Origin of the sequence: Photobacterium atrarenae (genome assembly GCF_024380015.1) — a bacterium.
Classification (GTDB): Bacteria; Pseudomonadota; Gammaproteobacteria; order Enterobacterales; family Vibrionaceae; genus Photobacterium; species Photobacterium atrarenae.
Map to the genome: position 1 here is coordinate 799,509 of NZ_CP101508.1, position 115,343 is coordinate 914,851.

A 115,343-nucleotide genomic window follows, 5' to 3' on the forward strand; every position below is an offset into this window, starting at 1 on the left:
TTGCCGGTGCCGATATCCGCATGCTGGATGCCTGTACCACGGCTGAAGAAGCTGAGCAGCTGGCCACCAAAGGACAGGAGCTGTTTGACGCACTGGAGTCGCTGCCGTTTCACGTGGTCGCGGCGATCCATGGCCCGTGTCTGGGCGGCGGCCTGGAGCTGGCGCTGGCCTGTCACAGCCGGGTGTGCTCGGATGATGACAAAACCCGCCTGGGTCTGCCGGAGGTCCAGCTGGGCCTGCTGCCGGGCTCGGGTGGCACCCAGCGTCTGCCGCGTTTGATTGGCGTGGCCAATGCACTGGACATGATCCTGACCGGCAAGCAGCTGCGTGCGAAAAAGGCGAAAAAGCTGGGTGTGGTTGATGAATCCGTACCGCAGAGTATCCTGCTTGAGATTGCTGAAAAGCAAGCGCTGAAGCCGAAACCGACACGCAAGCACACCTTCCAGGAGTGGGCACTGGGCGGCAATGCGCTGGGTCGCTCGCTGGTGTTTGATCAGGCGGCGAAGAAAACCCGCGAGAAGACCCGCGGCAACTACCCGGCGGCAGATGCAATTCTGGAAGTCATCAAGTACGGTTTGCAATCGGGGCTGGACAAAGGCCTGCGTCTGGAAGCCAAGCGCTTCGGCGAGCTGGTCATGACGCCGGAATCGGCGGCCCTGCGTAGCATCTTCTTCGCCACTACGGCGATGAAGAAAGAGACCGGTGCCGAGGCTGAGCCGGGCGCGGTCCGCCGTGTCGGCGTGCTGGGCGGCGGCCTGATGGGCGGCGGGATCAGCCATGTCACGGCAGTGAAGGCCGGTTATCCGGTGCGGATCAAAGATATCGCCAACGACGGCCTGCTCAATGCGATGGCTTACAATTACAAGCTGCTGGATAAGAAACGCAAACGCCGCATTATCAGCAAGGCGGAATTGCAAAAGCAGATGCTGTCGATCACCGGCGGCACGGATTACACCGGGTTCAACCATATCGATGTGGTGGTTGAAGCGGTGTTTGAAGATCTGAAACTCAAACACCAGATGGTGCGTGAGGTTGAGCAGCACGCTAAACCGGAGACCATTTTTGCGACCAATACGTCCTCGTTGCCGATCCACCAGATCGCTGAAGCGGCGGAGCGTCCGGAACAAGTCGTCGGGCTGCACTATTTCAGCCCGGTTGAGAAAATGCCGCTGGTGGAAGTGATCCCCCATGCCGGCACGTCGCCGGAGACGGTCGCGACTGTGGTCGCTTTGGCCAAGAAGCAGGGCAAAACCCCGATTGTGGTCGGCGACAAGGCCGGGTTCTACGTCAACCGGATCCTGGCACCTTACATGAACGAAGCGGCCAATGTCCTGCTTGGCGGTGAGCCGATTGAGCACTTGGATCAGGCGCTGCTCGACTTCGGTTTCCCGGTCGGCCCGATCACCCTGCTGGATGAGGTGGGTGTGGACATCGGTGCGAAAATTATGCCGATCCTGGTCAATGAACTGGGCGATCGCTTCCAGGGGCCGGATGTGTTCGAGACCCTGCTCAATGACGGCCGCAAAGGGCGCAAGAGCGGCAAGGGCTTCTATCTGTATAACAGCAAGAAAAAGTCGGTCGATAAGAGCGTGTATAAGCTGCTGAATCTGCAGCCGGAGAAAAAAGCCGACGCCGAGACCATTGCGATTCGCTGTACCCTGATGATGCTCAACGAAGCCGCCCGTTGTCTGGATGAAGGGGTGATCCGCTCACCGCGCGACGGGGATATCGGGGCGATTTTCGGGATTGGTTTCCCGCCGTTCCTGGGTGGCCCGTTCCGTTATATGGATCAGCTCGGTGCAGGTCGGGTGGTGGATCTGCTCAACGAATACGCCAATAAATATGGTGAGCGCTTCAAGCCGTGCGACAAGCTGGTTGCCATGGCACAAGAAAACCAGCGTTTTTATTCTTAACGTTTTTGACCTTAAGCGACCTCAACAACACGGCCTGCATTGCAGGCCGTTTTTTTGGCCTCTGGAAATCAAGACGCCAGGGAAGTTCACTTGGGTTGAGCGGGCTTCAACTCAGCCGTTTGGCCCAGTTTCCCTGATGCTGTTGCTTGCAATTTTCCTCACTGTCATAAATGACATGCCGGGTGATTGATTTGAGCTGGAGCCCCATCGCATTGAGCCGGGCCTGAATGAGGGCGTTCAACTGCGCCTGCGCTGCACTGGCGGTGAAGTTGGCGAGCTGTTCATTGGTTTCGAACACGCACACGATTTTTAAGCTGCCCGGAAAATTGGCATAATTCACCACGTGGGTCAGCCACTGAAAACCTTCGCAGGTGTCCAGCGCAAAATCACACACCTCGGTCAGCACGGCCCTGAGCTGATTGTCTGTCTTTTTATCTTGTTTTCGCACAAATGACCTTTTCTAGGGTTGAAGCGGTGGTTCTCCCGCACGGAACGCATGCCGGACGATTGTTGGGCCTGGTCCGAAGCATGTGTCGGCCGGGTGGACAGCCCGCTCAGCGGGCTTTTTTCTGAAACTCACTGACGGATTCGATCGACTCGCCGATCATCAGCGGCTCTAAGTTGCTGTGCGCCTGGCCCTGGCAGTGCATGATCAGCCGGTTGGCGGTGCGTGGTTTGATGATATCGACCACAAAGCGCACCATGTCGGCCCGGGTCAGGGCACGCAGGGCCTCAGCAACCTTCTGGCGCTGGTTAAATTGCTCATCTTTATTACCGATACTGATCCAGTAACGTTGGGCCCGGGCGCGCAGGTTGGTGTCCGGCTCGGTGATCTGCGCCAGCAGTCCTTGTTTGCTGGCCTGCCACTGGGCTTCGTTGAGTTCCAGTAACACCAGGGCGAAAGCATTGGTGAACTCATCAATGGCCTCCGATAGCTGCGCCGGTGATGCGACCGGGGACTGGATATAGAGGATCAGGCCCGGATGGCGGTTGAGTGGCAGATTGGCGGTTCCGACCATATAACCCAGTTGCTGCCGGGTTCGCAATTCATGAAAGAAGGTGGACGACATCAGATGGTTGGCCAGAGTATAGAGAGCAATTTTGCGCGGTGTCGGCTTGCGTGACTGATAATACATCAGGATGGCTGAGTCGGCATGGTTGCAACTGACCTCGTAGCGCAGGGTACCGGACTGGCCGAGGCGTACCAGTGGTCGCTGGGACTCGCCATAGAGCTGATCGGTCACCCGGAAGGCATCTTTCAGCGTTTCAGCCAGCGCCAGGGCATCTTCTTTGCGCCAGTTGCCGTAGACAAAGGTGTCGATGTGCAACTCGGCAAACATGGCATCGACAAATGCCGGCAGCTCATCCACCGTCAGGGATTCCAGTGCCTCCAGCAGCACCGGGAACGGTGGGTTATTCGGCTGCAGCAGACCGGTCAGCTGGTTAAACAGCTGCGAGATCGGTTTGTCCTCGGCGGCGTTGCGCCAGTTGCGCAGCATTTGTGCCTTGATGTTCTCGAATCGATCCGGGTCGAAGGAACGGTTGGCAAACCGATCCAGCAACAGCTGCATCAGCAGAGGCTGTTTTTCACTGAAGCCGGACAGTTGCAGGGTCACACCGCCCTGGTGGGCATAGAGGTTGTAGGACATCCCGGCAATTTCCGCCGGATAGGCGGACTCATTAATCGCTTCGAGTAGCATTTCCACGCAGACCCGGGTTTTGACGATATTGCGTGGCGAGCTGACGGCATGGGGGCTGTCGATGGCGACATAGACCACCCCTTTCGGTACCCGGAATTCATGCTCTTGCTTATACCACAGGCGGAAGCCGGGCAGATCCTGGATCAGTTGTGGTGGTAGCTCGGCTTCCGCCGTCAGCGGGTAAGGGTCCAGCTGCTCGCAGAGGTACGGGTTGCGCTCGGGCAATTGCAGTGCCGACTCATCTCCCGGTTGCTGCCAGCGGCTGAGCTGTGCTTCACTAAATGGCTTGACGGCATATGGTGTGTGGTACCACTGCGCCACCCGGTTGTATTCCTGCCCCTGAGCGACCAGAACCAGGCGCATGTTGCCCGGCGTAAAGTAGTTGAGCAACTTGCGGATCAGCGGCTCATCATAGCCGGCCATCATGTAATCGCCGTAGATCACTTCTTCCGGCGTGTAATGGAACAGGTTCATCACCAGGTAGCTGACGGTATCGAGCGGGCGGCTTTTTTCCTGGTAGCGAAATGCCATTTCCAGTACGGAGCGTTTCTCCTCGTAGCGCCAGGCATCTAGTCCCTCGCGCTTGATCAGCTCGATATACTGGAATACGGTCGCGACAATCTCATCGATGTGCTTCAGCCCTTTCGGCGTCAGGTTGAGGCTGACGGTAAATTCGCGGAAGTTGCTGCCGCTGACGCCGCCCCCGGCTGCCAGGGTATTGATCAGGCCTCGGCTTTTCAGCACCGACATCAGGCTGCCGCTACCTTCGTTCCCCAACAAGTGGGCGATGTAAGACAGGGGCTTCTGGCGATAGTATTGATCAACCGAGGGCATGGTAAAGGACAGGGTGAGTTTGCGCACTTCCTTGATCGGTTCAATGGCGATGAATTTGCCGCTCTCATTGGCGGTGAGCAGCGGCTCCTCGATTGCCGGCTTGGCAACGCCGGTATTGGGGATATGGTCAAAATAGGCCCGGGCATAGCTTTCCAGCTGCTCTAAAGACTGCGGCCCCAGCAGTACCAGACACATCAGCTCTGCAGAGTAGTGGGTGCGGTAAAAATTAATCAGCTCATCTCGGATCGAGTGCCCCTCGCGATCTTCCAGGGTGCCCAGATCGCCGACGGAAAATTTGGCAAACGGGTGCGCCGGGTTGATGGTTTCCTTGTGCACTTGATACAGGCGGCGGACATCATCTTTTATCTTCAGTTTGTACTCTGAGTCGACGGCCTGGCGCTCTTTGTCCAGCGCCTCTTCATTAAACAGCGGGGCGGTAAAAAACTGGCCGAAGCGATCCAGCCCTTCGTCATAGGCATGGGGGCTGACTTCAAAAAAGTAGGTTGTGTTTTCTGTCCCGGTCCAGGCATTGTTGCTGCCGCCGCTGCGGTTGATAAAGGTCTGGAAGTCACCCACTTTAGGGTATTTTTCTGTGCCCAGAAACAACATGTGCTCGAGAAAGTGGGCCATGCCCTGACGGTCAATCGGATCATCAAAGTGCCCGACGTTGACAGACAACGCGGCTGCGGAGCGGGGGGCCTCCGCATCATGTACCAGAAGTACCTTGAGTTGGTTATCTAAGGTCAGGTAGCGGTACTGCTTGAGATCGTTCGGACTGATATGCACGAGAAGCGCCTATTTTTTTGTAAATTAAGCTAATTATGACGCTCATTACTAAGGCTGGCAAATCGGTACGCGAGGCGGCGGCAGCCTTGTCCGGGATGGTTTTCGCCCACCGGTTCGCGATCTTTCGGGCGGGTCGTTTGCTGTGTCACGCTTCGGTCACAGAAACGGCGGTATGGCTATCTTGCACCGGCAGGACTTGTTAGCATAGCGGCATCATCAATTGTGAATTTGACCCGGTTTACACCAGAACCCAATGGCAGTGAATTTGTTTCTCCGCAAGAGCAAGTGCTCCGCGCAAGAGATAGCAACTGCCACGGTCTGGATCGGTATAGGGTGAATGTGACTGGATAGGCAATATGCGAATTTATATTATGCGTCACGGTGAAGCAGAGACGTTTGCGCCGACGGATGCGGAGCGACCGTTAACCGGACGGGGTCAACAGCACTCTGAGCAAATGGCGCTGCAACTGGCCAGCCAGTTGTCCGACCGGTTGGATTTGGTTTGGGTGAGCCCCTATTTGCGCGCTCAGCAAACCTGGCAAGCTATGGCGCAGCACCTGCCTGCCCCGAAGAAGTTGATGACGGTTGATGACATCACGCCATACGGACAGGCTGATGATGTGGCGACGTATCTGAAAGCGGTGATCACCGTCGAGCAGCCGCAAACTGTGCTGATCGTGTCGCACTTGCCGTTGGTGGGTTACCTCGCCGCTGAGCTGGTGCCGGATCTGCCGCCGCCGATGTACCGTACTTCCGCGATTGCGGCGATTGACTATCAACCGGAAGCGGAGATAGCCGAGTTTTTATGGCAGGCCAACCCGGAAGGATAACGCGCGAAAAAATTGCCAACCGGGGTTAAGGAAACCCGGCAGGCTGCCGATAAAAGCCATAGCTATTTTTTATGGCGTGGTGAATGGTTTGGCGTAGCTTTGGTTGCGTCATACCGGGATCGGATGCCATCCTATTGACCGGACAAGAATTGATAAAGTTATTGCTATGAAAGGAATAATACTCGCGTTGCTGGGAATTGTGCTGTTGGTTGGTTGTGTTCAGGGGCCAAGATCACCGCAGATTAATGCCAATGGTGCGATCAAGTGGGCCAACGGTACGCGTGAAGAAATGCATATTTCGGCATCGGGCAGTACCCTGACATTTGCCGTGCCGCCAAGCCTGTTCGGCCCGGGGGGCGTGACGATTTTTTCCCGGATTGACAGTGCCCGTAACGGCAACTGTGAGCATTATTACAGCGAAGGGGCGGTTAAAACCCGGATGCAGATCTGCGATAGCGGTGAAGTGACCCTGATAGTCGATGGCCGGGTGATTAATGTCGGCGCCCTGGCGAAATACGTCTATTAATCTTTGGGTGGCACATTAAGAGAAAGCGGCGAGCTGCACCGGGTACAACTCGCCGCTTGAATCCAGCTATCCGGCGCAACTAGCGCTCGGGAATATCAATCAGCACCAGCAGGGCGCCGTCACCGCCAAACTCGAGTGGTGCCTGGTGAAAGGCCATCACATCCGGATGCTGGGCCAGCCACTGCGGTGCTTTTTGCTTCAGGATGTGCTTGCCGATGCCGTGCATCACACAGGCACAGGCAACATTTTCCTTGATACAGGCGGCAATCATCGCCGCCAGCTCGCGCTTGGCCTCCCGCTGGGTCATGCCGTGCATATCCAGGTACATATCGGGTACGTATACGCCGCGGCGCAGCTTTTTCACTTCATATTTTGATACCCCGGTACGGGCATACTGGGTTGGCCCGTGCTCATCCAGATGGGGTTCGAATTCATCAGAAAAGTAAAATTCGTGGTTCTGGGACTCTTTTTCTGACACTTTGGGGCGATTCGCCTTCGGGCTCTGTCGGCGCGGCGCGATTATGGTATCATGCGACAACTTTTTTACGCCCTTAACCGCATCCTGAAAGAGTGCCAGTTCATCTTCCAGGGTCAGATCTTTTTTACTCATAATGAAATTCCAACAACTCTATAGCGGTATTGTAGCGTCATTCGGAGGCTATTTTGGATAAGATTTTTGTCGACGAGGCTGTCAACGAACTTCATACATTGCAGGACATGCTACGTTGGACGGTTAGCCGTTTCAATGCTGCCGGTCTTTTTTATGGTCACGGGACAGATAACGCCTGGGACGAGGCGGTACAGCTGGTACTGCCAACGCTGTATCTGCCTTTAGATATCCCGTCAGAAGTGCGTTTTTCCCGCCTGACCAGCAGTGAGCGCCTGCGTATTGTTGAGCGGGTGATCCGCCGGATCAATGAGCGGACACCGGTCGCGTACCTGACCAACAAGGCCTGGTTCTGCGGCTTGGAATTCTTCGTCGACGAGCGGGTGTTGGTGCCACGCTCTCCGATCGGGGAGCTGATTGAGAATGGCTTCGAACCGTTCCTTGCGGAGCCGCCAACCCGGATCATGGATTTGTGTACCGGCTCTGGTTGTATCGGCATCGCTTGTGCCCATGCGTTCCCGGACGCCGAAGTGGACATCGTCGATATCTCGACTGATGCGCTGGCGGTGGCCGAGCAGAACATTCATGATCACGGGCTGGAGCAGCAGGTGATCCCGCTGCGCTCGGATCTGCTGCGCGATGTACCAAAAGATCAATATGACTTGATCGTCTCCAACCCCCCATATGTGGATCAGGAAGACATGGACAGCCTGCCGGATGAGTTCCGCCATGAGCCGGAGCTGGGTCTGGCAGCCGGAAGCGATGGTCTGAAGCTGGTGCGCCGGATCCTGGCCAACGCCCCGGATTACCTGAAAGAGAACGGGGTGCTGATCTGTGAGGTGGGCAACTCCATGGTTCACATGGAAGAGCAGTACCCGAACATTCCATTTACCTGGATTGAGTTTGAAAACGGTGGCCACGGTGTATTCATGATGACCCGTGAGCAGCTGGTGGCTTGCCAGGATGAATTTAAGCTGTATCGCGATTAAGCAATACGATGGCTATGAAAACAAAAAACCGAAGCGCAGGCTTCGGTTTTTTGATGGTTTTAGCGGCAGCTTTTGCATCATCCGACGGCGGAGATTCAGGCCTTCGCTTGCTGTTGTTTGGCAACCAGCTCGGCCATGATCTCTGATTGATTTTTAAGGTAATCTTCCAGCCCGGCGCGGCGCAGATCGCAAGACGGGCAGTCGCCGCAGCCGTCACCAATCACACCATTGTAGCAAGTCAGGGTTTTTTCCCGGACAAAATTCAGCTTGCCGTATTGATCGGCCAGCGCCCAGGTTTCGGCTTTGTTGAGCCACATCAGCGGGGTGGCGATGTGGAGCGATCGATCCATTCCCAGCACCAGCGACTGGTTGAGGGATTTGACGAACGCATCGCGGCAGTCCGGGTAGCCGGAGAAGTCGGTTTCGCATACCCCGGTGATCACCGTATCGGCCCCGATTTGGTAAGCGTAAATGCCCGCCAGGGTCAGAAACAGAATATTGCGGCCCGGGACAAATGAATTCGGCAGGCCGTTGTCCTGGAGTTCATGGGAAACGGGAATGTTGTCACGGGTCAGGGAGCTGATCGCCAGCTCATTGAGCAGACCGACATCCATCACCTTGTGGGCAGCAACACCCAGCTCGCGGCAAATCGACTCGGCGACTTCAATTTCCAGCTTGTGCCGCTGGCCATAATCGAAGGTGAGACAGTGGACTTCATCAAACTGGGCCATCGCCTGGATCAGGCAGGTGGTGGAATCCTGGCCGCCACTAAAAACCACTACGGCTTTACGCATCGTTAAATTTCCTGTGTTGTTGCCGCATACCGCTCAAAAAGACGGGTATTACCGAAAAACAGTCGGTGGCATAAATCTTTGATACCGGCGGCAGGTTCTCCGCCGGCAGGGCAATGCTACCGCAGAGTGGCAGGAGAAGAAAGGCTGACAAAACAGCGAAGGGCCACCGGGATCCGGTGGCCCTGAATATGGGGGGAGGTCAAGAAAACGGGCGTGCTTACAACGTGCCGGTTTGCTCAAAGGTTTCCAGCTGGCTGAGATAAGGGGCAATATCGCCGATGTTGTCGCGGACCCACTGGGTGTCGAAGTAGGTATCGAGGTAGCGCTCGCCGCTGTCGCACAGCAAGGTGACAATCGAGCCGGTTTCGCCACGGGCTTTCATTTCGCTGGCCAGCTGCAACACGCCGTACAGGTTGGTGCCGGTGGAGGCGCCGGCTTTGCGCCCGAGCAGTTTTTCCAGCCAGTGGACGGTGGCAATACTGGCGGCATCCGGGATGGTGCGCATCTCATCGACTACATCGGGGATAAAGCTCGGCTCGACCCGCGGGCGGCCGATGCCTTCAATCCGGCTACAGGCCGGGCTGGTCAGGGCAGGATCGCGCGACTTGTAGTAGTCATGGAACACTGAGTTTTCCGGATCGACCACACACAGGCTGGTGGCATGCATCTGGTAGCGAATGTAGCGGCCGATGGTGGCGGAGGTGCCGCCGGTGCCCGGGCTCATCACAATCCAGGTCGGGATTGGGTGGGCTTCCAGTTTCATCTGCTCGAAAATACTGTTGGCAATATTGTTGTTGCCGCGCCAGTCGGTCGCGCGCTCGGCGTAGGTGAACTGGTCCATATAGTGGCCCCCCAGCTCTTTCGCTAGCCGCCGGGACTCGTCATAGATTGCGCCCGGGCTGTCGACAAAATGGGCGCGGCCGCCGTAGAACTCGATTTGCTCGATTTTCTTGCGGGCGGTTTTGCGCGGCACTACGGCAATAAACGGCAGGCCCAGCATCCGGGCAAAGTAGGCTTCAGATACCGCAGTGCTGCCGGAGGAGGACTCGATGATCGGGGTGTCTTTGCCGATCCAGCCATTACACAGAGCATACAGAAACAGCGAGCGGGCCAGGCGGTGCTTGAGGCTGCCGGTCGGGTGGGTGCTTTCATCCTTGAGGTAGATGTCAATGCCATTCAGGCTCGGCAAGTCGAGCTTGATCAAATGAGTATCGGCAGAGCGCTGGTAGTCTGCTTCAATGGTTCGGATTGCATGATTAATCCACTGTTGATCATGGCACATGAGGTCACCTTCAGGGTTCGGCTGCGTGGGAGAAACAGGGCAGCAGGTTTTCATTGATAGGGAACATAGTAATCGAAGCTGGCGAAAAAACTTTGCTTTATTTGCTTTATCTTTTCTAAAATGGAGAAAATTTTTCTACATTTATAACTGATGGGGAAATACATGGCACAGCTGGATCATACCGACAAAGCGCTGCTGCGGTTATTGCAGCAAGATGCGACGATTTCACTGGCTGAACTTGCCGAGGCGGTGAACCTGACCACCACTCCTTGCTGGAAGCGGCTCAAGCGGCTGGAGGAAAGCGGGATCCTGCGCCAGCGGGTGGCGCTGCTCGATCCGGTCAAGCTGGGGCTGGCCTTTACCGCGTTTGTCCAAATCAAAACCAGTAATCATTCGAAAGAGTGGTATCACGGTTTTGCCGAAACCGTGGTTGAGTTTCCGGAAGTGATGGAGTTTTACCGTATGGCCGGTGAGTACGACTACATGATGAAAGTGCAGGTCGCGGATATGGCGGCTTTTGATTTGTTTTACAAAAAACTGGTCAACAGTATCGAAGGGCTGACCAATGTGACCTCGACATTTGCCATGGAGTCGCTGAAATATACAACTGCGTTACCCCTTTGAAATACTGTATAAAAAAGCATGTCCGCTCAGTTTTATAAAATAGTACGGATGATTTCTTTGTATTCTCAGGAATTGCATTCTACTTCTTTGATTATCAGGTTGTTTTTCAGATAATAGTCCGGTGTCCAACCCTTTTCGTGACCCTGCCGGACCTGGCTCCGGGGCGCTTCTCGTCTGAAGCGGCGTCACATCTTCCGTTGTTTGCAGGGCAATTGCTGCTCTGACTCACTTTGATTCATCATAATTGATAGATAAATGATGGCTTGCCTGTTTCTGTGGAGGGATTATGCAGATTTTCTGGCAGCTGAGATGGTATTTTCGCCAACAGTGGCGCCGTTATGGCGGAGCGATTGCTATCTTGGTTCTGGTTTCGTTATTTGAGCTGTTGCCGCCGCGGGCAATCGGCTGGATCGTCGATGGCGTGGTGGCCGGGACGATGCAGCTGCCGCAGATGCTCGCTTGGCTGGCTGGCCTGGCCGGCCTGTGGTTCGGGGTGTATTTACTGCGCATTGTGTGGCGGGTCTGGCTGTTCGGCGCGGCTGCCGAGCTGGGGACGGTGCTGCGTAACCGGCTCTACCGTCACTTTTCTTCTCATCCGCCGATCTTCTTCGAGCGCTATAAAACCGGCGATCTGATGGCGCGCTCGACCAACGATGTCAACGCGGTGGTGATGACGGCCGGGGAGGGGGTGCTCACCGCGGCCGATTCGCTGATCACCGGGATCGCTGTCCTGCTGGTGATGACGACTATGCTGAGCTGGGAGCTGACGGTGCTGGCCTTGTTGCCGATGCCGCTGATGGCGTTGGCGGTGTTTCGCTTTGGTCGCCAGCTCCATACCTGCTTTGCCAAATCGCAGGCGGCTTTTTCAGATCTGACCGAAAAGACTCAGGAATCCCTCAACGGGGTTCGGATGATCCGGGCCTTTGGTCTGGAGCAGCGTCAGCAGGCGGATTTTGCCACTGTGGTGGATCAGGTCGGGGAGAAAAACCTGGCGGTGGAGAAAGTCGATGCCAAGTTTGATCCGGTGATCCAGCTGACTATCGGGATGTCCTTTTTCCTCAGCGTGGCCGGGGGCGGCTACATGGTATCGCAGGGCCGGTTGACCCTGGGGGATCTGACCGCCTTTGTCCTGTACCAGGGCCTGATGATTTGGCCGATGCTGGCGATGGCCTGGCTGTTTAATATTCTGGAGCGCGGCTCTGCGGCCTGGGACCGGTTGCAGCATATCTTTGATGAATCGCCGGAGATTGTGAGTGGCGAAACGCAGTTGGAAGCGACAGGTCAGTCACTGACGGTCGACATTCACCAGTTCTGCTGGCGCGGCCAGAGTCATCCGGCCCTGAGCGAGGTGCAGTTTACGCTTCAACCCGGCATGCTGCTCGGCCTCGCCGGGCCGATCGGCAGCGGCAAGTCGACCCTGATGTCGCTGCTGCTGCGTCAGCAGGAGCTGGCGCAAGGCAGTATCTTTTATGGCGGCGTCAGTATTCTTGAGGCGGATCTCAACCAGTGGCGCAGCCGCTTTGCGGTGGTGAGTCAGGCACCGTTCCTGTTCTCCCGCTCGGTTGCCGACAACATTGCGCTGGGGAAACCTGATGCGTCGATGGCGGAGATCCGCGAAGCAGCACGTGCGGCTTGCATTGATGACGACATCTGCCAGTTCCCGGCCGGGTATGACACCCTGGTCGGCGAAAAGGGGATCACCTTATCCGGCGGTCAGAAACAACGTATCGCGATTGCCCGCGCCTTGCTGCTTGGGGCAGAAATTCTGGTGCTGGATGATGCGCTGTCGGCGGTTGACGGCAAAACCGAGCACCAGATCCTGACCAACCTGCGGCGGCAGAAACAGCAAACCGTGATTGTGATTGCTCACCGTCTGACGGCAATGGAGCAGGCCGATACCATCCTGGTGCTGCAACATGGCCGGATCGCCGAGCGGGGCAACCACGCAGAGTTACTGGCTGCCGGGCGCTGGTATAGCGAAATGTATCAATATCAGAAACTGGAACGTGTCATCGAGGGGGCGCAATGACCGATCATACCATCAATAAGGCCGTGTTGCGGCGGCTGCTTAGCTACGCACTGGATGATCCCAAAAAGCTGGGTTATGCCATCTTGCTGCTGCTGGTCGCTTCACTCGCTGATGTGTCTGGCCCTTGGCTGATCCAGCACTTTATTGATCATTATATCGCCCGTGATCAGTATCCGCTGGATATGGTAGCAGGACTGGCGCTGGCCTATGTGGCCCTGATGCTGACGGCGGCCTGGTTTCGCTACAAACAGTCGCTGCAGTTTAACCAGATTGCGATCAGCGTGGTGCAGCGGGTGCGCAAGCAGCTGTTCGAGCGGATGATCAACCAGCCGTTGTCGGCGTTTGACTATATGCCGACCGGCAAACTGGTATCGCGGATCACCAATGATACGGAGTCGATCAAAGACTTTTATGTCTTCGTCATCGGCACCGTACTGAAGAATGTGGTGTTGATCGCCGTGATGCTGGTGGTGATGTGCCTGCTGAGCCCTAGGCTGGCCGCTGTGGTCGCTGTCTTGCTGCCGGTCGTGATGGCAATCATGGTGATTTACCAGCGCAAAAGTGCCGATGCCTACCGGACCATGCGTGATTTGCTGGCCGATATCAATGCCTCGATGAGCGAGTCGATTCAGGGCATGAGCCTGATCCAGCTGATGCGCCAGGAGCAGGCGTTCAGCCAGCAGTTTTCGGTGCTCACCCGACGTCACCTGGCTTCGCAAATTGGGGTGATGAAGCTTAATGGCCTGCTGTTGCGGCCGTTGATCGACTTTCTATCCGGGGTGGCCTTGCTATCGCTGGTGGCCCTGTTCGGTGTCAGTGGCACGGAGCTGATCGGGGTCGGGGTGCTGTATGCATTCATCAGTTATCTCGGCCGGGTGACCGAGCCGCTGATCGAGCTGACCCAGCAGCTGTCTTTATTGCAGCAGGCCATGGTCGCCAGTGAGCGGATCTTCGGCTTTATCGATGCCAGGCAGCAGGCATATGGCGATGATACCCGGCCGCTGGCATCCGGCCAGTTGGCTTGCCGCAATGTCTCGTTCAGTTATGACGGTCAGCAATCGGTGCTGGACGGGATTGATGTCGAGCTGCCGCATCGTGGCTTCCTGGCGTTGGTTGGTCATACCGGCAGCGGCAAAAGTACGCTGGCGTCGCTGATGATGGGCTTCTATCCGCTGACCGAGGGAGAGCTGACGCTGGATGGCCGGCCGTTGGCTTCGCTGGCTCAGTCTGTGCTGCGTGAAGGCATCGCTATGGTGCAGCAGGACCCGCATGTTCTCAGTGATACCGTGCGGGAAAACGTTCGCCTCGGTCGGGCGGTGAGTGATGATGATATCTGGCAGGCACTGGAGAAAGTCGGACTGGCGGGGCAAATCCGCCTGTATGACGCGGGCTTGGATACCCGGTTGGGGAGCGGCGAAGCCAATTTATCCGCCGGGCAGAAACAGTTGCTGGCACTGGCCCGGGTACTGGTGGCCCGGCCGAAGATCCTGATCCTCGATGAGGCGACAGCCAATATTGACTCCGGGACCGAGCATCAGATCCAGCAGGCGCTGCAGATATTGCGTCAGGATATGAGTATCGTGGTTATTGCCCACCGGCTGTCGACCATCATCGAGGCCGATGAAATACTGGTGCTGAGCCGGGGACAGATCATCGAACGCGGTAATCACCCGCAGCTGCTGACGCAGCAGGGCCATTATTGGCAGATGTATCAGCTGCAACAGGCTGGTGAGCATTTGCATAAGCTCGAAGAATCGGCAGGCGTGCCGGAGGCGTCATAAAGTTAACCGTTTGATGACATACCCGGGATGACTGTCACGTATAAATCCCGCCATAGAACTAAACACTGTACAGCAGCCCTGATCCGGGCTGCTGCCAGTGCATGACTACTTTCTCTGACGCATCAGGCCTTCTTGCACGGCTGAGGCAACCAGCTCGCCGCGCTGGTTGTAGATCTCGCCGCGCACCAGACCCCGTGAGCCGCTGGCAGACGGACTGTCGATGGCATACAGCAGCCATTCGTCCATCCGGAACGGGCGGTGGAACCACATGGAGTGATCGATGGTTGCGACTTTCATGCCCGGTGTCATCAGGGTGACGCCATGGGGATGCAGGGCGGTGACCAGAAATCCCCAGTCGGACGCGTAAGCGAGCACATATTGGTGGATCCGCGGATCATCGGGCATCGCGCCGTTGGCCTTGATCCAGAGATACTGGTTGGGCGCTTCGGGTTTGGGAGCCAGCGGGTTGACGGCGGTCACCGGGCGCACCTCAATCGGGCGCTGTGAGCCGAAGGTCTCAACAGCCTGCTTCGGCAGCTTGTCGGCTATGGCGTGTACCAGTGCCTGCTCAGATTGCAGCGACTCCGGGGGCGGCACATCCGGCATGGTAGACTGGTGGCTCAGGCCGGGCTCTTCGGCCTGGTAAGAGGCGGTGAGATAGAAAATCGGCCGGCCGTACTGGACGGCTTTGACGCGCCGGGTGCTGAAGCTTCGGCCATCACGCAGGTTTTCAACATCGTAGATGATCGGCTTTTGCGGATCACCCGGGCGCAGGAAGTAACTGTGAAAAGAGTGAACCTGGCGGTGCTCGTCTACAGTTTCTTTGGCTGCCGACAGGGATTGACCAATCACCTGGCCGCCATAGACTTGTGGCAGACCCAAATGTTCACTCTGACCACGGAATAACCCTTGCTCAAGCTGCTCTAAGTGTAACAGAGTGAGAAGTTCATTCAGTTCTTTACTCATCGGAGCTCCAAGTTCCATGTTATTATTTACTGATTTTTACGGATTGTTTGATGTGAATTCAAGTCACGACATCATCTATCTGTAAAATATTCAGTTTGTCTCTAGGTTGAAAGGGGAGAGGAATGAAAAAGCTTTTTACACTGTTCTCAGCGTTAATCGTGGTTTTGGTGATTTCTGCCTGCACTAATTTAATCCAGCAAAACGCAGATGTCGGAACAGTGGAAGGCACGTTGGCATATCGTGAAAGAGTGGCCCTGCCGGCCAATGCGCGGATCACCGTGACCTTAGCGGATGTGTCTAAAATGGATGCTCCTGCTGAAGTGATCAGTCAACAAACCTTCCTGGCCGACGGCCAGCAAGTGCCGATTGGCTTTCAGCTCGATTTCATGAAAGACCAAATCAAACCCAACCATAGCTATGCGATTAGCGCGCGGATTGAAGTGGGCGACAAGCTGTACTTTATTACCGATACCCGTAATGCGGTACTGACCGATCCGGCAGTGACCACCAAACTGGATATCATGCTGGTGAAAACCCGCTGAGTATTTCCGAGCGCTTGCCTATTGACGGTGCAGGCGCTCTATCGGCCATCCCAACGATAAGTCTTCAGTGACAGTTTGCCCGCTTCAGACACCTCAACCCCTTCGGCCAGTAACCGTTGCCGCTGACGGACTAAATCATCCCCTTGCTGGGAAATCATTCCCTTTGCATTGACCACACGGTACCAGGGCAGCGTTGTACCCTCCGGTAGTGTGGCCATCAGGCGTCCGACCTGGCGGTGATAGCCGGGGTAGCCGGCAAACTTGGCAATATCACCATAAGTCGACACTTTTCCTAGGGGAATTTGGTGAACCTGGCTATAGATTTGACCTGCAAAATCGTCCATATTTAAACCTGAACCAAATAAAATATCCCGATAGTGGCACAATTTTTGTGTTTTTCCCATGTGTGCTCTCGGTCAACGCAAGGAGGTGCATCGATGTTGTATGCCGCGTTGCTTATTGTGGTCAGTATCGGACTGACCATATTGGGGGTCAGTGCATTAGGGCATAGTCATGGAGAGTTGCCTGCCTTGGCACTGGCTATTCCTGCGTTATGGCTTCTCCCGCAGGGGGGGATCTACGCCTGGTTGCTGCTGGTCGCACTCGGTGCTTACGGCATGGTGTTGCCCGAGCAGCCGCTGGCGCTGTCAATCAGCTTGTTTATGATGATGCCGGTATTTGCGGTCTGTTTCTCGCCCAAAGGCGGCTGGCAGCTGGCAGCCTTGCTGCTCTCGATTGTGCTGGCGATGGATGTCGGCCTGATGGCCCTGCAAGGGGAAGGCAAACTGGCCGGTTCGGCGTCTTACACCGTGATTCAGATCCTGGCGGTGGCCCTGATGTGGTATGTCGGGCGCTGCTGGCGTCCGGTGAACGGCAACACCTGGTGGCCGTTGTTCCTGGTGGTGCCGCTGTGGGTCGGTGGGATGGAGCATGCTGCCCTGGTTGCCCTGTGTGTGACCGGCCTGATTGCCGCGCTACAAGGGATGATGAAAAGCAAGCTCCACGACTGGGTGCCACGGCTGGCCTGGATCCTGCCGGCAGTCGGCTTCGCTACTCTGGTGCTGGTGCCATACTTTGAAGTGCCGAACCCGATCCTGGTTGCTTGGCTGTTGGTGCTGGGTGGTGCTCTGCTGGGCGAGTTCCTGATCCAGGAGACCGAAGAAGAGATCTAATTGCCTGATTTCTCAGGTTTCGGGTCGGGATTGTTCACCACATTGTCATTTTTGGGTAATAAAACAGCAGTCAGTCGAAAAAGGCTGGCTGCTCCCTTGCATTGTATTCCTCGTTCACGGATAATTCCATTCGTTCTCGCAGCAAAGCATCCTCGCTTTTGTCGCAGAGATAAAGAATCTATGGAGGCCCCCATTGGTCCTCCCGCAACACTAACTTGTGAACCCGGTCAGGCCCGGAAGGGAGCAGCCGCAGCGAGCGACGTGTGTGCCGGGATGTGGCTGGTGGGGGCTTCCACCCATCTGGCGTTTGCCAAATCAAATCAATCTCTTACCTCATTCTGATGACCCGGTGATCCACTTTGTGTGTATCACGAGAGGCTGTCATGGCAACAAATCTCTGGTTATCGCCCCACGGGTTTTGGTACTTCCGTAAAGTAAATCTCTTGCCTTCTGGCAAACGTAAAGAAACCAGAAAAAGCCTGAGAACACGGTGTAAGCGCACAGCAAAAGAACAGGTGATCAAGCTGCTGACTTGCGATCAGTCATCATCCAGCGCTTCGACACCTGCACACCTCAGCCAATGTAACCCTCCCTCGTTACCTGTCAACATTACGCCTGACTATCTGTCCGCACACCTAGAGCGGTATCTTGTGGTTAAGGCTAAGCGCTGCTGCGAACGCGAGCTACTGACGATAGGACGGTATATCAGGCGGTACATTACGTATCTTAGGCAGGACGAGAAAGCAGATGCCACCAGTTCTGCCACCGCTTCCAGCTTTCTGGATTCATTAACTGTCGCCGTACCCACCAAGAACAAACATGCGAGCAAAATCGGGTGGTTGGATAAGCGCTCTGATATTGAAATTAATAACCCGTTCTCGCAGCTGAAAGAGAAGCACCCCGTTGCTAGTCAGGAGCAGAGGAAAGCATATAGTCTCGCACAAGCCCAGCTGTTAATTGAGCAGTCCTCTGAGTTTGACGAGTGGAAGCGGTGGGACGTCCTGTTGGGGCGCTATACCGGCATGCGGTGCAATGAAATTTGTCAGCTACACCGTGACGATATTGTTCAGGTGGAAGGTATCTGGTGCGTCAGTTTCAACCAGGATCATGACTATAAGCGCCTGAAGACAGCCTGCAGTAAGCGAATTTTGCCACTGCCCGTTCATCTGCCTAACCAGTTTAACGTTGATGACTTCCAGAGGTTTGTCATGAGCAGGGAAGGGCGACTGTTCCCTGAAGCGACCATCTACAAAGGAAATTGTGCCCAATACTTTGGTAAGTGGTTTAATCGCTGGCGGAAGAAACATCACCTTCCTGAATTCCATTCACTGCGTCATTTGGTGGCGACAGAATTAAAACAAGCTGGACAGCCAGAACAGTTTGCAGCTGCCATTCTAGGCCATTCGCATAAAAATATTTCATTTGGCAGGTACGGTAAGTCAATTCCGCCGAAACGGCTGCAAAATTCAATGAAAGCGATTGCAGTATCTAGTGTGACTTAACGGAAGCGAGACGGCAACAGCGTGACAAGCTGGCTTCACTCAGCGGATGATAACAACATAGGCCGACGAGAGAAAGGTACAGGGAAACAACCGCTAAGGGCAACGCACGCTTACCACCTTTACAGCGAATGGTGTAGGTACAATTACCGCCGCGCATTCAACAGCCAAGCTTTTAAGGCTCATATGCTGAGTGCTGGATACACTACCGCAGTTTATAATGGCTACAACTGCTATGAAGCCTTGTATGATGCGCGTTCACTTCCAGGTGATGTAGCTCTCAGAGCCTAATTGGTGAGAATAGTGATGGTTTCAGCCTATATATAGCTTCTCTGAGAAAATAGTAAGTTCTCTTTTGCTTTTTTCCTTTACGGTTCTATATGGCTTGAAACTGTCACTAAATCCACCACGGCCATCATGAATGGGAGAGCAACGGAAGCACTGACTATGTGTACAGACGGGGAGGGGGCTGGACTACAGCAAAATACCCCTCCCCCCATTCACATATGCCCATCCAGTAGGTAACCGATTTCTGAAGCCTGAATAGCCACCGACTTGATAGACACCTTTTAGTTAGACAAAATGACTAGCAGAGAGGTGCTTATGAGCAGCAAGCGATACCCAGAAGAATTCAAAGTTGAAGCCGTCAAACAGGTTACTGAAAAAGGTCATAGTGTAGCCGATGTGGCAAATCGTTTAGGGACTACCACGCATAGCCTTTATGCGTGGATTAAACGCTACGGCCCAGATTCCTCCCAGTATCAAGCCAAGTCCGATGAAAGTGCCGAAATTCGTCGGCTCAAAAAGGAGCTGCAAAGAGTCACCGAAGAAAGGGACATATTAAAAAAAGCCGCGGTGTACTTCGCAAGCCAGTCCGACTGAGGTACGCCTTTATCAAAGCCAATCAAGCTGTTTGGCCTGTTCGACGTATGTGTAAAGTCCTTAGCATCCACCCAAGTGGTTATTATGCCTGGCTTAAGCAACCCGACAGCAGACAGGAGAAACGGCGTAAATACCTTCTCGGACTCATCAAGCAGTTCTGGCTGGAATCTGGTGGCGTTTATGGCTATCGAAAGATATACAGCGATTTACGTGATGAAGGTGAATGTTGCGGTATCAACCAAGTTCACCGCTTGATGAAACGAGAAGGCTTACAGTCGCAAAGAGGATATCGAAAACCCAGGTCCAAAGTGGGCACAGAGAATGTCGTTGTTGCGAATAAGTTGGCCAGGGAGTTCAACCCGACTGCTCCAAATCAGTCTTGGGTGACCGATATCACGTATATAAAAACTCACGAAGGTTGGCTATACCTCGCAGTCGTCGTTGACCTGTTCTCTCGGAGAGTGATTGGTTGGTCGATGAAAAGCAGAATAACGAAAGAGCTGGTGTTGGACGCGCTCCTGATGGCGATATGGCGACGCTCACCGTCAGAGAAGGTACTCGTGCATTCCGATCAAGGAAGCCAGTATACAAGTCATGACTGGGATAAATTCTTAAAGCAGCACGGTCTGGAATCAAGCATGAGCCGTCGGGGCAACTGCCATGACAATGCGGTAGCTGAAAGTTTTTTCCAGTTACTGAAAAGAGAAAGAGTAAAGCGAAAGATCTATTCCACTCGGGAAGAAGCGCGGATGGATATCTTCGAATATGTCGAGATGTTCTACAACGTCAAACGCAGACACGGTTCCAATAATCAGTTGTCACCAGTAGAGTATGAAAAGCGGTATGAAGAAAGGTTAATTAGTGTCTACTGAGTCGGTGGCTATTCACAGCCATTACCTGTGACTACCTTTAATTCATTGAAATAAAATCTACTTTTTTCTTACAATGCCAATTTATCTGATGAATTTATGGCATAATTATGTAATTATCAGTTGTCTTGGAGAAATGACTTTAATGAGCAATATTCCAAAAAGCTTGCGTGATGCCATTCAATCAAAGCAGATCATCCCTTTTGTAGGAGCTGGTGTATCTAGATCGATTAAAGACAAGCAAAATAAACAAGTATTTCCAGGTTGGCTTGAGTTACTTGAGTTGGCGGCGAAAGAAGTAAAATCTGAAGGAGATTTAAATAATGCAACTTTAGTAGAAACTTTTTTAAAAATAAAAGATTATCAACAAGCGGCAAAGTATGCTCATCAAAGTTTAAATGGTCCTTGCTGGGTTAATTTTTTCAAAACCATATTCACACCTAACTTTAATTTACTTGATTATTCTAGCGCCAATTTACCAAAAGCTATTTGGAAAATAAACAAGCAGATTATCACCCTTAACTACGACAAAATTTTACAATGGGCCTATACCCCCTCAGCCCAAGTATCAACGCTTGATAATAATTCAGTTGCAGAACTACGCGAATTTCAAATTGGTAACAATGATAACCCTATTGTTTGGCATCTGCATGGACATATAGATAATTGCGCCGAATTAATCCTTACCCCTGACGGATATAACAAACTTTATGCGACAAACGAAGGATATGAAAGCAAATATAAAGCGGCCTTGACCACTCTAAAAAACTTAAGCGTTAACAAGAGCTTTTTATTTATTGGTTGCAGTCTGGATGACGCAGAATTGCTCTCAGAAATTCATAAACAGCAAAATTTATTTGCCGAAAATATTGGCCCACACTTCGCCTTAGTACATCAAGATCAAGAGAGCAGCATTAAAGAAAAACTTAATGGAACTAATATAAAATTAATAACTTTCGAAGACTTTGGTGAACCATTAGTACATCTAATTGAAGAGCTAGCTAGTTATGCACCACAAGAGCAATCAACCATAGTTATTGAACAATCGAAAAAAGAACCGTATATTAAAAATAAAATAGCTTTACTTTCAGCCAATCCATTAGATAACAGTCAACAATATAACAACTTACTTAAAGAATTTAAGAAAATCCCCTGTCAAATAGAACATTTCAGCTTAAATGTTGAAAATCTTAACAATTTACAAGGTTATGAATATATATTAATCCTTTCTAAAGTAATCAATAACCGCATCTTAATTGAAGATGAACACCTATGCAGCAGAAAAATATCATTTGAAGAACTAGAAACACAAATTGGAAATGATGATACATTTGGTGTTTTTATTTTTGTTGATCAACTACCAACTAATTCCAATACAGAAACACTTAAACTTCCAACATTAATAATTGCTGAGAAAGAAAAAAAGAAACTTAGTAGCATCGCTTTTCAGTTATTTAGGAAAAACAATTTAGAATATTTTGAACAATGCCAACTATTAAATAGTCATCAGTTCACATCATTTGTTTTTGATAACAAATTCAAATGTAAAAACAATATCACAAAAAAGAAAACACGTCTTCCAGATAGTATAGACCCTAAAACAGTTCGTAATTTTATCGGCCGAACTGGCGATCTTGAGCAAATATGCCGAAAGCTAATATCATTAGAAGAAGAAAGTGGTGCACTAACAATAAAAGGAGCGGGAGGTATTGGAAAAACAACAACAGTAAAAAAACTTTCTGTTGAGCTATCAGAGCGCAATTACTTTGAAGGTGGTATTCATTTTATTGATTGTGAATTTATCACTGATTTCCATCTGTTCCAATATAAGGTTGCCAGCACATTTAATCTAGAGCAAGCTGAAAATTTTCAAGATCAATTACGTTATTATCATGACGGATATTCTAGGCTTATAATCTTAGATAACGTAGAAACTCTACTATACATCGATGATTGCAAAAAAATTAAAGACTTAATTGTTTTTATCTGCGATTATGCTTCGATGGTTATTACCTCTAGGGAAAGGCTTAAAATTGAAGGAGAGATAGTTTATGAAATGCGTCAATTTACAACTGACGAAGCTGTTGAACTCTTTACTTCAAATGTAGCGATTCAAGATACTTCCGAAGATGAACTGCTATTATTACGCCATGACATCATTGAAGAATTATTAGATAACAATCCATTAGCCATTGAACTAATCACAAATAACATTCCTGATGGAAAAAATCTTCACACATTAAAACAAGAATTAGAAATCGATCTTTTCAGCAAAATCAGCGATGATGAGCTAGAAACTTTTAGTGACAAATCTGACACTAATATAAATAGGAAAAAATCCATTTACGCATCAATATTATATTCATATAACCTGTTAAATAATAACGAAAAAAATGCTTTTGAACTACTATCTTTGTTCCCTGACGGTATTGATCTGGAACAATTCAAGACATTAACCCGAGGAAAGAAAAACAACAAAAATTATCAGAAGCTAATTATAACAGATAAGGTAATTAAGTCTCTTCAAAATAAATCAATGCTAGAGAACAACAGCGGTGTAATAAAACTGCAGTCCATTGTTGGTAAATTTGCTGATGCACAACTGGCTAAAAGGGACAACATTACAAGTTTTTATAATAACGCTTTTAAATATAACCACAATCTTATTGAAGCTCTAGATGAAATCTATTACGATAAAAAATGTTTAGCTTTAGAAGTTTTTGACAGCAAAAAAAGTAACTTTCTCAAATCAATAAGCTATTTCGCCAAGCTTGAAATTGACTATTCAGATTTATGTAACTTTGTTCACAAAGTATGTGGTTTTTCTACTGAGTCTTCATCATTATCAAGTACTATTCGGATAATTTCAGAGAACGTTGATGTATTCCCGTCGTCATACAAACAGTGTATTGACGTTACTCTACTTTCAATTCGTTATTATAATGGTGATTTTGATAGGGCATTTAATGAATTAAAACAAATACTACCCTTAGAATCACTGAGGAATTTTCCTCATGATAATCTTGAACAAAGGATTACTGCATCACGAGCTAGAGATTTATATAAGATGGAAGGTGATGAATTTTTCTCTGCTAAACAATGTAAAGATAAGCAAATATTCTCACGGATGTACCGGGGTGACTTACTTTGCTTGGGTGAACTAGATTATCAGTATGCTAATTCCTGTACTAAAGACTTCTCTACTCTTGAAGTCCTTGCCAACTTAAATATGCTTTCATTAGAAGAGATTGATAATGTCTTATCATCTCTTTATGAAAAAGATCACCTAGAACGTATGCAGATATCTTATACTCGCTCAAAAATTTCTCCTCTAACGCACGATGAAATTGAACCATTGGTAATTGTCAATCCCTATACAAAGGGGTTAAAAAATCTGATGCTGGCATTTATTGAGTCAGATAAAGCAAGAGCTAAAAAGCTATACCAGGAATCGTTAGTTAACCTTGAGCATATTAAACATTACTATGTTGAAGCCTTATATTTATATACTAAGTTTCTGAAAGAGAATAACTTTGATGATTTCAACTATGTCTTTCAAAGAGGATTTGAACTTGCTCAAAAACATCACTATCGTTTTCTTCAACACAAATTCAAACAATTAACTAATCCTACAAATGAAGAATATAACTCTTTAAATTATCCATTACCTGATAATGTAAGCTTTACAGACTACATTAGAAAAGCATCAAATTTTAATTTAAAAAACAAGCAAAAATAATTTTGATAATTAGTTTAAAGGCATACATCAATTATATGTATGCCTTCACATTAAATTAATTTTCGCCTAATCAATCTGGTCAAATTAAAATAATACTATTCTAATTATTACCTAGGTATTTATTCAAATATATACTAAGACATCGGGTCACACGCGCGCGCGATAGTGCATTAGCAATTTCTAATTTAATCTGCAGGGTGATATTAATTTAGCTATCGCTAATGTAATGGGAGTTAGCCATGGTCGCGCCAAAGGGAAACATCTACAACAACAAGTACCAGCCGGACTATGTCGAGCAAGCCTATAAGCTGTGCTTATTGGGTGCTGTGGATCGTGAACTGGCAGACTTCTTTGAAGTCAATGTCGATACCATCCGTAACTGGTCACTCCGTCACCCCGAATTCGATGCGGCGAAACGCGCAGGCAAGATGAAGGCGGATGCGGAGGTGGCTGTCAAGCTATTTAACCGAGCTACTGGCTGCACCGTGAAGAAACAGCGTGTATTAAACAACGGCACCGTCGTTGACTACTATGAAGAGCTACCGCCGGATACCCGTGCCATTGAGTTCTGGCTGCAATGCCGACACCGCGAGCAATGGAATCCTAAGTAACAGGTGGAACTTTCTGGCAACCAAGGAAACCCGCTGGCGTTTTTGTTGGGTGAAGTTGCCCAGGTGGCTGAAGGTGCGGGAGCATTGCCGAGTGGAGAGCTATCATGAACGACAAGACCATCATTGTTTTATATTTAGCGTTACTGGTGTCAATTTCTTCATTATGGTTTGACCGGTTCCTTCCATATATTATTTGGATAATGTCTATGACGCTCTATGTGAGCTGCGTGTGGGTCGATATTTCAAGGGCAGAAAAAGTTGAGCTATCTGGTGATACCGAGAATGAACAGTTCAGTCCGTTGCTTCGTGGCGATTAATACGGGTTGTCTTTATCTAAATAGTTAACTAGATTTAGGTCATCCACTTTATGTGGATCACCTAAGCCAAATGAGACAAATCGTTTCGTGTAAGGCATTGATTTATAAACCGCAGCGAGCGACGTGTGTGCCGGAATGTGGCTGGTGGGGGCTTCCACCCATCTGGCGTTTGCCAAATCAAATCAATCTCTTACCTAATTCAGATGACTCCGGTGATTCACTTTGTGTGTATCACGAGAGGCTGTCATGGCAACAAATCTCTGGTTATCGCCCCACGGGATCTGGTACTTCCGCTGATCCGGAACAATGAGCACCCTCCAGTATGAACAAAAACATCCATACGACTGGTTTATAGGATAATCCCGATAAAGCACTTACTTTTAAGCACTTTACCGGGCTGCTGGTTTATAGTGACTTATCTTCAGCCAGCTCCATCACGCTGCCCTGATGAAGAAGTTGATACACCTGATTGCGGATCTGATTGGCCTGCTCTGAAGTCAATGTCTGCTCCATATCCCGGATTACCAACCTAAGCAGTACGTTTTTCTGTTCAGGTTGAATGGCGAGACGTTTTCTGGCCCCTTCAGGCAAAGCTTCATATGGCGTTTCTTCCACCACGTTGAGTGCTTCGATTGCCCCCTGCTGTTGGTAATCGCTCCTTATCAGGTCGCCAATCTGCTCTTCATCCATCTCTTTTGACACCACCAACGAAAGATCGCGGGTGATAGATGGCATCATGGATACTTCCTGATAGGGTTGCAACGAATACATCTGGGATAAAACGCGATGATCCTGACTTCTTAACAAACGAATATCGGGGATGTTTTTACGTAACATTAGCAGTCGGTCCAGCCCGAGCCCCATCGCTAACCCGCTATGGTGATTCAGCCCGGCTGCTTCCAAAATCAGGGGATTAATCAGGCCACATTCGCCCACTTCGACCCACTCATCATGCCACAGAGCATCAATTTGAACGCCTTCTGTTGTGTATGGATGCGGTGACGGAGTCATTCGCCACTCATTCTCAGGGATTAAAGCCTCCATAAGTTCTGCAATCATCTCCTTTAAGTCCTGGAATGCCATCGCCTGATGCGTCTGGTTGTCGACCAGCCGCCAGAGATCCAGTTGATGAGGTTCAGCGCAATGCAGCCGGTCAATGCAGTCTCTGCGATATACCAGACCGGGCAATACCATAAGTTGATCGGGCAGGCTTTCCCCATTGAGGCCAGCCAAAATATCTGGAATTGCGCTGGAAGTTTGAGTTCGAAGGATATATCGCTCTGTTACGTAGCGCGTGTATCTGGCGTCCCGGGCTGCGCCATCGGTGGGATAATTTAAGCGGTCATAATTATTCTCAACAGGAACCACCGGGCTGGTGCGCACGGTGTTTATCCGGCATTTCCATTTGTTTTTCAGTGCATGGGCGGCGGTTTTCACCATCAACCCCATCGCATGACCTGGGGCCTGAAGTGGATCGCTAAGGTCAGTCACTGAAAGTGAATTGATAAGTCTAGATTGAGACAATAAATTAAGCATACCTTGCTCCTTTTAATCAAACGGGAGCGGAAAAAACAAAAATCCCCCGGGATGAGGCCGGGGGATTTCCGCATAATTCATTGTCACATAACGACGCCGCCCGAGCCTTGAGGTTCCCGAGGGTACATAAATCGTTTTTGGTATGTGATCATTACAATATCCATGCTGTTAATATAACGAAATCACTTTGATGTGCAAGTATTTGAACGCACGAATGCTGATTTATTTAAGAACAAGCAGCCAATGGGCAGACTACAATGGCGCTGATAAATATCTAATTCATAAAACAGATGATAATAATGACATTAGATATCCTAGGGGCTTTGTGTTTAGCGTTATTTAGGTAATCAGCGATCAAGTACCAGTGGCTGAGTATAAAAGGGCATGTTGCATTAATTTTATCAGAAACAACATCATTACCCATATTTATTTGGTCGGGTGATAAAAATGAGTTGAGTATGCTTGTTTGACATTGCAAACTCTGAATCGAAATTATACAGGGACAGATGATATGAATAAGTACTCATTCCTGCCTGTGTTGCTTTAATGGCTTGTCATGCATTCGCTGTTGGAAGCCTTGGTTAGGAGCAACCCATGAGCGTAATGACGGAGCTTAAACCTTCTCAAACAAACCACCGGCTTGCCCACTCGCTGCTTGAACGAACTCAATAAACAAATCAACTGATTTTGAGGTTCTGGCCGGGTTCCAGGCCATATGGATATCCCAGCGGGTATCTTCTTCAAATGGGATGAGCTTGATGGCGTCATAAATACCGAGGATAGATTTCTTCGGTAGAATCGCCACGCCGGCATTGGAGAGGATTAGGGTGATGATGGTTTGGATATCAGCGGAGATATTGGTGATGTTGTGTGCTCTGCCTTTCAATAAGGTCATGGTTTTTATGTTTATCATAGACTTACTGTGATTACTCATCATCAGCAGGTTGAAGTTTTCCAGATAGTAATTAATCTTCTTGACCGTATAGAGATCTTTGGCAACGGCCAGTACAAACTCATCGCTGGACACCGGAATACTGTGGAGGTCTTTAGATTTTGGTTGTCGCATAAACCCAATATCTAAAGCGCCGGAGAGCAATTGTTCCTCTTGTTCGTAAGAGCAGATATCCGAGAGCGAAATCGAAATGTTTTTCTGTTTGTTCTTAAATTCCCGAATATAACCCGGCAGGAAATCATTGCTCGATTTGCCAAACCCAATCGATAAACTGGCGAAATGATTCTGGGCGATACTTAAAATATGATCGTTTGTTTTCTGGATATGCCGGTTCAGGGCGATGATTTCATCAATCACTTGCCTTCCCGTCTCAGAAAGCGTCGCGCCGTGATTATCCCGGATGAATAACTCAATGTCATAGGCTTCCTCAACATTCTTGATTTGTTTCGACAGGGCCGGTTGTGAGATGCAAAGGATTTCGGCAGCGACTCTGAAGCTCTGGACCCTGGCCAGGGTTTCAACCGAGTGCAAGTATTTGGGATTGATCTTCATAACTTTTGGTTATCACCCTTCAATAAAAGTCACTAGGCACTATAGCATAACAGTGGATAATTCCAATTTGTCACATTAAATTGGAGATGTGTAAGATGCAGTACTGTGTGTTAGCGAAAGAAGATGTGTTTATTTTTGAAGATATTCATGCCGAGCGTTCATCGGAAGTTATATTCAGCTTATTGACGCAGGGGTTTATTTATCTGCCGGTGTCCATTGAGGCCAATGATGTGGAAAACGCCCGCATCTGTTTTCACAATCGATATCAATGGGCCGATCTGACACAGGCATTTCAATCTAAACAAGTGTTGCGGTGCTAAGGGGATCTTGAAACTCGGTGAAATTTGATTTTGCGGATTACCCGGGTGGAACTGTGGCGAGCCAGCGATTCACCCATCATGGGCGGTATGGTGTGCGTCATTTGGCTATTGAGCAGAAGCCTGCAATCAAGCGCCCCGTCGATGACGGGGCGTTTAGTGGGGATTCGATGTACTCTGCCGTTTTATACGCGGCGCGAGAGGGTGATCGCCACGACACCAACGCTACAGGCGATCAGGACTGTGCCGAGATTCTGAGTTGCACCCGCCAGGCCCAGGCCACTCCCAATCAGCAGATAATACATTAGTCCGAATAGCGCACCGGCACTGCCAGCTTGCTGTTTGTAGTGGCTCAATGCCATGCTGAGTACATTGGGGATCGCAACACCGAAAGCCATCACGACAATCATCATCGGGGCGAGAAACCAAATCGAATCCAGCATGGCATCCACACCAACAGCTCCCAGTGTGAGCAACAGCGCGGCGGCTTGTAACAACCGGGGCTGCGACACATTCCGCGCCAGCAGGCACTTGTTGAGGTAGCTGCCGAGCAGTGAACCCAGCCCTAAGATTATCCCGCTGTAACCGAATTGTTCCGGTGTGAAGCCAAGCGCCGCAAACTGAAATCCGCCCAGCTGGTAATAAGAAAACAGGGCGATATTGTAGAGCGCCACGAGCAGGGCGGATTGCCAAATGTGCCTATCTTTCAGCATCCGCACACTGAGTGAGCCGAGTTTGAGCGGCTGCTTGGCGGTTTGTGTTTCCGGCAACCGAAACCAGTTATAGCCGAATAAACCAAGGGCCATCGCAAAGAGCGCAAAGAACACATAGGGATGGCCACCGGCTTGCGAGAGTTGACCGCCCAGAAACATGCCGATCACCGGACTGATGGCGATCCCTAGCCCCATTACACTGAACACTTTGCCGAGCGCCGCGCCATCGAACGCATCGCGCAGCATGGTCTGAGTGACCACAGAGCCGACTGCAATACCGAAGGCGCTCAAAGCACGTGCCATCATCAGCACGGTGAAGCTTTCGGCTTGCATGGCAACAAATGCTGCGCATCCGTAAATGAACAGACCCAGCAGCATGGTTGGCCGTCGGCCCAGTTTATCTGCAAGAACGCCCCAGACGGCAACACCAATGGCGAAGGCAGAAAAGTAAATCGATAATGTTTGTGCTGCCTGTGTTTCTGAGACTGCGAACGATTGTGCAATCGAGCCTAAAGCCGGACTGTAGATAGTCTCGACAATCTGCGGAAACATCAGCATGAGCACCATCAGCCCTAGAGAGGGTTGAACCTTCATTGCTTATCCTCATCGTGAATCAACTTGGCGCGCAGTGTATACTGGAGTTTGCCAGGCAGGTTAATAACATTTGGACTAAAAATATCAATATTCGGACATATGGCCATTATTACTCAGCAAACAGCCTTTGATGCGGATGCATTGACGGCGAGCGTGATCGGGATCGCTGCCGATGTCGGCGAGCATGATTCGGGGGTCCACCAGCACCGGAAAGGCCAGTTGCTGTATGCGCCGCAGGGGTGCATGACTTTTGTGCTGGACGATACCCTATGTATCTTGCCACCGACCAAGGCGGTCTGGATTCCGCCACACACCTCACACCGGGCGGTGATGACCAATGTCGTGGCCTATCGCTCTCTCTACTTCGATGCTTCAGTGTTTGAGGGACCTGAAGCGGTGACGATGATTGAGGTGGATGCGTTGCTCAAGGCCTTGATTGATAAAATGGCGTTTTGGCCTTGGGATAAAACGGAAGGGGAGATGAGCAAAACCGTCGCGCTATTCTGGGAAGAATTTTTTGCAGCCAAGCGTCATTTTTTCCAGCTACCGCTACCGTCAGATCCCCGCCTTAGCCGGTTTCGGGTGCAAATGGTACAAGAGACATTTTTGGCACCATCGGCTGCTGCGCTGGCTCAATCGGTTGGGCTAAGCACCAAAACAGTCACCCGGCTGTTCAAAGCCGATACCGGCATGTCTTACCAGGCGTGGCGGCAACAATGGCGCTTGCTCAAAGCCATTGAGCTGTTGTCCGGCGGGATGCTGGTCGCGGATGTGAGCGCCTGGCTTGAGTTTTCATCCGACAGTGCGTTTATTGCTTTCTTTAAAAAGCAAACCGGGCAAACCCCATTGAGTTTTGTGAAGTTATCTCCGCAAAAACGCTGATATCGGCTGTTGTTGGAGCAACTCGATGGGGAGGGGATGAGACTCCCCGCTTGAGGCCGTCCGTTGGGTGAAAGTGGGGGGTTTTGGCAATTCTTTTCTATTGCCCTGGAGCCATCAAATAAATCTTAACTTTTTCAGAATCATCACCTCAAGGGCGACCACAACCAGGAGGCCGAGACAGAACACGGTAAATGCGACTGGGTTTTCAACGCCGGGGATCCCGCCAATGTTGACGCCAAGCAGTCCGGTGAAGAAACCGGCCGGCAGGAAAATACCGGCAATCACCGAAAACAGATAGGTATTTCGGTTCATCATTTCGGCCTGCTGCTGATTGACGTTTGCGAGGTAGAGGTTGATCTGATCAATGTAGAACTCAATCGATTCATTGAGCCGTGCGATGGTGTCGAGGCAGTTCTTAAAATGGTTTTTCTGTGAGCTCAGCGCCGGGATATCCGCGTGCAGCAGATCCTCAAACACATAGCGTTGCGGCTTGAGGTAACGGCGAAGCCGGAGCAGCCGGGAATGTAGGGCGTTGAGATCTTTTACATCGATCTGGTTTTCGTTTTCCAAGTCATCAATTCGCGTTTCCACCGGTGCCAGAAATTCAGAGATAATGCTGCTGATCCCGTTTGAAATGTCTACCAGCAAGGACGGCAGGTTGTCCGGGCCGGTGCCGTTTTCAAGTTGTTTGACTAAATTGGAGACCGCGCGCGAGGACAGTTTGCGGGTGGAAATCAGGGCGCCCTTGTACCAGAGAATGCGCAGACTCAGCATGTCATCCGGCGCTGAGCCTTCGTTGAGGTTGATACAGCGCAGGATCATCAAGAAACAGTCGTGGTTGAATTGTTCAAACCGGGGCCGGGTATCATCGGCGAGCAGGGAATCAATAATCGCTTCCGGCAGGGCTTGCGCTTCCAGCCAGCCCCGTAAACCTACGGCATCCCGTTGGCAGTGGTACCAGTGCCCCGGACGGATCGCCTGGGGTTCCGGCAGGTTTTGCTGGGCTGTACCTGTGGTGAAGTCCCAACTGGAAATGATAAACCCATCCATGCGGCATCTCCTATGCAAGTAAATGTATTATTAATCCATCTAAATCTTGTTGATTGCAATGTTTTTTGGCGTTGCAGTTGTCTTGTCAGCCGTGAGCGACAGGGCTAAGTCCGGCAGGGTCTACGGCAATGATGAGGGAAGGCACAGTTTTGGCCACTTGTTACGGCAGGCGGGGCGAACAAAGGAGACTTACCGGCGCGGTGATGGGGGACCATCGCTCAAGCCGGTAAGCCTTAATCTTGCTGTCAGAAACGATAATTGAGTTGCAGTCCCGCCAGCCATGCGCTGTTATTTGTTAAAGCGGCAATATTGCTGGTGCGGACAATGGTCATCGATTCATCAATCTTCGTTTCTTCACCGACGATGTACCCGAGTGCGACATCAACGCTGAGGGCTTGGCTGAAGTTGTGGGTGGCCCCCAACGTGAACCAGTGCCGGTCGGAGTCGGGGATCGAGAGCGAGTTGATCTGATCGACCGGGGAGAGATCGTACATATACCCGGCCCGCAGTTCTGTACGCTCCTGCAGATCGTAGGTCATGCCCAGCGAGAGGTGCCCGGCATCCTGCCATTGATAGTCCTTGATCGGATCGTCAAAGCTCGGTGAAGTGAGGGCATCAAATTCCGACCAGGTAATGTATTGCAGGCTGTAGTGAAGGGCAAAACGGTTGTGGAGCCGATGATAGCCGGAAAACTCCAGTATATCCGGCAATGGAACGCTTAAGTCAGTCGCCAAGCCATTCAGCGGGTCGACGGTGCCGGAAGCGTCCAGCGAAGGGGCATAACGATAGGACAGGCCTAATCGGTGGTTGTCATTGATGATATAGGCAATGCCGGTATTGAAACCAACGGCGGTGCCATCTGCATCGATGTTTAACAAGTTTGGCCGCGAGATCTCCCCTTTACCGTAAATGATATCGATCCCCAGTCCCAGCGACAGGGCATCTGTGGCCTCATAAGCTGCCGACAGGCCGAAGTTCACACTGGATAGTTTGGTGGTGCCGCCGAACTCCGGCGCTGCAAAATCCCGGTCAAACTCAACATCGGTGCCAAAGTTTGAATGGAGTGTGGTGCCGAGGGTCCAACGGGAATGCTCAACCGGATGGACGTAGTGAAAATTCGGCACGACAGTCAGGTTGTCGATCGTGGTATCTCCCAGGGACTGGGTGGACGATGACGGTGGTGTATAGAGAATATCCGTTAATTCGACCTTGCTGTCGATAGCGATAGCACCGATTGAAAGCGTTGGCCTGTCGAGCAGGCTCATGGCGGCGGCATTTTTGGCGATCACGGCGGCATTATCAGCAATAATGGCATCGCCGGCGAACGCCCGGCCCAAACCCGCCACAGACTGCGAGTTCAGCTGGAAACCGGCGGAGTGGACCTGATAAGAACTCAGGCCCGCAATGGCCAGGCAAGAAACCGTGAACTTTTTCATTGGGCTGTATCCTCTGTATCTTCTTCCGTTTCAATGTTTTGCTTATCTTCTTCATCAAACGTGATCTGCGTTCCCTGGCTGCTGATCATCTGATAAACAGCTTCCTGCTGGGTATTGGTCGAACTGTAAACGTCTCCCAGTTGTTCGGTTGAAGGCAGGCCTGTTTCATCCATTGGCCCTTCATAAGGGAACAGATAGGTTCCGTGTCCGCCGACCGTGGCCCGGATCGCCCCTCGCAGCGGACGCTCAGGGCCTACCTGATCGTCACGAATTGCTTCCAGCTCCAATGCGCGGATCAGCGGCTCGGTGCCGGTCAGAGTGTTGTTGTCGGTGGCATTCGGAATGACCACATCCGGCATGTATTCGCCCATTTCACAGCTCTGGCCACAGTTGCCTTTGGCTTCAATCAGCAGAGTCGGCTGGTCATGTTCAACCTGGCGCGAGGTTTTGCTGACGGGATCGGCACTGTCGATTGTGCGCTGAACCCCTTTTTTCAGGTGTGGCAAGATAGCCTGGTAGATTTCATCAGCCAGCATTTCAACGGCTGCTTTGTTGTCGGGATCTTCAACAAAAGTCTCTAGTGCTGTAATGCATTCCTGGTTTGAAACGCCGTCGTAGCAGACGTTCGGGATCACCGTTTCAGCGATCGCGCGTTGAATATCCGGCGAGCTTTTGACCGATGCTTCCATCTCGCTGCCAAGCGTCAGGGACTCGAGAGTGATGTTGACCAAGCCCTGGCCCGGGACGATGAAATTGGCCGTAGTCAGAGAAAGCTGCTCCGGCTTTCTCTGGGTCATTTCACTGACCATCACGGAGACGATGCCCCCCAGAGAATGCCCGACCAGGTGAACTTCGGGAGCTGTCTCGATGTAGTCGTTTAGGGCATAGCGCAGGCTGATAAAGTCACTGACCGCCTGATGGAGGTTTCCTCGCAGGGTCAGTGGTGAGGAGATGTTAATAAAGTAAGATTTGTTTGCTTTGGCACTGATCGGCTGTAATTCATCGCTATCATCAGAGATGTCATCGGCATAAATGATCCGCTCGCCGTGATAAGGCATATCGATTGCGATGACGGCAAACTCTTTGCCGAAGGCTTTGTTTTTCACAAAGTCTTTCATCATCAGAGCGGCAGCACTTTTATCTGCGGTGACGCCGTGGATGAAAATGACAACCGGGAGTTTTCCTTGTTGAAACTTCTCGAGGCTTTCACCTTCAGATTGACCTTCGGGTAAATACAGATCGACCGGAATCTTTTCTTGGGTTGACTGAGGTAAAGGGTTGTTGTGGGTTAAGTGTGAGCCATCTTCTGCGGTCATCCACTGATACATATCCGGACAATGAGTGATCGGGTCGTATTTATCCAACACACAATTTCCGGAGTCAGCATCTTTTTGCGAGAAAGGCAAATAATAATTTGACGTGAGTGAACCCCGGTATAATTCGTATTTAACAAACAAATCGGAAATACCGGATTGAGCCACCGGAGTATTGTTTTGAGGCGGTTCTTCTACAACTTGAGGTGATGTAATAAACGCGAGTTTCGCATCTGAATTATTCTCAACGATAGCATCCAGAATGGCGTAGCTGTCCTGGGTGGTAAATGTTGAGGCATAAATGACCGAATTTTTATCGCCGCCAATTTGGGTATAGGCATCAATCGCATGATTGATAGTATTTCTTATTTGCTGCTCGTTTTCATCCAGTAAATCGACATTTTCAGTTAGCAGTTGGGTAAATTCTGAGGATGGTTGTACGGATTCGCCAAACTGAGTTTTCACCCCAGAGGTGACGATCATATGGTAAGTTGTCGCTGTATCGAGTGCATGCTGGCATTCAATCTGAATACTTGAGCCGTCACTACTGAGTTTCGTTTCTATAACTTTCAAATCGCTTGATCGAATCACCAGAACATTATTTTCTAGTGAGTCAGCTGCTAATGGGTATCTCTGCCCCGAATGGATACTTTGCAGCGGGATTTCAAGCGGCTCGGTACATAACCCCCAGCCGTCGAGCGCGGCAAAACTGGTTTCGAAATCCTGGTAGTATGAGGTATGGCGATTGTCTGCTGAGGAAAATTCAGGTTCATCTGGAAGTGAAATCGTACCATCGTGATCGTAATCATAGCCATCGTTCGGCATCGGGAGTGCGTTGACTGAAAACGGGATCTCGACAGCCACGGCTTCTTCCGTTTCACCGTCGGACGGGCAACCGGATAACAGCAATACCGTGATGGTGCAAAAAAGGCCCTGGCGTAACCATGGCAGAGAATAACATGTTTGGCTCATGTTGGTGCGGCTCCTTGTTCTGTTGGTAATGACCAGCGTGTTCGTTGTTATAGGTATCCGCTCATATAAACATGAGCGAATATAGAGGCCGAATCATTGATCCTTATTGAGGCTCATTGAGGTTGATGCGCGTCAATGAGCCTTGTGTTTCAGCCTTTTGAACCGCTGTATGCCGGGGTGCTGTGGAGATTGGGTGGCTGGCGAACGGACTGTGATTTGGGTCATGCTATTTCGGATATTGTGAGAGGAAGGTAACAGGCAGGGAAGTCAGTTGTTATATTTAATAGTTCAATTCGAACCAATCGTATAAAGTGCGATGAAAGGAAGCTAATTTAGACTAAATCGATAGCGTGACGGAGTTTTGCTGTGACGAGATCCAAAGGCGAGCAATGCCTGATTAATGACAATTATATTGTCAACTTTCATGAGCAAGTTGTTCAAAGTAAGCTAACGGGGTTAAGAACCGTTTTGGGGAGTAATGAAATCGCACTTTTGCGATACTTTATCGACCATTCTGATATTACGCTGACGCGCCAGGAGCTGTTGGATAAAATATGGACCTCAAGAGGCATGGTGGTTGAAGACAGCAGCTTGATGAACTCCGTGTCCGTCTGCAGGAAAGCATTTGAAGATAAGAAAGGACAGGTGATCCGAACTGAGAGAGGTGTCGGATATCGTTTTGTGGCCAAAGTTGAAACGATCGTTGAAGAGAGATTTCCGTCGTCGGAAAATAAACAAAAGACACGATACTCATGGCTGCCATATGTATTGATCTCGGTATTATTCGCGATGCTGATTTTTTTCTTCCTTCGTTCTCAACCCTTGCAGGATGCCGATGAGTTTTTGGTCGGGAAATATATGAAATGTATTTTGACGCCATCCTCTGGTGAGGCAACACGGGAGTATTTCAACGCTTCTGTTTATCAGGTGGACAATGAGAAAATATTAATCGATGAAGATGGCCGGTCATTAAGTTATGCGGCATCTGCGACGGAGGTGGCTTGTGAGTAGTGTCAGTCCGGCGATTAAAGCGATAATAGCCCTGATGGGCGGTGTTGTTATTGGCACCATGCTTCATTGGATTATTCCACAGTCTTTTTCTCAGCAATTCTACAGTAATACATCGGTTTATATTCCGGTTGCGAACAATGAAGGGGTGCTGATTGATTTGACGTTGGGGCTGGAGTTAAAAGAAGAACGCGATTTTTACATGTATGTAGCAAACCCCCAGCGACAGTTGGGGGTCACGATAACCGGGCCCTATGAATTCACCGGCGGCAAGTTATCTCTATATAGTGAGCAGTATGAGCGAGTTCTCCCCGATGATGAAGTAACGCTATTCGATCATTTCTTCACCCATGGTGAAACCTTTGCCAAGAAGAATATGGATATGCTGTCATTGAATGGTGGCGTCCTGCTTTTTCTGGATCGGACCGCCTTTTATCTGGTGGATGATGAGGCGAAGCTTGGCAGCGCTTCTGCGAAATAGTAAAAAGAGCATAGCAACGCCTTATGCGCATAACGTCCTTATTTGGGACCTCTGGGAGGACAGGAATGAACCGGGAACTGTATATCGGCGTGATGTCGGGCACCAGTATGGATGGCGTCGATACCGCGCTGGTTGCGATTGAAGGTGAGCACATTGAATTGCTGGCCCAGGATGATTTTCCGATGCCGGCCGCATTGAAGCAGCAATTACTGGAGATTTGTCTCGGCCAGCAGACGAGCCTGGTTGAAATCGGCCGGCTGGATCACCTACTGGGCCATCTGTTTGCCGATGCCGTGAATGCCTTGCTGGCGAAATCCGGTTATGTGTCCTCTCAGATCCGGGCCATCGGCAATCATGGTCAGACCGTGTTTCACCAGCCGACCGGCGAGACGCCGTTTACCATGCAACTCGGCGATGCCAATATTATTGCCGCCAAAACCGGGATTGATACCGTGGCTGATTTTCGCCGCAAGGATATGGCGCTGGGCGGTCAGGGCGCACCGCTGGTGCCGGCGTTCCATAAAACGATTTTTCACGCCACCGACTCCAGTGTGGTGGTGCTCAACATCGGTGGGATCGCCAATATCTCGGTGCTCCGTCCCGATGCGCCGGTTTTAGGGTACGATACCGGCCCGGGCAACATGCTGATGGATGCTTGGTGTTATCAGCACACCGGGGAGAAATTTGACCGGGATGCGGCCTTTGCCCGTCAGGGCGAGATGGATCAAGCTCTGCTGGCCAAGTTGATGCAAGAGCCGTATTTTGCAATGCCTGCGCCGAAAAGCACCGGGCGGGAGCTGTTCAATTTGCCCTGGCTTGCGCAGCACCTGGCTGAGATGGCGGTTTCTGCGGTCGATGTACAGCGCACCTTGTGCGAGTTCACAGCCGTGACGATTGCCGACGAGGTCCGCCGCTATCAGGCCGGCCCCAGCCCTGAGTTGCTGGTGTGCGGCGGCGGGGCTCACAATCCGCTGTTGATGGAACGGCTGGCGCAGCTCCTCACCGACTGGCAGGTGGCTCCGACCAGCGCTAAAGGTGTGGACCAGGATTATATGGAGGCGATGGCGTTTGCCTGGCTGGCACAACGTCGGCTCCATCATTTACCCAGCAATGCCCCCGAAGTGACCGGTGCCAGTCAGCCGGCCTCGCTGGGGGTTGTGTATTATTCGCAGTAAAGGACAGTTATGACCCACGATTCGCTGATTTCCGATCTTGCCAAGCTGGTGTCTGAAGGGCGGAATCCGGAGACCATGGATATTGATCTGCTGCCTGCGCTGGAGATCGTCCAACGGATGAACCAGCAGGATAAGCAGGTGCCGCTGGCGGTGGAAAAAGTGTTGCCAGAGATTGCCCAGGCCGTTGATCACATTACCGCGGCGTTTGAGCAGGGCGGGCGCCTGGTTTATATGGGCGCCGGTACCAGTGGCCGGCTGGGCGTGTTGGATGCCTCGGAGTGCCCGCCAACGTTCGGGGTCTCGGAGCAGATGGTCCTCGGCCTGATTGCCGGGGGGCCAGAGGCGATCCTCAAAGCCAAGGAAGGGGCGGAAGACTCCCCTGAACTTGGGGTGGCCGATCTGAAAAATATCCACTTCAGCGTGAAGGATGTACTGGTCGGCATTGCAGCCAGCGGGCGGACCCCTTATGTGATTGGCGGGCTGGAATATGCCAATGCCATCGGCGCAACCACAGTGTCGCTGTCGTGCAATCCGGACTCAGCGATTGCCGACATTGCGCAGATCGCCATCAGCCCGGTGGTTGGCCCGGAAGCCCTGACCGGCTCGACCCGGCTCAAGTCGGGCACCGCTCAGAAACTGGTGCTCAATATGCTGACCACGGCCAGTATGATCCGTCTGGGCAAAAGCTATCAAAACCTGATGGTGGATGTGAAGGCGACCAACGAGAAGCTGGTGGCGCGCGCGGTGCGTATTGTAATGCAGGCGACCGAATGTGATCAGTCGCTGGCTGCTGCCACATTGGCGCAAACGGCGAATGATGTGAAGCTGGCGATCTTGATGATCCTGACCGGGTTGGATCGGGATGCTGCCCGGGAGCAGCTGGCGCAGCAAAGGGGCTTTTTGCGTCGTGCCGTGCAAGCGCAGGAGGCGGATGAAGATTAAAGGGCGCACGGGACGGGAGCGACTGAGCTTGTGATGTTGAATATTGCTGACACCGCGCCTCCGGCGCTGGATGCGACGGCGAGGGCCATTGCTGCGCTGCGCACGCCGCAGTTTACTGTGCAGCTGGTCTCCCTGTTGTCGCAACTGATTGATTTCGACTGTGTCGTTATCCTCGGCTACCGGCAGGGTAAACATCCCATTTATCTGTATGATTCGATTCAGTGCCGTCGGGAGCTGCTGTTTCAGCGTTACCTGACAGATTCATTTTTGCAGGACCCGTTTTATCTGGCGCTGACCCAAGGGGCCGAAGAGGGGGTCTACAACCTGAGCGAGGTTTCCCGGCGGATCAGCCCATTACCGGATTACCGGCAGCAGTTTTATGATCAAACCGGCTGGAAAGATGAAGTGAGCCTGTCTGTTCGGCTGGAGCCGACACGCTGGATCGTGGTGTATCTGGGCTACCTGGAACAGCATCAGCGCGCTGAACCACAGCAACTGGCGGTGTTGAAACAGTACTATGGTGTGCTTCGGGCCTTGTGTCAGCAGCACTGGCAATCGGTTGATTTTAACCTGGCCCAGCCGCAGGGGGAGCAGGCGGTGATGCGCCGTGCCATCGATCAGGCGCTCGCCAGCTTCGGTCAGTCGCTGCTGACGGCGCGTGAGCAGCAAGTCACGGCCTTGCTGGTTCAGGGGCACGACTCGCGGGAGATTGCCGAGGCGTTGCAGATCGGGGTCGGCACGGTCAAGAACCATCGCAAGCGGATTTATGCCCGGCTCAATGTCTCGTCGCTCAGCGAGTTGTTTCATTTGTTCCTCAATCATTTGATAGCGGCGACCTGATCGGCAACCCAGTCGCTGATCTGTCCCTTTAGGGATATCGCCTTGAATACAGCCTTTCTTTTACGCTGGCGAATCAATTTATTGAGAGCAAGCAATCCATGACTTCTGAAATACTCCAAGACCTGACCCAACGTGGCCTGATTGCCCAGATCACCCATCCGGAAACATTGGCTGAGGCGTTGCAGTCGCCCCAGATGGTTTACTGTGGCTTTGACCCGACGGCGGGCAGTTTGCATATCGGCCATCTGGTGCCGCTGCTGATGCTCAAGCGTTTTCAGGATGCGGGGCACCGCACCATTGCTTTAATTGGCGGTGCCACCGGGATGATTGGCGATCCAAGTTTCAAAGCAGCCGAGCGAAGCCTGAATGAGGCCGGGACGGTCAATCAGTGGGTGACCGATTTGAGCGGGCAAATCGCGCGGTTGATGACTCCGCACCTGAATGCACCGCTGACCTTAGTGAACAACGCCGACTGGCTGGGACCGTTGGATGTGATCACGTTTTTCCGCGAGGTCGGCAAACACTTCTCGGTCAATGCGATGGTGAACAAGGATTCGGTCAGGCAGCGACTAGCGCGCCCGGATCAGGGGATTTCCTTTACTGAATTCAGCTACAGCCTGCTGCAAGCTTATGACTTTACGCAGTTGAATGAACGATTCGGCTGCCGCCTGCAAATTGGCGGCAATGATCAATGGGGCAATATTGTCAGCGGGATCGACCTGACCCGGCGCCTGAATCAAGCCCAGGTGTTCGGCCTGACGCTGCCTTTGATCACCAAGTCGGACGGGACCAAGTTCGGCAAAACCGAAAGCGGTGCGATTTGGCTCGATGCCGGGAAAACCTCGCCATATGCTTTTTACCAGTTCTGGCTCAACACAGCAGATGCCGATGTGTACCGTTTCCTGCGTTACTACACATTCCTCTCTTGTGAGCAGATTGAGGCTATTGAAGCGGATGATCGCGCCGGGGGCGGTAAACCGCAGGCCCAGCGAGTGCTGGCCGAAGAGCTAACGCGCTTTGTCCATGGCGAAACCGGGTTGGCCAGCGCGCAGCGGATCACCCGGGCACTGTTTGGTGGCGAGGAACATACTGGCAGCAATGTGCAGACGCTGACACTGGCAGAGCTGGATCAACTGGCGCAGGACGGATTGCCATGTCATGAGATGGCTGCAGACTTAGAGACGCCGCTGGATGTTGTCCAGCTTCTGATTGATGCTGCGCTGGCCGACTCGAAGCGCGTGGCCAGAGAATTGATTGCCGGCGGGGCGGTGCGGATCAACGGTGAACGGATGACGGGTGAGGTGGTATCGCCGGGCCTGGCCCTGTTTAACCACTATTTGATTGTGCAACGGGGAAAGAAGCAGTTTCGCTTATTCAAACTCAAGAGCCTGTGTAATCACGTGTAATAGACTTTCGCACGCAAAAATAAGAACGTAAGCCCTGTCACGTTACCGAGACATGTGGGAGCGCGACTGTGAGTGCGATGATTTGAGCATATTGATCCCTCACTGCTGTACCTGCCGGAGGGGCTGCTGAGGGTGGCGGCCACCCCGGCAATTTTCAGGGCAAGTCTGTTGTGACAAGCGCTGTAGCACTAGTAACGCTAAAGCCCACAACCACTTCTATCTGTTGCAGCGACCTGTTCGGTATGAAATGGGTCGCTGTTTTTTTAGGTGGCAGGGCTCGTCGCCACATTGGGTGGTGCAGCCGATGCCGGGTTGGTATCCGGCTCTGGCCAGTGACTGCGGGTTTCCAGGATTTCCGGCAAACATTTGAAAAAGGCATTGACCAGCGCCGGGTCAAAATGGCTGCCGGCTTCACTGCGGATCAGGTCGGTCGCTTTGTCGATGGGCCAGGCTGGTTTGTATGGGCGGGCACTGGTCAGGGCATCGAAGACATCGGCAATGGCAACAATCCGGGCGGAGACAGGAATGTCTTCCCCCTTGAGGCCGGCGGGGTAGCCGCTGCCGTCCCATTTTTCATGGTGGTACAGGGCAATATCCCGCGCCATGCACATCAGCGGGGAGTCATCTTCGCCGATGATCTCCGCCCCAATTTCCGCATGGCGACGCATTACGGCCCACTCTTCCGGATCCAGCTTGCCTGGTTTTTGCAAAATCATGTCCGGGATCCCGATCTTGCCGATGTCATGCATCGGGGCGGCATGCAGCAGATTTTCGGCCTGGTATTCGCTGAACCCGGCTGCCCGGGCGATGATCTGGGCATAGCGGCTCATCCGGATCACATGCAAGCCGGTTTCATTGTCTTTGTACTCAGCGGCGCGGCCGAGCCGTTGCACCACGGAAAGCCGGGTCGACTTGAGTTCTTCCATTCGCACCAGGGACAGGTGATTCTTGACCCGCGCCCGGACAACGGCAGGGCTGACCGGCTTGGTGATATAGTCCACTGCACCCAGCTCGAACCCCTGGGTTTCTTCGTTTTCACCGGACAGGGCGGTGACGAAGATCACCGGAATATGCCGGGTCGCGTGATCGCGTTTGAGCGTCTCGCACACCTGATAGCCGGACATGCCCGGCATCATCACATCCAGTAGGATTAAATCCGGCGCTTCACGGCGGGCCAGCGCCAGGGCGCGTTCGCCGTCTTTGGCGAACAGCAGCCGGTAAGACGCGGCCAGAATATTCTTCAGCACCTGCAAATTGGTCGGTTCGTCATCGACCAAGAGCAGGGTTTTCTTGTCATTGAGTACCATCATGGCAGGCTAATTTGTTCTTTTTATAGGTGATCAATATATCTGCCGCGCGTTCTGGTTCGAAATCGTGCAGCGCATCTGTAACTTTGTCGGCCACGTCGGCCGGAATTTTAGGTTTCAGATCGGCAAATGTTTCTTCCGGTATCTCTCCTTGCTGCAGCTGGCTGATCAAAATGGTTAACTGATCCAGATCCAGGGGTGCAACCGGGTTGTTTGTTGTTTCCGTTGGCTCCAGCGTTGTCGTTTGCTCTTCCAGCAGCTCCGTGAGCTCTGACAATGATTGTTGGTAGGCTGCGAGCAGGGATGGAACTTCGGCGAAATCCTCCTGCTTGAGCAGGGCTTCGATATTTCCGACGCAACGGGCCAGCTGCGGCAGGCATAAGTTCCCGGCAACGCCTTTCAGTCGGTGGGCCGGGGCGATGGCGGCTTGCGGACTTTGCTCAAATGCCGGGGTCAGCGTATCGACCATCCCTTCGTTGTCCATAAAGCGGCGAATGGCATCCAGGTGCTTCTGGGTACTGCCCCAGAGCGTTCGGCCCATTTCGTAATCGATCGGAAGCTGCAGATCATTCTTGCGCAGCTCGGGATACATATGCTGGCTGGCCGCTTGGCGGCCGAGTACCCGGGCGATCTCCCCCGTCAGCTCAATCACGCTGATGGGCTTGCAGGTAAAGCCATCCATCCCTGCAGCTTCCGCCTGGCGCTTATCCTGTTCCATCACACTGGCGGTCAGGGCAATGAGCGGAGTTGAGGAGAGGCCCTGCTGGGTTTCGAAGCGGCGGATGGCCTGGCAGGCTTCAAGGCCATTCATCACGGGCATCTGCACATCCATCAGCACCAGGTCAAACGGCTGCTTGCTGAAGTGTTCGACAGCTTGCTGGCCGTTGCTGGCCGTGACCAGGGTATGGCCGCGGGACTCCAGCATGGCGGTGAGCAGTTCGAGGTTTTGCGCCACATCATCGGCGACAAGAATATGCAGGGGCGGCAGGCGTATTTCTTCATCGCCGAAAATATCGCGAGCCACCGGTTTGCCGATGCTGAGCGGCAGAGTGACCCGGAAGGTGGAGCCTTCGCCGACTGTGCTGGTGACATTGATCTGACCCCCCATCAGCTCAACCAGCTGGCGGGAAATGGTGGTGCCCAGCCCGGTGCCGCCAAAGCGTCGGGTCATACTCGAATCGGCCTGTGAGAAGGGAGCAAAAATTTTCTCCAGCCGGTCGGCTGAGATGCCTATGCCGCTGTCTTCGACGCCAATCACTACGCCTTTGCCGGTTGTGGCCGGGCTTACCCACAAGGTGACATGGCCGCGTTCGGTAAACTTGACTGCATTGCTGAGGAGGTTGAGGATCACTTGTTGGATCCGCAGCGGGTCGCCCCGGAAAAATTCATTGAGCTGCGGTGCGTAATTGAGCTCCAGCCGCAGTCCTTTCTTGCGTGCGGCAAGGGACAGGGTGGCAATGACCTGATCACAAACCTGATGCAGGGAGAAGTCCCTCATTTCCAGCTCGGTCGAGCCGCTTTCCAGTTTCGCCGAATCGAGTATATCGTTGAGCAGAGCCAGTAATGATTTTGCCGAAGAGCGAACGATCCCCAGGTTCTTTTTTTGCAGTTCGTTGAGCGGGGTGTTCATCAGCAGTTCGGTAAACCCGAGAATTGCATTCATCGGGGTGCGGATCTCATGGCTCATATTGGCCAGGAAGGTACTCTTGACCTGTGCCGCTTCGATGGCCTGCTCTTTGGCATGGTGCAGGTCGGCTTCCATTTTTTTTCGTTCGGTGATGTCGGTGACAAACCCGACAAACTGGCGGGTGCCTTGAATGCTGGATTCGCCGACCGCGAGGCGAATATCAATGGTCAGGCCGTCTTTGCGCAGCGCGGTGACTTCCCGCCCCGAGCCGATGATCTTTTTCGTCCCGGTGGTAAGGTAGTTCATTAAATAGCCGTCATGGGCACTGCGGTAGGGCTCTGGCATCAGGGTACTGATATTTCTCCCGGTCACTTCGGTTTCGCTGTAGCCAAAAATGCGCTCGGCAGACGCGTTAAACGAGAGGATTTCACCTTGCGCCGAAATTTTGATGATCCCATCCACCGCGGTGTCGAACATGGCTTTGAGTTCGGTCGCGGTTTCCTCACTCTTTCTGAGCAGCGCGCGATAGCGGACCAGGGCATTGAGTGCAGCAACCGTGAGACTGAGCAGAATGGTCACCACAGCGATGGTTAAAGCCAGGGTATAGTGTTTCTGGCTATGCGGATCAAAGCCTGGTTCCATCTGCCCGACAAACCGGGTGGCTTCCATGGCGGTATAGTGCATCCCGGCAATTGCCAGGCCCATGACCAGGCTGGCAAGGAGGCGGATTTGATAGCCGGGCAGCGAAAGCTGCTGTCGCAACCTGAAGCTGATCCACAGCGCCAGGGTAGCCAGTCCGGCGGCCACGATAATCGACAGGCTGAAGTAAATCGGCTCATAGCGCAGGGCTGGCCCCAAGACCATGGCCGCCATGCCGATATAGTGCATACTGCCGATCCCTAAGCCGACAATGATGCCGCAGGCCAGCAGTTTAGGCCAGTTGACCCGGCGCTTGGCCAGCAGGTTCAGGGTGACGAAGGCGGCCAGAAAGCTCGGCAGCATCGACAGCAGGGTGATGCCGGGATCGTAGGACACCGTGGTGCAAAGCTCAAAGGCCAGCATGCCGATAAAGTGCATTGACCAGACACCGACTCCCAGCGAGGCGGCGCCGGTGAGTAGATGCATGCGCTGCATCACCGGCGATGCTTTTCGCTTGGCGGCGGTAGCCAGCGACAGCGCCATAAAGGAGGCGCCCACGGCAATGCACAGAGACAGCAGGACCAGCCAAGGGCTGTACTGCCCGGTGACCAGCAGGGAAGGATCCGGCTCATTGACAATGAAAAACTGCTGCAGGGAATACATGGATGCTGAATTCGAGGCTGAGGTGTAAATGATGACCGGCATGATACGCGAAACCGGCTCAGAACTATAGGAAACTTCATGAACATTTCGGGGCGTTTTTGAATATGCCAGCTGACCGTGGCATAGAGAGCCTGGCAGCCTGGTCAAGTTTGTTTGCTCTTTATTCGTTATGAGCTCTGTTTGTTATCAGGTTTGGGCTGGGGTAATATCCTGTGTTCAGGAAGCCGCGTGGCGTGAAGCTCGAGCTGTTTTTGTTTTTCAGGGGGGAACGCCTGGAAATGCTCAGTGAGCTAGCGGCACGGCGGCACGATGAATCAAAGGTGTCATGATGTCAGAGTATGCATTTCTTCTCCCTATTTCACTGTTCCTGCTCCTTGGTGTGATGAGTCCGGGTCCCAGTTTTATTCTGGTGGTGCAGACAGCCATGGCTAAATCCCGTTCAGCAGCGCTTGCGGTCGCGTTGGGACTCGGAGTCGGAGCCACATGTTTTGCCCTATTGGCTTCTGCTGGTTTGTTTTCCTTGTTGGCAGCGGTGCCGACGGTTTACCTGGCATTGAAAGTGGCGGGGGGACTTTACCTCTGCTTTCTGGCCGTACAAATCTGGCGTAGTGCAAGTGCTCCGGTGGCTCTGGATGATTCTCATGTCCAGCGACCGGGTGGGCTGGCCAATATGTTCCTGTTGGGGTTGGTGACTCAGTTGAGTAACCCAAAAACCGCGATCGTGTTTGGCAGTGCGTTTGCAGCTTTTTTACCGGCGCAGTTACCGGATAATGCACTGGTGGTGATTAGCGGGACGACCTTCGTCATTGATGCTGCCTGGTATGTGGCGGTGGCGCTGTTACTGTCGACCCAGCGCCCCCAGCGTTTTTACCGCCGCTTTAAGCACTATATCTGTAAAGGGGCAAGTACTTTGATGGGGGGGATGGGACTGAAGCTGATCATGGATCCCTAGTTCAGGCGTCGTTCTCAGCCCTGCTGGCAGGCTGCGCACCGCCGATTTCCCCATCGTTGGGGCCGGCAAGCAGACGGAAAAATGTCAAAGTTTTGACCTCTGTCACTCTATTTATCGAAAGATTGATAAAACGCATTCCCCTTCGCGCGCTTTGTGCATAATGTCAGTGACGTTCGAATGATTGAAATAAAAGGTTACAACTATGTCTGATGTGCCAGCGACTGTTACACAAGCTGCCGAAGTCGTTCAACCGGTAGCAGAATCTTCAGGCTCCATTTGGGGATATGTAGCAGGTGGTGCGCTGCTTCTGATCCTTGCCGGATTCTACGGGTACAAGAAAATGAATACCCCGGGCTTTATTATTAAGCAGGTCAGAAAAAGAAATATGAAAGAGCTGCAAAAACAAGGCGTCGAGAACTCCGAGTTTGTGCAGGATCTGGATAAGCTGCTCGACTCTGTCCTGGCGTATGCCAATGACAACAAGAAAAAGGGAACCGATGTTGTAAAATTGCTGAGCCCGCTCAACGATACCGCCCGGATCAAAACCCCGCGCGATATGTATCAATCCATGATCTACATTGCCAATGAAATCCGCGACCCAGCGCTGGCGCGTGAGTTTAAGGGCCGTGCCAAGCACGTTAAAGCGAGCTCTTCACTCATGAACGGCCTGCTCAAGCGCGCTGGGATTTAAGCCTGCCGTAGTTTCGTCCGCAGGGTTCACCTGCGCTCATCGCTGCCAAGATTTCTTGAGTTAAAAAAACCGATCGCCTGATCGGTTTTTTTGTATGGGCGACAATGTCACAGTAAATTTAAGGGTATTACCAATCAAAGTAAGTCAGTGATCAGAAATAGCGCAGGAGAAATGTTTGAGAACAAGGCAGAATTTTTAGATAAGTAATTATTCTACATCAAAAATTCTAACGCAGTTATCGAGCATTTGAACAAGCTAGGATGACCCCTTATTTACTGCGATTGGTATAACGCCGGATTAGTATGAACGAAGTCACGGCAGGTTCGCAGGTGGCTTGCTAGGCTCAAAAGGAGCCAGGCAGAGCGTGTAGCCGGGTTTGCCGGTGACGGCTTTATGTAAGGTGCAGAAGTGAGAGGGAATGGCGTATGAATGTTCAATTAACGATTACCATCGCGGGTCCGGACCGCCCCCAGTTGATCAATCAGCTTGCGGCACAGAGCCATGAGCTGGGTGGAAAGTGGCTGGTCAGCAAAATTAACCGGCTGGATAATCAAATTGTGGGCTTGCTCAAAGTCGATATTCCTGAAGCCTCGGTGGCGAAGCTAAAAGAGGCGTTCAGCCGTTATCCGGAGCTGCAACCCCGGGTGTTGCAGCTCCCGCAGCCTGTGCCATCGGTTGATCTGGTACCACATAAGCTGAAAATCGAAGCTGATGATCGTGCCGGGATCGTCAACGACATTACGCATATCTTAGATGATCTCGGGGCAGAGATTGTCCATATTGAAAATCATCGGGTCGGGTTACCTGAGCTGGGCAAAACGCTTTTCTTTGCCGAAATGGAGATTGAAGCGCCCCGCGAACTAAACCTGGAGCAGATGCAGGAAGCCCTTCAGCAGGCAGAAGAGCAAATGCGGGTTCACCTGATCAGCTAGCAGGTTATCCAGCAGTAAGGTGATGACAAAGGCTCACCAAGGTGAGCCTTGATTTGGAGGATCAGTAGCGTCTGCTGCCGTCCGGCAGGGTGCGAAGGATCCGCATCACCCACATATATTGTTCCGGTTGCTTGCGGATCATGTCTTCCAGGACCTGGTTCATATGGCAGGCATCACTGTACTCGTCCCCCGACGGAAAATTGGTCAGCGGTGGCTGGATGTCGATTTCATAGCGGCCTGTTTCCATGTTAAAGGATGGAAAGACCGGTAGCACGGCAGCGTTGGAGAGTTTGGCCAGTTTGCCAACGCCTTTGACGGTAGCTTTCTCATGGCCGAAAAACGGTGCAAACACACTCTGCTTTACCCCGTGATCTTCATCCGGCAAGTAGTAGGCCAGATAGCCCTCTTTAATTGATTTAAGGTATGGCTTGATCCCCTGGCTGCGCTGGTAAATCCGGCCGCCGAAGATTTTGCGCTGGCGGTTCATCAGCCAGTCTGCAATCGGGTTCTTCTGAGGGCGGATCATCGCCACCATCGGCATCTCTTTGGCTGCAAAATAGAGCGCGGTAAAGTCAATGGCCCAGTTGTGGGGCACCAGCATAATGACATTCTTATTTTGTTCCCGTAGTGCTTGGAGATGGTGTTCCCCTCGGACGTCATGCTGGTTCAGAATGAACTTGCGTCCCTTGATGAACGGCTGCGCAAAACCGAGCAGTACCGTTCCGGCTGTGGCGTAGGAGCGCTCCAGCAACGCCAGCTGTGCATGCTCCGACAGTTCGGGAAAGCAGAGCTTGATGTTAATTAAGGCTCTGCGTCTGGCACCGTTATTCTTGCTGACAAAGTAGCGGGCCAGTCGGGTGGCAATGGCAGCTCGGGCGCGGTGAGGCAGGAGCGCCAGCAGCACGGCAACAGGTAGCCCGAGCCAGGTCGGCCAGAACCTTGGGTGAAGAAACGAAGAATCAAAAACAGGGCTGTACTCGTTGTACTGATGGTTGCTCATGCTGATCTATTCAACGGTAGTCCAGAAGCAGAAAAGTATCGCATTGGCTGTCACCAAGGGCGTTGTGGTCACTATGGATCCGGGGGACCGGAGCGACGCTTTCTGGGTACCAGTTGAGTTCCAAATAATTGACATTGAACCGGGAATTGTAAGTCTTCTCCATCTGGAATCAAGTTTTATCCCCAGTTCACATCGTTGGGGGCATTACGTGGGTCAATTTTGGGTAAGTGCCCTGGAATGCAGTGCAGGCGATAGTGTCACTCGCCCAGACCTTCTATACTGGGCAGGTTGTTCACACCCAGTATGATGGTGAAGGTTGAGATGAAAACTGTTTTTGCGCACCGGGGGATCCCGACGCTGGCGCCGGAAAATACGCTATCGGCTTTTTCGTTGTGTAAACCCCATGGGATTCAATGGATTGAATGTGATGTTGATATTTTAGCGGACGGGACGGTGGTGGTATCCCACGATGATACGCTGGATCGTTGTACCGATCGCAGTGGCAGCCTGTATGACATTCATAGTGGCGATTTGGCACTGATCGATGCAGGCAGCTGGTTTGCCGATGCTTTCATCGGGGAGCGGATCCCGACCCTTGATCAGCTGATTGCCCTGGTCAACCAGGACGAGCTCAATATCAATGTGGAAATTAAGTCGTGCAGAGCGGGTTGGGCGATGACAGAGCAGCTGATCGATAATGTCATCACTGCACTGGCAAAACTTGATCCGGGGCGGCAGCTGATTGTCTCCAGTTTCAACCACCTGGCCCTTGCCGAGTTTAAGCGACGGCGTCCGCAAACAGCAGTCGCTTGCTTGTTTGAAGCAGGGCAGCTCGGTGAAGACTGGCTATCGGCGATGCAGAAATGTCAGGCGGACTGTATCCATCCGGCCGATCGTGGTTTGACGCAGCAAATGATTGCTGACTTTAAAGCGGCTGGCTATCAAGTGAATGTCTACACCGTCAATGACTTAGCGCGGGCAAACCAACTCTTTAACTGGGGTGTGGATGGGGTGTTTACGGATATTCCGCACCGTTTCCCAGCTAAGTACCGTACCTGAGGATGGCCGTGAGATCCCCGATAAGGCCTATATCGCAGTGATAAAAAAAACGCCTCCGGACGGAGGCGTTGGGGAAAAGCTCAGCAGGGTTGGAAATTAACCTTCCTGGCTGGTGGTTTCTCCGGCTTCAGCATCTACTGGCTCAGTGATTGCTTCAGGCTGTGCCGGTTGCGGCGCTTCTGTGTCAACTTTGGCTTCGACCGCAGCGCTTTTGGTCGGTGTGGCAGCAGCAACCGGTGCTTGCGGGGCAGGAGCCGGTACAGCTTCAGCGGCTTGCTTAGCGACGGTCAGCTGGGCGGACAGTTTGGCAACTTTCTCTTCAAGCAGCGCGGCGCGCGCTTGCTGATCTTTCAGGTCGCGACGCAGCTTCTGCTGTGCCAGCATCGTTTCTTGTTCGTTCTTGAGGTTGTCCTTGATGTACTGGACCAGATCTCTGCCCTGCTGGGTCAGCGGCTGATCACGCATATCTTCCGCGCCCAGGGCCTTGGTGATGTTGAGCAGGATTTTTTCATAGCTCAGCACATGGCGCTCGTAATCGCTCTCCGGCATCGCCTTGAGCTTTTTCACCACATTGGCAATCTGCTCCGCGTGCTTGAGAGAAAATACAGCTTCATCCACTTTGCTGATAATCTGGGTGGTGGCCCGTGGCTCGGCTGCGATAAAGGCTTTGGCTGCAGTGACCGCCGCTGCTGCCTGGCTCAGCGTTTTCGGCGCATGCATGCCGATTTTAGCCATCTTCAGGCGCTTCAGCTCTTTTTGCGCATCAGACAGGTAAATTTTGGTGACGGTTTTTACTTCCAGCGCGCGCTGTTTAGTGACCAGTTTTGGCTGACCGTTAATCGCATCGTCGGTATTTTCATTCGCTACATCGTCAACCAGGCGTTTCAGTTCGCTTTCCAGCTGGCGAGCCGTGGTCGGGTAGTACTTGGCAGCATCGATTTCTTGCAGTTGGGTCCGGTAGCTGAAGGCTTCTTCCAGAATGGTCAGTACTTCGGCGCGAATTGATTTCGCTTTACTGATGTGGGCATTAAATTTGGCAATTCCTTCTTCAGCTGCCTGGATGTTGGTTTTTGAGCTGAAGAAGCCGCTTGAGCTGTTGGCTTCTGAGTGGTCGAGTTCAAACTCACTGTAGTATTCCTTGGCTTCCGCCAGAGCTTGCTTGGCCTCGTTTACGGACTTGGTCGCAAACCAGTCCAACTCGGTCTCTTGGGTCGATGCCAGGATTTTTTCCGCTGCTTCAATCGACTGCTTCATCTGATCAATTTGGATCGCAGTTTCTGACTGGTTCGTTTCCAGCGGCAGGCTTGCCACTGAATCGGAACTCGAGTTCGATGCACAACCGGATAGTGTGAGTGTCACGGCTGCTGCAATCGCGGCAACTTTCAGTTCCCTCTTCATAAAAACTCCTCGGCAATGGAATTACAATAAAACAATGTCATTCGAGATCTAATAATAATAGATGTGGCAGTTATTTTAGGGGGATTTCATGACAAATTAAACAAACAATACAAAGTATATTGTGACACTTTTATCAAGACCGAAAATATAAATAACTTTGACGTTTTATTATTAACTTTCGTCATTAATTTGACGCGGTGTCGACTTCTCGAGGTGACGCTGATTAACGGATAGGATTATCGGGCTAGTATTGCGAGCCTTGTCTCGCAGGAGGCGGTCATTACAGAGCATGTCAGGTCGTAACCGAGTTGCTTCATGCCTGGTGCCGACCTGATTTAAGCTGAGTTGGCTGGTTCACGAGCGCGAATGACTTTTTTTCTTCATATCCTGCAATACGATTTCAAGTGCCGAGATGGCAACGTCCGGTTCAATGTTATTTGTTTCCAGTAAATAAATTAAGTCGACGGCTAGTTTAATATCCTCTGGGGCATCTTCCAGGGAAGGCTGTGTATTGTTTTGTCCTGTCATTGTGCTTATTTCTCTTCTGAAGTGATGGATGAAACAGCATTGACTTGGTAGCCAAGAAATATATCCATTGCTGCATGTAATAGCTGACTATGCGGCGCGACGAGTGCCTGATGATCCTGGCGGTAGCCACCGCCGACTACTGCGGCAACGGGGATCATTTGCTCATGGCACAAGCGGAGCACCAGGTGATCCCGTTGATAAATCTCGTCCAGGGAAACATTGAAATAACCCAGCTCATCATGCTGATGGATATCCACACCGGCATCATAAAGGATCAGATCTGGCTGGTGCTGAGCCAGGGCCAGCTGGAGTACGCCACTGAATGCGGCCAGGTATTCGGTGCCGCAGGTCTCCCGTGGCAGGGCCAGATCGATATCGGAGTCGGGTTTGCGGGCCGGGAAGTTTTTATCACAGTGTACCGAGAACGTGATGATATCGTCATCTGCTGCCAGCAAAGTCGCCGTGCCATCACCGTGGTGAACGTCACAGTCAATAACCATGACCTTATCGATGCCATCCAGAGTCAGGGCATGTTTGGCTGCAAAAGCCAGATCATTGACCAGGCAAAAGCCGCTGCCGAAATCATGGTGGGCATGGTGATAGCCGCCGCTGAGGTGAATACCGATCCCGTGTCGATGGGCAAGCTCGACAGTGAGACGGGTACCGGCTGTGGACATCATCGTCCGCGCGATCAGCTGCTCACTCCAGGGAAAACCAATCCGGCGCATTTTGGCGGCTGGCAGGGTATTGTTGACCAGAGCGTCGATATAATCCGGATGGTGTAACCCTTTCAGCTCATCGGGCTGGATTGGACTCGGTTGGTGGAGCTGGATATCGTCTCGCTGCAGGATATTGAGCGCATCCAGATGCTGGTAGAGCCGGCGATACTTGCTGATCGGATAGCGGTGATTGGCCGGCAGCTCCAGTGCCGAATAAATCGGGTGATAGACCAAAGGTAGCATCAGTTATCCTTTGCGCTCCCGGGCGCTGATTTCTTGCTCAATTTTCGCCAGTGCAGTTCGGCAGCGCGACAGCCTGCCTTCCAGTGCCAGCACTTCTTTTTGCAGTTTCTGTTGCTCCGCCAGCGTACGGCATTGGCCGATCAGGGCTTCTTTATCGCGCTGCATGGCCGCCAGACGGCGCTCCCAATCCTGATGCTGGGCCAGATCCTGGTACAGCTCGTGGATCGGGCGTCGCTGTTTGTACCGGGGTTTCGGTTCGCGCCGGCGAATTTGCTGGGTGGCCAGTTCGCGCTGTATGGCCTGGATTTGGGCGATCACTTTTTCGCAAATGTGCTGGGTGCGGCTCGGGAGCAGCTTTCCTGCCTTGTGCTCGCGTTGCAGGGCGTTGATTTCGCTGCGAACTTCATTGACACAGGGAGTCAATAGTTTACTGCGGCAGAAAAATAGCTGCTCATCGAATAAGGGACGAGAGGCTTCTCCCCGCTGGCGGTCGATCTTGGCTGCTTCAACCGCAAGTTGTTCAAGAATGGCTGTAAAACGGTTTAAATCAGGCATAGAGGACGTTGCTTATAACCAGGCTTGCCAGGCAAGTTTGATCGCGAGAATGATCACCACGGTGACAAAGACCGGGCGGATAAACTTGGCGCCGAAGCGAATCGCGGAATGCGCACCAATGTAGGCACCCAGCATTAAGCATATGCCCATGGTGAGTCCGAGGGCAAAATTAATGTGCCCCAGAACGGCAAAGGTGATCAGTGAGGTCAGGTTGCTGGTAAAGTTCATGGCCTTGGCCAGCCCCGAGGCCATCAGGATATCCAGCCGATACAGCGCCATATTGGAAACGGTCCAGAATGCCCCGGTACCGGGGCCGGCCAGGCCGTCATAGAAGCCGAGGCTGGTCCCTTGCAGCCATTGTTTTTTACGAAATGTCCGGCATCGGTGTGGCAAGCGGTTGGAGTGAACTTTCGGATGCGGGTGCCACACCGTGTATACTGCAGCGGCCAGAATAATCAATGGTAGGACTTTTTCCAGCCAGTCGGTACTGATGAGATCGACTACCAGCGTGCCGGTGATAGCACCGATCAGAGTCGCCAGAAAAGATGCTCGCCAGAAGCGCGGAGAAAACAGCTGCTTGCGGTAGTAAGTCCAGGCCGCTGTTGACGAAGCAAAAGTCGCGGCCAGCTTGTTGGTGCCCAAGGCAATATGCGGTGGCAGGCCAATGGAGAGCAATGCCGGAACCGTCAGCATCCCGCCGCCCCCGGCGACGGCATCAATAAATCCGGCTGCAAGAGCCACCAGACCGAGGATGAGGAGCATACTCGGTTCAATCATTTCTATCATTCAGTATTATTCTTAGCGTCAAATATCGTTCAGGTGTATTCGATAACCCGTTTAAATGGCGGTAATGAATCGAGCAGTGCTTTGCCGTAGCGGCGGTTGATGATCCGGCGATCAAGCAGCACGACTCTACCAGAATCTTGCTCCTTGCGCAGCAGGCGTCCGGCGGATTGGATGAGTTTTTTACTGGCTTCTGGCACGGAAATTTGTAAAAACGGGTTCCCGCCCCGGCTTTCGATATACTCGGCATGTGCTTCTTCTACCGGTGACGTCGGGACCGCGAACGGGATTTTGGTGATGATCAGGTTGGTGAGCAGATCGCCGGGCAGATCAAGTCCTTCAGAAAAGCTGCCGGTACCAAATAAAACGCTGGTTTTACCTTTTTTACAGTTTTCTTTATGTTTTTTTAGGGTAAGGCTGCGGGATTCTTCACCCTGGACCAAGAGTTCCCATTGGTTTTTCTTCATCAGGGGCTTCAGGGCTTCAGCGACCTGATTCATCTGCCAGTAGGAAGAGAACAGCACCAGGCTGGATTTTTCGCCTTCCAGATACTCCGGCAGGGTTTTGATTAACAGGTCCGTGAACTGCTGGGCCTGAGGTTCCAGCGGCATCGCCGGGATCACCAGCCGGGCATTATTCTGGTAATCAAAAGGGGAGGCCAGGGCCAGAAAGCGGGTTGCATCTTTGTCGAAGATCCCGGCCTGGCGGCAGAAATAATCAAACTGGTTCAGCGCCCGCAACGTTGCCGAGACCAGAATCGATCCCGCCGCTCGGCTCCAGAGCAGCTGATCCAGGCGGTGCCCCACTTCCAGCGGGGACACTTCGATGATGTAATCATCCTCCCGGTCCGGGCTTTTTTCTATCCAGCGGGCCAGCGGTGCGCCCTTGTCCTTGTTAGGCTGGGCCATCAACAGCCAGACTTTTTCCAGGTTTTCTAATCGCTGTAGGTAAAAACCAGACTCGGCCAGGGCCTGATCGCCCAGGCGCGGGCTGACCTCGCTTTCCTTGACTCGCTCGGCAATCAGGTCATGGATTTTACCTAATGATTTGGCGGCTTTCTTGCTGGCCTCTTTGCAACCCTTGGCTTCTTCTTCCAGCCAGGAAGGCAACTCGCCATGTTCAAACCGATAGACACCGTCTTTGTTGAACATGGCCGGATCAATCTGAGCCGAGATTTGTCGCAGTGTCGGGATCAGGTGACTGATGGCCTCACTCAGGGCGCTCTGAAAACGGCCGGCTTTTTGATAATCCGCCACTTCGGCCAGTTTGCTGATCGACTGATTGAGTTTTTCCAGCCAGTTGGCCGCCCCTTTGAGGCTGGCGGCTGCGGAAGAGAAGTCCCGTGCGACTTGGGGCAGGTGGTGGGCCTCGTCAATCAGGTAAATGGTTTGTTCCGGCTCGGGCAAAATAATCCCGCCACCGAGCTCAATGTCGGCCATCAGCAAGGCGTGATTGGCGACGATGACATCGGCTTTTTCCAGGTGTTCACGGGCTTTGCTGAACGGGCAACTGCGATGCTTGGGCATTCCCGAATTGCAGCTGTGTTTATCGGCCACAATTTGCTGCCAGACGCGATCGGGGATTGATGTCGGCCAGCTGTCCTTGTCGCCATCCCATTTCTGACTTTCCAGGGCTTTTTGCATCCGTTTGAGCAGGTCAAGGTCGGACTTTTTCGGTTTTTCTTCCCAAAGCGCGACTTGCTGGTCGCCACCAGTGATACAACTTGCTTCCAGCTTGTGGCTGCAGCAATAGCGTTGGCGCCCTTTGGCGAGGATAAAGCTGAATTCTTTCGGGAAAATCTGATTAAACAGCGGCAGATCCTTGTGGATGAGCTGCTCCTGCAGCGCGACTGTGGCGGTGGAGATTAGGATTTTTTTGTTATTGAACAACGCAAAGGGGATCCCGCCCAGCAGATAGGAGAGTGATTTACCAATCCCGGTGCCGGCTTCGGCAACCAGCATCCGGTGCTTGGCATGATATTCACCGGCCAGGGTTTTGGCGATTTCAGCAACCAGATAGTTTTGCGCGCGCCGGGGAATAAAGTTATCGAGCTGGATCCCCAGGTTCTCATAGCATTGTTTGATATCACGTTTTATCTGGTTGTGTAACATATCTGAAACTTTGTAAGGGCAGGGAGACGCATTATAGCACGAACATCTGAGTGTGAGCGGCAGCGTGTTCTGAGCATTAATTTAAACAAAATGCGATTTTGCTCACGAAAATAGATTGAACCTGACCAGGCGATCCTGTGCATGCCTGTTTAAACAAGGAATTAACTATTTTGAATGGTGTTTTTTAGTTTTTTGTTCTGCGTCTTGTTACTTTTTTGCCTTTTTTTAGTGTTTTTATGTGTTTCGGGCAGGGTCGTAAAAGAGTCATCTGTGTTGGTAATGACGGCTGACGGCAAAAAATGAACATTGTCAGTATAGATAAGTCATTGATATATATATCTTTTGATTTTTCTTGAGGTCTTTTTTAGATTATTTGACATGGAGATAAAAGTTCTGTCAGGATGAGCTCACAAGTTACTGACCTGCGGTTCATTCCTGGCTTTATGTGGTACAGGAATCCATGAGCCGCAGGGATATAAAGAAAAGGAATTCTGGAAACAGGAATTCCATTCCAAATAAGAAAAGGCAGTGGATATCATGAAAAAGACACTTCTAGCACTATCAGTACTAGCAGCAGGTTCTGCAAACGCAGGCGTTAACCTATATGACCAAGACGGCGTTATCGTTGACTTGTCAGCAGCTGCTGAGGTTCAGTACTATCAACCGATTCAATCAGAAAACTCTAACGACGATGCAGGTCTACACCTGGATGATGGTGACCTGGCACTGAACACGACTGTTGCAGTGACTGACGACCTGAATGCCATTGGTGGTGTAGCTTTTGCGTTCGAAAAAAGCGATGTAACTAACGATGAGCTGTGGGTTGGTTTCAGCGGTGAGTTCGGTGAACTGACTTTCGGTCGCCAGCTACTGATCTCTGATGACGCAGGCATTGGTAAAGATTATGAGCTGGGTTTCGAGCAAATTAGCTTTGGCGATACTGAAGGTTCAGAGACTATCAAGTATGTGTTTGACAACGGCCAGTTCTACTTTGGTCTGTCTCACGATCTGGATGCGGAAGGTGCTAGCCCTGCAACTGATTTCCTAAACACTAACGGCACAATTACCGATGGCCGTCTGGGTGCTCGTTTTGGCGATTTTGATGTACGTGCTTATTACTACACATCTGAAACTGCCTCAACTGCGGCGAATAAAGTTGAAGTCGATGCTTTCAACTTGGAAGGTCAGTACGTAATGGGTGCATTTGCGTTTGCTGCATCTTACGGTAACGTTGAGGCGGAAACAAACGGCGCAACAGCTGAAGTTGATCTGATTGAGTTGGCTGGTTCTTACACACTAGACAAAAACACTTTTGCTCTGGGTTATAACCGTGCTGATATCGATGGTGGTGACACTGTTGACAACATCTACGGTAACATTACCCACCGTCTGCACAGCAACGTAAAAGTTTACGCTGAGCTGGGCTGGGCCGATGCTGACAATGCTGATCTAGACCTGGGCTACCTGGCAGGTATGGAAGTACTGTTCTAAGGTGTCTTGACCTGAACACTGATAAAAGCCGCCTTCTGGGCGGCTTTTTGCTATTCTTGGGGCTTCGATTTGATGTCCATCGGGAGAAGGGAGAGAGATGAAGACGTTTCTATGGGCTGTATTGTTGGGACTGCCGGCGGCCTTGCAGGCTGCAACTTTAACGGTTGGCGAGAATATTGAGCTGCTGGTGGTGGATGGGAAAGAGGTTGAGAGCTCGTTCTGGTCACCCACTCAAAGCATTGAGCTGGCACCGGGCAAGCACCAGGTGGTGGTCCGCTATGACGGTGAGCTGAAAAATGGCTCTAAGAATGCGATGTATACCACGCGGCCTTATCTGTTTGAGCTGGAGGTGCCGGTGCAGGATGCCAGCATCGCAATTCCCCGTTTGACCACGTTATCGCAGGCGAAGGCGCATTTTGAGCGTGGTCCTGAGTGGTCGCTGGCGTTGGCGGATGGCTCCATGAAGCCGCTGGATTACGTTGAGCTGGAAGGAAAGGGGTTTGGTTCTTTCAGTAAGATGGAAGAGCTGGTTGCGGCCTATAACCGCCGGCACGGGATCACGTTTGAGCAGGGCTATGCGGTCGATCTGACCCAAGCGACGCTGGAAGTAACAGAGCAGGGAGAAGTCTCGCTCAGCGGTGATGCCCTGGCGCAGCTCAAACTCTGGTACAGCAAAGCGGACGCAGAAGAAAAAGCAGCATTTAAGGCATGGGCTGCTGTCCAGGATGCTTTGTAATCACGTCTGGGTAATCACGCCTGGCGGGGGCTCAGCACGGCTTGGCCGAGAGGCGACATAGGCTGCAGCGCGCTGCCTTTAGGACGCGACGCCTCAGGACGTTCCATGACAGAGCCACAGCGTTAATCGTGATGATAGCGACTGTGGCTTCTGCAGGCGTGGCAGCGTGGCTGCGCCGGATCGGCTTCCAGTGCCGCCAGTTCGATGGTCTCTTCGCAGTCTGTACACAAACCATACATTCCCAGCTTCATCGCACAAATGGCGGCATCCACTACCTCCAGTCGTGCCGCTAAGTCATGCAGGTTACCGAGATAGGATGCGCCGGCTATCTTAATCAGCGCATTCAAGTCAGCCAGCTCAATGGCTGTGGTCGAAGGCACCAGCGTATTGAGTACCAGTTCGTGTTTCAATTCGTTGAGCAGGGCTTCATGCTCCTGCTCCAGTCTGCGTTTTAACTGTTGATAGGCTCTTTCTGACGTTGTCATCGTTTTTGTATTATGTTTAGGAATGGTCAGTTCAGTCTAAAACGCGTGACGGGATTGATTGTGATTTGAATCAATTCTTTATACAGTAACCTGTGCAAATCCCTACTTTTGGCAGGTTTTTGTCGCTTTCTTGATCCGATATAGTACTGCCCGCGAAAGATCTGTGGCCAATGAAGCTTCAGGCAATCAGCAAAGTCAGTTATATTCAATATCGAAGAAGGAAGTGATTCATGGAGCAGGATTTTAAAGATCCGTATAGTTTTAAGTATTTTGTTGGTTTTCTGGTTGTGATGGGGCTGCCAACGCTCCCAGCCATTCTGACCTGGCTGGGGATCCTGGGCCAGTAAACGAGACCGGGCAGAGCATTTCACGCACCTGCCAGTCAGGAGGGGATGTGAAACAAGTGATCAGGCAAGCTTTTTTGCTGACCATCGGGTGGCTCTGCGTCGGGTTGGGAGTGATTGGTATCTTTTTACCACTGCTCCCAACCACACCTTTTTTGCTATTGGCCAGCGCCTGCTTCATGCGGGGCTCACCACGCTTGAGCCGTTGGCTGCATCAGCACCAACATTTTGGCCCCATCTTACAAAACTGGCATCAGCATCGTGCCGTCTCTCGTTTAGTGAAACGCCGGGCGAATATCACCATGGTGCTTAGTTTCCTCCTGTCTATCTATTTAGTGCCCTTACTCTGGCACAAAGTGATGCTGGTCTGTATGGCGACGGTGTTGCTGATCTGGTTTAATCGCCTGCCGGTGATGGAGCCTCCCCGTGTCTCTCCGGGGTCCGGCCAGACCGAATAAACCAGCTTCAAACAACCATGGCTGAGCAGATCCCGGCCATTAGTGCTTCCCGGTGATCCCATGATTTGATGCAAAACAAAGAATCCTGCGTATCAGTTGCCCCGGTTTGTGAAAATCACTAGTATTTGAGGCCGAATTGACTTGGCCTGCTGCAACAGATGTTGCCCGGCAGGTTTTTTAGTGAGCGAAAGCGCACTGTGTGGCATCTCATCACGGTGTAATGGAAAGCGATTATGACTCAAGATAACCATGCATTGATCAAGAGCCGTGCTCTGATCAAGGGCAGTATTCAATCTATCCCGGATTACCCGAAACCAGGCATTTTGTTCCGTGATGTGACCAGCCTGCTGGAAAACCCGGCTGCGTTCAAGGCTACGATGCAAGTCCTGATTGAGCAGTATAAAGGAAAAGGCATTACCAAGGTAATTGGCACCGAAGCGCGCGGATTTTTGTTCGGCGCACCGTTGGCGCTGGAGCTGGGGGTTGGTTTTGTGCCGGTCCGCAAGCCGGGTAAGCTGCCGCGTGAAGTGATTGGCGAGAGCTATGAGCTGGAATACGGTCAGGATACCCTGGAGATCCATGTCGATGCGATTGAAGCCGGCGATAAGGTGTTGCTGGTCGATGATCTGCTGGCGACCGGCGGGACAATTGAAGCGACGACAACCCTGGTGCGGCGTCTGGGCGGTGTGGTAGAAGATGCCGCGTTTGTCATTAACCTGCCGGAACTGGGCGGTGAAACCCGCCTGAAAAAGATTGGCCTGAACGTGTTCAGCATCTGTGATTTCGACGGCCATTAATTGATCCCCACCTGGCGAATCCTTGGGCGCTCGCGAAGCGCCCACTCGCCCCAATACCCTCCCTGTGCTAGCATAGCTGTCTTGATTCTGTAAGGTTAGTTAACATGAGTTACCAGGTTCTGGCACGGAAATGGCGGCCACACCAATTCTCGGATGTTGTCGGGCAATCCCATGTGCTGACGGCGCTGGCGAATGCTCTTGCCCACAACCGTCTCCATCATGCTTATCTATTCAGCGGGACCCGTGGTGTCGGGAAGACCACCATCGCCCGAATTTTTGCCAAAGGTCTGAACTGTGAGCAAGGGATCACGGCGACCCCTTGTGGCCAGTGTGAAACCTGCCGCGAGATCGATGACGGACGTTTTGTTGATCTGCTCGAAATCGATGCGGCTTCCCGGACCAAAGTGGAAGACACCCGTGAGCTGCTCGATAACGTGCAGTACAAACCCGCCCGGGGCCGGTTTAAGGTTTACCTGATTGACGAGGTTCATATGCTCTCTCGTCATAGTTTTAACGCCTTGCTGAAAACCCTGGAAGAGCCGCCGGAATATGTGAAGTTCATTCTGGCGACGACGGATCCCCAGAAACTGCCGGTGACGATTCTGTCGCGCTGTTTGCAGTTCCATCTCAAACATTTGGACAATACTCAGATCCAGACTCAGCTGGAGCATGTGCTGGGCGAGGAAGGGGTGGCGTATGAGCCGCGAGCCCTGAGCCTGCTGGCCCGTGCCGCCGAAGGCAGTATGCGTGATGCCCTGAGCCTGACCGATCAGGCGATTGCCCTGGGGGATGGCCAGGTTCAGGCCGAATCAGTTTCTGCCATGCTCGGGACGCTGAATACCGAGCAGGCGCTGTATCTGCTCGAAGCCATGGCTGCTGGTGAAGCGCAGCCGGCCATGGCTTGTCTGGAAGAGTTAGCCGGTGTCGGGGTTGAGTGGGACAGCTTGCTTCAGGAGCTGGCAGCACAATTGCATCGGGTTGCCATGGTTCAGGCGTTGCCTGCCTCACTTGATGAGAGCGCACCGGATGCTGAGCGTATTATCGCCCTGAGCAAACAGATCACACCGCAGGAAGTGCAACTGTGTTATCAGATTGCACTCCAGGGGCGGCAGGATTTGGCTTATGCTCCTGACGGCCGGACCGGGCTGGAGATGGTGTTGTTACGGATGCTGGCCTTTCGGCCGGTGGCCAGCGCCGGGATAGCGCCGCAAGCGGTCAGTGTGCCGGCGACCGAGCCGGCGCCCCAGCCACAATCCGGTATAGCTCAGCCACAGCCGGGTATGGCGCAGCCGATGACTCATTCGGGCCAGGCGCAGAGCACGACACCAAACCCTGCGCCGCAGGCCATGCAACGAGTGCAGGCGCTGAAAAATCAGGTGTCAGCACAGCCAATAGATACTGGTCAGAGTGTTATGCCTGAAGGGCAGCCTGTACCGCAATCTGAAGCCCCAAGGCCTCCTGCTACGCATCAGTCCTCCCCTCAGGTACAGTCTGCTGCGCCAGCGCAACAAGCAGCGCAACAGTCAGCCCTGCAAGCGGGACAGCCTTCGATGCAACCGTCGGAACAACCGACCCCGCAGCCGCAGCCGCAGCCGCAGTCATCAGCCGCTTCCGGCTTGCTGGCGGCGAGAAATACGCTGCGCAGCCACACTAAACGTGGCCAGGACGGGCAGCCAGATGTAAAAAAGGGCCAACCGGCGCCAGCTAAAAAAGTCGCAACCAATGTGCTTGACCGAATTGCATCCAAGCACTCGGGTCAGCCTGCTTCAGCGAATGGAGCACCTGCGATGCCGGCGTCGACACCTGCGCAGCAACCCACTTCACCGAGCGAGCAAGAGTACCGCTGGCAACCCGTCTCTCAACCGGTGCCGGAGACGGTGAAGGCTGAGGTGGCACCCGCCGTGTTAAAGCGCGCGCTGGAGCATGAAAAAACGCCGGAAATGGCAAAATTACTTGTCAAAGAAGCGGCAAATCAGGATAGTTGGAGCGATTTAGTGACCCAACTGAATGTTGGGCGACTGGTGCAGCAACTGGCGCTGAATTCTGCGCTGCTCCGGGAAGACAATCAAGTGACCTTGTTGCTCCGGCCGTCGCAAAAACACCTGGATACGCCGAAGGCACGGGAGCAACTGGTTCAGGCACTATCCGCGTTGTATGAGGCGCCGATCGAATTATCAATCGAATTAAGTGATAAAGGGCGCTCGCCGCTGGAATGGCGAGAAGCGATTTATCAGCAAAAACTGGATCAGGCCAAACAGAGTTTGCACAATGATCCGAACGTGACCTTTATCTGTCAGCGTTTTTCTGCTGTGCTTGATGAAGAGAGCGTCAGACCTATTTAGATCAACCAGACCAAGAGAGAGAGAGTATATGTTTGGTAAAGGCGGTATGGGTAACATGATGAAGCAGGCGCAGCAAATGCAAGAGCGCATGCAGAAAATGCAGGAAGAGATCGCGAACATGGAAGTCACTGGCGAGTCCGGTGCCGGCCTGGTCAAAGTGACTCTGACAGGCAGCCACAGCGTCCGCCGTGTTGAGCTGGATGACAGCCTGATGGAAGATGACAAAGACATGCTGGAAGACCTGATCGCGGCTGCGTTCAACGATGCTGCGCGCCGTATTGAAGAAGCCCAGAAAGAGAAAATGGCGAGCGTGACCGGTGGCATGAACCTGCCGGCCGGCTTTAAGATGCCGTTTTAATCAATGCGGACCAGTGTATTACTGGAGCAGCTCATGGAGGCTTTGCGGTGCTTACCGGGCGTGGGACCGAAGTCCGCCCAGCGCATGGCCTTCAGTTTGCTGCAACGAAACCGGCAGGGCGGCTTACAATTAGCAGACGCGTTGAGCCGGGCAATGACGGATATTGGTCACTGCCAAAGCTGCCGTACGTTTACCGAAGAAGACATCTGTGCGATTTGCGCTAATCCGCGTCGGCAGGAAAACGGCCAGATCTGCGTGGTGGAAAGCCCGGCAGATATTGTGGCGGTTGAGTCAACCGGGCAGTTTTCGGGGCGCTATTTTGTCCTGATGGGACACCTGTCGCCGCTTGATGGTATCGGCCCGGCAGATATCGGTTTGGATGTGCTGGAGTTCCGCCTGCAGGGGGAAACTATCTCTGAGCTGATCCTGGCGACCAACCCGACAGTCGAAGGCGAAGCAACAGCGCACTACATTGCTGAGCTGTGCAGTGAATATAACATCCCGGCGACCCGGATTGCCCACGGGGTGCCGGTTGGCGGCGAGTTGGAGCTGGTGGACGGCACCACGCTGTCGCACTCGTTTGCGGGTCGACACAAGTTGTATTGAGTCGATGCGGCGTCAGGCCAGCACACCGAAATAAAGAACCAACGCCAGTGCAGACTGCGCGTTGGTTTTTTTTATCCCATGAAAAGTAGGCCGGGGACTTGCTCGGATTGGTATTACAACGAGTAGAGGATATTGGAGCCGTAGTTGAGGCTGGTCAGCAGCAGGGCTTTTTCATTGAGGATATCAATGCGCCGGCTTTGCTGGGCATCCATCCTGAATATTTGCCGGATCACGCTCAGATGCTCGGGTTTGAAATCCTGATTCTGCCCGGACGTTACATCTTTGAACTCTCCCGGTGTGGTGAGCAGGTAGCCGCCACTCAGGTCCCATCGCCCGGTTTCAGAAATATGTAAGGTGAGCGGCTGCTCACTCTGACTAAAAAGTTTGAGCAGGGTGATCCGGGAGTAGGTTTGATTGGGCAAATAAACCACATGGCTGCTCTGCTCAACCCGGCGCAGCATCCCCAGCTGTTCCAGCTTGGTCGGCTCGATCCGGCTGACTGAGCTTGACTGCCACTCCCGCGACATCAGTAACTGCTGCAGTTTATAGTCGCTGGCAAAATAGAGCCAGGTGCTGAGCAGCACCGAGCATGCGAGCAGCAGAAGTGCCCAATAACGCCTTGTAAATCGGAGAGCCTGGGTGCGATACGAATCGGTTACTGGCATAGCTGGGTGTTATCCTCTTGGCGGGTATGTAAGCGCAACGTCACATTTTCTTCTGCCATGGCCGGGTGATGAATATAGTTCAACCACAGTTGATTACCCAGACCGCCCGTGGCAATGACTTCAACCGGCTGCGCAGTGCCCGGGTGGTAGTCCAGGTAGGTTTTGACACACGCGGTGATCATTGGCTTCCAAGATGCCAAATTCGGGTGCTGCTTTGGGATCAGGATCTGGACATGCTCTACGGTAAACCAGGGGGTGAATGCTTTAGACTTTGGCGGCATCGCTATCGCTACCAGCAGTGGCATAATGCAGGCGAGCGACAGCAGCATCAGGCTCAGCAGAGCCCTCTTGGGGCGAGGTTGTGACATTGACGGTGGTGTTCCTGCCGTATCTGCCGCTTTAGTCTGGTTGCCTGATGGACCGGCTGCCGATGCTGGAGCAGTGGTGCACAGCGCCGGCGTCAGCGATTCGGGTGCAACGCTATTTGTCGCCGTTTTTTCTGGTGCCTTGCTTTCAGATACCTGGCTTTCAAGCGTCCTGTACTCGGGTGGCATGGTTTCAGTGATTTCAGCCTCAACCACGATGGCAGCGTCGCAGTTGAGGGGGGTCACTTGGTTATCTGACGTTTCGGCGGTCGGATCAGGCTCGGCAGAGATGCCGGTCTCATCAAAATCTCGAACACTGGCGATCATCTGATAGCCGCGCTTGGGCACTGTTTTAATAAACCCGGGTGATTTGGTGGAGTCTTTCAGCGCTTTACGCAGGGTGGAAATGGCCTGGGTCAGGCTGGAGTCATCGACCTCAAACCCTTGCTCCCGCCAGACATAATCATGGAGTCTGGCTCGAGCGATGATCGCTCCCGGCTCTGCAATCAGCAGGCTCAGGGCGCGGCTCTCATTACTGCCAAGGCGGATCAGCTCCTGGTCTTCCCATTGGTCGGTAAGACTGTTGTCACAGGGGTCAAAAAGGAATCGTTGACCAATCAAATATTTATTTGAGGTGTTATTCATGGATATTGCCGAAGGGAACAATTCGGCGGTATGTATACCATGGTCTGACTGAATCAGCTCTGAATGTAAAAATATAAAAATTCAGGCTGAAAAAACCTAAAGCCGTGTCATCTGGGGCTGTTTGGCGATAAAAAGTACCCTGAACGGTTGAAATGATAAATTCTGCCCTTATGTAATTAGAGAATTTTATTGATTACGTAATACGACGAGTTACGGAGTTGAAATGAGCGAGCAAACTATTCATAAAAATAAGGAGACACGCGGCTTTCAATCGGAAGTAAAGCAGCTGCTCCATCTGATGATCCACTCACTGTACTCTAACAAAGAGATCTTTTTGCGTGAGCTGATTTCTAATGCGTCAGATGCGGCGGATAAACTGCGCTTCCGCGCGTTGTCCCAACCTGATTTATATGAGAACGACGCAGAGCTGGGCGTGAAGCTGTCTTTCAACGCGGATGCCGGGACGCTGACCATTCATGATAATGGTATCGGGATGACCCGTGACGAAGTCGTGGAGCATCTGGGCACCATTGCCAAGTCCGGCACCAAAGACTTTTTTGCCAAGCTGAATGAAGAGCAGTCGAAAGACTCGCAGCTGATCGGCCAGTTCGGGGTCGGTTTCTACTCTTCTTTCATTGTCGCCGACCGCGTGACGGTCAATACCCGTGCCGCCGGTGTGGCTGCCGATCAGGCTGTGCGTTGGGAATCGACCGGGGAAGGGGACTACTCGGTTGAAGATATCGAGAAAGCCAGCCGGGGGACTGAGATCATCCTGCACCTGCGTGAGGATGAAAAAGAGTTCCTGAGTGAGTACCGCCTGCGTGATATTATCGGCAAGTATTCTGATCACATCGGGATCCCGGTCTTCATCCAAACCACTGAGCGGGATGAAGAAGGCAAGGAAACCGGCACCAAGTGGGAGCAGATCAACAAGGCGCAAGCGCTGTGGACCCGGAACAAGTCGGACATCAGCGACGAAGAATACAAAGAGTTCTACAAGCATGTGTCCCATGACTTTGCCGAGCCGCTAAGCTGGAGCCACAACCGCGTCGAAGGCAAGCAGGACTACACCAGCTTGCTCTATATCCCCTCGAAAGCGCCGTGGGATTTGAATAACCGTGATAGTAAGCATGGCCTGAAACTGTATGTTCAGCGCGTGTTTATTATGGATGATGCCCAGCAGTTTATGCCGACTTACCTGCGCTTTATGCGTGGCCTGATTGATTCCAACGATCTGCCGCTGAACGTGTCGCGCGAAATTCTGCAGGACAACAAGGTGACACAGGCGCTGCGTAAGGCGTGTACCAAGCGTGCCCTGACGATGATGGAGCGTCTGGCCAACAACGACAGCGAGAAGTACCAGACGCTGTGGAACGAGTTTGGCCAGGTACTGAAAGAAGGCCCGGCAGAAGATTTTGCCAACCGCGAGAAAATTGCCGGCCTGCTGCGCTTTAGCTCAACGCACAACGACAGTGCGGAGCAGAATGTTTCCCTGGCTGACTATGTTTCCCGGATGAAAGAGGGCCAGGAGAAGATTTACTTCCTGACGGCTGACAGCTACAGCGCGGCGAAGAACAGCCCGCACCTGGAGCAGTTCCGTGCCAAAGGGCTGGAAGTGCTGCTGATGCACGATCGCATTGACGAATGGCTGATGAGTCACTTGCCTGAATTTGACGGCAAATCATTCCAAGCGATCACCAAGGCGGATCTGGATCTGTCCAAGTTTGAAGACGAAGCAGAGAAAGAGAAGCAGAAAGAGACCGAGGAAGAGTTCAAGTCGGTCGTTGAGCGCACCAAATCTTACCTGGGCGATCGGGTCAAAGATGTACGTACCACGTTTAAGCTGACGGATACCCCGGCGGTTGTGGTGACCGACGAGCACGAAATGGGCACGCAAATGGCCAAGCTGCTGGCTGCGGCCGGTCATGATGCACCGGAGGTGCAGTACATTTTCGAGCTGAACCCGAACCATGCCCTGGTCACGAAAATGGCAGATGAAGCGGATGAAGAAGCCTTTGGCCGCTGGGTCGAGATGCTGCTGGGTCAGGCTATGTTGGCTGAGCGTGGCTCGATGGATGATCCATCCCAGTTCTTGGCTGCGGTGAACAAGCTGCTGGCTTAAGATACAATTTGGCCTCGGGATCGGGGCAGACTAAGGTCGAATCGATTCCGATACTGGCTTCAAATAGTATTCTGATAACGTATGTAATCCGGGCCCGGTCTTTGGACCGGGCTTGCGACTGCAGGCTAATCAGTGTATTTTTCTTTTTTTTTTTCGAAAAACTCCATTTACGTAAAGGGGATTTAAGATGCGCATCATTCTTCTGGGCGCTCCAGGTGCAGGTAAAGGTACTCAGGCACAATTCATCATGGAGAAATTTGGTGTTCCACAAATTTCAACCGGTGACATGCTTCGCGCTGCCATCAAAGCTGGTACTGAGCTAGGTAAAAAAGCCAAATCAGTCATTGATGCTGGACAGCTGGTGTCTGACGATATCATCCTTGGTCTGGTAAAAGAGCGTATTGCTGAAGACGATTGTGCAAAAGGCTTCCTGCTGGACGGTTTTCCACGCACGATCCCTCAGGCTGACGGTCTGAAAGAGATCGGCGTCGATATCGACTACGTGATTGAGTTTGACGTGGCTGATGATGTGATTGTTGAGCGAATGGCGGGCCGTCGTGCGCACCTGGCATCTGGCCGGACTTACCACGTGGTTTACAACCCGCCGAAGGTTGAAGGTAAAGATGACGTGACCGGTGAAGAGCTGGTTGTTCGTGATGACGACAAAGAAGAAACCGTTCGTGCGCGTCTGGGCGTTTACCACGACCAAACTGCGCCGCTGATTGCCTACTACGGCAAAGAAGCTGAAGCCGGTAAGACCCAGTACATCAAAATTGATGGAACTCAGCCTGTTGCTGAAGTCAGTGCTGAGCTGGAAAAAGCGTTGTCTTAATTGACGACGCGACAGCAGCGAGAAATAGACGGGTTAGCTTTCGGGCTGGCCCGTTTTTATTTTATGGGCCTGAAAATGTATTTTTCAGTGATCTGATAGGGATTTAGACGGGTATAAGATGCATGTTTTCATAAAGCTGATAGAGTTGTTACCCATCTGATGCAGTCGCGCATCGACATCATCAGCTGGGTATGACAGGTCTGCTTTGAGCCCGGGCCGGTATCGACTGGCTTGAGGTGAGATTTCAATATCGCGAAGGAAAGTATGAGCAATAATAACAACGCATCCGGAAACGCATTTGGTGTTTTGCTGGTGAATCTGGGCACACCGGATGAAGCTTCCCCGGCCGCCGTGAAGCGATTTTTATCTGAGTTTTTGCACGACCCGCGGGTGGTCGATATGAGCCGTTGGTTGTGGTGTCCGATCCTCCATGGCGCCATCCTGCCGATCCGCTCGCCGAAAGTGGCTAAGCTCTATCAGTCGGTATGGATGGAAGAAGGCTCGCCGCTGCTGGTCTATTCCCGTCGCCAGCAACAGCAACTGGCAGCGTTGCTGGATGTGCCGGTTGAGCTGGGGATGACCTATGGCAATCCGAGTATTCGCTCGGGGCTGGATCGTTTAAAGCAACAAGGGTGCAAGAAAGTCTTGGTGTTGCCGCTGTACCCGCAATACTCACGGACGACGACCGCGGCGGTATTTGACAAAGTGGCGAAAGTGCTCAAGTCACAACCGGAGATTCCGGAGCTGCGCTTTGTCAATCAGTACTATGATCACCCGGCCTATATCAGCGCCCTGGCGGCGTCTGTAACCGATTACTGGCAGGTTCACGGCCAACCGGATTACCTGCTGTGCTCGTATCACGGGATCCCGAAACGTTATGCGGATCTGGGTGATCCGTATCCGGAACATTGCCATGGTACCACAGCACTGCTGGCGGAAAAGCTGGCGATGCCGCGTGAGCAGATGAGCATGAGTTATCAGTCGATTTTCGGTCGTGAGGAGTGGCTCAAACCCTACACAGAACAGACGATTGCAGACTTGGCCAAAAAAGGGGTGAAACGGCTTGATGTGATGTGTCCGGCTTTCTCGGTGGATTGCCTGGAAACCCTGGAGGAGATCGCCGAGCAGTGTCGGGAGACTTTCCTCGAAGCCGGGGGCGAGTCGTTCCATCTGATCCCATGCCTCAATGATAACCCTGCCCATATTGAGTTGATGGCTGCGTTGGTCCGACAGCATAGCCAGGGGTGGTAGCCGGCCGGCTTCTGGCGGCTGAGTGTGCGAAAAGGTGTCAAAGCTCTCAATATCCATGAGAGCTTTTTCTTTTCTGATCTATATTCTGTGATAGAATTCGCACAATTTTTTCAACTGACAGCTCACAGACATGAAATTTCCAGGCCAACGTAAATCCAAGCACTATTTTCCCGTCCATGCGCGTGATCCGCTTCTGAGTCAAGCCAAGCACGAAAAGCGTTTGACGCGTACCCATGTGGTCGGCATTGATCAGACGCTGGTGGATATTGAAGCCTGTGTTGATGATAAGTTCCTGGAACGTTATGAGCTGAGTAAAGGCCATTCCCTGGTGATCTCCGATGAAAAAGCGGAAGCTTTGTATCAGGAGCTGAAAGATCAGGAGCTGATCAGCCATGAGTTTGCTGGCGGTACCATTGGCAATACCCTGCACAACTACTCGGTCCTGGCAGATGACAAGTCTGTTTTGTTGGGGGTGATGAGCAAGGATATTGAAATTGGCAGCTACGCCTATCGCTACCTGTGCAATACCTCCAGCCGGATGGACATGAACCACCTGCAGCCGGTGACCGGGCCGATTGGTCGCTGTTTTGCCCTGATCACCGCCGATGGCGAGCGAACTTTTGCCATCAATGAAGGCCGGATGAACCAGTTGAGCCCGGAGAGTATCCCGGAGTCTGTGTTCGAGCGGGCCTCTGCACTGGTGTTAACCGCCTACCTGGTGCGCTGTAAAGAAGGCGATCCGATGCCGGAAGCGACTATGCGAGCGATTGAGTACGCTAAAAAGTACGATGTGCCGGTTGTGCTGACCCTGGGCACCAAGTTTGTGATTGAAGACGATCCACAGTGGTGGCGCGATTTTCTCAATGAGCATGTCACCGTGGTGGCGATGAATGAGGATGAAGCGGAAGCACTGACCGGCGAGAGCGATCCGCTGATGGCTTCCGAGAAAACCCTGGACTGGGTTGACTTGGTCCTGTGTACTGCAGGTCCGATTGGTTTGTATACAGCCGGTTACACGGAGGAGTCGGCTAAGCGCGAAACCAGCCTGCCACTGCTGCCGGGAGAGATCCCAGAGTTTAACCGTTATGAGTTCAGTCGCCCGATGCTCAAAGCGCAATGTGAAGCGCCGATGAAGGTCTTCTCTCATATCGCCCCGTACATGGGCGGTCCAGAGCGGATTAAAAACACCAATGGGGCCGGGGATGGAGCGCTGTCTGCGCTGCTGCATGATATGGCGGCGAACCGCTACCATAAAGAGAATGTGCCAAAATCAAGCAAGCACAAACACAACTTCCTGACCTATTCTTCATTTTCGCAGGTCTGCCTGTATTCAAACCGCGTGAGCTATGAAGTGCTGGCACAGCATTCGCCGCGACTGTCGCGTGGTCTGCCGGAACGCGAAGACAGCCTGGAAGAGGCATACTGGGAGCGTTGATCTGAATCGGATGTCATTGTGAACGGGGCCAATCATCGATTGGCCCCGTTGTTATTGTGCGCCGAGCATGGCGTTGTTCTAGGAGGTGAAAGTCCTCTACGGGCTCAGTCGAGCGAGAACCGTTAGCCTATGCAAGGGTGCCCACCGTGAGGTGGGATCTGAAGGAAGCAAACGGCAAAACTTGGGTGTGACGAACAGAAACCTGATAGTAGGCCAGTACAACTTGGGTAACCTAGCAATATATAGAACAGCCCAATGCCTCGACGGGAAGTGTGTACGGGTAAATCAGGCACAGCCAAGGGAAAGAACAACGTCTTACCTCGGGAGATCTTACGACCTGTCTCGGATGAGACTAATACAACAGTGATGTTGTGTGACGGGTAATAAGAAGTCAGCAGAAGGCATAGTACCTTGGGGAAGTACAACCCAAGGGAAGGCCGGAACTGAATATATCAAGAAGCAGTCACTAGACACTCAATCATGTGGGGTCATAGCAAGATGAACAACATCTCTACGTACTACTGGGCAACACCGCAAGTGACGCTCATGGCCACGAAGAATGACAAGCATGATCGGCGTAGACAGGAGGACGAGTCTTGGTGACCTCAACTCAGTTGATGGAGCGGATCTGCTCCTCAACAAATCTGAACCAAGCCCTGAGAAGAGTGAAGAAGAACAAGGGATGTGCTGGGGTTGATAAACTCGACATAACAGCGACTATCTCGATGCTTCGGCAGTCTTCTAATGGGCAAGCGCTCCGCCAGAGCCTTCTGGACGGGAGCTACCAACCGCAACCCGTTCTGGGTGTAGAAATTCCCAAACCCAGCGGGGGAGTGAGGCAGCTAGGTATCCCAACTGTACTTGATAGGGTAGTCCAACAGGCCATTACCTCAGTACTGACAGATATCTACGAACCTCAGTTCTCAAGCAACAGTTATGGGTTCAGGCCTAACCGCAGTGCCCACCATGCATTGGTGGCAGCAAGCCACTACATCAGGGAGGGGCGGGGTTATGTAGTCGACATAGACCTGGCGAAATACTTCGATACTGTGAACCACGATAAACTGATGCACAGGCTATCGGAGGACATCACAGATAAACGGGTCCTGAAGCTGGTCAGGTCATACCTACAGGCAGGCATAATGCGAAACGGGTTAGTTGAGCAGAGGCAACGAGGGACGCCACAGGGTGGACCATTATCTCCGCTGCTATCAAATATCGTATTAGATGAGTTGGATAAAGAGCTTGAGCGAAGAGGGCATAAGTTCTGCCGATATGCAGACGACTGCCAAATCTACGTGCACAGTAAGGAAGCCGCCAATCGAGTAAAAGCCTCAATCACGGAGTTCTTGGAGCAGAAACTGAAACTCAGGGTTAACCGTGAGAAAAGTGCGGCAACGAGAGTGACAGAGCGGACTTACCTAGGCCATCGCTTTCACCGAGATGGAAGCATCTATATCTCGAAGACAGCACAAACTCAGATGAAGAAGCGAGTGCGTCAAATAACGAAGCGGAATCGAGGGCGAGAGTTGAAGACAGTCCTAGTCGAACTCACTCAATACCTAAGAGGTTGGCAACACTATTTCAAGCTTGCCATACGGAAAAGCGCGATGCAGCGCTTGGATGAATGGATAAGGCGGCGCTTACGGTGCTATCGCCTCAAGCAGCGCAAGCGCAGATACAGCATAGCGACATGGTTACGCCAAGAGGGTGTAAGCGAACGCAATGCGTGGAAGCTGGCGATGTCAGATAAAGGGTGGTGGCACTTGGCTTTATCGCCCCAGCTCAATCAGGCCATGCCAATGAAATGGTTCAAGGAGATGGGTCTGTACTCGTTGCGAGATGGGTACGAGTCACTGAAAATATATTCGGAACCGCCGTATGCGACCCACGCTTGTACGGTGGTGTGAGAGGACGGAGGCCGTGAGGCCTCCTCCTACTCGATTGTGTTTACAAAATTATATTCGCTGATAGTACGTCTTACTTCTATGCTTTATTGGCATGCATAAGACAAAAAGGAGAGAGAAATGAAGAAGAATGCAGTGGTGCTGGCGCTCTTTTCTGTTCTGTCGGCTCCGGCCGTCATGGCGAATTATGTTGATCTGTCGAAAGGGACGCAGGAATTTGGCTTGCAGGGGAGTTTAGATCTCGACTACGTTGATGACTACCTGTTCCTGCTCAATACCTCTTACGGCTACTTCATTCGGGATGACTGGGAAATTGGTGGCGTGCTGGATCTCAATATGAGCGACAGCACGCAAGAGTTCCAGATTGGTTTTTTCACCGAGTACAACTTTACCAATACCAGTAACTGGGTGCCTTACTTGGGGACCGCATTTCAGGTTGCCAACCTGAGCGGGAGTGACGGCGATTTTGATTTCGACTTTGAAGATGCGACGGCGCTGAACGTCAAGTTCTCTGGTGGGGTGAAATACTTCATCAATACCAATGTGGCGATTAGTGCTGAAGTGAACTACAACATTGCCACGGATGATATCAATGTTACTAAAGATGGGGTCGAAGATAGCTTTACCCGGTTTGTGTTTGGTACTCGGTTCTACTTTTAATGCTTGCAATACCTTTTATAAAAAAACCGCCAAATGGCGGTTTTTTTTATGGATATCTGAACGCTTTAGAGCAATTAGGCTTGCTTCTCGTAAGCTTCGTTGTGGACGGCTGCCACAGCACGGCCTGAAGGATCGGCACTGTTCTTGAAGCTTTCATCCCACTCAATTGCTTTGGCGCTGGAGCAGGCAATTGATGGACCGCCCGGGACACACTTGGCCGCATCTTCCAGCGGGAATAGCTCTTCGAAAATCTCACGGTACATGTAGCCTTCCTTGGTGGTTGGCGTGTTGTACGGGAAGCGGAACTTCGCGGTTTCCAGCTGCTGCTCGGTGACTTTTGCCTCTGCCACTTCTTTGAGTGAATCAATCCAGCTATAGCCGACACCATCCGAGAACTGCTCTTTCTGGCGCCAGGCAACTGATTCCGGCAGGTAATGGCCGAAGCACTCACGGATGACATGTTTTTCCATCTTGCCGTTGCCGCACATCTTGTCCTGCGGGTTAATTTGCATGGCAACTTCCAGAAACTCTTTGTCCAGGAATGGAACACGCGCTTCAATTCCCCAGGCGGCCATGGACTTGTTGGCACGGGCACAGTCGAACATGTTCAGTGCCAGTAGCTTACGGACGGTCTCTTCATGGAACTCTTTGGCGTTTGGCGCTTTGTGGAAGTACAGGTAACCGCCGAAGACTTCATCAGCCCCTTCACCGGAGAGCACCATTTTGATCCCCATGGCGCGGATCTTACGTGACATCAGGTACATTGGCGTGGATGCTCGAATGGTGGTCACGTCATAGGTTTCGATGTGGTAAATCACATCACGAATGGCATCCAAGCCTTCCTGCACGGTATAGGTCAGTTCGTGGTGGACAGTGCCGATATGATCGGCAACTTCCTTGGCCGCTTTCAGATCCGGCGCACCTTCCAGGCCAATGGCAAAGGAGTGCAGGGTTGGCCACCAGGCTTCTGATTGCTCGTCATCTTCAATCCGGCGGGCGGCAAACTTCTTGGTGATCGCTGAAATCACGGAAGAGTCCAGGCCACCTGACAGCAGCACGCCATACGGGACATCGGTCATCAACTGGCGTTTGACCGCACTCTCCAGCGCATCGGCCAGGGCAACTTTATCCGTGTTGGCTTCGGCCACGCTGTCATAGTTCATCCAGTCACGTTTGTAGTAGCGGACCGGCTCACCGTTCTTGCTCCACAGGAAATGACCCGGAGGGAATTCGCTGATGGTTTTACACACAGGGACCAGGGATTTCATTTCTGAGGCCACATAGTAGTTTCCATGCTCGTCATAGCCGTGGTAGAGCGGGATAATCCCGATATGGTCGCGGCCGATCAGATACGCATCTTCCTGCTCATCATACAGAATGAAGCCAAAAATGCCGTTGAGGTAGTCCAGCAGCTCCGGGCCTTTTTCTTTATACAGGGCTAGGATAATTTCACAGTCGGATTCAGTCTGGAATGGGTAGTCAGGGGCGAATTCGGCCTGTAATTCTTTGTGGTTGTAGATCTCGCCGTTCACGGCCAGGGCTTGTGTTCGATCCGCGTTGTACAGCGGCTGTTCGCCGCTGTTGAGGTCGACAATTGCCAGGCGCTCATGCACCAGGATGGCTTTGTCTGATGAGTAGATCCCGGACCAGTCCGGACCGCGATGGCGCATTTTCTTGGACATCTCCAACGCGGTTTCGCGCAATGCCGCCGCATCACTTTTTATATCTAGGATACCGAATACTGAACACATACTTCTGACTCCGACTTAACTTGCTATCCGTAATTTTTCAGGGGCACTTTGAGCGTGTTGTGCGTTCCCTGTTGCTGATTGTTAAAATTGCGTATTCGGTAATGAATTGCAACCATAAATCCATATTCAATGAAACAAAAGCCTTGCTGGTGAATAAAATTCGGAAAAAATGAGCTTAACTGAATTAATTCTATATTTGGGGTGATTTTTGCTCAAAAAAACGAACGGCAGCCGAAGCTGCCGTTTCAGTCAAGGCGGCGGGATTATCCCTTCGCTAACGGGCTGATCTGTGGAGATAAGTGCTCGCAGACGTGGCGGGCAAAGCCGCTACCGGCTTCATTGTAGATATTGAACGCGGCATCGACCCCCAGCTCATGAAGAATGTCTTCATCATCACTGTATTTGGCAATGGCGGCAATTTTCCCCTGGTAGTTCCGCTCGCGGATCTGCTCTAATGCAAACGTATTGGCCTGGCTGTGCGGCATTGCGAGCAGGATCAGCTCGGTGCTGTGCTTTGAAATCACCCGAGCCCAGAAGTCGGGGTCCGTGGCATCGCCGTGGATCACATGGCGGCCGGCTTCCTGATGCTGCTTGGCGGAATCTTCCCGGGTTTCAATCCCCACCACCTGATCACCGAAACGGTTCACCAGTTCATCATAGGCGCCGGTGCCGATCCGCCCCATTCCCAGGATCATGATTTTCTTATCGCCCAGATCGATCAGGCGATCGCTCGGGTTGAGTTTCTCCGGTTCAAACTCCTTCAGCCATTTGGAGGCATCTTTATACAGGCGATGGCCGGCACTGTTCAGCGGCGCGGAAATCAGGAAAGAGATCGAAACGGCAATGGCAATTGCGACCAGGAAGCTGCCCGGTAACAGCCCCAGATTATAGGCCAACCCGCCGACAATCAGGCCGAACTCACTGTAGTTAAACAGGGTCAGGGTGCCCAGCATTGAGGTGCGCACCCGGAACCGGAACAAATTAAACACGCCGTAATAGAGGATCCCTTTCAGCGGCAGCAGCAGCAGTAGCAGCAGGGCCATCAGAAACCCGTCCAGGGTCGGCTCCTCTGACAGGCCGATGTTGAGGAAAAAGCAGACCAGCAGCAGCTCTTTGAGGTTGAACAGGGATTTAGACATCTCGGATGCTTTCGGGTGCGCAGCCAGCATCATCCCCATGATGAGCGCGCCGAGGTCGGCCTTCATCCCGACCGCTTCAAATAGCCCGGCACCGGCAACCAGGGCCAGGAAGATGCCGTAGAGCACCAGCATTTCACCGTGACCCGCCCGGTCAAGGATCTTAAACAGGGAAGGGCGCAGCAGCGGTAGGGCAAACAGCGCCAGGGCGGTGATCTCGGGAATTTTGCCAGTCGAGACCGTCAGGAAGATCACAGCGAAGATATCCTGCATTACCAGAATACCGATGGCCAGGGTACCGTAGGTGGCGTTGAGCTCCCCTTTTTCCTGCAGTGCCTTGATTGCAAAGACGGTACTGGAGAAGGAGAGCGCAAAGGCCAATAGCGCCAACTGCGTCAGATCCAGCTCGCTGAGCATCCCCAGGCCCAGCTGTTTCAGCGCCAGTAAGGCCAGGGTGAACAGCCCGGTGGTCAGCAGGTTATGCAGGGTGGCGCCGCCCCAGATTTCTTTTGCCAGCAGGGTTTTGATGTCGAGTTTCAGGCCAATCGAGAACAGCAGGAGTGTGACCCCCAGATCGGCCAGGGTCGAGAGTACTTCAGTCGATTGGTAGCCCGTAGAGTTCAGGGCGAAACCGGCGACCAGAAATCCCACCAGTGGCGGGAGCTTGCATCTGAGCGCGAGGTAGCCGGCCAGAAAAGCGGCAATGATGTAAATGAGTTCCATAGAGAGACTGATGTTCCTAAATTACTGTTATAACAAAACCAATCACGTTCAGCGCTGCCGTGATGGCGGTATGCGATATTATTTTTGCGGCGCAATATAGCATAAGGGGCATGTGCCTGTCCGGAACATGCCCCCGTTAAATTGTTACGATTTAATTGCTGGTGGGATGGGGAGTTGCCTGGTTATCGCCGGTCAGGATGACATCAGTCTTCCAGCAGGCGTTGCAGTAATACCCCGTTCAGCATCGCACGCTTGATCATCGAAAAAGCACCGATCGTTGGCTGATGATAGAGTTCAGAGGCGACAATCGGCAGATCTTTATGGAAGGTGGACAGTGACTGGGTTTCGATACAACGGCGGATTGCCGGGAAGACAATCTCCTTGGCGCCTGTGATCTGACCGGCGACTACAATCTTTTGCGGGTTGAACAAATTAATCGTCATCGCCAGGGCTTTCCCGAGGTGATTACCGACTTTGATCAGGGCTTGGCTTGCCAGCTCATCCCCTTTGTTGGCCGCCTCGCAGATGGCCGGCATGGTGACTTCTTCCAGCGTCTGTAAGCTGCTCGGGTAGCCTTGATCGAGCCGGCTCTGGACTTGCTGAATGATGGCCGGATCGGAAGCGACGGTCTCCAGGCAGCCGAAGTTGCCGCACTGGCATTTATCCCCGAGGGGATCAATTTGGATGTGGCCGATTTCGCCGACGTTGCGGTTATGGCCGAGGAAGACCTGACCATTGACGATGATCCCTGAACCGGTGCCGTGGTGGACGCTGACCAGAATGGAATCGCTGCAGTCCTGGCTGGCCCCAAAATAGTGTTCCGCAAGCGCCAGGCCGCGGATATCGTTGCCGACAAAACAGGATACGCCGAACGTGTCGCGGATCAATGTACCCAGCGGGAAAGGCTGGCTGATCTCGATATGCGGCATGTATTCAACGACACCATTTTCCGGATCAATCAGGCCCGGCAGGGTGATCCCAAATGCAACCAGCTCACGCATGACGCCCTGATTGTCCGCGATAAACTGGCGGATGTGACCAATCAGGCCGTCGGTGAGTGCCTGCTGGTCGGTGTAAACGAACGGATGGGCAGCGCTGGCCACATGCTTGCCGCTGAGATCAAAAATGGTGAGCTCAATATAGTCACGACCCAGACGGATCGCGATGGCGTGGAACGGGGTCGATTCGGTGGTCAGGGAAATAGCCCGGCGACCACCGGTGGAAGCTTGCTGCGCGACCTCTTTGATCAGGCCGCGCTCTAACAACTGGCGGGTAATTTTTGTCACACTCGCAGGCGCAAGCTGACTGACGTCAGCGACCTGAATTCGAGAAATAGGGCCTTGCAAGTCAATGAGTCTGTAAACTGCTGCACTATTGAGCTGTTTAACCAGATCAACATTACCAATTTGTCCGCCTGTCATAGTTTAGTTCTGCTCGTAATTGCCGTTAACAACCGTCGCCTGAACGTGGAAATCGCGATCAAAAACAGCCAGGTTAGCCACCATGCCTTTTTTGATAGCCCCCAGTGTCTTGTCCACGCCGATCGCGCGGGCAGGATACAGAGTAGCCATGCGTACTGCCTCGTCCAGGGCGATTCCTGCATGCTCAACACTGTTTTGAACCGCTTCAATCATGGTCAGTGCTGAGCCGCCAAGCGTGCCGTTTTCATCGACGCACTTGCCACCCCGGTAATATACTTTCTTACCGACAAAAATAAAGTGATCAATGTCTGCTCCTGCAGGCGCAGTTGCATCGGTAACCAGAACCAGCTTATCGCCTTTCAGGCGATGGGCGATTCGAATGTTGGCATAGTCGACATGGAAACCATCGGCGATGACGCCGGTATAGACTTCCGGGGTATCGTAAATGGCGCCGACCATTCCTGGTTCACGACCGGCAATCGGGCTCATGGCATTGAACAGATGGGTGGCAAAGGTGATCCCGGACTCAAACCCTTGGCGGGCCTCAACATAGGTGGCATTGGTATGTCCGGCGGAAACGATAATCCCGGCATCGGCCAACTGGCGGATGTGACTGTGATCGTTGCGCTCCGGTGCCAGGGTGACTTTGGTGATAATGTCGGCGTTATCGCACAGGGTACGGATCATCGCATCATCTGAGCGGCGAATATGCTCGACACTGTGGATGCCTTTTTTCATCACGTTCAGGTAAGGCCCTTCCAGGTGCAGGCCGAGCGAGTGATTCTGGTACTGGCTGTGATAGTCGCGTGCGGCTTTGATCGCGGCTTTCATATCTTCATCAGAAGAGGTGATCAGCGTCGGCAGAAAGCTGGTGCAGCCGGATTTCAGGTTAGCGCGGTGCATGGTGTGGATGGTGTCGGCGTTGATCTCGTCATTGAGCATGACACCGCCACAACCATTGAGTTGTAGATCAATAAAGCCAGGGGTGAGGTTGGCACCAGCCAGATCATAAACCTCAATGCCTTCAGGCAGTTCAGTTTCTGGGCAAACAGCATGAATGTTCACGCCGTCAATGATAACGGCGTGGTGATTCAGCACATCGCTCCCGGTAAAAATACGACAGTTGGTCAGCGCGTACATGAACAATTCCTTACAGGTGTTTGATATTGTCAGCTTCCAGTTCCTGGAAGTACTTCACAGTTTTTACTTTCAACTCCTGAGTGGATGGTTCATCGCAAACAATCAGGGACTTCGGATGCAGTTGCAGGGCGGAAACCGTCCACAGATGGTTGACCGATCCTTCAACCGCTGCTTCAAGTGCCTGGGCTTTGGCATGACCGGTCACCAGGATCATGATCTCTTTGGCATCGAGCAGGGTACCAACGCCTATGGTCAGGGCATATTTCGGAACCTGGTTGATGTTGCCTTCAAAGAAGCGGGAATTGGCAATCCTCGTGTCTTCCGTCAGAGTTTTGATCCGGGTCCGGGAAGAAAGTGAAGAGGCCGGTTCGTTAAAGGCGATATGCCCGTCGTTGCCGACGCCGCCCATGAAGAGGTGGATCTGACCGTAGGACTTAATTTTCGCTTCGTAACGCTGACATTCAGCTTCGTGATCTGCGGTGTTTCCGTTCAGCAGGTTGATGTTTTCTTCTTGAATATCAATATGGTTAAAGAAGTTGTTAAACATGAAGCTCCGGTAAGATTCCGGGTGGTCTGCCGGAATACCGATGTATTCATCCATGTTGAAGGTCACCACATGCTTGAAACTTACTTCTCCAGCTTTATAAAGCTCAATCAAGCGTTTATATGTTGCTAACGGAGTCCCGCCCGTTGGCAGGCCCAGCACAAATGGGCGTTCAGCTGTAGGTCGAAATTTATTAATACGATCAGCGATATAGCGTGCTGACCACAGTCCAACTTCTTTCGCATCTTGCAGTGGGATTAGTCTCACGGTGACACCTCATTCCAGTAGAAAACACAATAAAATCGTAGCGGATTCATCCTTTGTTTTGAATGATAAAATAAGTTTTATGATCGGGCTAGCAAAATCGCTCAGCTATAGCCTGAGCTGGTGATAATGATCACAATTGTTGAGGTTTTAATTTGCGGGTCAAAATTAATCTCTTACACTGCTGATAACTTAATCGGATAGCTAAAATAAGTTATCCCTACGACATCTGAGAAAACCACAGGGGGAATCAAGGTGAATATTCTTGGATATTTTCAAAAAGTCGGTAAGGCGTTGATGGTGCCAGTCGCCACATTGCCTGCCGCAGCAATACTGATGGGGGTTGGCTACTGGATTGACCCAACAGGCTGGGGGGCTAACAGTGCCGTGGCGGCCTTTATGATCCAAGCGGGTGCGGCCATTATCGACAATATGTCGGTCCTGTTCGCGGTCGGTGTTGCCTACGGGATGTCGAAAGACAAAGATGGTGCGGCGGCATTGTCCGGCTTTGTTGGCTTCCTGGTGGTGACCACCCTGCTGGCACCGGGTACAGTTGCACAGATTCAGGGACTTGAACTGAGCGAAGTTCCGGCGGCCTTTGGCAAGATTAAGAACCAGTTTGTCGGTATTCTGGTCGGTATTGTGGCAGCAGAAATCTATAACCGTTATTCCCATGTTGAGCTGCATAAAGCCCTGGCCTTCTTTTCCGGTAAGCGCCTGGTCCCGATTCTGATGTCTGTAGCCGGTATTTTCATGGCGTTTGTGCTGATGTTCATCTGGCCGACGGTGTACGGTGGATTGGTTTCCTTCGGTGAAGCGATTCAGGGACTGGGCGAAGCAGGTGCCGGGGTTTATGCCTTCTTCAACCGTTTGCTGATCCCTGTGGGTCTGCACCATGCGCTGAACTCTGTGTTCTGGTTTGATGTTGCCGGGATTAATGATATTCCTAACTTCCTCGGTGGCGCGAAATCATTGGCTGAGGGGACTGCCGTTCCTGGTGTGACCGGGATGTATCAGGCTGGTTTCTTCCCGATTATGATGTTCGGTCTGCCGGGGGCGGCGCTGGCGATGTACCATACAGCTAAAGCCAAGAATAAAGAGAAAGTTGCATCTATTATGATTGCCGCTGGTTTCGCCTCTTTCTTCACGGGTGTCACTGAGCCGCTGGAATTTGCCTTTATGTTCCTGGCGCCGGCACTGTATGTGCTGCACGCGCTGCTGGCAGGCCTGTCGGTTTACATTGCCGCTTCAATGCAGTGGATTGCTGGCTTTGGTTTCTCGGCTGGTTTTGTCGACCTGTTCCTGTCGACGCGTAACCCGCTGGCGGTGAACTGGTACATGCTGATTGTCCAGGGGCTGGTGTTCTTCGCACTGTACTATGTCATCTTCCGTACGGTGATTGTGAAGTTCAACCTGAAAACGCCGGGCCGTGAAGATGATGATGAGGGCACTGAAGACAGTGCAGCGACAGGCTCACAAGAAACCGGTGAACTGGCCAAGCAATACCTGAAAGCGTTGGGCGGCCACGGCAACCTGGAAAACATTGATGCCTGTATTACGCGTCTGCGTTTGACACTGAAAGACAGCAGCCTGGCTGATGAGAAAACCCTGAAAGCGCTGGGCGCGATGGGGGTTGTGAAGCTGGGAACCAACAACCTGCAGGTGATTCTGGGTCCACTGGCGGAGATTGTTGCCGGGGAGATGAAGAAAATTCCGGCTTCAGAAGATCTTTCTTCGGTGAAACTGCCTTAAGCGTCTGCTTCCCTGACTATAATCGACAGGATTTACTGGCGATATCTTTCAAGAAACCCTGCTTCGGCGGGGTTTTTTTATCCATATCGACAAACAATGCATACTATTTGTTGAGTCGTGACCCATATTTATGGATCATAGAGAATCCCAAATCCTGTAAGCACACGAGGTGTCTTTGATGAGTGAGTCTGAAGCTCGTCCAACTAACTTTATCCGCCAGATCATCGATGCGGATCTAGCCAGTGGCAAACATACAAGCGTTCATACCCGATTCCCGCCGGAGCCGAATGGCTACCTGCATATCGGTCATGCAAAATCCATCTGCTTGAACTTCGGCATAGCTCAGGACTATCAGGGCCAGTGTAATCTTCGTTTTGATGATACCAACCCTGAGAAAGAAGACATCGAATACGTTGAGTCGATTAAAAACGATGTGAACTGGCTGGGCTTTGAGTGGGACGGTGAGATCTGTTACTCATCAAACTACTTCGACCAGCTGTACGGGTTTGCAATTGAATTGATTCAAAAAGGCTTAGCCTATGTTGATGAGTTAAGCCCTGAACAGATCCGCGAGTTCCGTGGTACCTTGACTGAGCCGGGTAAGCCAAGCCCTTACCGCGATCGCCCGGTCGAAGAAAGCCTGGCGCTGTTCGAGTCGATGAAAAGTGGCGAAGTGGAAGAAGGAAAGATGTGCCTGCGCGCCAAGATCGATATGGCGTCACCGTTTATGGTGATGCGTGATCCGGTGCTGTACCGCGTGCGCTTCGCAACTCACCATCAGACTGGCGACAAGTGGTGCATCTACCCGATGTACGATTTCACCCACTGTATTTCGGATGCGCTTGAAGGGATCACTCACTCGATCTGTACCCTGGAGTTTATGGACAACCGCCGTCTGTATGACTGGGTCCTGGATAACATCACCATCGATGCTCGCCCGCACCAGTATGAGTTCAGCCGTCTGAACCTGGAATACACCGTGATGTCGAAGCGTAAGCTGAACCAGCTAGTGACTGAAAATCTGGTTTCTGGCTGGGATGACCCACGGATGCCAACGATTTCGGGCCTGCGTCGTCGTGGCTTCACGCCGGCTTCGATCCGCGAGTTCTGTAAGCGAATTGGGGTGACCAAGCAGGATAACACCATCGAGATGAGCTCGTTGGAGTCCTGTATTCGTGACGACCTGAACGAAAACGCCCCGCGTGCGATGGCGGTGCTGGATCCAATCAAAGTAGTGATTGAAAACTTTGACGGTGAGCCTGAGCTGCTGGAGGTGGCCAATCACCCGAACAAGCCGGAGATGGGCAGCCGTCAGGTGCCGTTTAGCCGCGAAGTGTACATTGAGCGCGAAGACTTCCGCGAGGAAGCGAACAAGAAGTACAAGCGTCTGGTACTGGGCAAGGAAGTGCGTTTGCGCGGTGCCTATGTGATTAAAGCTGAGCGCATCGACAAAGATGAAGACGGCAACATCACCACGATTTACTGCACTTACGATCAAGATACCCTGGGGAAAAACCCGGCGGACGGCCGTAAGGTGAAAGGGGTGATCCACTGGGTTTCTGCTGCAGCTGCACTGCCGGCAGAGTTCCGCCTCTACGATCGTCTGTTCACGGTACCGAATCCGGGCGCAGCGGATGACTTCGTTGCGGTGATCAATCCGGAATCACTGCAAGTGAAACACGGTTTTGTTGAGCCGTCGTTGGCGAAAGCGGAAGCTGAGAAAGCGTTCCAATTTGAGCGGACGGGTTACTTCTGTGCCGACAGCAAAGACTCAAACTCAGAGAACCTGGTGTTTAACCGCACGGTCGGCCTGCGCGATACCTGGGCCAAGATCGGCGACTAGGCTTGATTGAGAATATAAAAAACCAGCCAAATGGCTGGTTTTTTTATGTCTTGTGCGCTCAGGTAAGCACAAGAGGGCAGGAAGTTATTTGCGGTCGTGCAGCTCGGGGTGCTTGCTGCAATCGCCTTCCATGCAGTGGCCGTACAGGTACAGGCTGTGGTTGGTCAGCTTGACATTAAAGCTGGCTGCAATATCTTTTTGCCGCTCTTCAATGAGATCATCTGAAAACTCAATTACTTTGCCGCAGTCCAGGCAGACCAGGTGATCGTGGTGGTGTTGCGTTGCGAGTTCAAAAACAGATTTACCACCCTCGAAATGATGACGGGTCACAATGCCGGCATCATCAAACTGGTTCAGAACACGGTAAACGGTTGCCAGGCCAATCTCTTCACCGATATCGATCAGCTTTTTGTATAAGTCTTCGGCACTAATGTGCTGGCATTCCGGGCTCTGCAAGACTTCCAGAATTTTAAGACGCGGTAGCGTGACTTTTAAGCCTGCTTGCTTAAGTGCAGTATTGTTATCTGACATTCGAGTTTCCTATTGGCTAGCCGCAGCAAAAAACGGTGCGGTAGTCGTTCTCATTTATATTCATTATAAGTGACCCTTAGGCAACAATAAACCTTAAAAAATACGGGGTCTGCATATCTGAGAAGTTTTCCTTGGTTGCAAGGATGTTAAAAGTATGTATATTGTTCTCATCGTACCAGTTGGCACAGGAGAACTCCGTGAATGCGCTTTTCTACCACCCCAAGCTTGTAAAGTTCGCCCTGAATTTATGGCCACCCTTTTGGGGGGCCGGGATCAAAATTGTTCAGATTTCCGACGATTACCGCCGTGTGACGGTTCGGCTGAAACTGCGCTGGTGGAATAAGAATGCCAACCGGACCCAATATGGCGGTAGTATTTTTTCCCTGACCGATCCGATTTATGCCTTGATGCTGATGGGTATTTTGGGCAGGGAGTATTATGTCTGGGACAAGCAGGCGGAAATTAATTTTATCAAGCCCGGTAATACGGATTTGACGGCAGAGTTTGTGATCTCAGATGAGCGGGTCCAGGAAATTCGTCAGGCTACCCAATATGGGGAGAAGTACTTCCCTGAATTTGTGGTGAATGTGAATGATGCGCGGGGGGAAATGGTCTCACAGATTCGACGTGTGCTCTATATCCGAAAAAAGCCGCAATACCGGGAAGCACCCGTTGAGCCGTCCACTTGTTCACAAGAAGTTTGACCAGGCCACTTGAACGGGGCAGTTTTCTGAAAAGAAAAAACGCGCCGTTTTGGCGCGTTTTTTGAAATGTTGGTCGCAGGGGTGTGTTAGTCAGCCAGCTCGGCCAGGCACATTTCTTCGTAGACTTGGTTAACCCATTTTTCAACGCGCTCATCGGTCAGCTCAGGCTGGCGATCTTCATCGATACACAGGCCAACAAAGTGGTTGTCATCGACCAGGGCTTTGGATGCTTCGAACTCAAAACCTTCCGTTGGGAAATGGCCGACAATCGTGCCGCCTTTCGCTTCCACGATATCGCGAACGGTACCCATGGCGTCGCAGAAATACTCGGCGTAGTCTTCCTGATCGCCACAGCCAAAAATCGCAACCAGCTTGGTCGAGAAGTCAATCTGCTCTAGTTCAGGGAAGAAATCATCCCAGTCACACTGCGCTTCGCCGTAGTACCACGTTGGGATACCCAGCAGGAGCAGGTCAAAATTGTCGATATCTTCTTTGCTGCTCTTAGCGATATCTTTCACGTCAACCAGTTTTTTACCTAGTTGTTTCTGGATCATTTTCGCGACGGCTTCAGTGTTACCTGTGTCGCTACCAAAGAAGAGTCCTACACTCGCCATAGTAGAGATTACCCGTAAATTAATGGTTGGCCGCTATTGTGGTAATAACGGCATACTTAAATCGACCCAGGGATACCCCTGATGGCAACGACAGCACGTCTGTTCAGCGGCGGGGACAATTCCTGCCTGGCGTATGTCATTACCCGTTGTGTTCATGATTCAACGTTTCCGGATATTGCAAAGTGTCGCCTGTGTGGTTGGCCAGAAGCACTCTGCAAATAAATCAGATACGGAAACGGAATATCAGCCGATACCTGCCCCTTCCCAGCTCAGTTGGATCAGCCCTTTGGCGACAAAGCCGGCACAACCCAGACAAAGCACCACCCAGACAATCTTCCGCCCGAACGGTGGGACATTCCCTTGCTTTAGCACATCTTTAATCGCCATACCGATAAAGAAAAAAATGGCAGCAAATAGCAAATCCAGACCAATGGATTCCAGCAAATCCATATGCTCGTATAACATTCATGTCTCCTTACTGCAGACGCCAAAGCCAGGTCAGGCGCGCACTATACCACAGACAATGGGTTGCTGTTAACGGTCTAATCGGCTTGTAAAAAGTTCAAAATGACGCGGCTCACAATGTCTGGTTTTTCAGCATGTAACCAGTGGCCAGTATTGGCGACCATGTGCGCTTTTGCACTTGGAAACTGCCGAGCAATCGCTGCGCGATGCTCGGTTTGAATATATTCGGAGTTCTGGCCTTTGATGAACAGGGTTTTGCCGGAAAACGGCGGGACATCGTGCCAGCCCATAATGGTGCCATAGTTAGCAATCAGGCCGTCGACATTAAAACGCCAGCCATAACCGGTGTCTGTTTTGGCAAAGGATTTGAGCAGGAACTGACGGACACCCGGCTCCTGGACGTGGCGGGCGAGGTAGTGCTCGGCCTCGCTACGGCTGCTGACGGTATGTTTCGCGACTTCCTGCAATCCGGCAAAGACATTCTCATGACGGTGGACCTGGTAGTGGACGGGCGCCATATCGAGCACGATTAGATGATTGAGGCGGGGAGCCGCCAGCTCGGTCAGGGCCATCGCAACTTTGCCGCCCATCGAGTGGCCGATCAGCGAGAAGCGCTCGATGTCGCACTGGTCGATGACTTCCAGCACATCGGCGGCCATATCCTGATAGGTAAACGTATCGGAGTGGGGGGAACGACCATGATTACGAAGATCGACGCTGATCACTTTATATTGATTTTTCAATGATCTGGCGAGAAGCCCTAAGTTATCGGCACTGCCGAACAGCCCGTGGATCAAAATGATCGTTTCACCTTGCCCGTCGGTTTGGTAATGAAGATTCACTGACGATTTTCTCTTGTTGATAACGCTTTGCCGTAGAGTATAACCGCGTATCACGTTATAATCTCTCGGTGATTTTTAAACGGAACGATAATGAACACTACGATGAAGAGTATTGAGGTAGACGAAGAGCTATATCGTTATATCGCCAGCCAAACCCAGCATATCGGTGAAAGCGCATCCGATATTTTGCGCCGGCTGCTGATGGTGCCTGGTCAGGACGGTGTCGCCCAGCCAGAGGTGGTGATGCCGGTTCGTCCGAAAGGCATTGTGGTCAGTAAAGATGCGGGGAACGTGTCGACTTCGGATCGGGTGAAAGAAATGCGATCTGTGCTGATCTCTGATGAATTTGCCGCTCAGGAAAAAGCGATTGGCCGCTTCATGATGATTCTGTCCTCGCTTTATCGTATCGATCCAAAAGGTTTTGCCGAAGCGGCTGCGATTAAAGGCCGCACCCGGGTTTACTTTGCGGAAAGTAAAGAGACGCTGCTTGCAAGTGGTAAAACGACCAAGCCGAAAGCGATCCCGGAGACGCCATTCTGGGTCATTACGAATACCAATACTGATCGCAAACGCCAGATGGTCGAGCAGCTGATGAACAAAATGCATTTTGGCGCCGAGATCATCGACAAAGTTTGCGGTGAAATTTAACGGGCGTAAGCCTCTTTACTTACAAGGATAAGTTCATGGCGATCCATCCTCGAGCCGGTCAGCGCGCCCGGCAAGAAGATATGCATAACATTCCGGCGTTAGTGGCGAACTATTTTCAGATTGCACCGCAGGCTGACAACCTGCAGCAACGCGTGGCGTTCGGTACTTCCGGCCACCGCGGCAGCGCGGATAAGGGGACCTTTAACCAGCATCACATCTGGGCGATTGCCCAGGCGGTGGCAGAAGTGCGTGCTGCCAATGGCGTCACCGGTCCGCTGTTTCTTGGTAAAGATACCCATGCGCTGTCTGAGCCTGCGTTTGCGTCAACGCTCGAAGTGCTGGTGGCCAACGGGGTTCAGGTGGTGATTCAGGAAGGGCGTGGTTATACGCCGACACCGGGCATTTCTCATGCCATTTTGTGCCATAACCTGGCCAACGATGCCAAAGCTGACGGCATTGTGATCACCCCATCCCACAATCCACCGCAAGACGGCGGGATTAAATATAACCCGGTTCATGGCGGTCCGGCTGAGGGGGCGCTAACCACAGCGATCGAGTCTCGTGCTAATGAAATTATTGCTGCGGGCATGGTGGCTGTGAAGCGTATCTCGATCGAACAGGCGCTGGCAAGCGATCTGGTTGAGGTGCGCGATCTGGTGGCGCCTTACGTGGACGATCTGGTTAATGTCATCGATATGGCTGCGATTCAGAAAGCCAACCTCAAGATCGGTGTCGATCCGCTCGGTGGCTCCGGCATTGAATACTGGCGTCAGATTGCCAGCCAATACGGCCTGGATCTGACCCTGGTGGACGAATCGATTGATCCGTCTTTCCGCTTTATGTCGCTCGATAAAGATGGCGTGGTTCGAATGGACTGCTCGTCACCGTATGCGATGGCGGGATTGCTGGCGCACAAAGATAGCTACGATCTGGCGTTTGGCAATGATCCGGATTACGACCGCCATGGGATCGTCACCCCGGCCGGGCTGATGAACCCGAACCATTTCCTGGCGGTGTGCATTGATTACCTCTATCGTCACCGTCCGGATTGGTCGGCAGACGTTGCGGTCGGCAAAACGCTGGTCTCCAGTGCTTTGATTGATCGGGTGGTTGCGGATCTCGGCCGTGAGCTGTGTGAAGTGCCAGTCGGCTTTAAGTGGTTTGTTGACGGACTTTACAGCGGTAAGCTGGGCTTCGGTGGTGAAGAAAGTGCTGGGGCATCCTTCCTGCGCATGGATGGCACCCCTTGGTCAACCGATAAAGACGGTATTTTGCTGTGCCTGTTGGCTGCGGAAATTACCGCAGTGACCGGTAAAAATCCGCAGCAATACTACGAAGCGCTGGCTGCCAAGCATGGCGCATCAGAGTACAACCGCCTGCAAGCTGTTGCTAATGGTGAGCAAAAAGCCGTGCTGAGCAAGCTGTCTCCGGAGATGGTGGCTACTGAGACCCTGGCCGGTGATGCGATTACTGCGCGTCTGACCCATGCGCCGGGCAATGGCGCCGCAATTGGTGGTTTGAAAGTAACCACTGAAAATGGCTGGTTTGCTGCCCGTCCGTCCGGCACGGAAGATATTTACAAGATCTACTGTGAAAGCTTCCGGGGCAAGGCGCATCTGGCGCTGATCGAGCAAGAAGCCCAGGAGATTGTCAGCAAGGTGTTTGCCGACGCCGGCCTGTAAGCCTGTCTTAGGCAAGTCATTTGAAAAACGCCCGGTCGGCTGACCGGGCGTTTTTGTATCAGTCGAGGAATGAATCAACTTATTGTGTGTTCTCAAGGCTTTCGAAGCCGTCCCGGTGGGGCCAGTCCTCGGGCATCACGAACCAGACCTGATTATCCGGTGCAATCGCCTGCGTTGGGGCGGTCACGGTATCCACATCGAGCAGGGTTTCCAGTTCGCAATAGCTCGGCGGGTTGATCCACTGTGTCTTGCGGATGGGTTTGAGCGTCAACTGCGCGGCTTGAGCCGGGTAGCACCAGTTGCCGGTCAGGGCCTGCGGGTTAACCGCCAGTGAAGAGCCGGTTGTGTCTTGCTGGTGGGGGTAAAACAGGCGGCCCTGCATCAGTAGGCGCTTGATGTTTGGCATACCATACTGCGGTGCGACTTGCTCGATAAATGCCGGGTGATGGCTCAGCTGGAGCTGGTGCTCGAGCATCCGAGTGGTTTTTTTATCCAGGTTATCCTTGGCGTTCGGGCCCGGCCATTGTTGCTGGAATGCCAGGTAGAACTTGATGGCGACCTCCCAGTGCTCCAGGTGTCCGGTTTGGGTGTTTTCGACCAGAAAGTCGATCGCCCCCAGGGTCTGCTTTTGCCAGGTCAGCTGAACTTCTTCAGCCAGGAGCCGGTAATGGGGATGGGCCTCAATAAGCTGCTGCCAGAGCCACTGATAGTAAAAACCGAGCCGCTGGTTGCCTTGGTAGGGGGCGAGATCGCGGGGAAGTACCGCATGCTGGCGGAATTTGGTCAGCCATTGTTCATCTATCGCATAGGGTGTACAGATCAGTGACGGGCAATGTAGCAGGGCCTGCATATCATGCAGGGCTTGTTGCTGATCTGTTGCATTATTGTAATTTGTCTGCATATCGAAACTTTAAGTTACCTTTTGGCGACTATTTTGGCGAAATTACTGGTTTGAATGACTAGTATCGGAGCGGCTTTTGGATTAACTTTATAACAGGTTAGACCAGTTAGGAGGCTCTATGTACCAGCCCTATTCTCTGCTTCGTATTTTGTTGCGCCGGGTCGGTGTGGTCCTGATCGGAATGCTGGCATTGCCATTGATGCTACTGTTGCCCAAACCGAAACGCGCCGCATTTTATAGTCTCATGCACCGCTTCTGGACCAAAACCAGTACCAAGCCGGTTTGGCTGAAGGAGTCGGAGCATGGTGCGCAGCAGCTGTATTGATCACTGTAACATAAACCCCGGCTATCGGCTGAGGGTTGGCAAGTGGATCCGTCGCAAAGGTCATTCGAAACAGATGAAAGCTGCTCCTTCCCAGAAGATGCGATAAACTATTCGGGACACAAGAGAGGGAGCACGAATGAATCATCTAAAACTAGAAGCTGTGCTGAACGAGCTGCTCAGCCCACACCTGATCAAGGACTATTGTCCAAACGGATTACAGGTGGAAGGGAAATCCGAAGTGAAGAAAGTGATCACTGGGGTCACCGCCAGCCAGGCTTTGATTGACCGCGCGATTGAAGCGCAGACTGATGCGATTTTGGTTCATCATGGTTATTTCTGGAAAGGTGAGCCGTCTGAAATTCGTGGCATGAAATTTCGTCGGATCAAAGCGCTGATCGAGCATGGGATCAACCTGTACGCCTATCATCTGCCGTTGGATGTCCATCCGCAACTGGGTAATAACGCCAAGTTAGCTGAGTTGCTTGAGATTGAGGTTTTGGGTGGACTGGAAGCCGGGAACCCGCAATCGGTCTCCGTCTATGGTCAGTTTGAACAGTCGCTCACGGGCGAAGAACTGGCTTCGCGGTTGGCGATTGCGCTGCATCGTGAACCGTTGCATATTCCGGGAGGGCCGACTGAAATCAAAACTGTTGGTTGGTGTACCGGTGGTGGCCAGGATTTCATTGAGCTGGCGGCACAACAAGGACTAGATGCATTTATCTCCGGGGAAATCTCCGAACGAACGGTGCACTCAGCACGCGAGCTGGGGATCCACTATTATAGTGCCGGCCATCATGCAACTGAACGCTATGGCGTGAAAGCACTGGGCGAGTGGCTGGTGCAGGAGTACGATCTTGAGGTCAGCTTTATTGATATCGATAACCCGGTTTAATTCCGGCTGGGTGAGGTTGTTGGCGATGGCCTGAAACAAACTGATCCCATATTATTGGCAATAAAGAAAAAAGGTTGAGCGCCAGGCTCAACCTTTTTCATTTAAGCTGTGTCTTCGGACTTATTCGCGTTCGTGGATCGGTTGAAATTCACGCTGCTCATAGCCGGTGTACAGCTGGCGAGGACGACCGATTCGGTTACCCGGATCGTTGTGCATTTCGTTCCAGTGGGCAATCCAGCCGATGGTCCGCGACATCGCAAAGATCACGGTGAACATAGAAACCGGGATCCCGATCGCTTTCAGGATGATGCCTGAGTAGAAGTCGACGTTCGGGTAGAGCTTCTTATCAATGAAATATTCATCCGACAGGGCAATACGCTCAAGCTCCATCGCCACATCAAGCAGTGGATCATCAATTTTCAGCTCCTCCAGCACTTCGTGGCAAGCTTCACGCATGACTGTTGCACGTGGATCGTAGTTCTTGTAAACCCGGTGACCGAAGCCCATCAGACGGAATGGATCATCTTTGTCTTTGGCACGCTCAATATACTCTGGAATATTGTCAACGCTGCCAATCTCTTCCAGCATCTTCAGACACGCTTCGTTGGCGCCGCCGTGTGCCGGACCCCACAGTGAGGCAATCCCGGCTGCAATACATGCAAATGGGTTGGCACCGGAAGAGCCCGCCAGACGAACGGTAGACGTCGACGCGTTTTGCTCGTGGTCGGCATGCAGGGTGAAGATTTTGTCCATCGCGCGGGCGACGACAGGGCTGACTTCATATTCTTCACAAGGCGTTGCGAACATCATATGCAGGAAGTTTTCAGCATAGTCCAGGTCGTTACGCGGGAAAATAAAAGGTTGGCCAATGGAATATTTGTAACACATCGCAGCCAGGGTCGGCATTTTCGACAGCAGGCGGAACGCCGTGATTTCACGGTGCGTGTCATTGTTAATATCCAGTGAGTCATGGTAGAAAGCTGCCAGGGCACCGACCACACCACACATCACCGCCATTGGGTGTGCATCGCGGCGGAAACCGTGGAAGAAGCTGGCAATCTGCTCATGAACCATGGTGTGTCGCGTCACGGTCGTGCGGAAAGTTTCGTATTGCGCACGGGTTGGGACTTCACCATAAAGCAGGATATAACATACTTCCAGGTAATCAGCGTTATTGGCTAGCTGGTCAATTGGGTAACCGCGGTGAAGCAGGATCCCTTTATCGCCATCAATGTAGGTAATTTGAGATTCACATGATGCTGTGGCCAGAAAGCCAGGGTCAAATGTGAAGTAGCCGCTCGCGCCAAGCTTGCGGACATCAATCACGTCTGGCCCTTGTGTGCCCCCGAGAATCGGCAGTTCGACTGGTGCATTCCCTTCAATGTGAAGAGTCGCTTTCTTGTCTGCCATAACAATCTCCTTTGCTTTTTATAATCCTGATCCAGATTCGGATGTGCAGTTGTTGTACCGGGGGATCCTGCATTTGTCAATTTTTGTACTGCTTTGTGTGCGCTTGTTAATAACTTTTGGTAAAAAAGTGCAAATTCCCGAAACCGTGTTAGAGGTCATGTAACCGGGTTTGTAATTGCTTGTTACGAGGCGTATACTCGCCGCAGGTCTCTGGTTCTGCAGCCGCCAGATACAAGTGCTTAAGTACTCAACAATATTAGTCACTTAGGTTGAAATATGTTTTGGGGTCCCTACATAAACATATTTGCAACCAAAGGTTACGAAAATGTTGCGCTCATTTGTCCTGGCCCAAGCGGATCGGAGAGTTTAATAAAAATAAGATGCTTCAATGGAGCTGAGTGGGCAAATACCGTGAAAGTAAATAAGCCAAGACCTGTTAACCTCGACCTACAGACGATTCGCTTTCCTCTGACGGCGATTGCGTCCATCCTGCACCGGGTCTCCGGTGTCATCACATTTGTTGCTGTTGCCATTCTTCTATGGCTTTTAAGCCTTTCCCTGTCTTCCCCAGAAGGTTTCGCCAGTGCTGCCAATATTGTTGACAGTTTCTTTGTGAAATTTGTGCTGTGGGGGATCCTGACGGCGTTGTTCTACCACATTGTGTTAGGTGTGCGTCACTTGATGATGGACATGGGATATTTTGAAGAAATGGATACCGGGATTGCAAGCGCCAAAATTAGCTTCGCAATTGTCGCGGTACTGGCTGTCTTTGCAGGAGGCCTGGTATGGTAAACAATGTGTCAACGGTTGGTCGTAATGGTGTACACGACTTTATTCTGATCCGCGCAACTGCGATCATCCTTACCCTTTACACCCTCTATATGGTCGGATTTTTCGCCTTCGGGCCTGATCTGAGCTACGAAACCTGGACTGCGTTTTTCGGCAAGCTGAGCACCAAAGTGTTCACCATGCTGGCGCTGTTCTCGATTATGATCCATGCCTGGATCGGCTTATGGCAAGTCCTGACCGACTACATTAAACCTGCCGCGCTTCGTGCAGGACTCCAATTTGGTGTGGTTGCCATTCTCCTCGTCTACCTGTTTTCTGGCTTCTTTATTGTGTGGGGTGTGTAAGTGAGCATTGCAGTTCGTGAATTTGATGCTGTCGTAATCGGTGCTGGTGGTGCAGGGATGCGCGCCGCGCTACAGATTTCAGAACAAGGGCTGAAATGTGCCTTGTTGTCTAAAGTTTTTCCAACCCGCTCGCACACGGTTTCGGCGCAGGGCGGGATCACTGTTGCCCTGGGGAACTCACACCCGGATAACTGGCAGTGGCATATGTACGATACCGTCAAAGGCTCTGATTACATCGGTGATCAGAATGCGATTGAATACATGTGTAAAAATGGCCCGAAATCCGTGATTGAGCTGGAAAAAATGGGTCTGCCTTTCTCTCGTTTTGATAACGGCAGCATTTACCAGCGCCCATTCGGTGGTCAGTCAAAAGAATTTGGCGGCGAGCAGGCTGCGCGGACGGCGGCGGCCGCCGACCGGACCGGCCATGCACTGCTCCACACGCTGTATCAGCAAAATATCAAGCACAAAACCACGATTTTCTCTGAGTGGTATGCGTTGGATCTGGTGAAAAACCAAGATGGCGCTATCTTGGGCTGCACGGCCCTATGCATGGAAACCGGTGAGATTTGTTACTTCAAGTCCAAGGCGACGATCCTGGCCACCGGTGGTGCAGGCCGTATTTACCAGTCGACAACGAATGCTCACATTAACACCGGTGACGGTGTTGGTATGGCACTGCGTGCCGGGGTTCCGATGCAGGACATGGAAATGTGGCAGTTCCACCCGACCGGGATTGCCGGTGCCGGGGTTCTGGTGACCGAAGGTTGTCGTGGTGAAGGTGGCTATCTGCTGAACAAAGACGGCGAGCGCTTTATGGAGCGTTATGCGCCGAATGCCAAAGACTTGGCTGGCCGCGATGTCGTCGCTCGCTCGATGATGGTTGAAATTCGCGAAGGCCGTGGCTGCGATGGCCCTTGGGGTCCACACATCAAACTGAAGATGGATCACCTGGGTAAAGATGTTCTGGAATCGCGCCTGCCGGGGATCTGTGAGCTGTCTCGTACCTTCGCCCACGTTGATCCTGTGAAAGAGCCGATTCCGGTGATCCCAACCTGTCACTACATGATGGGTGGTGTCCCGACCCAGGTTTCGGGCCAGGCGATCAAGCAAAATGCTGCCGGTGACGACGTTGAAGTACAGGGCCTGTTTGCCTGTGGTGAGATTGCTTCGGTTTCTGTCCACGGCGCTAACCGCCTGGGTGGTAACTCCCTGCTTGACCTGGTGGTCTTCGGTCGTGCAACCGGTCTGCACCTGGGTGAAACCCTGGCAGCCCAAGCTGAAGCGCGCCCTGCAACTGACTCTGACATTGAAGCTTCTTTGGCGCGTGTCAACCGCTGGAACAGTACCCAGAAAGGTGAAGATCCGGTCCAAATCCGTAAGGATCTGCAATCTTGCATGCAAAACAACTTCTCGGTATTCCGTGAAGGTGAAGCGATGGCGACTGGTCTGGAAGAGCTGAAAGTGATCCGTGAGCGCCTGAAAGATGCTCGTCTGGACGACACGTCAACAGAATTCAACACCCAGCGCATTGAATGCCTGGAGTTGGAGAACCTGATGGAAACGGCATTTGCGACGGCTGTAGCGGCGAACTACCGTACTGAGAGCCGTGGCGCCCATGCCCGTTATGACTTCCCTGATCGTGACGATGCAAACTGGTTGTGTCACTCCATTTACAACCCTGAGACAGAGCAAATGTCGAAGCGTGATGTAAACATGACACCGGTTCATCGTGAGGCATTTCCGCCGAAAGCGCGTACTTACTAAGGGAGGTAAACATTATGAAACTGAATTTCTCAATTTACCGCTACAACCCTGATGTTGATAACGCGCCGCACATGAAAGGGTACACCCTGGATGTGCCGGACGGCTCCGACATGATGGTGCTGGATGCGCTGATCCTGCTCAAAGAGCAGGATCCGACCCTGTCTTTCCGTCGTTCGTGCCGTGAAGGAGTCTGTGGCTCAGACGGCATTAACATGAACGGCAAGAATGGCCTGGCTTGTATCACGCCGCTGTCGGCGTTGACGGGCGAGAAAACGATTGTGATCCGTCCGTTGCCGGGTCTGCCGGTGATCCGCGACTTGATCATCGATATGGAGCAGTTCTACACCAACTATGCCAAAGTGAAGCCGTTCCTGATTGATGATGATGCGTTGCCGCCGGCACGCGAGCATCTGCAGTCACCGGAAGAGCGCGCGCACTTGGATGGTCTGTACGAATGTATTATGTGTGCTTGCTGTTCGACATCATGCCCGTCATTCTGGTGGAACCCGGATAAATTTATCGGTCCGGCCGGCCTGCTGGCGGCTTACCGTTGGCTCATCGATAGCCGTGATACAGCCACTGATGAACGCTTGTCTGATCTTGACGATGCATTTAGCGTTTTTCGTTGCCATGGCATCATGAACTGTGTAAATGTTTGTCCGAAGGGATTAAATCCAACCAAGGCGATTGGTCACATTAAGTCAATGTTGCTGAAACGCGCGGTATAAAAATCGAATTATCGATATGCTGGCTTTCTGACTCGCTATCTGAAGCCAGCTTTTAAGCCCGGCCTAGAGACCGGAGCAAAATGGCGATAACTAGTGGTTAAGGGAAAACAATGCAGAACGGCGTTATGAAGGCTTGGCTTGAGTCTTCACACCTGGCTGGCGCCAATGCAACTTATGTAGAAGACCTCTACGAGTTGTATCTTAGCGACCCAGAATTAGTTGACGAAGAGTGGCGACACGTCTTCGGAGAGCTGCCTGTGGTGAATGAGATTGCTGTTGAACAGCCTCACTCCCGCGTTCGTGACTACTTCCGGCGTTTAGCAAAAGAAACAACCCATCTAAGTGCTACCGTCAGCGATCCAGACGTTGATGCCAAACAGGTTAAGGTATTGCAGTTAATCAACGCATACCGTTTCCGTGGACATCAGCACGCAAACTTAGACCCGTTAGGCTTATGGCAGCAAGATCGAGTGCCTGATCTCGACCCGGCTTTTCATAACCTGACCCCAGAAGATTTCAACGAAACATTTAATGTTGGTTCTTTTGCCGTTGGCAAAGACAGCATGAAGCTTGCTGAAATCTTTGATGCACTGAAGAAAACCTACTGTGGTTCGATTGGTGCGGAATACATGCACATCACCAATACAGAAGAAAAACGCTGGATTCAGCAGCGACTGGAATCTGTGGTTGGCCAGGGTGCATTCACCGACGAAGAAAAACTCACTTTCCTGGACGAGCTTACTGCAGCAGAAGGCCTGGAACGCTATCTGGGCGCGAAGTTCCCGGGTGCCAAGCGTTTCTCGCTCGAGGGCGGCGATGCGATGATCCCGATGGTGAAAGAGCTTATCCGCTACGCCGGGACCAATGGTGCCCGCGAAGTTGTGATTGGCATGGCCCACCGCGGCCGTTTGAACATGCTGGTCAACGTGCTGGGTAAGAAGCCGCAGGATCTGTTTGACGAATTTGCCGGTAAACATGATGAAACCTGGGGCACCGGTGATGTGAAATATCACCAGGGGTTCTCGGCAGACTTTGCCACTCCGGGCGGCGACGTGCATTTAGCATTGGCATTTAACCCGTCTCACCTGGAAATTGTAAACCCTGTTGTGGTTGGCTCGGTACGTGCCCGTCAGGATCGTTTAGGCGATAAAGACGGCTCGCAGGTCCTGCCGATCACGGTTCACGGTGACTCGGCAATCGCCGGCCAGGGGGTTGTTGCTGAAACATTCAACATGTCCCAGTCACGGGGTTACCGTGTCGGCGGTACGATCCGCATCGTGGTCAATAACCAGATTGGTTTTACCACGTCTAACCCAAATGATACCCGCTCTACGCAATATTGTACCGATATTGCCAAGATGGTTCAGGCGCCGATTTTCCACGTTAACGCTGATGATCCGGAAGCTGTGGCATTTGTCACCCGTATTGCTCTGGATTTCCGTAACACCTTTAAGCGTGATGTGGTGATTGATCTAGTGTGTTACCGCCGCCATGGTCACAACGAAGCGGATGAGCCGAATGCGACTCAGCCGCTGATGTACCAGAAGATCAAAAAACACCCAACACCACGCAAGATTTATGCTGATACCCTGACGGATAAAGGCACAATTGAGCTCGAAACCGCTACGTCGCTGATCAACGAATACCGTGATGCGCTGGACCGTGGTGAGTGTGTGGTGAAAGAATGGCGTCCGATGAAGCTGCACTCTGTCGACTGGGCACCGTATCTGGGCCATGACTGGACTGCTGAGTGGCCGAATACGCTCACGGCTGAGCGGCTCAATGATCTGGCTCACCGCATTTGCCAGTTCCCGGACAGCCACAAGCTGCAAAGCCGCGTCCAGAAGCTCTACCATGACCGCACTCTGATGGCTGACGGCGAGAAACCGGTCGACTGGGGGATGGCGGAAACGCTGGCTTATGCCACTTTGGTTGATGAAGGCCACCGTATCCGGATCACCGGTCAGGATTCCGGCCGTGGGACTTTCTTCCACCGCCATGCCGTACTGCACAACCAAAGCGATGCCAGTACCTACATTCCGCTGGCCAATATTCATGACAAACAAGGCCCGTTCCAGGTCTTCGACTCCGTGCTGTCTGAAGAGGCCGTCCTGGCATTTGAATATGGCTATGCCACGGCAGAGCCGGGCGGTCTGACCGTCTGGGAAGCTCAGTTTGGTGATTTTGCCAACGGTGCTCAGGTCGTGATTGACCAGTTCATCAGCTCGGGTGAGCAGAAGTGGGGCCGGATGTGTGGTTTGACCATGTTGTTGCCGCACGGCTACGAAGGGCAGGGGCCTGAGCACTCCTCCGCACGTCTGGAGCGATACCTACAGCTGTGTGCTGAGCAGAATATGCAGGTCATTATCCCATCCACGCCAGCTCAGGTGTATCACATGTTGCGCCGCCAGGTGCTGCGCCCGATGCGTCGTCCGCTGATTGTGATGTCACCGAAGTCCCTGCTGCGCCACCCGCTGTGTACTTCGTCGATGGACGAGCTGGCAAGCGGTACGTTCCAGCCGGCTATCGGGGAGATTGATACGCTTGATCCGAAGCAGGTTAAGCGTGTCGTTCTGTGCTCCGGCAAGGTGTACTTCGACCTACTGGAGCAGCGTCGCAAGAATGAACAGACCGATGTGGCGATTGTGCGGATTGAGCAGCTCTACCCATTCCCGAAAGAGGATGTCCAGGCAGCACTAGCTGATTATCAGCATGTCACAGACTTTGTCTGGTGTCAGGAAGAGCCGCAAAACCAGGGGGCTTGGTACTCCAGCCAGCACAACTTCCGTGCAGCGCTGCCACAAGGCGCAAACCTGAAATATGCAGGCCGTGCGGCATCAGCATCGCCGGCAGTGGGCTACATGTCGGTTCACCTGAAACAACAGAAAGCGTTGGTTGAAGACGCGTTGACAATAGATTAATAGAACTGGAACAAAAAGGACAAAGCGGATATGACAATCGAAATTCTGGTTCCCGATTTACCTGAATCCGTTGCTGATGCAACAGTTGCTACTTGGCACAAACAGCCGGGTGATGCCGTTACTCGTGATGAAGTTCTGGTTGATATCGAAACTGATAAAGTTGTGCTGGAAGTGCCGGCACCCGAAGATGGCGTTCTGGAAGCGATTCTGGAAGAAGAAGGGACCACGGTCCTGACCAAGCAGCTGATCGGTAAGATTAAAGCCGGCGCTGTTGCGGGCGAGCCAACCAAAGATGTCCCGGCTTCTGCCGAAGCATCGCCGAACAAGCGCAGTACTGCGGCCCTGAGCGAAGAAACCAGCGAGGCCCTGAGCCCGGCGGTTCGTCGTTTGCTGGCTGAGCACGACATTAATCCGGCTGACGTCAAAGGTACCGGTGTTGGCGGCCGTATTACCCGTGAAGACGTGGAAGCGTTCGTCAAAGAAGGTAAGAAAGCGGCCCCAGCTGCGGCCCCGGCCGTTGAAGCGAAAGTTGAAGCGCCGCTGGCCCACCGTAGTGAGAAGCGTGTTCCGATGACGCGTCTGCGTAAGCGTGTCGCTGAGCGTCTGCTGGAAGCGAAAAACAGCACTGCGATGCTGACCACGTTCAACGAAGTCAACATGAAGCCAATCATGAGCCTGCGTAAGCAGTACAAAGACATTTTCGAAGAGCGTCACGGCATCCGCCTGGGCTTCATGTCTTTCTACGTCAAGGCTGTGGTTGAAGCGCTGAAACGTTACCCGGAAGTGAACGCCTCGATTGACGGTGATGACATCGTGTACCACAACTACTTCGATGTCAGCATTGCTGTGTCGACGCCACGTGGTCTGGTTACCCCGGTTCTGCGTGACTGTGACAAGCTGAGCCTGGCTGAAATCGAGAAAGGGATCCGTGAGCTGGCGATTAAAGGCCGTGATGGTAAGCTGACGGTTGACGAGCTGACTGGCGGTAACTTCACCATTACCAATGGTGGTGTATTCGGCTCGCTGATGTCGACACCAATCATCAACCCGCCACAAGCGGCAATTCTGGGCATGCACAAGATCCAGGACCGTCCGATGGCGGTTGACGGCAAGGTTGAAGTGCTGCCAATGATGTACCTGGCACTGTCTTACGACCACCGTCTGATTGACGGCAAAGAGTCGGTCGGTTACCTGGTGACCATCAAAGAGCTTCTTGAAGACCCAACACGTCTGCTACTGGACGTTTAATACCTGCGCCGGGCCGGGGCGGCTCAACCCCCGGCCTGTTTCCTGGCATCAGGTATGATTGACGAAGAAATACCCAAGAGTATTTCACATGGAAATAACAAGTCCCAAAGGGATATGAAAACGGATAGAACATCATGAATCTGCACGAATATCAGGCAAAACAGCTATTTGCTGAATATGGTCTGCCAGTTCCAGAAGGTTATGCTTGCGATACGCCGCAAGAAGCGGCGGAAGCAGCCGGTAAAATCGGCGGCGATAAGTGGGTTGTCAAATGTCAGGTTCACGCCGGTGGCCGTGGTAAAGCGGGTGGTGTAGAGCTGCACGACACTAAAGATGGCATTAAAGAATTCGCCCAGAAGTGGCTGGGTAAGAATCTGGTGACTTACCAGACAGACGCCAACGGTCAGCCGGTCACGAAAATCCTGGTTGAAGAAGCGTCAAACATTGCCAACGAACTGTACCTGGGTGCCGTGGTTGACCGTGGCAGCCGCCGCATTGTTTTCATGGCATCAACTGAAGGTGGCGTGGAAATTGAAAAAGTTGCGGAAGAAACCCCTGAGCTGATCCACAAAGCGGCGATTGATCCGCTGGTTGGCCCACAGGCTTATCAGGGCCGTGAGCTGGCGTTCAAGCTGGGCCTGAAAGGCGATCAAATCAAGCAATTTACCAAGATCTTCATGGGCCTGGGCCAGATGTTTGCCGATTACGATCTGGCGCTGCTGGAAATCAACCCGCTGGTGATCACCGGTGATGATAAGCTGCTGTGCCTGGACGGTAAGATTAACATCGACTCCAATGCCATGTACCGTCAGCCGAAACTGCGTGAAATGCACGATCCGTCACAGGAAGACGAGCGTGAAGCACATGCGGCGAAGTGGGAACTGAACTACGTTGCGCTGGACGGCAACATTGGTTGCATGGTCAACGGTGCGGGCCTGGCAATGGGTACCATGGACATCGTCAACCTGCACGGCGGCAAGCCGGCGAACTTCCTGGATGTGGGTGGCGGCGCGACCAAAGAGCGTGTCACTGAAGCGTTCAAGATCATTCTGTCTGACAGCAATGTCAAAGCGGTCCTGGTCAACATCTTTGGTGGTATTGTCCGTTGTGATCTGATTGCCGAAGGTATTATCGGTGCTGTCGAGGAAGTCGGCGTTGAAGTACCGGTTGTGGTACGCCTGGAAGGGAACAATGCTGACCTTGGCGCACAAACCCTGGCTAAGAGTGGCCTGAACATCATTGCTGCGACATCCCTAACTGAAGCAGCGGAAAAAGTAGTTGCTGCAGCGGAGGGTAAATAATGTCCATCCTAATTAACAAAGATACCAAAGTCATTTGTCAGGGCTTCACTGGCGGTCAAGGCACTTTCCACTCCGAACAGGCGATTGCGTACGGTACGCAGATGGTCGGCGGTGTCTCTCCGGGTAAAGGCGGGACGACGCACCTGGATCTGCCGGTGTTCAATACAGTTCGTGAAGCGGTTGAAGCAACAGGCGCGACGGCATCAGTGATCTACGTTCCGGCACCGTTCTGTAAAGACGCAATCCTGGAAGCGATCGATGCCGGTATTAAGCTGATCGTGACCATCACTGAAGGGATCCCTACGCTGGATATGCTGGATGTGAAAGTACGTCTGGACGAAGCTGGCGTTCGCATGATCGGTCCAAACTGCCCGGGTGTGATTACGCCGGACGAGTGTAAGATCGGTATCATGCCAGGTCACATTCACAAAGCCGGTAAAGTGGGCATCGTGTCGCGCTCCGGTACCCTGACGTACGAAGCCGTGAAGCAAACCACAGACGAAGGCTTCGGCCAGTCAACTTGTGTGGGCATCGGTGGTGACCCTATTCCGGGTTCAAACTTCATCGATATTCTGGCGCTGTTCGAGAAGGATCCGGCGACGGAAGCGATTGTGATGATCGGTGAAATCGGCGGCACAGCGGAAGAAGAAGCCGCGGCATACATCAAAGAGCATGTCAGCAAGCCGGTTGTTTCTTACATCGCGGGTGTGACCGCGCCTCCGGGCAAGCGTATGGGCCACGCGGGCGCCATCATCTCTGGCGGTAAAGGCACTGCGGACGACAAGTTCCAGGCGCTGGAAGCGGCGGGTGTGAAAACGGTGAAGAGCCTGGCTGACATCGGCAAGGCACTGCGCGAAGTCACTGGCTGGTAATTGCGTCAGCCACTGACTGTGTCACAAAAAACCGCTGTCTGGTTAATCAGATAGCGGTTTTTTTATGTCATATTCATGCCGGCCTGCTGACGAGCGAGTGGTATTAGATAACCATAGATTTGAGGGTTGGGCTGATGGTGAACGGCGCCTCAGTTGCGGTCTCGATATCGGCAACCGTATAAGCAGGCGAGATTTCGGTCAGCACGAGTCCCTCTGGCTCGACGACAAACACCCCCATTTCGGTGATGATCTGATTCACCTGGCCGGCTGCCGTGAGTGGCAAGCTGCAGTGGGGAAGGATTTTGGGTTTGCCTTTCACGGTATGCTCCATCGCCACAATCACCTTTTTTGCGCCAACCACTAAATCCATGGCACCGCCCATGCCCGGTACCATCTTGCCGGGGATGATCCAGTTGGCTAAATTTCCCTGCGCATCGACCTGAAGCGCACCCAAAACGGTCACATCAACATGTCCGCCGCGAATGATGGCAAAAGAGTCTGCACTGTTGAAATAACTGGCACCGGGAATGGCTGTAATGGGCTGTCCGCCGGCATTGACCAGATCCGGGTCATGCTGATGTTCGTCTGCCAGGGCCTGGATCCCCAGTAGACCGTTTTCGGATTGGAACAGCACCTCAATATCAGTGTCGATTTCATTGGCAACCAAAGACGGCAGACCAATGCCGAGGTTGACGATATCTCCATCCCGAAGCTCCCGGGCAACCCGGCGGGCGATAGTTTGGCGAACTTGCTGTTTATCGGTGTTGTCTGACATGGCTTCAGTTCTCCTGATGATAAATATGATCGACAAACAAGCCGGGGGTATGGATGCTTTCCGCTGTGATTGCACCGGCCTCAACCAATTCGTGGGCTTCGACAATGACCGTTTCCGCGGCCATCGCCATCAGCGGGTTGAAGTTTTGCGTGGTCCGGTGATAAAAGGTGTTGCCTTTGTGATCGACGACAGAGCCGCGGATCAGCGCCAGATCAGCCCGCAGCGGCTTTTCCAGGAGAAATGTCCCGCCGTCGACCTCGATCACCGGTTTACCTTCGGCAATGACGGTGCCAAGACCCGTCGGGGTCAGTACACCGCCCAGTCCGGCACCGGCGGCCCGGATCCGCTCGGCCAGGGTGCCCTGGGGGATCAGTTCAACCTCAAGTTCTTCAGCCACCATTTGCCGCCCGGTTTCCGGATTGGTACCAATATGGGATGCCAGCAAACGGCGGACGCGTCCCGCGGTAATGAGTCGCCCGGCGCCGGAGGTTGGGGTACCTGTATCTGTGGTGATTAAGGTCAGATTACTCACCTGACTGTCGAGCAAAATGTCGATCAGTTGTTCAGGAGCGCCGTTGGCCATGAACCCACCGATCATGACGGTCATGCCGTCACGGAGCAGCGTTTGGATTTCGCTCGAGTGAATCTCTTTCTGCATTGCTATTGCCTCAAACTGTTCGCAGACACCACACGCTTGCGTGAATGTGCCTTGCTGGGAAACTGGTTGTGGTTCATTTGAGTGTATGAGCGCAGGGACGGAGAGTGTTAGCCCTATTGCGACAAAGCCAATTTGCGAATATGCAAGCTGCCGAACAGTAGGCGAGCAATGCCGACGAAACACAGGACAGGCTTCGCCGGGTTCGGGCTAGCGCTGGGCGCGCTCAAGCAGAAACGCTTTAAACTTACTGGCCGCGGCGGAAGCGCGCTGGGGCGGGTAATAATACAGGCTGAGGCTCCAGGTACTGGTCCCGTAGTTACGAAATAAGGGCACAAGGCGATCGTTTCGGATGTCATCCTCTACCACAAATGCGGGCAAATAGCCGATCCCTGCACCATTTCTGATCCCCTGAAGCAGCAAGTCGCTGTCGTTGACTTCCAGAGTTTTCGGGATTTTGATCATTTGGGTTTCCGGGCCGCAGGTAAAAATCCAGTCGTTGCTGCCGGTCAGTGTTGAGGCGAACAGGCAGCGGTGGTGACTTAATGCTTCCGGTGACTGCGGCGCGCCAAATTGTGCCAGATAGGCGGGTGAGGCGACGGGGACAAAGGGGCATTGCATGATTTCTCGTCGAACCAGGTGGAGGTTTTCTTCCCGGTAGCCTTGATAGGTGGCATTGGCACTGATCATCAAATCCGCCTCTCCTGCATGATCCAAAGCCCAGGGGGTGATATTTAAAGAGAAGGTGACATGCGGTTGCTGTATCAGGTAATCGCTGATGTCTCTCATCAGGTGGTGGTTGGCATAGACGGGCGTGCAGGCAATATTAATCTGCCCTTTGTCATGCGCCTGATAGTCAAGGAGCGACTGCTGGATTTGGTTGGCGCTATCGACGAGCGGCGCAAACTCATCAAACAGTTTTTGCCCGGCAGGGGTTGGTGTCAGCAGCTTGTTGGTCCGCCTCAGCAACGGCATGCCAAATTGCGACTCCAGGCTTTGCAGCCAGCGGCTTCCGGCAGAAACCGAAATATCGAATTTACGTGAGGCGGCCGAGATTGAACCGCAGCGGATGACGTTGACGAAAAAAGCCATTTTGTCGAGCATGTGATCCCTTTTGCTTGATTGCGTTCCTTCATTGCATTCGGTTACCAGGTATTATGCGGCGAACTCATGATGCCGGAAAAGCCTGCGACCTGCGTGTCTAAACTCTATCCGGACAGGTTTGCACGGATAGCGCCAATGTAACTGATATTTTAAATGATATCAGTGATGTAAGATCAGATATGTCGGGCTGGGGACGTTTGCATGAATAGGCGGGATAGCTGCCGGTAGATATGATTAGATGAGCGGGATGAGCCATGCTGTCTACCCGGCGTAACATCAGGCAGACAGCTGGGGGGTTACAGCAAGACTAATCCTACGCCGATGATCAGGCCGGAAGCTAGCAGGGCAATCAGGCAAAAGCCCATAATGTCTTTAGCATTCAGGCCGGCAATACTCAATGCTGGTAAGGCCCAGAACGGCTGAATCATATTGGTCCAGGCATCGCCCCAGGCGATGGCCATGGCCGTTTTTGCCGCAGGGACGCCCAGCGCCTCACCGGCCGGCATCATGATTGGTGCCTGGACGGCCCATTGTCCTCCCCCGGAAGGGACAAAGAAATTTACGATGCCGGCACTCAGGAAGGTGAACAACGGGAAACTGTCCGGGGTGGAAATACTGACGAACCAGTCCGACACAGCCCCGGCCAGCGAGATCCCTTCCGGCCCTTTGGCAACCATCATTCCCATGATCCCGGCGTAAAACGGAAATTGCAGCAAGATCCCGGCGGTGTTTTGGGTGCCTTCCGCTACAGCCTTGATTAAACGTTTCGGCGAGTCGTGGAGCAAAATGGCGGTAAACAGGAAGATGAAGTTGACGATATTCAGGTTCAGGGCAAACCCGTGCTCGGCAAAGTAGCTGATAATGTAGCTAAAACCGAGCAGGGCAAGCAGCCGGTTCACCCATGGATTGTGCTCCAGCTTCTCGGCCGGTGTCAGTGCTCGCGACGGCTGTGACGGAGATGGCTCTTGTAAGAGCGCCGGGTCGATGGTGACCACCTCGCTGGCACTGCTCGGATGCATGGCCTTGTTGAGCAGCGGGATCACCAAGAGCATGACTGCCAGGATGAGGAGGTTGCCAGTGGAAAAGAGTGTGTCGCTGGTGGAAATGGCCTGCGTGACCGCGCCGGCGGTGACAACTTCTAGGTTGCTGCCGCTGGCCAGGGCCAACGGAATTGAACCTGATAGACCGGCATGCCAGAACAGGAAACCGGTATAGGCCGATGCGATCAGTAAGCGATAGTCAACCCCTTTGACTTTGGCAGCAAGCTCTCGGGCAAAAATGGCCCCGACCACCAGGCCAAAGCCCCAGTTAATCCAGCAGGCGAGGGCGCTCACTACAGTAACAATCAAGATGGCATGGCCCGGCGTTTTTGCTGTCATTGCCAGATATGCCAGGCCGCGTTTAAAGACGGGGGCGGATGCCATCGCATGACCGGTCACAACAACCATCGCCATCTGCATGCCGAATTTGAGCAGGTTCCAGAATCCGCCGGCGAAGGCATCGACCATCTGTACCGGACTTTGCTGGGTTACCGGCATGGCGATCAGAAAGACGACGAAAGTCAGGATCGCCGCAAATAAGAAGGGATCGGGCAAGTAACGCTGTACCAGGGTTGTGCAAAGGGACGAAAAGCGTTGCAACAGCGTTGGCTGTTGATAGCCAACAGTTTCAGTTGTCATGGTTGACTCCTTTCCATGGATGCTTCAGACCAAGTGGGTGTGTCATAATGGTTATCAAATCGTTCTAATGTTGTAACGGTGAAATTCAAGACGATTATCCGCCACAATGAAACTGGTATTAACGGGAATATGCTTTGCAAATATTCAAGGGTATATGGGGCGGAGACGGAGAAGGGCGATGAAGCGAATCGCTGTGGTCATCTGGTGTTGTTTGACGGTTGCGGGCAGTCTGATGGCCAAAGAGGATAAAACCGGCTACCAGGATTGTATTCTGACGCACGTGGCTGGGGTGGAAGACAGCCTGGCGGCCAATTTAATGACCTATGCCTGCCATCGTCTCTATATCGATAACTTTATGTTGTCCGAGCAGGATGAAGGGTACTTTCGGTGTTTGCTGAACTATTTACCGGATGCCAAGCAACAGGAAGCCACCTTATTGGTGCGGCAAACCTGCAACCAGAAGCATCGGAGCCTGTTTCGTTAATGCAGGAGAGCGCCAGCTGACAGCAGCTGGCGCGGCGGGGTATTATTCGGTGCGTTTGAACTGGCAGAGGATGAACATGGCGGCCGCGGCAACCACAACCGACGGGCCGGCCGGGGTGTCATATTGCCAGGACATCATCAGGCCCAGCAGGACGGCAATCGCACCAATTACCGAAGCCAGTACGGCCATGCTCTCGGGGCTATGGGCAAAGCGCCGTGCTGTCGCAGCCGGGATCAGCAGGAGTGAGGTGATGATCAGGGCGCCGACAAATTTCATCGCCACTGCAATGACCAGCCCGACCATCAGCATCAGCACCAGGCGCATCAAATCGACATTGACGCCTTCAACCTGGGCCAGCTCCTCGTTGATGGTCATCGACAGCATCGGCCGCCACAGGGTGAACAACAGGGCAAAAACCACCAATCCGCCACCGTAAATCCAGAATAGATCCTGAGTGGTGACGGCCAGCAAATCTCCGAACAGGTAGGCCATCAGGTCAATCCGGACATGATCCAGGAAGCTGATGGCGACCAGGCCGAGCGACAGAGCACTGTGGGCCAGAATCCCGAGCAGGGTATCGGTGGCGACATATTTTTGTTTTTGCAGACTGACGAGGATCACCGCCAGCGCAAGACAGCAGATCACCAGGGCCAGGTTAAGGTTGATATTGAACAAAAAACCCAGTGCAACCCCCAGTAGTGAGGCATGGGACAGGGTGTCACCGAAATAGGCCATCTTGCGCCAGACGACAAAAGAGCCCAGTGGCCCGGCCAGGGCGGCAATACCGATACCCGCAAGCAGGGCCGGCAGAATCAATTCAAGCATGTGTTTTTCTTATGCCTCGTGGTGGTGCTGACATGGGCCTACCGGGCTGCCGGCAAGATCATGCTCATGATTGTGGTGGTGGTGGTAGAGGGCCAGTTGTTCGCTTTGCTGGGTGCCGAATAAAGCCACATAAGACGGGTGGCTGGTGATCGTCTCCGGTGCGCCGGAGCAGCAGACATGATGGTGCAGGCAGATCACGTGGTCCGTTTTCGCCATCACCAGGTGCAAGTCGTGCGATACCATCAGGATGGCACAGTTGAGTTTATCGCGCAGAGATTGGATCAGGCTGTAGAGCTCTAACTGGCCGTTGACATCCACCCCCTGGACCGGCTCATCCAGCACTAGTAAATCCGGGTGTTGCAGTAAGGCGCGGGCCAAGAGGACTCGCTGGGCTTCCCCGCCGGAGAGGGCGTGCATATCGCTGTGATACAAGTGCAGGCCACCGACCATGGTGAGTGCTTCCTGGATCTCATTGGGTTTATAGCGGCCGGCCAGACGCATGAAACGGTCAACGGTTAGTGGTAATGAAGCATTGAGCTGGAGCTTTTGCGGCACATAACCGATCCGCAGTCCCTTTGCCCGGATCACCTGGCCGCTGCTCGGTTTGCGCAGCCCGGTGATCACTTTGACCAGGGTCGACTTACCGGCACCGTTGGGACCTATCAGGGTCGTGATCTGACCGCGGTCCAGCTTGAAAGAAACTTGATCGAGTACGTGCCGCTCCGCAAAGGTCACGGTAACCGTCTGTAATTCAACTAAGGTTGTCATAAAAAGTGCGTCAGGGAATTGCCAAAACGAGATGTTATAATATAACATCTTTAGTCTGAACTTGTAATCAATAATAGCTTTGGAAAATATTATGCGCCGTTTTTTTGCTTGTTGCAGCTTTCTTGTGTTGCTCTTTTCGCCGTCTCTTCTGGCGAAAGAGCTCAAAGTGGTCACTACCGTCAAGCCGCTGGGGCTGATCGTGCAGGCATTGACCGATGGTGCGGCGCATAATGATATTTTGCTGCCGCCGGGGACATCGCCACATGATTATGCGCTGCGCCCGTCTGATATGAAAAAGCTCAATGATGCCGATCTGGTGATCTGGGTGGGCCCGGAACTGGAAACATTCCTGGTCAAAGTTTTGGCGGAAAAGGAAAATAGTCTAATGCTGACGGCTCAAAAAACGATTGAGCTGCGCCATTATGCGCATGAAGGTGAAGTGAGTCACGGTGATCATACGCATAGCCACGACGGTGTTGATCCGCATTTGTGGCTAGGGCCAACCCAGGCAATTCAGGCAGCAAACGTCATTTCTGAGCAGCTTATCAACATCGACCCATTGAATAAAAAGGTCTATGAAGATAACCTTTCGCAGTTCGTCGCCGAGGTGGAGCAAACCATTGAGGCGCTGGCCCAGCAACTCAAGCCGTTGGCTGATCGTGGCTACTATGTGTTTCACGATGCCTATGGCTATTTTGAGCAGACATTTGCACTGAACAAGCTGGGGCATTTCACCGTGAATCCTGATCGCCGTCCGGGCGCCAAAACCCTGGTGTCTATTCGTCGTGCGCTCAAAGCGGAAGCGGCGGTCTGTGTGTTCAGCGAACCGCAATTCTCGCCAGCAGTGGTGAAAAGTGTGGTCAGGGGCACCAAGGTTAATATCAGCACCCTGGATCCGATGGCAACGGAGATTGCCGAAGGTAAACAGGGATATGTCCAGTTCTTAGCGGGATTAGGGCAGAGTTTTACCAATTGTCTTAAATAATAATGAAAATACTCAGGGCGACAGCCTTCACGATAAAAAAGTTACCTCGCCAGCACCGGATTGCGCTTTTTTCGACCTCTGCCATTGTGGTGGCACTGACCGTTTGGCAACCAACTTCGCCGTTGAAGCCGACGGCAACCGGGCAGCGAACATCGGTTGAGATTCCGCTGGGGGCGCTGGATGTTTTGTCCAAGCAGCGCCACCAGGAAACATCGGTCACCCTGGATGAACCAGAGCCGCTGATTGAGGAGAACAGTGAGCCGCTTGGTGCTGTGCTGGATCCGACGGATCCGGAGTTTTTGGCGCCAAAAGATGAGCTAGAGCAGCAACTGGCACAAGTGACGGATGTTGCCCACCAACATAAGGTGGAACCGGGGGAAACGCTGGGCGCAGTGTTTTCTCAATACGGCCTGCCGTTGGCGGATATGTACCGCTTGATTGAGGTGAATCGTTCGATTCAGAACCTCCGTGTCGGCCAGCAGCTAGAATGGTCGGTTGATGATGAAGGCCGGGTCAAAGAATTCAGCATCAGGCGCAGCGCCAAAATCATCGATACCTTCACCCTGACGGCCAAGGGTTATCAATTTAAGCAACTCGAAGAGAGTGGTGAGCTTAAGCCGGTGGTTCTTACCGGGCGTATTTCCGGCAGCTTTTATCAGTCGGCCCGTGCCGCAGGGCTGACCCCCAACCAAATCCAAACGCTGGTTCAGGCCCTGCAGTGGCGGTTTGATTTTGGCCGGGAGGCTCGAAAAGGTGATCGCTTTGCGGTGACGGTCGAGCGGGAATTTATTGATGGTAAAGCCGTGACGCGCGGGGACGTGAAGGCGCTTTATTATATCAGTGGCCGCCGGGAAGTATTTATCATGCGCCATGAGGATGGCAATTTTTATGATCAGGAAGGGCGGAGCCTGAACCGGGCGCTGCGTCGTTATCCGCTGGCAAAGCGCTATCGCATCAGCTCCTCTTTTAATCCGCAGCGTAAACACCCGATCACCAAACGAATTTCACCGCATAACGGGACTGATTTTGCCACCCCGATCGGGACGCCAGTCCTGGCAGCGGGTGATGGCGTGGTGGTCAAGGCCCGCAGGCACCGACTGGCCGGTAATTATGTGGTGATTAAGCATGGCCGCGAATACATGACCCGGTACCTTCATTTGCACCGGTTGTTAGTGAAGGTCGGCGATAAGGTGACCATGGGCCAGCGGATTGCGCTGAGTGGCAATACCGGCCGCTCAACCGGCCCGCATTTACACTATGAGCTGATTAAAAATAACCGGGCGGTGAATGCGATGAAAGTGCCTTTGCCTCAGGCGGCGCCGGTTCCTTCAGCAGCCCGCAGTCGATTCGTCCAGAATGCAAATGGCGAACGACAGAAACTTCTGGCAGTGATGCCGGGTTGATGATAAAGCGCACAAGAGTGCGCTTTTTTTATGCCTTACCACTCAATTTATAAAACCCTGTTAACAAAATTGTGCAGCTGTCCTGCATAATGGCCGGATGATATTCACGCGTTGGCGTATATACATTTTCTTCGCATGGTAAACATCCTGGCTGTTTTGTGGCTCCTGTTGTCCGTGCTGTGGCAGAGTAGTGTTGCCCTGGCTGAAACGAACACGGAGCATGTTTTTTATCCGCTGCCTTATCAGGAAAGCGGCAGCTTTGTGACGCCGGTGAAAATGTTCAATAACCCGGCTGGTGGCGTGTGGATCCTGGATGCGCGCGGCGAGCTGCTGTTCTATGACGGCCGGAAGCTGAATCATGCCACAGATACCACCGGCCAGCCGATCGCCGGGGTGCAGGATGCCGTGATGATCGCACAGACACTGTGGCTGGTGAAAGACGGGGCCGGGTATGCTTATTCACCAGCAACGCTGAAATTGCGCCACTTGCCGCTGACTCAGACTAATCTGTTGTTTGTCGAGAGCCAGGATCAGACAGCCTGGTTTGCGGACGCCGAAGGCTTGTATGCGTTTCGTCACCCGGGGACGCAGCCAGCATTTTATCCGTTTCCGAAAATTGGCACGATCACCGGACTCTACGGGACGGCGAAGTCACTGTTCATTGCCGGCGAGAAAGGGGCCTATGAGTTCACGGAACGTCAGTTTTCAGACACCCTGTTATATCCGGAGCAGAGGGTTACTGCGGTATTTCTCGATAGTCAGCAGCAGCTTTGGTTTGGTACCCAGCGGGGCTTGTATCAATCGCGCAGCAGCAATGCTGAGCAGTCCCGGCAACAGATCAGGCTGGATCGCCAGCCCATCTCTGCGATCAGCGAGACCCGTGCAGGGCTGTGGGTTGGGACGCTGGACGGCCTTCGATTATTGAATCTACAGGGGCGCGAACTCAATCATTTCAGAGCCCTGAGCCGGGATTTGATGTCACTCCATGGCAATCATATTACGGCGTTGCTGGCTAGCAGCCACAATGGTCTGTGGGTAGGAACGAACCAGGGACTTAACTTTTCATCGTCGAAGGCCGAAGTGTTCAAGATAAGACCATACGGCGTCGGACCGCATGCTCTTCCCGCCAGTCAAATCAATGATATGGTGGAGCTGGCAGATGGCACGATCTGGCTCGCCAGCGATAACGGATTGATCGTGCTCAATGAGCGGTTGGAGGAGAGACGTCATTTACCTCAGCTCGGCGCGATCCAACATATGGCGTACCGGGACGGGACCATGTGGCTGGCCGCCGGGAGCGAGTTACTGGCGTACTCCGTCGCTACGCATACCTGGTCATCCATGCCTTTGCCGTCAAATGTGCAGCCAGGCGGGATCACCAATTTGATGGTGGATCATTTTAACTCGGTGTGGATTGGAAAACAGTCGCATTTGTACCGCTACTGGACGGACACCGGAGAAGTCAATGCATTTGGTAACCACTGGATTCAAGCTCCCTACGGCAGTGAGCTGATTACCACCCTGTTTGAAGATCAGCACAAGCAAGTGTGGGTCGGGACAGATTATGCGCTCTATCAGTTTGATGCTGGTCGATTACAAGTGGTGGCGCAGACCAAGGCCCAAGGCGGGGTGATTGAACTGTTTGAAGATAAGCTGGCCCGGCTCTGGGTGCTCAATAACCAGAGCTTGCAATATGTAAAAAGTCGCCAGCCGTTCTCCCTGCAAGCGGCTCAGTTCAATGGCCAGCATGCTCGCCTGTATTGTATGACGGGGGGAACAGGCGGCAATTGGATTGTATCGAGTCAGGGGATCATCTCAGTTGCTTATACCGGGGCGCTGTTGCAGCACCTGACACCGCCGGTTGGCCTGAACAGCACTGAATTTTATATTCCGACCTGCCAGCGATTGCGCTCGGGTGCTTTGCTGATCGGGGGACGAAACGGGCTCATGAAGGTTGAGCCGGGCAAATTGCTCGACGCAGGCCGAAAGCTCATCTCGGTCATCATGAGTGAGGTTTATATTGATCATCAGCTCGTTCGGCTGGGCGGAGCGGTGGAGCCGGCACTGGAGATACCCAAGGGGGCTTCTTTGAGTATTCAGGTCGGGGTTTTGCCGTTCTCTGGTATGCGCCAGCTGCAATATCGCCTGCTGGGAAACGAGGCAAGTGCCTGGCAGGCGTTTCACGAGCCGATGCTTCATTTTGAGAACATGGCGGTGGGGCATTACCAGCTCCAGATCCGTCTGGCCGGCACGGGGGCATCCACGGCTGTCATGGCGCAAATGCCAATTCAAGTGCGCCCGCCCTGGTATATCTCGCCGCTCATGGCTTCCCTGGGGGTTGGAGGGGCATTATTGCTGATCCTGGGTTTGACTCTCTGGCGAGTGTGGGTCAAACAACAGGAGCAACTGGCTGTGCAGCAAGCGGTGTTTCGAAATACCGCCAAGAATGCACTGGAGAAAAAGCACTTATATGCCAGCAACCTGCATTTAAAGCAGGTGCTGCAGATGCGCCGGAATTTCATGGCTCAGTTGCACCAGGAATTGACTACACCACTCACGCTGATTTTGGATAATATGTCGCAACTACAGGCTAGCCAATCGCCGGAAGGCGTGCAATCGCTGAAAGTGGCGACACAGCGGGTAGAACATTCGATGCATTTGATCGAGGAATTGCTCAAACATGATAGTAAGGTTCTGGTGGCGCCAGAGCGCGCTTGCGTTCAGTTAGTTGCACCAGTCGTCAAAGCATGCTGTATGAGCTGGCAAGGTGAAGCCGAACGCAAGGAAATCGTGTTGTCGCTGGAAGATGAGGCCTGGGGAGCCAGTGTCAAGGTCGCGCCGTATCACCTTGATATCATGTTGGGGAACTTACTCTCCAACGCACTCAAATACACCCCGCGACAGGGCACGGTCAGTGTGGTCGTTAAAACTCGGGGACAG

100 protein-coding genes, 1 other RNA gene and 1 pseudogene (2 of these 102 cut by a window edge) are annotated in these 115,343 nt (G+C 52.5%); 59 read left to right on the top strand and 43 right to left on the bottom strand.

Features of this window, described 5'->3' with window-relative positions:
• Nucleotides 1-1,913, top strand: the 3' portion of a protein-coding gene (gene fadJ / locus NNL38_RS04035; RefSeq protein WP_255389738.1) for a fatty acid oxidation complex subunit alpha FadJ. The gene continues 199 nt to the left of window position 1, outside the view; the window shows 1,913 of its 2,112 coding nt (coding positions 200-2,112); its start codon lies off the left edge, out of view; the stop codon is at nucleotides 1,911-1,913.
• Nucleotides 1,914-2,019: 106 nt separating this feature from the next.
• Here fadJ and NNL38_RS04040 read toward each other — a convergent pair whose 3' ends face one another.
• Both NNL38_RS04040 and NNL38_RS04045 read right to left on the bottom strand, forming a co-directional pair.
• Nucleotides 2,020-2,361 carry a Fis family transcriptional regulator gene (locus tag NNL38_RS04040; RefSeq protein ID WP_255389739.1) on the bottom strand — a complete coding sequence of 114 codons (342 nt, stop codon included), beginning with the start codon at nucleotides 2,359-2,361 and terminating at the stop codon, nucleotides 2,020-2,022.
• Between the two features lie 106 nt (nucleotides 2,362-2,467).
• Complete coding sequence (locus tag NNL38_RS04045) at nucleotides 2,468-5,233, bottom strand: insulinase family protein (protein ID WP_255389740.1); 2,766 nt, start codon at nucleotides 5,231-5,233, stop codon at nucleotides 2,468-2,470.
• 356 nt (nucleotides 5,234-5,589) lie between these two features.
• Here NNL38_RS04045 and sixA point away from each other — a divergent pair, with 356 nt between their 5' ends.
• A complete protein-coding gene (gene sixA, locus NNL38_RS04050) occupies nucleotides 5,590-6,063 on the top strand; it encodes a phosphohistidine phosphatase SixA (RefSeq protein WP_255389741.1) in 474 nt (157 codons plus the stop codon).
• A 166-nt stretch (nucleotides 6,064-6,229) separates the two neighbouring features.
• Nucleotides 6,230-6,589 carry a hypothetical protein gene (locus NNL38_RS04055; protein WP_255389742.1) on the top strand — a complete coding sequence of 120 codons (360 nt, stop codon included), beginning with the start codon at nucleotides 6,230-6,232 and terminating at the stop codon, nucleotides 6,587-6,589.
• A 79-nt stretch (nucleotides 6,590-6,668) separates the two neighbouring features.
• Here the strand turns inward: NNL38_RS04055 and smrB are convergent, their stop codons facing one another.
• Nucleotides 6,669-7,199, bottom strand: coding sequence for an endonuclease SmrB (gene smrB, locus NNL38_RS04060; protein ID WP_255389744.1), 531 nt, complete (start codon nucleotides 7,197-7,199; stop codon nucleotides 6,669-6,671).
• A 53-nt stretch (nucleotides 7,200-7,252) separates the two neighbouring features.
• Between smrB and prmB the strand changes: the two genes are divergently transcribed.
• Nucleotides 7,253-8,185 (top strand): 50S ribosomal protein L3 N(5)-glutamine methyltransferase, encoded by a 933-nt coding sequence (gene prmB, locus NNL38_RS04065; protein ID WP_255389745.1) that lies wholly within the window; start codon nucleotides 7,253-7,255, stop codon nucleotides 8,183-8,185.
• A gap of 95 nt (nucleotides 8,186-8,280) precedes the next feature.
• On the opposite strand, the gene queC is transcribed toward prmB, so the two are convergent.
• Complete coding sequence (queC, locus tag NNL38_RS04070; protein ID WP_255389746.1) at nucleotides 8,281-8,979, bottom strand: 7-cyano-7-deazaguanine synthase QueC; 699 nt, start codon at nucleotides 8,977-8,979, stop codon at nucleotides 8,281-8,283.
• A gap of 217 nt (nucleotides 8,980-9,196) precedes the next feature.
• Nucleotides 9,197-10,261 (bottom strand): PLP-dependent cysteine synthase family protein, encoded by a 1,065-nt coding sequence (locus NNL38_RS04075; RefSeq protein WP_255389747.1) that lies wholly within the window; start codon nucleotides 10,259-10,261, stop codon nucleotides 9,197-9,199.
• 162 nt (nucleotides 10,262-10,423) lie between these two features.
• On the opposite strand from NNL38_RS04075, the gene NNL38_RS04080 reads away from it, so the two are divergent.
• From NNL38_RS04080 to NNL38_RS04090, 3 genes are all read left to right on the top strand, one after another.
• Nucleotides 10,424-10,885, top strand: a complete 462-nt coding sequence (locus NNL38_RS04080) for an Lrp/AsnC family transcriptional regulator (RefSeq protein WP_255389748.1) — start codon at nucleotides 10,424-10,426, stop codon at nucleotides 10,883-10,885.
• Between the two features lie 286 nt (nucleotides 10,886-11,171).
• Nucleotides 11,172-12,914: an ABC transporter transmembrane domain-containing protein gene (locus NNL38_RS04085; RefSeq protein WP_255389749.1), complete on the top strand. Its 1,743-nt coding sequence runs from the start codon at nucleotides 11,172-11,174 to the stop codon at nucleotides 12,912-12,914.
• On the top strand, nucleotides 12,911-14,695 hold the full coding sequence (locus NNL38_RS04090; RefSeq protein ID WP_255389750.1) for a SmdB family multidrug efflux ABC transporter permease/ATP-binding protein: 1,785 nt from the start codon (nucleotides 12,911-12,913) through the stop codon (nucleotides 14,693-14,695). The genes NNL38_RS04085 and NNL38_RS04090 overlap by 4 nt, the downstream gene beginning before the upstream one ends.
• A gap of 105 nt (nucleotides 14,696-14,800) precedes the next feature.
• Here the strand turns inward: NNL38_RS04090 and tesB are convergent, their stop codons facing one another.
• A complete protein-coding gene (gene tesB, locus NNL38_RS04095; RefSeq protein WP_255389751.1) occupies nucleotides 14,801-15,661 on the bottom strand; it encodes an acyl-CoA thioesterase II in 861 nt (286 codons plus the stop codon).
• A gap of 122 nt (nucleotides 15,662-15,783) precedes the next feature.
• Between tesB and NNL38_RS04100 the strand changes: the two genes are divergently transcribed.
• A complete protein-coding gene (locus tag NNL38_RS04100; RefSeq protein ID WP_255389752.1) occupies nucleotides 15,784-16,203 on the top strand; it encodes a YbaY family lipoprotein in 420 nt (139 codons plus the stop codon).
• Between the two features lie 38 nt (nucleotides 16,204-16,241).
• Here NNL38_RS04100 and NNL38_RS04105 read toward each other — a convergent pair whose 3' ends face one another.
• Nucleotides 16,242-16,547, bottom strand: coding sequence for an MGMT family protein (locus NNL38_RS04105; RefSeq protein WP_255389753.1), 306 nt, complete (start codon nucleotides 16,545-16,547; stop codon nucleotides 16,242-16,244).
• A 93-nt stretch (nucleotides 16,548-16,640) separates the two neighbouring features.
• On the opposite strand from NNL38_RS04105, the gene NNL38_RS04110 reads away from it, so the two are divergent.
• The 7 genes from NNL38_RS04110 to NNL38_RS04140 all read left to right on the top strand — a co-directional run bounded on the left by NNL38_RS04110 (nucleotide 16,641) and on the right by NNL38_RS04140 (nucleotide 25,292).
• On the top strand, nucleotides 16,641-17,375 hold the full coding sequence (locus tag NNL38_RS04110) for a VP0952 family biofilm-associated protein (RefSeq protein ID WP_255389754.1): 735 nt from the start codon (nucleotides 16,641-16,643) through the stop codon (nucleotides 17,373-17,375).
• A 191-nt stretch (nucleotides 17,376-17,566) separates the two neighbouring features.
• Nucleotides 17,567-17,663: signal recognition particle sRNA small type (gene ffs, locus NNL38_RS04115), an RNA gene on the top strand.
• Between the two features lie 95 nt (nucleotides 17,664-17,758).
• Entirely contained in the window at nucleotides 17,759-18,877 is a 1,119-nt protein-coding gene (locus NNL38_RS04120; RefSeq protein ID WP_255389755.1) for a site-specific integrase, read from the top strand.
• Nucleotides 18,878-19,477: 600 nt separating this feature from the next.
• A protein-coding gene (locus NNL38_RS04125; RefSeq protein WP_255389756.1) for an IS3 family transposase occupies nucleotides 19,478-20,628 on the top strand; the annotation gives its coding sequence in 2 pieces (ribosomal slippage) (nucleotides 19,478-19,715 and nucleotides 19,715-20,628; 1,152 coding nt in all).
• 142 nt (nucleotides 20,629-20,770) lie between these two features.
• The gene (locus NNL38_RS04130; RefSeq protein WP_255389757.1) at nucleotides 20,771-24,364 is read left to right on the top strand and encodes an SIR2 family protein; all 3,594 of its coding nucleotides are present in this window, start codon (nucleotides 20,771-20,773) and stop codon (nucleotides 24,362-24,364) included.
• A gap of 239 nt (nucleotides 24,365-24,603) precedes the next feature.
• Complete coding sequence (locus NNL38_RS04135) at nucleotides 24,604-24,975, top strand: hypothetical protein (protein ID WP_255389758.1); 372 nt, start codon at nucleotides 24,604-24,606, stop codon at nucleotides 24,973-24,975.
• A gap of 104 nt (nucleotides 24,976-25,079) precedes the next feature.
• Nucleotides 25,080-25,292: a hypothetical protein gene (locus NNL38_RS04140; RefSeq protein ID WP_255389759.1), complete on the top strand. Its 213-nt coding sequence runs from the start codon at nucleotides 25,080-25,082 to the stop codon at nucleotides 25,290-25,292.
• 405 nt (nucleotides 25,293-25,697) lie between these two features.
• Here the strand turns inward: NNL38_RS04140 and srmL are convergent, their stop codons facing one another.
• The 3 genes and pseudogenes from srmL to NNL38_RS24755 all read right to left on the bottom strand — a co-directional run.
• The gene (srmL, locus tag NNL38_RS04145) at nucleotides 25,698-26,828 is read right to left on the bottom strand and encodes a PheS-related mystery ligase SrmL (protein WP_255389760.1); all 1,131 of its coding nucleotides are present in this window, start codon (nucleotides 26,826-26,828) and stop codon (nucleotides 25,698-25,700) included.
• A gap of 613 nt (nucleotides 26,829-27,441) precedes the next feature.
• Nucleotides 27,442-28,137: a LysR family transcriptional regulator substrate-binding protein gene (locus tag NNL38_RS04150; RefSeq protein WP_255389761.1), complete on the bottom strand. Its 696-nt coding sequence runs from the start codon at nucleotides 28,135-28,137 to the stop codon at nucleotides 27,442-27,444.
• Nucleotides 28,138-28,152: 15 nt separating this feature from the next.
• Nucleotides 28,153-28,332 (bottom strand): annotated as a pseudogene (locus NNL38_RS24755) (helix-turn-helix domain-containing protein); the annotation flags it as partial.
• Between the two features lie 107 nt (nucleotides 28,333-28,439).
• Between NNL38_RS24755 and NNL38_RS04155 the strand changes: the two are divergent.
• Entirely contained in the window at nucleotides 28,440-28,652 is a 213-nt protein-coding gene (locus NNL38_RS04155) for a hypothetical protein (RefSeq protein ID WP_255389762.1), read from the top strand.
• A 182-nt stretch (nucleotides 28,653-28,834) separates the two neighbouring features.
• Here NNL38_RS04155 and NNL38_RS04160 read toward each other — a convergent pair whose 3' ends face one another.
• Nucleotides 28,835-29,956, bottom strand: a complete 1,122-nt coding sequence (locus NNL38_RS04160) for a multidrug effflux MFS transporter (protein WP_255389763.1) — start codon at nucleotides 29,954-29,956, stop codon at nucleotides 28,835-28,837.
• Nucleotides 29,957-30,055: 99 nt separating this feature from the next.
• Between NNL38_RS04160 and NNL38_RS04165 the strand changes: the two genes are divergently transcribed.
• Nucleotides 30,056-30,838: an AraC family transcriptional regulator gene (locus tag NNL38_RS04165; RefSeq protein ID WP_255389764.1), complete on the top strand. Its 783-nt coding sequence runs from the start codon at nucleotides 30,056-30,058 to the stop codon at nucleotides 30,836-30,838.
• A 114-nt stretch (nucleotides 30,839-30,952) separates the two neighbouring features.
• On the opposite strand, the gene NNL38_RS04170 is transcribed toward NNL38_RS04165, so the two are convergent.
• The 3 genes from NNL38_RS04170 to NNL38_RS04180 form a co-directional block, all read right to left on the bottom strand.
• Nucleotides 30,953-31,888, bottom strand: coding sequence for a CorA family divalent cation transporter (locus NNL38_RS04170; RefSeq protein WP_255389765.1), 936 nt, complete (start codon nucleotides 31,886-31,888; stop codon nucleotides 30,953-30,955).
• Between the two features lie 245 nt (nucleotides 31,889-32,133).
• Nucleotides 32,134-33,324 carry an outer membrane protein transport protein gene (locus NNL38_RS04175; RefSeq protein ID WP_255389766.1) on the bottom strand — a complete coding sequence of 397 codons (1,191 nt, stop codon included), beginning with the start codon at nucleotides 33,322-33,324 and terminating at the stop codon, nucleotides 32,134-32,136.
• The gene (locus NNL38_RS04180; RefSeq protein WP_255389767.1) at nucleotides 33,321-35,609 is read right to left on the bottom strand and encodes an alpha/beta fold hydrolase; all 2,289 of its coding nucleotides are present in this window, start codon (nucleotides 35,607-35,609) and stop codon (nucleotides 33,321-33,323) included. Before NNL38_RS04180 ends, NNL38_RS04175 begins: the two co-directional genes overlap by 4 nt.
• Nucleotides 35,610-35,975: 366 nt before the next feature.
• Here NNL38_RS04180 and NNL38_RS04185 point away from each other — a divergent pair, with 366 nt between their 5' ends.
• From NNL38_RS04185 to tyrS, 6 genes are all read left to right on the top strand, one after another.
• A complete protein-coding gene (locus NNL38_RS04185; protein WP_255389768.1) occupies nucleotides 35,976-36,620 on the top strand; it encodes a winged helix-turn-helix domain-containing protein in 645 nt (214 codons plus the stop codon).
• On the top strand, nucleotides 36,613-37,098 hold the full coding sequence (locus NNL38_RS04190; RefSeq protein WP_255389769.1) for a hypothetical protein: 486 nt from the start codon (nucleotides 36,613-36,615) through the stop codon (nucleotides 37,096-37,098). Before NNL38_RS04185 ends, NNL38_RS04190 begins: the two co-directional genes overlap by 8 nt.
• A gap of 65 nt (nucleotides 37,099-37,163) precedes the next feature.
• Nucleotides 37,164-38,273: an anhydro-N-acetylmuramic acid kinase gene (locus tag NNL38_RS04195; protein WP_255389770.1), complete on the top strand. Its 1,110-nt coding sequence runs from the start codon at nucleotides 37,164-37,166 to the stop codon at nucleotides 38,271-38,273.
• A gap of 9 nt (nucleotides 38,274-38,282) precedes the next feature.
• Nucleotides 38,283-39,215 (top strand): N-acetylmuramic acid 6-phosphate etherase, encoded by a 933-nt coding sequence (gene murQ / locus NNL38_RS04200; RefSeq protein ID WP_255389771.1) that lies wholly within the window; start codon nucleotides 38,283-38,285, stop codon nucleotides 39,213-39,215.
• A gap of 33 nt (nucleotides 39,216-39,248) precedes the next feature.
• A complete protein-coding gene (locus NNL38_RS04205) occupies nucleotides 39,249-40,055 on the top strand; it encodes a response regulator transcription factor (RefSeq protein ID WP_255389772.1) in 807 nt (268 codons plus the stop codon).
• A 98-nt stretch (nucleotides 40,056-40,153) separates the two neighbouring features.
• On the top strand, nucleotides 40,154-41,461 hold the full coding sequence (tyrS, locus tag NNL38_RS04210; protein ID WP_255389773.1) for a tyrosine--tRNA ligase: 1,308 nt from the start codon (nucleotides 40,154-40,156) through the stop codon (nucleotides 41,459-41,461).
• Between the two features lie 263 nt (nucleotides 41,462-41,724).
• Here tyrS and NNL38_RS04215 read toward each other — a convergent pair whose 3' ends face one another.
• Together NNL38_RS04215 and NNL38_RS04220 are read right to left on the bottom strand one after the other, a co-directional pair.
• Nucleotides 41,725-42,771, bottom strand: coding sequence for an HD domain-containing phosphohydrolase (locus NNL38_RS04215; protein ID WP_439651373.1), 1,047 nt, complete (start codon nucleotides 42,769-42,771; stop codon nucleotides 41,725-41,727).
• On the bottom strand, nucleotides 42,755-45,739 hold the full coding sequence (locus tag NNL38_RS04220; protein ID WP_255389774.1) for an MHYT domain-containing protein: 2,985 nt from the start codon (nucleotides 45,737-45,739) through the stop codon (nucleotides 42,755-42,757). Before NNL38_RS04220 ends, NNL38_RS04215 begins: the two co-directional genes overlap by 17 nt.
• A 286-nt stretch (nucleotides 45,740-46,025) precedes the next feature.
• On the opposite strand from NNL38_RS04220, the gene NNL38_RS04225 reads away from it, so the two are divergent.
• From NNL38_RS04225 to NNL38_RS04235, 3 genes are all read left to right on the top strand, one after another.
• Nucleotides 46,026-46,649 carry a LysE family translocator gene (locus tag NNL38_RS04225; protein WP_255389775.1) on the top strand — a complete coding sequence of 208 codons (624 nt, stop codon included), beginning with the start codon at nucleotides 46,026-46,028 and terminating at the stop codon, nucleotides 46,647-46,649.
• A gap of 202 nt (nucleotides 46,650-46,851) precedes the next feature.
• A complete protein-coding gene (locus NNL38_RS04230) occupies nucleotides 46,852-47,340 on the top strand; it encodes a hypothetical protein (protein ID WP_255389776.1) in 489 nt (162 codons plus the stop codon).
• Between the two features lie 425 nt (nucleotides 47,341-47,765).
• Complete coding sequence (locus tag NNL38_RS04235; RefSeq protein ID WP_255389777.1) at nucleotides 47,766-48,272, top strand: glycine cleavage system transcriptional repressor; 507 nt, start codon at nucleotides 47,766-47,768, stop codon at nucleotides 48,270-48,272.
• Between the two features lie 61 nt (nucleotides 48,273-48,333).
• On the opposite strand, the gene lpxM is transcribed toward NNL38_RS04235, so the two are convergent.
• A complete protein-coding gene (gene lpxM, locus NNL38_RS04240; protein WP_255389778.1) occupies nucleotides 48,334-49,272 on the bottom strand; it encodes a lauroyl-Kdo(2)-lipid IV(A) myristoyltransferase in 939 nt (312 codons plus the stop codon).
• A 321-nt stretch (nucleotides 49,273-49,593) separates the two neighbouring features.
• On the opposite strand from lpxM, the gene NNL38_RS04245 reads away from it, so the two are divergent.
• The gene (locus tag NNL38_RS04245; RefSeq protein ID WP_255389779.1) at nucleotides 49,594-50,331 is read left to right on the top strand and encodes a glycerophosphoryl diester phosphodiesterase; all 738 of its coding nucleotides are present in this window, start codon (nucleotides 49,594-49,596) and stop codon (nucleotides 50,329-50,331) included.
• 96 nt (nucleotides 50,332-50,427) lie between these two features.
• Here the strand turns inward: NNL38_RS04245 and NNL38_RS04250 are convergent, their stop codons facing one another.
• The 6 genes from NNL38_RS04250 to dinG form a co-directional block, all read right to left on the bottom strand.
• Nucleotides 50,428-51,729 (bottom strand): hypothetical protein, encoded by a 1,302-nt coding sequence (locus tag NNL38_RS04250; protein ID WP_255389780.1) that lies wholly within the window; start codon nucleotides 51,727-51,729, stop codon nucleotides 50,428-50,430.
• A gap of 354 nt (nucleotides 51,730-52,083) precedes the next feature.
• Entirely contained in the window at nucleotides 52,084-52,257 is a 174-nt protein-coding gene (gene rsmS, locus NNL38_RS04255; protein ID WP_255389781.1) for a pleiotropic regulatory protein RsmS, read from the bottom strand.
• A gap of 5 nt (nucleotides 52,258-52,262) precedes the next feature.
• Entirely contained in the window at nucleotides 52,263-53,219 is a 957-nt protein-coding gene (locus NNL38_RS04260; RefSeq protein ID WP_255389782.1) for a histone deacetylase family protein, read from the bottom strand.
• A gap of 3 nt (nucleotides 53,220-53,222) precedes the next feature.
• Nucleotides 53,223-53,774, bottom strand: coding sequence for a primosomal replication protein PriC (priC, locus tag NNL38_RS04265; RefSeq protein ID WP_255389783.1), 552 nt, complete (start codon nucleotides 53,772-53,774; stop codon nucleotides 53,223-53,225).
• Nucleotides 53,775-53,786: 12 nt separating this feature from the next.
• Nucleotides 53,787-54,560: a sulfite exporter TauE/SafE family protein gene (locus tag NNL38_RS04270; protein ID WP_255389784.1), complete on the bottom strand. Its 774-nt coding sequence runs from the start codon at nucleotides 54,558-54,560 to the stop codon at nucleotides 53,787-53,789.
• Nucleotides 54,561-54,589: 29 nt separating this feature from the next.
• On the bottom strand, nucleotides 54,590-56,668 hold the full coding sequence (dinG, locus tag NNL38_RS04275) for an ATP-dependent DNA helicase DinG (protein ID WP_255389785.1): 2,079 nt from the start codon (nucleotides 56,666-56,668) through the stop codon (nucleotides 54,590-54,592).
• A gap of 537 nt (nucleotides 56,669-57,205) precedes the next feature.
• Here dinG and NNL38_RS04280 point away from each other — a divergent pair.
• Together NNL38_RS04280 and NNL38_RS04285 are read left to right on the top strand one after the other, a co-directional pair.
• Complete coding sequence (locus tag NNL38_RS04280; RefSeq protein WP_255389786.1) at nucleotides 57,206-58,159, top strand: porin; 954 nt, start codon at nucleotides 57,206-57,208, stop codon at nucleotides 58,157-58,159.
• Nucleotides 58,160-58,256: 97 nt separating this feature from the next.
• Complete coding sequence (locus NNL38_RS04285) at nucleotides 58,257-58,895, top strand: YccT family protein (RefSeq protein WP_255389788.1); 639 nt, start codon at nucleotides 58,257-58,259, stop codon at nucleotides 58,893-58,895.
• A 122-nt stretch (nucleotides 58,896-59,017) separates the two neighbouring features.
• Here the strand turns inward: NNL38_RS04285 and NNL38_RS04290 are convergent, their stop codons facing one another.
• On the bottom strand, nucleotides 59,018-59,380 hold the full coding sequence (locus tag NNL38_RS04290) for a TraR/DksA family transcriptional regulator (protein WP_255389789.1): 363 nt from the start codon (nucleotides 59,378-59,380) through the stop codon (nucleotides 59,018-59,020).
• Between the two features lie 394 nt (nucleotides 59,381-59,774).
• Here NNL38_RS04290 and NNL38_RS04295 point away from each other — a divergent pair, with 394 nt between their 5' ends.
• The 5 genes from NNL38_RS04295 (at nucleotide 59,775) to recR (ending at nucleotide 64,285) form a co-directional block, all read left to right on the top strand.
• Entirely contained in the window at nucleotides 59,775-60,182 is a 408-nt protein-coding gene (locus NNL38_RS04295; protein ID WP_255389790.1) for a YbaN family protein, read from the top strand.
• A 233-nt stretch (nucleotides 60,183-60,415) separates the two neighbouring features.
• The gene (apt, locus tag NNL38_RS04300; RefSeq protein WP_255389791.1) at nucleotides 60,416-60,979 is read left to right on the top strand and encodes an adenine phosphoribosyltransferase; all 564 of its coding nucleotides are present in this window, start codon (nucleotides 60,416-60,418) and stop codon (nucleotides 60,977-60,979) included.
• Nucleotides 60,980-61,083: 104 nt separating this feature from the next.
• Nucleotides 61,084-63,321: a DNA polymerase III subunit gamma/tau gene (gene dnaX / locus NNL38_RS04305; protein WP_255389792.1), complete on the top strand. Its 2,238-nt coding sequence runs from the start codon at nucleotides 61,084-61,086 to the stop codon at nucleotides 63,319-63,321.
• 28 nt (nucleotides 63,322-63,349) lie between these two features.
• Nucleotides 63,350-63,679, top strand: coding sequence for a YbaB/EbfC family nucleoid-associated protein (locus NNL38_RS04310; RefSeq protein WP_160650537.1), 330 nt, complete (start codon nucleotides 63,350-63,352; stop codon nucleotides 63,677-63,679).
• A 3-nt stretch (nucleotides 63,680-63,682) separates the two neighbouring features.
• The gene (recR, locus tag NNL38_RS04315; RefSeq protein WP_255389793.1) at nucleotides 63,683-64,285 is read left to right on the top strand and encodes a recombination mediator RecR; all 603 of its coding nucleotides are present in this window, start codon (nucleotides 63,683-63,685) and stop codon (nucleotides 64,283-64,285) included.
• 113 nt (nucleotides 64,286-64,398) lie between these two features.
• On the opposite strand, the gene NNL38_RS04320 is transcribed toward recR, so the two are convergent.
• Together NNL38_RS04320 and NNL38_RS04325 are read right to left on the bottom strand one after the other, a co-directional pair.
• Nucleotides 64,399-64,950: a regulatory protein ToxS gene (locus tag NNL38_RS04320; protein WP_255389794.1), complete on the bottom strand. Its 552-nt coding sequence runs from the start codon at nucleotides 64,948-64,950 to the stop codon at nucleotides 64,399-64,401.
• Nucleotides 64,941-65,960 carry a winged helix-turn-helix domain-containing protein gene (locus tag NNL38_RS04325; protein WP_255389795.1) on the bottom strand — a complete coding sequence of 340 codons (1,020 nt, stop codon included), beginning with the start codon at nucleotides 65,958-65,960 and terminating at the stop codon, nucleotides 64,941-64,943. Before NNL38_RS04325 ends, NNL38_RS04320 begins: the two co-directional genes overlap by 10 nt.
• Before the next feature lie 223 nt (nucleotides 65,961-66,183).
• On the opposite strand from NNL38_RS04325, the gene htpG reads away from it, so the two are divergent.
• The 6 genes from htpG (at nucleotide 66,184) to NNL38_RS04355 (ending at nucleotide 74,167) form a co-directional block, all read left to right on the top strand.
• Nucleotides 66,184-68,082 carry a molecular chaperone HtpG gene (gene htpG, locus NNL38_RS04330; RefSeq protein WP_255389796.1) on the top strand — a complete coding sequence of 633 codons (1,899 nt, stop codon included), beginning with the start codon at nucleotides 66,184-66,186 and terminating at the stop codon, nucleotides 68,080-68,082.
• A 187-nt stretch (nucleotides 68,083-68,269) separates the two neighbouring features.
• The gene (adk, locus tag NNL38_RS04335) at nucleotides 68,270-68,914 is read left to right on the top strand and encodes an adenylate kinase (RefSeq protein ID WP_255389797.1); all 645 of its coding nucleotides are present in this window, start codon (nucleotides 68,270-68,272) and stop codon (nucleotides 68,912-68,914) included.
• 264 nt (nucleotides 68,915-69,178) lie between these two features.
• Nucleotides 69,179-70,165: a ferrochelatase gene (hemH, locus tag NNL38_RS04340; RefSeq protein ID WP_255389799.1), complete on the top strand. Its 987-nt coding sequence runs from the start codon at nucleotides 69,179-69,181 to the stop codon at nucleotides 70,163-70,165.
• Nucleotides 70,166-70,295: 130 nt separating this feature from the next.
• Entirely contained in the window at nucleotides 70,296-71,600 is a 1,305-nt protein-coding gene (locus NNL38_RS04345) for an inosine/guanosine kinase (RefSeq protein WP_255389800.1), read from the top strand.
• Between the two features lie 617 nt (nucleotides 71,601-72,217).
• On the top strand, nucleotides 72,218-73,510 hold the full coding sequence (gene ltrA / locus NNL38_RS04350; RefSeq protein ID WP_369414609.1) for a group II intron reverse transcriptase/maturase: 1,293 nt from the start codon (nucleotides 72,218-72,220) through the stop codon (nucleotides 73,508-73,510).
• A 117-nt stretch (nucleotides 73,511-73,627) separates the two neighbouring features.
• Entirely contained in the window at nucleotides 73,628-74,167 is a 540-nt protein-coding gene (locus NNL38_RS04355; RefSeq protein WP_255389801.1) for an outer membrane beta-barrel protein, read from the top strand.
• A gap of 74 nt (nucleotides 74,168-74,241) precedes the next feature.
• Here NNL38_RS04355 and asnB read toward each other — a convergent pair whose 3' ends face one another.
• From asnB to nagB, 5 genes are all read right to left on the bottom strand, one after another.
• On the bottom strand, nucleotides 74,242-75,918 hold the full coding sequence (asnB, locus tag NNL38_RS04360) for an asparagine synthase B (RefSeq protein ID WP_255389803.1): 1,677 nt from the start codon (nucleotides 75,916-75,918) through the stop codon (nucleotides 74,242-74,244).
• Between the two features lie 263 nt (nucleotides 75,919-76,181).
• Nucleotides 76,182-77,777 carry a cation:proton antiporter domain-containing protein gene (locus NNL38_RS04365; RefSeq protein WP_255389804.1) on the bottom strand — a complete coding sequence of 532 codons (1,596 nt, stop codon included), beginning with the start codon at nucleotides 77,775-77,777 and terminating at the stop codon, nucleotides 76,182-76,184.
• A gap of 203 nt (nucleotides 77,778-77,980) precedes the next feature.
• Nucleotides 77,981-79,198: a DNA-binding transcriptional regulator NagC gene (gene nagC, locus NNL38_RS04370; RefSeq protein ID WP_255389805.1), complete on the bottom strand. Its 1,218-nt coding sequence runs from the start codon at nucleotides 79,196-79,198 to the stop codon at nucleotides 77,981-77,983.
• Nucleotides 79,199-79,201: 3 nt separating this feature from the next.
• Nucleotides 79,202-80,338 (bottom strand): N-acetylglucosamine-6-phosphate deacetylase, encoded by a 1,137-nt coding sequence (gene nagA / locus NNL38_RS04375; RefSeq protein WP_255389806.1) that lies wholly within the window; start codon nucleotides 80,336-80,338, stop codon nucleotides 79,202-79,204.
• A gap of 10 nt (nucleotides 80,339-80,348) precedes the next feature.
• Nucleotides 80,349-81,149 carry a glucosamine-6-phosphate deaminase gene (nagB, locus tag NNL38_RS04380; RefSeq protein ID WP_255389807.1) on the bottom strand — a complete coding sequence of 267 codons (801 nt, stop codon included), beginning with the start codon at nucleotides 81,147-81,149 and terminating at the stop codon, nucleotides 80,349-80,351.
• 252 nt (nucleotides 81,150-81,401) lie between these two features.
• Between nagB and nagE the strand changes: the two genes are divergently transcribed.
• Together nagE and glnS are read left to right on the top strand one after the other, a co-directional pair.
• Entirely contained in the window at nucleotides 81,402-82,898 is a 1,497-nt protein-coding gene (gene nagE, locus NNL38_RS04385) for an N-acetylglucosamine-specific PTS transporter subunit IIBC (protein ID WP_255389808.1), read from the top strand.
• A gap of 178 nt (nucleotides 82,899-83,076) precedes the next feature.
• Nucleotides 83,077-84,741, top strand: a complete 1,665-nt coding sequence (glnS, locus tag NNL38_RS04390) for a glutamine--tRNA ligase (protein WP_255389809.1) — start codon at nucleotides 83,077-83,079, stop codon at nucleotides 84,739-84,741.
• Between the two features lie 84 nt (nucleotides 84,742-84,825).
• Here the strand turns inward: glnS and fur are convergent, their stop codons facing one another.
• Nucleotides 84,826-85,272 (bottom strand): ferric iron uptake transcriptional regulator, encoded by a 447-nt coding sequence (gene fur / locus NNL38_RS04395; protein WP_255389810.1) that lies wholly within the window; start codon nucleotides 85,270-85,272, stop codon nucleotides 84,826-84,828.
• Nucleotides 85,273-85,415: 143 nt separating this feature from the next.
• Here fur and NNL38_RS04400 point away from each other — a divergent pair, with 143 nt between their 5' ends.
• Nucleotides 85,416-85,976, top strand: a complete 561-nt coding sequence (locus NNL38_RS04400; RefSeq protein WP_439651374.1) for a DUF4442 domain-containing protein — start codon at nucleotides 85,416-85,418, stop codon at nucleotides 85,974-85,976.
• An 86-nt stretch (nucleotides 85,977-86,062) separates the two neighbouring features.
• On the opposite strand, the gene fldA is transcribed toward NNL38_RS04400, so the two are convergent.
• The 3 genes from fldA to NNL38_RS04415 all read right to left on the bottom strand — a co-directional run bounded on the left by fldA (nucleotide 86,063) and on the right by NNL38_RS04415 (nucleotide 87,897).
• Nucleotides 86,063-86,590 (bottom strand): flavodoxin FldA, encoded by a 528-nt coding sequence (gene fldA / locus NNL38_RS04405; RefSeq protein ID WP_255389812.1) that lies wholly within the window; start codon nucleotides 86,588-86,590, stop codon nucleotides 86,063-86,065.
• A gap of 243 nt (nucleotides 86,591-86,833) precedes the next feature.
• Nucleotides 86,834-87,055: a DUF2788 domain-containing protein gene (locus tag NNL38_RS04410; protein WP_255389813.1), complete on the bottom strand. Its 222-nt coding sequence runs from the start codon at nucleotides 87,053-87,055 to the stop codon at nucleotides 86,834-86,836.
• A gap of 77 nt (nucleotides 87,056-87,132) precedes the next feature.
• Nucleotides 87,133-87,897 carry an alpha/beta fold hydrolase gene (locus tag NNL38_RS04415; protein WP_255389814.1) on the bottom strand — a complete coding sequence of 255 codons (765 nt, stop codon included), beginning with the start codon at nucleotides 87,895-87,897 and terminating at the stop codon, nucleotides 87,133-87,135.
• 102 nt (nucleotides 87,898-87,999) lie between these two features.
• On the opposite strand from NNL38_RS04415, the gene seqA reads away from it, so the two are divergent.
• Nucleotides 88,000-88,545: a replication initiation negative regulator SeqA gene (gene seqA / locus NNL38_RS04420; protein WP_255390558.1), complete on the top strand. Its 546-nt coding sequence runs from the start codon at nucleotides 88,000-88,002 to the stop codon at nucleotides 88,543-88,545.
• Nucleotides 88,546-88,580: 35 nt separating this feature from the next.
• Nucleotides 88,581-90,227 carry a phosphoglucomutase (alpha-D-glucose-1,6-bisphosphate-dependent) gene (gene pgm / locus NNL38_RS04425; protein WP_255389815.1) on the top strand — a complete coding sequence of 549 codons (1,647 nt, stop codon included), beginning with the start codon at nucleotides 88,581-88,583 and terminating at the stop codon, nucleotides 90,225-90,227.
• A gap of 79 nt (nucleotides 90,228-90,306) precedes the next feature.
• Here pgm and NNL38_RS04430 read toward each other — a convergent pair whose 3' ends face one another.
• Complete coding sequence (locus tag NNL38_RS04430) at nucleotides 90,307-91,128, bottom strand: DUF1853 family protein (RefSeq protein ID WP_255389816.1); 822 nt, start codon at nucleotides 91,126-91,128, stop codon at nucleotides 90,307-90,309.
• A gap of 118 nt (nucleotides 91,129-91,246) precedes the next feature.
• Between NNL38_RS04430 and NNL38_RS04435 the strand changes: the two genes are divergently transcribed.
• Both NNL38_RS04435 and NNL38_RS04440 read left to right on the top strand, forming a co-directional pair.
• Nucleotides 91,247-91,453 (top strand): DUF2517 family protein, encoded by a 207-nt coding sequence (locus NNL38_RS04435; RefSeq protein ID WP_255389817.1) that lies wholly within the window; start codon nucleotides 91,247-91,249, stop codon nucleotides 91,451-91,453.
• 136 nt (nucleotides 91,454-91,589) lie between these two features.
• Nucleotides 91,590-92,345 carry a Nif3-like dinuclear metal center hexameric protein gene (locus tag NNL38_RS04440; RefSeq protein ID WP_255389818.1) on the top strand — a complete coding sequence of 252 codons (756 nt, stop codon included), beginning with the start codon at nucleotides 91,590-91,592 and terminating at the stop codon, nucleotides 92,343-92,345.
• Nucleotides 92,346-92,465: 120 nt separating this feature from the next.
• Here NNL38_RS04440 and NNL38_RS04445 read toward each other — a convergent pair whose 3' ends face one another.
• Nucleotides 92,466-93,755, bottom strand: coding sequence for a citrate synthase (locus NNL38_RS04445; protein ID WP_255389819.1), 1,290 nt, complete (start codon nucleotides 93,753-93,755; stop codon nucleotides 92,466-92,468).
• A gap of 411 nt (nucleotides 93,756-94,166) precedes the next feature.
• Between NNL38_RS04445 and sdhC the strand changes: the two genes are divergently transcribed.
• The 8 genes from sdhC (at nucleotide 94,167) to sucD (ending at nucleotide 103,725) form a co-directional block, all read left to right on the top strand.
• Nucleotides 94,167-94,547: a succinate dehydrogenase cytochrome b556 subunit gene (gene sdhC / locus NNL38_RS04450; protein WP_255389820.1), complete on the top strand. Its 381-nt coding sequence runs from the start codon at nucleotides 94,167-94,169 to the stop codon at nucleotides 94,545-94,547.
• A complete protein-coding gene (gene sdhD / locus NNL38_RS04455; RefSeq protein ID WP_255389821.1) occupies nucleotides 94,541-94,888 on the top strand; it encodes a succinate dehydrogenase, hydrophobic membrane anchor protein in 348 nt (115 codons plus the stop codon). Before sdhC ends, sdhD begins: the two co-directional genes overlap by 7 nt.
• The gene (sdhA, locus tag NNL38_RS04460; RefSeq protein WP_255389822.1) at nucleotides 94,889-96,655 is read left to right on the top strand and encodes a succinate dehydrogenase flavoprotein subunit; all 1,767 of its coding nucleotides are present in this window, start codon (nucleotides 94,889-94,891) and stop codon (nucleotides 96,653-96,655) included.
• A 14-nt stretch (nucleotides 96,656-96,669) separates the two neighbouring features.
• Entirely contained in the window at nucleotides 96,670-97,383 is a 714-nt protein-coding gene (locus NNL38_RS04465) for a succinate dehydrogenase iron-sulfur subunit (protein WP_255389823.1), read from the top strand.
• Between the two features lie 110 nt (nucleotides 97,384-97,493).
• Nucleotides 97,494-100,304 carry a 2-oxoglutarate dehydrogenase E1 component gene (sucA, locus tag NNL38_RS04470; protein WP_255389824.1) on the top strand — a complete coding sequence of 937 codons (2,811 nt, stop codon included), beginning with the start codon at nucleotides 97,494-97,496 and terminating at the stop codon, nucleotides 100,302-100,304.
• 30 nt (nucleotides 100,305-100,334) lie between these two features.
• Complete coding sequence (gene odhB / locus NNL38_RS04475; RefSeq protein WP_255389825.1) at nucleotides 100,335-101,552, top strand: 2-oxoglutarate dehydrogenase complex dihydrolipoyllysine-residue succinyltransferase; 1,218 nt, start codon at nucleotides 100,335-100,337, stop codon at nucleotides 101,550-101,552.
• Nucleotides 101,553-101,686: 134 nt separating this feature from the next.
• The gene (gene sucC, locus NNL38_RS04480; RefSeq protein ID WP_255389826.1) at nucleotides 101,687-102,853 is read left to right on the top strand and encodes an ADP-forming succinate--CoA ligase subunit beta; all 1,167 of its coding nucleotides are present in this window, start codon (nucleotides 101,687-101,689) and stop codon (nucleotides 102,851-102,853) included.
• Nucleotides 102,853-103,725 (top strand): succinate--CoA ligase subunit alpha, encoded by an 873-nt coding sequence (gene sucD / locus NNL38_RS04485; RefSeq protein WP_255389827.1) that lies wholly within the window; start codon nucleotides 102,853-102,855, stop codon nucleotides 103,723-103,725. Before sucC ends, sucD begins: the two co-directional genes overlap by 1 nt.
• 103 nt (nucleotides 103,726-103,828) lie before the next feature.
• Here sucD and NNL38_RS04490 read toward each other — a convergent pair whose 3' ends face one another.
• The 4 genes from NNL38_RS04490 to NNL38_RS04505 all read right to left on the bottom strand — a co-directional run bounded on the left by NNL38_RS04490 (nucleotide 103,829) and on the right by NNL38_RS04505 (nucleotide 107,938).
• On the bottom strand, nucleotides 103,829-104,500 hold the full coding sequence (locus tag NNL38_RS04490) for a 3-oxoacid CoA-transferase subunit B (RefSeq protein WP_255389828.1): 672 nt from the start codon (nucleotides 104,498-104,500) through the stop codon (nucleotides 103,829-103,831).
• Nucleotides 104,501-104,504: 4 nt separating this feature from the next.
• Nucleotides 104,505-105,158: a CoA transferase subunit A gene (locus NNL38_RS04495; RefSeq protein WP_255389829.1), complete on the bottom strand. Its 654-nt coding sequence runs from the start codon at nucleotides 105,156-105,158 to the stop codon at nucleotides 104,505-104,507.
• Nucleotides 105,159-105,365: 207 nt separating this feature from the next.
• The gene (locus NNL38_RS04500) at nucleotides 105,366-106,259 is read right to left on the bottom strand and encodes a LysR family transcriptional regulator (protein WP_255389830.1); all 894 of its coding nucleotides are present in this window, start codon (nucleotides 106,257-106,259) and stop codon (nucleotides 105,366-105,368) included.
• 296 nt (nucleotides 106,260-106,555) lie between these two features.
• On the bottom strand, nucleotides 106,556-107,938 hold the full coding sequence (locus NNL38_RS04505; RefSeq protein WP_255389831.1) for a short-chain fatty acid transporter: 1,383 nt from the start codon (nucleotides 107,936-107,938) through the stop codon (nucleotides 106,556-106,558).
• 178 nt (nucleotides 107,939-108,116) lie between these two features.
• On the opposite strand from NNL38_RS04505, the gene NNL38_RS04510 reads away from it, so the two are divergent.
• Nucleotides 108,117-108,422 carry a VF_A0006 family four-cysteine protein gene (locus NNL38_RS04510; protein WP_255389832.1) on the top strand — a complete coding sequence of 102 codons (306 nt, stop codon included), beginning with the start codon at nucleotides 108,117-108,119 and terminating at the stop codon, nucleotides 108,420-108,422.
• A 42-nt stretch (nucleotides 108,423-108,464) separates the two neighbouring features.
• On the opposite strand, the gene znuB is transcribed toward NNL38_RS04510, so the two are convergent.
• The gene (gene znuB / locus NNL38_RS04515; protein WP_255389833.1) at nucleotides 108,465-109,247 is read right to left on the bottom strand and encodes a zinc ABC transporter permease subunit ZnuB; all 783 of its coding nucleotides are present in this window, start codon (nucleotides 109,245-109,247) and stop codon (nucleotides 108,465-108,467) included.
• Nucleotides 109,248-109,256: 9 nt separating this feature from the next.
• Complete coding sequence (gene znuC / locus NNL38_RS04520) at nucleotides 109,257-110,015, bottom strand: zinc ABC transporter ATP-binding protein ZnuC (protein ID WP_255389834.1); 759 nt, start codon at nucleotides 110,013-110,015, stop codon at nucleotides 109,257-109,259.
• Between the two features lie 91 nt (nucleotides 110,016-110,106).
• Between znuC and znuA the strand changes: the two genes are divergently transcribed.
• The 3 genes from znuA to NNL38_RS04535 form a co-directional block, all read left to right on the top strand.
• Nucleotides 110,107-111,000: a zinc ABC transporter substrate-binding protein ZnuA gene (gene znuA, locus NNL38_RS04525; RefSeq protein ID WP_255389835.1), complete on the top strand. Its 894-nt coding sequence runs from the start codon at nucleotides 110,107-110,109 to the stop codon at nucleotides 110,998-111,000.
• Nucleotides 111,001-111,002: 2 nt separating this feature from the next.
• Complete coding sequence (gene mepM, locus NNL38_RS04530) at nucleotides 111,003-112,403, top strand: murein DD-endopeptidase MepM (RefSeq protein WP_255389836.1); 1,401 nt, start codon at nucleotides 111,003-111,005, stop codon at nucleotides 112,401-112,403.
• 135 nt (nucleotides 112,404-112,538) lie between these two features.
• Nucleotides 112,539-115,343, top strand: partial view of an ATP-binding protein gene (locus NNL38_RS04535; protein WP_255389837.1) — the 5' portion only. Its footprint extends 711 nt past the window's final position; 2,805 of the gene's 3,516 nt are visible here — the first part of the coding sequence; the start codon lies at nucleotides 112,539-112,541; its stop codon lies beyond the right edge, outside the window.

Excerpts from the sequence above, each read along its gene's own strand:
- sixA (WP_255389741.1), top strand. The coding sequence starts at position 5,590 with ATGCGAATTTATATTATGCGTCACGGTGAAGCAGAGACGTTTGCGCCG.
- NNL38_RS04055 (WP_255389742.1), top strand. The coding sequence starts at position 6,230 with ATGAAAGGAATAATACTCGCGTTGCTGGGAATTGTGCTGTTGGTTGGT.
- smrB (WP_255389744.1), bottom strand. The coding sequence starts at position 7,199 with ATGAGTAAAAAAGATCTGACCCTGGAAGATGAACTGGCACTCTTTCAG.
- queC (WP_255389746.1), bottom strand. The coding sequence starts at position 8,979 with ATGCGTAAAGCCGTAGTGGTTTTTAGTGGCGGCCAGGATTCCACCACC.
- NNL38_RS04075 (WP_255389747.1), bottom strand. The coding sequence starts at position 10,261 with ATGTGCCATGATCAACAGTGGATTAATCATGCAATCCGAACCATTGAA.
- NNL38_RS04080 (WP_255389748.1), top strand. The coding sequence starts at position 10,424 with ATGGCACAGCTGGATCATACCGACAAAGCGCTGCTGCGGTTATTGCAG.
- NNL38_RS04085 (WP_255389749.1), top strand. The coding sequence starts at position 11,172 with ATGCAGATTTTCTGGCAGCTGAGATGGTATTTTCGCCAACAGTGGCGC.
- NNL38_RS04090 (WP_255389750.1), top strand. The coding sequence starts at position 12,911 with ATGACCGATCATACCATCAATAAGGCCGTGTTGCGGCGGCTGCTTAGC.
- tesB (WP_255389751.1), bottom strand. The coding sequence starts at position 15,661 with ATGAGTAAAGAACTGAATGAACTTCTCACTCTGTTACACTTAGAGCAG.
- NNL38_RS04100 (WP_255389752.1), top strand. The coding sequence starts at position 15,784 with ATGAAAAAGCTTTTTACACTGTTCTCAGCGTTAATCGTGGTTTTGGTG.
- NNL38_RS04105 (WP_255389753.1), bottom strand. The coding sequence starts at position 16,547 with ATGGACGATTTTGCAGGTCAAATCTATAGCCAGGTTCACCAAATTCCC.
- NNL38_RS04110 (WP_255389754.1), top strand. The coding sequence starts at position 16,641 with ATGTTGTATGCCGCGTTGCTTATTGTGGTCAGTATCGGACTGACCATA.
- NNL38_RS04120 (WP_255389755.1), top strand. The coding sequence starts at position 17,759 with ATGGCAACAAATCTCTGGTTATCGCCCCACGGGTTTTGGTACTTCCGT.
- NNL38_RS04130 (WP_255389757.1), top strand. The coding sequence starts at position 20,771 with ATGAGCAATATTCCAAAAAGCTTGCGTGATGCCATTCAATCAAAGCAG.
- NNL38_RS04135 (WP_255389758.1), top strand. The coding sequence starts at position 24,604 with ATGGTCGCGCCAAAGGGAAACATCTACAACAACAAGTACCAGCCGGAC.
- NNL38_RS04140 (WP_255389759.1), top strand. The coding sequence starts at position 25,080 with ATGAACGACAAGACCATCATTGTTTTATATTTAGCGTTACTGGTGTCA.
- srmL (WP_255389760.1), bottom strand. The coding sequence starts at position 26,828 with ATGCTTAATTTATTGTCTCAATCTAGACTTATCAATTCACTTTCAGTG.
- NNL38_RS04160 (WP_255389763.1), bottom strand. The coding sequence starts at position 29,956 with ATGAAGGTTCAACCCTCTCTAGGGCTGATGGTGCTCATGCTGATGTTT.
- NNL38_RS04165 (WP_255389764.1), top strand. The coding sequence starts at position 30,056 with ATGGCCATTATTACTCAGCAAACAGCCTTTGATGCGGATGCATTGACG.
- NNL38_RS04170 (WP_255389765.1), bottom strand. The coding sequence starts at position 31,888 with ATGGATGGGTTTATCATTTCCAGTTGGGACTTCACCACAGGTACAGCC.
- NNL38_RS04175 (WP_255389766.1), bottom strand. The coding sequence starts at position 33,324 with ATGAAAAAGTTCACGGTTTCTTGCCTGGCCATTGCGGGCCTGAGTTCT.
- NNL38_RS04180 (WP_255389767.1), bottom strand. The coding sequence starts at position 35,609 with ATGAGCCAAACATGTTATTCTCTGCCATGGTTACGCCAGGGCCTTTTT.
- NNL38_RS04195 (WP_255389770.1), top strand. The coding sequence starts at position 37,164 with ATGAACCGGGAACTGTATATCGGCGTGATGTCGGGCACCAGTATGGAT.
- murQ (WP_255389771.1), top strand. The coding sequence starts at position 38,283 with ATGACCCACGATTCGCTGATTTCCGATCTTGCCAAGCTGGTGTCTGAA.
- NNL38_RS04205 (WP_255389772.1), top strand. The coding sequence starts at position 39,249 with ATGTTGAATATTGCTGACACCGCGCCTCCGGCGCTGGATGCGACGGCG.
- tyrS (WP_255389773.1), top strand. The coding sequence starts at position 40,154 with ATGACTTCTGAAATACTCCAAGACCTGACCCAACGTGGCCTGATTGCC.
- NNL38_RS04215 (WP_439651373.1), bottom strand. The coding sequence starts at position 42,771 with ATGATGGTACTCAATGACAAGAAAACCCTGCTCTTGGTCGATGACGAA.
- NNL38_RS04220 (WP_255389774.1), bottom strand. The coding sequence starts at position 45,739 with ATGCCGGTCATCATTTACACCTCAGCCTCGAATTCAGCATCCATGTAT.
- NNL38_RS04225 (WP_255389775.1), top strand. The coding sequence starts at position 46,026 with ATGTCAGAGTATGCATTTCTTCTCCCTATTTCACTGTTCCTGCTCCTT.
- NNL38_RS04230 (WP_255389776.1), top strand. The coding sequence starts at position 46,852 with ATGTCTGATGTGCCAGCGACTGTTACACAAGCTGCCGAAGTCGTTCAA.
- NNL38_RS04235 (WP_255389777.1), top strand. The coding sequence starts at position 47,766 with ATGAATGTTCAATTAACGATTACCATCGCGGGTCCGGACCGCCCCCAG.
- lpxM (WP_255389778.1), bottom strand. The coding sequence starts at position 49,272 with ATGAGCAACCATCAGTACAACGAGTACAGCCCTGTTTTTGATTCTTCG.
- NNL38_RS04245 (WP_255389779.1), top strand. The coding sequence starts at position 49,594 with ATGAAAACTGTTTTTGCGCACCGGGGGATCCCGACGCTGGCGCCGGAA.
- NNL38_RS04250 (WP_255389780.1), bottom strand. The coding sequence starts at position 51,729 with ATGAAGAGGGAACTGAAAGTTGCCGCGATTGCAGCAGCCGTGACACTC.
- rsmS (WP_255389781.1), bottom strand. The coding sequence starts at position 52,257 with ATGACAGGACAAAACAATACACAGCCTTCCCTGGAAGATGCCCCAGAG.
- NNL38_RS04260 (WP_255389782.1), bottom strand. The coding sequence starts at position 53,219 with ATGCTACCTTTGGTCTATCACCCGATTTATTCGGCACTGGAGCTGCCG.
- priC (WP_255389783.1), bottom strand. The coding sequence starts at position 53,774 with ATGCCTGATTTAAACCGTTTTACAGCCATTCTTGAACAACTTGCGGTT.
- NNL38_RS04270 (WP_255389784.1), bottom strand. The coding sequence starts at position 54,560 with ATGATAGAAATGATTGAACCGAGTATGCTCCTCATCCTCGGTCTGGTG.
- dinG (WP_255389785.1), bottom strand. The coding sequence starts at position 56,668 with ATGTTACACAACCAGATAAAACGTGATATCAAACAATGCTATGAGAAC.
- NNL38_RS04280 (WP_255389786.1), top strand. The coding sequence starts at position 57,206 with ATGAAAAAGACACTTCTAGCACTATCAGTACTAGCAGCAGGTTCTGCA.
- NNL38_RS04285 (WP_255389788.1), top strand. The coding sequence starts at position 58,257 with ATGAAGACGTTTCTATGGGCTGTATTGTTGGGACTGCCGGCGGCCTTG.
- NNL38_RS04290 (WP_255389789.1), bottom strand. The coding sequence starts at position 59,380 with ATGACAACGTCAGAAAGAGCCTATCAACAGTTAAAACGCAGACTGGAG.
- apt (WP_255389791.1), top strand. The coding sequence starts at position 60,416 with ATGACTCAAGATAACCATGCATTGATCAAGAGCCGTGCTCTGATCAAG.
- dnaX (WP_255389792.1), top strand. The coding sequence starts at position 61,084 with ATGAGTTACCAGGTTCTGGCACGGAAATGGCGGCCACACCAATTCTCG.
- NNL38_RS04310 (WP_160650537.1), top strand. The coding sequence starts at position 63,350 with ATGTTTGGTAAAGGCGGTATGGGTAACATGATGAAGCAGGCGCAGCAA.
- recR (WP_255389793.1), top strand. The coding sequence starts at position 63,683 with ATGCGGACCAGTGTATTACTGGAGCAGCTCATGGAGGCTTTGCGGTGC.
- NNL38_RS04320 (WP_255389794.1), bottom strand. The coding sequence starts at position 64,950 with ATGCCAGTAACCGATTCGTATCGCACCCAGGCTCTCCGATTTACAAGG.
- NNL38_RS04325 (WP_255389795.1), bottom strand. The coding sequence starts at position 65,960 with ATGAATAACACCTCAAATAAATATTTGATTGGTCAACGATTCCTTTTT.
- htpG (WP_255389796.1), top strand. The coding sequence starts at position 66,184 with ATGAGCGAGCAAACTATTCATAAAAATAAGGAGACACGCGGCTTTCAA.
- adk (WP_255389797.1), top strand. The coding sequence starts at position 68,270 with ATGCGCATCATTCTTCTGGGCGCTCCAGGTGCAGGTAAAGGTACTCAG.
- hemH (WP_255389799.1), top strand. The coding sequence starts at position 69,179 with ATGAGCAATAATAACAACGCATCCGGAAACGCATTTGGTGTTTTGCTG.
- NNL38_RS04345 (WP_255389800.1), top strand. The coding sequence starts at position 70,296 with ATGAAATTTCCAGGCCAACGTAAATCCAAGCACTATTTTCCCGTCCAT.
- ltrA (WP_369414609.1), top strand. The coding sequence starts at position 72,218 with ATGGAGCGGATCTGCTCCTCAACAAATCTGAACCAAGCCCTGAGAAGA.
- NNL38_RS04355 (WP_255389801.1), top strand. The coding sequence starts at position 73,628 with ATGAAGAAGAATGCAGTGGTGCTGGCGCTCTTTTCTGTTCTGTCGGCT.
- asnB (WP_255389803.1), bottom strand. The coding sequence starts at position 75,918 with ATGTGTTCAGTATTCGGTATCCTAGATATAAAAAGTGATGCGGCGGCA.
- NNL38_RS04365 (WP_255389804.1), bottom strand. The coding sequence starts at position 77,777 with ATGGAACTCATTTACATCATTGCCGCTTTTCTGGCCGGCTACCTCGCG.
- nagC (WP_255389805.1), bottom strand. The coding sequence starts at position 79,198 with ATGACAGGCGGACAAATTGGTAATGTTGATCTGGTTAAACAGCTCAAT.
- nagA (WP_255389806.1), bottom strand. The coding sequence starts at position 80,338 with ATGTACGCGCTGACCAACTGTCGTATTTTTACCGGGAGCGATGTGCTG.
- glnS (WP_255389809.1), top strand. The coding sequence starts at position 83,077 with ATGAGTGAGTCTGAAGCTCGTCCAACTAACTTTATCCGCCAGATCATC.
- fur (WP_255389810.1), bottom strand. The coding sequence starts at position 85,272 with ATGTCAGATAACAATACTGCACTTAAGCAAGCAGGCTTAAAAGTCACG.
- NNL38_RS04400 (WP_439651374.1), top strand. The coding sequence starts at position 85,416 with ATGTTAAAAGTATGTATATTGTTCTCATCGTACCAGTTGGCACAGGAG.
- fldA (WP_255389812.1), bottom strand. The coding sequence starts at position 86,590 with ATGGCGAGTGTAGGACTCTTCTTTGGTAGCGACACAGGTAACACTGAA.
- NNL38_RS04410 (WP_255389813.1), bottom strand. The coding sequence starts at position 87,055 with ATGTTATACGAGCATATGGATTTGCTGGAATCCATTGGTCTGGATTTG.
- seqA (WP_255390558.1), top strand. The coding sequence starts at position 88,000 with ATGAAGAGTATTGAGGTAGACGAAGAGCTATATCGTTATATCGCCAGC.
- pgm (WP_255389815.1), top strand. The coding sequence starts at position 88,581 with ATGGCGATCCATCCTCGAGCCGGTCAGCGCGCCCGGCAAGAAGATATG.
- NNL38_RS04430 (WP_255389816.1), bottom strand. The coding sequence starts at position 91,128 with ATGCAGACAAATTACAATAATGCAACAGATCAGCAACAAGCCCTGCAT.
- NNL38_RS04435 (WP_255389817.1), top strand. The coding sequence starts at position 91,247 with ATGTACCAGCCCTATTCTCTGCTTCGTATTTTGTTGCGCCGGGTCGGT.
- NNL38_RS04440 (WP_255389818.1), top strand. The coding sequence starts at position 91,590 with ATGAATCATCTAAAACTAGAAGCTGTGCTGAACGAGCTGCTCAGCCCA.
- NNL38_RS04445 (WP_255389819.1), bottom strand. The coding sequence starts at position 93,755 with ATGGCAGACAAGAAAGCGACTCTTCACATTGAAGGGAATGCACCAGTC.
- sdhD (WP_255389821.1), top strand. The coding sequence starts at position 94,541 with ATGGTAAACAATGTGTCAACGGTTGGTCGTAATGGTGTACACGACTTT.
- NNL38_RS04465 (WP_255389823.1), top strand. The coding sequence starts at position 96,670 with ATGAAACTGAATTTCTCAATTTACCGCTACAACCCTGATGTTGATAAC.
- sucA (WP_255389824.1), top strand. The coding sequence starts at position 97,494 with ATGCAGAACGGCGTTATGAAGGCTTGGCTTGAGTCTTCACACCTGGCT.
- odhB (WP_255389825.1), top strand. The coding sequence starts at position 100,335 with ATGACAATCGAAATTCTGGTTCCCGATTTACCTGAATCCGTTGCTGAT.
- sucC (WP_255389826.1), top strand. The coding sequence starts at position 101,687 with ATGAATCTGCACGAATATCAGGCAAAACAGCTATTTGCTGAATATGGT.
- sucD (WP_255389827.1), top strand. The coding sequence starts at position 102,853 with ATGTCCATCCTAATTAACAAAGATACCAAAGTCATTTGTCAGGGCTTC.
- NNL38_RS04490 (WP_255389828.1), bottom strand. The coding sequence starts at position 104,500 with ATGTCAGACAACACCGATAAACAGCAAGTTCGCCAAACTATCGCCCGC.
- NNL38_RS04495 (WP_255389829.1), bottom strand. The coding sequence starts at position 105,158 with ATGCAGAAAGAGATTCACTCGAGCGAAATCCAAACGCTGCTCCGTGAC.
- NNL38_RS04500 (WP_255389830.1), bottom strand. The coding sequence starts at position 106,259 with ATGCTCGACAAAATGGCTTTTTTCGTCAACGTCATCCGCTGCGGTTCA.
- NNL38_RS04505 (WP_255389831.1), bottom strand. The coding sequence starts at position 107,938 with ATGACAACTGAAACTGTTGGCTATCAACAGCCAACGCTGTTGCAACGC.
- NNL38_RS04510 (WP_255389832.1), top strand. The coding sequence starts at position 108,117 with ATGAAGCGAATCGCTGTGGTCATCTGGTGTTGTTTGACGGTTGCGGGC.
- znuB (WP_255389833.1), bottom strand. The coding sequence starts at position 109,247 with ATGCTTGAATTGATTCTGCCGGCCCTGCTTGCGGGTATCGGTATTGCC.
- znuC (WP_255389834.1), bottom strand. The coding sequence starts at position 110,015 with ATGACAACCTTAGTTGAATTACAGACGGTTACCGTGACCTTTGCGGAG.
- znuA (WP_255389835.1), top strand. The coding sequence starts at position 110,107 with ATGCGCCGTTTTTTTGCTTGTTGCAGCTTTCTTGTGTTGCTCTTTTCG.
- mepM (WP_255389836.1), top strand. The coding sequence starts at position 111,003 with ATGAAAATACTCAGGGCGACAGCCTTCACGATAAAAAAGTTACCTCGC.